110 protein-coding genes and 2 tRNA genes (2 of these 112 running past the window's edge) are annotated in these 112,269 nt (G+C 70.9%); 31 read left to right on the top strand and 81 right to left on the bottom strand.

Going from position 1 to position 112,269, the window contains the following annotated elements:
• From FHS13_RS14335 to FHS13_RS14265, 15 genes are all read right to left on the bottom strand, one after another.
• Positions 1-73, bottom strand: partial view of an NADH-quinone oxidoreductase subunit M gene (locus FHS13_RS14335; RefSeq protein WP_184292392.1) — the 5' end (the start) only. It extends 1,544 nt beyond the left edge of the window; the window shows 73 of its 1,617 coding nt (coding positions 1-73); its start codon is at positions 71-73; the stop codon falls past the left edge of the window.
• 4 nt (positions 74-77) lie between these two features.
• Positions 78-2,021, bottom strand: coding sequence for an NADH-quinone oxidoreductase subunit L (gene nuoL / locus FHS13_RS14330; RefSeq protein ID WP_184292391.1), 1,944 nt, complete (start codon positions 2,019-2,021; stop codon positions 78-80).
• A gap of 14 nt (positions 2,022-2,035) precedes the next feature.
• A complete protein-coding gene (nuoK, locus tag FHS13_RS14325; RefSeq protein ID WP_184292390.1) occupies positions 2,036-2,335 on the bottom strand; it encodes an NADH-quinone oxidoreductase subunit NuoK in 300 nt (99 codons plus the stop codon).
• Positions 2,323-3,216 carry an NADH-quinone oxidoreductase subunit J gene (locus tag FHS13_RS14320; protein ID WP_184292389.1) on the bottom strand — a complete coding sequence of 298 codons (894 nt, stop codon included), beginning with the start codon at positions 3,214-3,216 and terminating at the stop codon, positions 2,323-2,325. The genes nuoK and FHS13_RS14320 overlap by 13 nt, the downstream gene beginning before the upstream one ends.
• Positions 3,213-3,764 carry an NADH-quinone oxidoreductase subunit NuoI gene (gene nuoI, locus FHS13_RS14315; RefSeq protein WP_184292388.1) on the bottom strand — a complete coding sequence of 184 codons (552 nt, stop codon included), beginning with the start codon at positions 3,762-3,764 and terminating at the stop codon, positions 3,213-3,215. Before nuoI ends, FHS13_RS14320 begins: the two co-directional genes overlap by 4 nt.
• Complete coding sequence (gene nuoH, locus FHS13_RS14310) at positions 3,757-5,142, bottom strand: NADH-quinone oxidoreductase subunit NuoH (RefSeq protein WP_184292387.1); 1,386 nt, start codon at positions 5,140-5,142, stop codon at positions 3,757-3,759. The genes nuoI and nuoH overlap by 8 nt, the downstream gene beginning before the upstream one ends.
• The gene (locus tag FHS13_RS14305) at positions 5,139-7,598 is read right to left on the bottom strand and encodes an NADH-quinone oxidoreductase subunit G (RefSeq protein WP_184292386.1); all 2,460 of its coding nucleotides are present in this window, start codon (positions 7,596-7,598) and stop codon (positions 5,139-5,141) included. Before FHS13_RS14305 ends, nuoH begins: the two co-directional genes overlap by 4 nt.
• Positions 7,595-8,914, bottom strand: a complete 1,320-nt coding sequence (gene nuoF, locus FHS13_RS14300; RefSeq protein ID WP_184292385.1) for an NADH-quinone oxidoreductase subunit NuoF — start codon at positions 8,912-8,914, stop codon at positions 7,595-7,597. The genes FHS13_RS14305 and nuoF overlap by 4 nt, the downstream gene beginning before the upstream one ends.
• Positions 8,911-9,660, bottom strand: a complete 750-nt coding sequence (gene nuoE, locus FHS13_RS14295) for an NADH-quinone oxidoreductase subunit NuoE (protein ID WP_343065033.1) — start codon at positions 9,658-9,660, stop codon at positions 8,911-8,913. Before nuoE ends, nuoF begins: the two co-directional genes overlap by 4 nt.
• Positions 9,657-10,952, bottom strand: coding sequence for an NADH-quinone oxidoreductase subunit D (locus tag FHS13_RS14290; protein WP_184292383.1), 1,296 nt, complete (start codon positions 10,950-10,952; stop codon positions 9,657-9,659). The genes nuoE and FHS13_RS14290 overlap by 4 nt, the downstream gene beginning before the upstream one ends.
• A 40-nt stretch (positions 10,953-10,992) precedes the next feature.
• Positions 10,993-11,733: an NADH-quinone oxidoreductase subunit C gene (locus tag FHS13_RS14285; protein ID WP_184292382.1), complete on the bottom strand. Its 741-nt coding sequence runs from the start codon at positions 11,731-11,733 to the stop codon at positions 10,993-10,995.
• 1 nt (position 11,734) lies between these two features.
• Positions 11,735-12,280, bottom strand: a complete 546-nt coding sequence (locus FHS13_RS14280) for a NuoB/complex I 20 kDa subunit family protein (RefSeq protein WP_184292381.1) — start codon at positions 12,278-12,280, stop codon at positions 11,735-11,737.
• Between the two features lie 61 nt (positions 12,281-12,341).
• The gene (locus tag FHS13_RS14275; RefSeq protein ID WP_184292380.1) at positions 12,342-12,701 is read right to left on the bottom strand and encodes an NADH-quinone oxidoreductase subunit A; all 360 of its coding nucleotides are present in this window, start codon (positions 12,699-12,701) and stop codon (positions 12,342-12,344) included.
• Between the two features lie 138 nt (positions 12,702-12,839).
• Positions 12,840-14,150: a geranylgeranyl reductase family protein gene (locus FHS13_RS14270; RefSeq protein ID WP_184292379.1), complete on the bottom strand. Its 1,311-nt coding sequence runs from the start codon at positions 14,148-14,150 to the stop codon at positions 12,840-12,842.
• A 491-nt stretch (positions 14,151-14,641) separates the two neighbouring features.
• A complete protein-coding gene (locus FHS13_RS14265) occupies positions 14,642-15,346 on the bottom strand; it encodes a demethylmenaquinone methyltransferase (RefSeq protein ID WP_184292378.1) in 705 nt (234 codons plus the stop codon).
• Between the two features lie 135 nt (positions 15,347-15,481).
• Here FHS13_RS14265 and FHS13_RS14260 point away from each other — a divergent pair, with 135 nt between their 5' ends.
• On the top strand, positions 15,482-16,747 hold the full coding sequence (locus FHS13_RS14260) for a delta-60 repeat domain-containing protein (RefSeq protein ID WP_184292377.1): 1,266 nt from the start codon (positions 15,482-15,484) through the stop codon (positions 16,745-16,747).
• Between the two features lie 34 nt (positions 16,748-16,781).
• Here the strand turns inward: FHS13_RS14260 and FHS13_RS14255 are convergent, their stop codons facing one another.
• Complete coding sequence (locus tag FHS13_RS14255) at positions 16,782-17,108, bottom strand: DUF4229 domain-containing protein (protein ID WP_184292376.1); 327 nt, start codon at positions 17,106-17,108, stop codon at positions 16,782-16,784.
• Positions 17,109-17,527: 419 nt separating this feature from the next.
• Between FHS13_RS14255 and FHS13_RS14250 the strand changes: the two genes are divergently transcribed.
• Complete coding sequence (locus FHS13_RS14250; protein ID WP_026116196.1) at positions 17,528-17,728, top strand: BldC family transcriptional regulator; 201 nt, start codon at positions 17,528-17,530, stop codon at positions 17,726-17,728.
• A gap of 129 nt (positions 17,729-17,857) precedes the next feature.
• On the top strand, positions 17,858-18,214 hold the full coding sequence (locus FHS13_RS14245) for a PLD nuclease N-terminal domain-containing protein (RefSeq protein WP_184292375.1): 357 nt from the start codon (positions 17,858-17,860) through the stop codon (positions 18,212-18,214).
• 122 nt (positions 18,215-18,336) lie between these two features.
• Here FHS13_RS14245 and ccsB read toward each other — a convergent pair whose 3' ends face one another.
• From ccsB to FHS13_RS14195, 10 genes are all read right to left on the bottom strand, one after another.
• A complete protein-coding gene (gene ccsB, locus FHS13_RS14240; protein WP_184292374.1) occupies positions 18,337-19,323 on the bottom strand; it encodes a c-type cytochrome biogenesis protein CcsB in 987 nt (328 codons plus the stop codon).
• Positions 19,320-20,915 (bottom strand): cytochrome c biogenesis protein ResB, encoded by a 1,596-nt coding sequence (gene resB, locus FHS13_RS14235; RefSeq protein ID WP_420221444.1) that lies wholly within the window; start codon positions 20,913-20,915, stop codon positions 19,320-19,322. The genes ccsB and resB overlap by 4 nt, the downstream gene beginning before the upstream one ends.
• 1 nt (position 20,916) lies before the next feature.
• Complete coding sequence (locus FHS13_RS14230; RefSeq protein ID WP_184292373.1) at positions 20,917-21,717, bottom strand: cytochrome c biogenesis CcdA family protein; 801 nt, start codon at positions 21,715-21,717, stop codon at positions 20,917-20,919.
• Positions 21,717-22,439 (bottom strand): TlpA family protein disulfide reductase, encoded by a 723-nt coding sequence (locus FHS13_RS14225; RefSeq protein ID WP_184292372.1) that lies wholly within the window; start codon positions 22,437-22,439, stop codon positions 21,717-21,719. Before FHS13_RS14225 ends, FHS13_RS14230 begins: the two co-directional genes overlap by 1 nt.
• Positions 22,440-22,634: 195 nt before the next feature.
• Positions 22,635-22,838 carry a helix-turn-helix domain-containing protein gene (locus tag FHS13_RS14220; RefSeq protein WP_013155995.1) on the bottom strand — a complete coding sequence of 68 codons (204 nt, stop codon included), beginning with the start codon at positions 22,836-22,838 and terminating at the stop codon, positions 22,635-22,637.
• 251 nt (positions 22,839-23,089) lie between these two features.
• On the bottom strand, positions 23,090-23,887 hold the full coding sequence (locus FHS13_RS14215) for a phosphatase (RefSeq protein WP_184292371.1): 798 nt from the start codon (positions 23,885-23,887) through the stop codon (positions 23,090-23,092).
• 185 nt (positions 23,888-24,072) lie between these two features.
• The gene (locus FHS13_RS14210; RefSeq protein WP_184292540.1) at positions 24,073-25,233 is read right to left on the bottom strand and encodes an acetoin utilization protein AcuC; all 1,161 of its coding nucleotides are present in this window, start codon (positions 25,231-25,233) and stop codon (positions 24,073-24,075) included.
• A gap of 156 nt (positions 25,234-25,389) precedes the next feature.
• Positions 25,390-26,907: a UbiA prenyltransferase family protein gene (locus tag FHS13_RS14205; protein WP_184292370.1), complete on the bottom strand. Its 1,518-nt coding sequence runs from the start codon at positions 26,905-26,907 to the stop codon at positions 25,390-25,392.
• A 568-nt stretch (positions 26,908-27,475) separates the two neighbouring features.
• Positions 27,476-28,270 carry a pyrroline-5-carboxylate reductase gene (gene proC, locus FHS13_RS14200; protein ID WP_184292369.1) on the bottom strand — a complete coding sequence of 265 codons (795 nt, stop codon included), beginning with the start codon at positions 28,268-28,270 and terminating at the stop codon, positions 27,476-27,478.
• An 86-nt stretch (positions 28,271-28,356) separates the two neighbouring features.
• Complete coding sequence (locus FHS13_RS14195) at positions 28,357-29,289, bottom strand: TIM barrel protein (protein ID WP_184292368.1); 933 nt, start codon at positions 29,287-29,289, stop codon at positions 28,357-28,359.
• Positions 29,290-29,419: 130 nt separating this feature from the next.
• On the opposite strand from FHS13_RS14195, the gene FHS13_RS14190 reads away from it, so the two are divergent.
• Positions 29,420-30,112, top strand: coding sequence for a class I SAM-dependent methyltransferase (locus FHS13_RS14190; protein ID WP_184292367.1), 693 nt, complete (start codon positions 29,420-29,422; stop codon positions 30,110-30,112).
• A gap of 7 nt (positions 30,113-30,119) precedes the next feature.
• Here the strand turns inward: FHS13_RS14190 and FHS13_RS14185 are convergent, their stop codons facing one another.
• Together FHS13_RS14185 and FHS13_RS14180 are read right to left on the bottom strand one after the other, a co-directional pair.
• Entirely contained in the window at positions 30,120-30,629 is a 510-nt protein-coding gene (locus FHS13_RS14185; RefSeq protein WP_184292366.1) for a C40 family peptidase, read from the bottom strand.
• Positions 30,630-30,826: 197 nt separating this feature from the next.
• The gene (locus FHS13_RS14180; RefSeq protein ID WP_184292539.1) at positions 30,827-31,633 is read right to left on the bottom strand and encodes an SGNH/GDSL hydrolase family protein; all 807 of its coding nucleotides are present in this window, start codon (positions 31,631-31,633) and stop codon (positions 30,827-30,829) included.
• Positions 31,634-31,891: 258 nt separating this feature from the next.
• On the opposite strand from FHS13_RS14180, the gene radA reads away from it, so the two are divergent.
• Positions 31,892-33,241 carry a DNA repair protein RadA gene (gene radA / locus FHS13_RS14175; protein ID WP_184292365.1) on the top strand — a complete coding sequence of 450 codons (1,350 nt, stop codon included), beginning with the start codon at positions 31,892-31,894 and terminating at the stop codon, positions 33,239-33,241.
• Between the two features lie 14 nt (positions 33,242-33,255).
• On the opposite strand, the gene FHS13_RS14170 is transcribed toward radA, so the two are convergent.
• On the bottom strand, positions 33,256-33,609 hold the full coding sequence (locus tag FHS13_RS14170; RefSeq protein ID WP_184292538.1) for an SSI family serine proteinase inhibitor: 354 nt from the start codon (positions 33,607-33,609) through the stop codon (positions 33,256-33,258).
• Between the two features lie 112 nt (positions 33,610-33,721).
• On the bottom strand, positions 33,722-34,504 hold the full coding sequence (locus FHS13_RS14165) for a hypothetical protein (RefSeq protein ID WP_184292364.1): 783 nt from the start codon (positions 34,502-34,504) through the stop codon (positions 33,722-33,724).
• Between the two features lie 64 nt (positions 34,505-34,568).
• Here FHS13_RS14165 and FHS13_RS14160 point away from each other — a divergent pair, with 64 nt between their 5' ends.
• Complete coding sequence (locus FHS13_RS14160; protein WP_184292363.1) at positions 34,569-35,444, top strand: HhH-GPD family protein; 876 nt, start codon at positions 34,569-34,571, stop codon at positions 35,442-35,444.
• Between the two features lie 84 nt (positions 35,445-35,528).
• On the opposite strand, the gene FHS13_RS14155 is transcribed toward FHS13_RS14160, so the two are convergent.
• The 7 genes from FHS13_RS14155 to lysX all read right to left on the bottom strand — a co-directional run bounded on the left by FHS13_RS14155 (position 35,529) and on the right by lysX (position 44,077).
• A complete protein-coding gene (locus tag FHS13_RS14155; RefSeq protein WP_343065032.1) occupies positions 35,529-36,323 on the bottom strand; it encodes a thioredoxin-like domain-containing protein in 795 nt (264 codons plus the stop codon).
• 102 nt (positions 36,324-36,425) lie between these two features.
• Positions 36,426-38,933 (bottom strand): ATP-dependent Clp protease ATP-binding subunit, encoded by a 2,508-nt coding sequence (locus FHS13_RS14150; protein ID WP_184292362.1) that lies wholly within the window; start codon positions 38,931-38,933, stop codon positions 36,426-36,428.
• A gap of 664 nt (positions 38,934-39,597) precedes the next feature.
• On the bottom strand, positions 39,598-39,939 hold the full coding sequence (locus FHS13_RS14145) for a histone-like nucleoid-structuring protein Lsr2 (RefSeq protein WP_184292361.1): 342 nt from the start codon (positions 39,937-39,939) through the stop codon (positions 39,598-39,600).
• Positions 39,940-40,149: 210 nt separating this feature from the next.
• A complete protein-coding gene (locus FHS13_RS14140; protein WP_184292360.1) occupies positions 40,150-40,434 on the bottom strand; it encodes a hypothetical protein in 285 nt (94 codons plus the stop codon).
• A 502-nt stretch (positions 40,435-40,936) separates the two neighbouring features.
• Entirely contained in the window at positions 40,937-41,506 is a 570-nt protein-coding gene (locus FHS13_RS14135) for an amino-acid N-acetyltransferase (RefSeq protein WP_184292359.1), read from the bottom strand.
• A gap of 125 nt (positions 41,507-41,631) precedes the next feature.
• Complete coding sequence (locus tag FHS13_RS14130) at positions 41,632-41,943, bottom strand: LuxR C-terminal-related transcriptional regulator (RefSeq protein ID WP_184292536.1); 312 nt, start codon at positions 41,941-41,943, stop codon at positions 41,632-41,634.
• 631 nt (positions 41,944-42,574) lie between these two features.
• Entirely contained in the window at positions 42,575-44,077 is a 1,503-nt protein-coding gene (gene lysX, locus FHS13_RS14125) for a bifunctional lysylphosphatidylglycerol synthetase/lysine--tRNA ligase LysX (protein ID WP_184292358.1), read from the bottom strand.
• 157 nt (positions 44,078-44,234) lie between these two features.
• Here lysX and FHS13_RS14120 point away from each other — a divergent pair, with 157 nt between their 5' ends.
• Positions 44,235-45,179 carry a cation diffusion facilitator family transporter gene (locus tag FHS13_RS14120; RefSeq protein WP_184292357.1) on the top strand — a complete coding sequence of 315 codons (945 nt, stop codon included), beginning with the start codon at positions 44,235-44,237 and terminating at the stop codon, positions 45,177-45,179.
• 119 nt (positions 45,180-45,298) lie between these two features.
• Here the strand turns inward: FHS13_RS14120 and FHS13_RS14115 are convergent, their stop codons facing one another.
• The 18 genes from FHS13_RS14115 to dacB form a co-directional block, all read right to left on the bottom strand.
• A complete protein-coding gene (locus FHS13_RS14115) occupies positions 45,299-46,081 on the bottom strand; it encodes a type III pantothenate kinase (protein ID WP_184292356.1) in 783 nt (260 codons plus the stop codon).
• A 71-nt stretch (positions 46,082-46,152) separates the two neighbouring features.
• Positions 46,153-48,747 (bottom strand): L-aspartate oxidase, encoded by a 2,595-nt coding sequence (locus FHS13_RS14110; protein ID WP_184292355.1) that lies wholly within the window; start codon positions 48,745-48,747, stop codon positions 46,153-46,155.
• 19 nt (positions 48,748-48,766) lie between these two features.
• Complete coding sequence (panC, locus tag FHS13_RS14105; protein ID WP_184292354.1) at positions 48,767-49,648, bottom strand: pantoate--beta-alanine ligase; 882 nt, start codon at positions 49,646-49,648, stop codon at positions 48,767-48,769.
• Between the two features lie 64 nt (positions 49,649-49,712).
• Positions 49,713-50,597 (bottom strand): Rossmann-like and DUF2520 domain-containing protein, encoded by an 885-nt coding sequence (locus FHS13_RS14100; RefSeq protein WP_184292352.1) that lies wholly within the window; start codon positions 50,595-50,597, stop codon positions 49,713-49,715.
• 247 nt (positions 50,598-50,844) lie between these two features.
• On the bottom strand, positions 50,845-51,090 hold the full coding sequence (locus FHS13_RS14095) for a chaplin family protein (RefSeq protein WP_184292351.1): 246 nt from the start codon (positions 51,088-51,090) through the stop codon (positions 50,845-50,847).
• Positions 51,091-51,338: 248 nt separating this feature from the next.
• On the bottom strand, positions 51,339-52,685 hold the full coding sequence (locus FHS13_RS14090) for a PH domain-containing protein (protein WP_184292349.1): 1,347 nt from the start codon (positions 52,683-52,685) through the stop codon (positions 51,339-51,341).
• A 141-nt stretch (positions 52,686-52,826) separates the two neighbouring features.
• Entirely contained in the window at positions 52,827-53,261 is a 435-nt protein-coding gene (locus FHS13_RS14085; RefSeq protein WP_246405303.1) for a PH domain-containing protein, read from the bottom strand.
• A gap of 200 nt (positions 53,262-53,461) precedes the next feature.
• A complete protein-coding gene (locus tag FHS13_RS14080; protein WP_184292345.1) occupies positions 53,462-53,956 on the bottom strand; it encodes a DUF3180 domain-containing protein in 495 nt (164 codons plus the stop codon).
• Entirely contained in the window at positions 53,956-54,492 is a 537-nt protein-coding gene (gene folK, locus FHS13_RS14075; protein ID WP_184292343.1) for a 2-amino-4-hydroxy-6-hydroxymethyldihydropteridine diphosphokinase, read from the bottom strand. Before folK ends, FHS13_RS14080 begins: the two co-directional genes overlap by 1 nt.
• A complete protein-coding gene (gene folB, locus FHS13_RS14070) occupies positions 54,489-54,860 on the bottom strand; it encodes a dihydroneopterin aldolase (protein WP_184292341.1) in 372 nt (123 codons plus the stop codon). The genes folK and folB overlap by 4 nt, the downstream gene beginning before the upstream one ends.
• Positions 54,860-55,306 (bottom strand): nuclear transport factor 2 family protein, encoded by a 447-nt coding sequence (locus FHS13_RS14065; protein WP_184292339.1) that lies wholly within the window; start codon positions 55,304-55,306, stop codon positions 54,860-54,862. The genes folB and FHS13_RS14065 overlap by 1 nt, the downstream gene beginning before the upstream one ends.
• On the bottom strand, positions 55,303-56,208 hold the full coding sequence (gene folP, locus FHS13_RS14060; RefSeq protein ID WP_246405294.1) for a dihydropteroate synthase: 906 nt from the start codon (positions 56,206-56,208) through the stop codon (positions 55,303-55,305). The genes FHS13_RS14065 and folP overlap by 4 nt, the downstream gene beginning before the upstream one ends.
• Before the next feature lie 89 nt (positions 56,209-56,297).
• Positions 56,298-56,897, bottom strand: coding sequence for a GTP cyclohydrolase I FolE (gene folE, locus FHS13_RS14055; protein ID WP_184292337.1), 600 nt, complete (start codon positions 56,895-56,897; stop codon positions 56,298-56,300).
• Positions 56,894-58,930 carry an ATP-dependent zinc metalloprotease FtsH gene (gene ftsH, locus FHS13_RS14050; RefSeq protein ID WP_184292335.1) on the bottom strand — a complete coding sequence of 679 codons (2,037 nt, stop codon included), beginning with the start codon at positions 58,928-58,930 and terminating at the stop codon, positions 56,894-56,896. Before ftsH ends, folE begins: the two co-directional genes overlap by 4 nt.
• Before the next feature lie 276 nt (positions 58,931-59,206).
• Positions 59,207-59,761: a hypoxanthine phosphoribosyltransferase gene (hpt, locus tag FHS13_RS14045; protein WP_184292333.1), complete on the bottom strand. Its 555-nt coding sequence runs from the start codon at positions 59,759-59,761 to the stop codon at positions 59,207-59,209.
• Between the two features lie 616 nt (positions 59,762-60,377).
• Positions 60,378-61,361: a tRNA lysidine(34) synthetase TilS gene (gene tilS, locus FHS13_RS14040; RefSeq protein WP_184292331.1), complete on the bottom strand. Its 984-nt coding sequence runs from the start codon at positions 61,359-61,361 to the stop codon at positions 60,378-60,380.
• Positions 61,358-62,437: a zinc-dependent metalloprotease gene (locus FHS13_RS14035; RefSeq protein ID WP_184292534.1), complete on the bottom strand. Its 1,080-nt coding sequence runs from the start codon at positions 62,435-62,437 to the stop codon at positions 61,358-61,360. Before FHS13_RS14035 ends, tilS begins: the two co-directional genes overlap by 4 nt.
• Positions 62,438-62,536: 99 nt before the next feature.
• The gene (gene dacB, locus FHS13_RS14030; RefSeq protein WP_184292323.1) at positions 62,537-63,910 is read right to left on the bottom strand and encodes a D-alanyl-D-alanine carboxypeptidase/D-alanyl-D-alanine endopeptidase; all 1,374 of its coding nucleotides are present in this window, start codon (positions 63,908-63,910) and stop codon (positions 62,537-62,539) included.
• Positions 63,911-63,986: 76 nt separating this feature from the next.
• Here dacB and FHS13_RS14025 point away from each other — a divergent pair, with 76 nt between their 5' ends.
• Positions 63,987-64,514 (top strand): inorganic diphosphatase, encoded by a 528-nt coding sequence (locus tag FHS13_RS14025; RefSeq protein WP_184292533.1) that lies wholly within the window; start codon positions 63,987-63,989, stop codon positions 64,512-64,514.
• A gap of 59 nt (positions 64,515-64,573) precedes the next feature.
• Here the strand turns inward: FHS13_RS14025 and FHS13_RS14020 are convergent, their stop codons facing one another.
• Entirely contained in the window at positions 64,574-65,128 is a 555-nt protein-coding gene (locus tag FHS13_RS14020) for a sigma-70 family RNA polymerase sigma factor (RefSeq protein WP_184292313.1), read from the bottom strand.
• A gap of 94 nt (positions 65,129-65,222) precedes the next feature.
• Positions 65,223-65,420, bottom strand: coding sequence for a hypothetical protein (locus FHS13_RS14015; protein ID WP_246405301.1), 198 nt, complete (start codon positions 65,418-65,420; stop codon positions 65,223-65,225).
• 536 nt (positions 65,421-65,956) lie between these two features.
• Between FHS13_RS14015 and FHS13_RS14010 the strand changes: the two genes are divergently transcribed.
• Entirely contained in the window at positions 65,957-66,478 is a 522-nt protein-coding gene (locus FHS13_RS14010) for a cupin domain-containing protein (RefSeq protein ID WP_184292311.1), read from the top strand.
• A 5-nt stretch (positions 66,479-66,483) separates the two neighbouring features.
• On the opposite strand, the gene FHS13_RS14005 is transcribed toward FHS13_RS14010, so the two are convergent.
• Both FHS13_RS14005 and FHS13_RS14000 read right to left on the bottom strand, forming a co-directional pair.
• Positions 66,484-66,867 (bottom strand): hypothetical protein, encoded by a 384-nt coding sequence (locus tag FHS13_RS14005; protein WP_184292309.1) that lies wholly within the window; start codon positions 66,865-66,867, stop codon positions 66,484-66,486.
• 47 nt (positions 66,868-66,914) lie between these two features.
• On the bottom strand, positions 66,915-67,130 hold the full coding sequence (locus tag FHS13_RS14000; protein ID WP_184292307.1) for a hypothetical protein: 216 nt from the start codon (positions 67,128-67,130) through the stop codon (positions 66,915-66,917).
• Between the two features lie 187 nt (positions 67,131-67,317).
• Here FHS13_RS14000 and FHS13_RS13995 point away from each other — a divergent pair, with 187 nt between their 5' ends.
• The gene (locus tag FHS13_RS13995) at positions 67,318-67,464 is read left to right on the top strand and encodes a hypothetical protein (protein WP_184292305.1); all 147 of its coding nucleotides are present in this window, start codon (positions 67,318-67,320) and stop codon (positions 67,462-67,464) included.
• Positions 67,465-67,466: 2 nt separating this feature from the next.
• On the opposite strand, the gene FHS13_RS13990 is transcribed toward FHS13_RS13995, so the two are convergent.
• From FHS13_RS13990 to FHS13_RS13945, 10 genes are all read right to left on the bottom strand, one after another.
• A complete protein-coding gene (locus FHS13_RS13990; RefSeq protein WP_184292303.1) occupies positions 67,467-67,679 on the bottom strand; it encodes a hypothetical protein in 213 nt (70 codons plus the stop codon).
• Between the two features lie 153 nt (positions 67,680-67,832).
• Positions 67,833-67,905: transfer RNA gene (locus FHS13_RS13985), tRNA-Thr, on the bottom strand.
• A gap of 245 nt (positions 67,906-68,150) precedes the next feature.
• Positions 68,151-68,444: a DUF1905 domain-containing protein gene (locus FHS13_RS13980; RefSeq protein WP_184292301.1), complete on the bottom strand. Its 294-nt coding sequence runs from the start codon at positions 68,442-68,444 to the stop codon at positions 68,151-68,153.
• Positions 68,445-69,042: 598 nt separating this feature from the next.
• Entirely contained in the window at positions 69,043-70,605 is a 1,563-nt protein-coding gene (locus tag FHS13_RS13975; RefSeq protein WP_184292299.1) for an alpha/beta fold hydrolase, read from the bottom strand.
• A gap of 382 nt (positions 70,606-70,987) precedes the next feature.
• A complete protein-coding gene (locus FHS13_RS13970; protein ID WP_184292297.1) occupies positions 70,988-72,160 on the bottom strand; it encodes a DNA polymerase III subunit delta' in 1,173 nt (390 codons plus the stop codon).
• 134 nt (positions 72,161-72,294) lie between these two features.
• A complete protein-coding gene (gene tmk, locus FHS13_RS13965) occupies positions 72,295-74,400 on the bottom strand; it encodes a dTMP kinase (protein WP_184292295.1) in 2,106 nt (701 codons plus the stop codon).
• Between the two features lie 276 nt (positions 74,401-74,676).
• Complete coding sequence (gene topA / locus FHS13_RS13960) at positions 74,677-77,481, bottom strand: type I DNA topoisomerase (protein WP_184292293.1); 2,805 nt, start codon at positions 77,479-77,481, stop codon at positions 74,677-74,679.
• A 782-nt stretch (positions 77,482-78,263) separates the two neighbouring features.
• Positions 78,264-78,905 carry an LPXTG cell wall anchor domain-containing protein gene (locus tag FHS13_RS13955; RefSeq protein WP_184292291.1) on the bottom strand — a complete coding sequence of 214 codons (642 nt, stop codon included), beginning with the start codon at positions 78,903-78,905 and terminating at the stop codon, positions 78,264-78,266.
• Between the two features lie 157 nt (positions 78,906-79,062).
• Positions 79,063-80,022 (bottom strand): hypothetical protein, encoded by a 960-nt coding sequence (locus FHS13_RS13950; protein ID WP_184292289.1) that lies wholly within the window; start codon positions 80,020-80,022, stop codon positions 79,063-79,065.
• A 224-nt stretch (positions 80,023-80,246) separates the two neighbouring features.
• Positions 80,247-81,578, bottom strand: a complete 1,332-nt coding sequence (locus FHS13_RS13945; protein ID WP_184292287.1) for a M20/M25/M40 family metallo-hydrolase — start codon at positions 81,576-81,578, stop codon at positions 80,247-80,249.
• Between the two features lie 144 nt (positions 81,579-81,722).
• Between FHS13_RS13945 and FHS13_RS13940 the strand changes: the two genes are divergently transcribed.
• The 5 genes from FHS13_RS13940 to FHS13_RS13920 all read left to right on the top strand — a co-directional run bounded on the left by FHS13_RS13940 (position 81,723) and on the right by FHS13_RS13920 (position 85,644).
• Positions 81,723-81,807: transfer RNA gene (locus tag FHS13_RS13940), tRNA-Leu, on the top strand.
• A 405-nt stretch (positions 81,808-82,212) separates the two neighbouring features.
• Complete coding sequence (locus FHS13_RS13935) at positions 82,213-83,394, top strand: cytochrome P450 (protein WP_184292285.1); 1,182 nt, start codon at positions 82,213-82,215, stop codon at positions 83,392-83,394.
• Entirely contained in the window at positions 83,391-83,579 is a 189-nt protein-coding gene (locus FHS13_RS13930; RefSeq protein ID WP_184292283.1) for a ferredoxin, read from the top strand. The genes FHS13_RS13935 and FHS13_RS13930 overlap by 4 nt, the downstream gene beginning before the upstream one ends.
• Positions 83,576-84,712, top strand: coding sequence for an NAD(P)/FAD-dependent oxidoreductase (locus FHS13_RS13925; RefSeq protein ID WP_184292281.1), 1,137 nt, complete (start codon positions 83,576-83,578; stop codon positions 84,710-84,712). Before FHS13_RS13930 ends, FHS13_RS13925 begins: the two co-directional genes overlap by 4 nt.
• An 11-nt stretch (positions 84,713-84,723) precedes the next feature.
• Positions 84,724-85,644 (top strand): LysR family transcriptional regulator, encoded by a 921-nt coding sequence (locus FHS13_RS13920; protein ID WP_184292279.1) that lies wholly within the window; start codon positions 84,724-84,726, stop codon positions 85,642-85,644.
• A 15-nt stretch (positions 85,645-85,659) separates the two neighbouring features.
• Here the strand turns inward: FHS13_RS13920 and FHS13_RS13915 are convergent, their stop codons facing one another.
• Complete coding sequence (locus FHS13_RS13915) at positions 85,660-86,406, bottom strand: FadR/GntR family transcriptional regulator (protein ID WP_343065031.1); 747 nt, start codon at positions 86,404-86,406, stop codon at positions 85,660-85,662.
• Positions 86,407-86,532: 126 nt separating this feature from the next.
• Here FHS13_RS13915 and FHS13_RS13910 point away from each other — a divergent pair, with 126 nt between their 5' ends.
• The 7 genes from FHS13_RS13910 to FHS13_RS13880 all read left to right on the top strand — a co-directional run bounded on the left by FHS13_RS13910 (position 86,533) and on the right by FHS13_RS13880 (position 94,567).
• A complete protein-coding gene (locus FHS13_RS13910; RefSeq protein WP_343065030.1) occupies positions 86,533-88,110 on the top strand; it encodes an ABC transporter substrate-binding protein in 1,578 nt (525 codons plus the stop codon).
• A gap of 61 nt (positions 88,111-88,171) precedes the next feature.
• On the top strand, positions 88,172-89,122 hold the full coding sequence (locus tag FHS13_RS13905) for an ABC transporter permease (RefSeq protein WP_184292277.1): 951 nt from the start codon (positions 88,172-88,174) through the stop codon (positions 89,120-89,122).
• A gap of 4 nt (positions 89,123-89,126) precedes the next feature.
• Positions 89,127-91,079: a dipeptide/oligopeptide/nickel ABC transporter permease/ATP-binding protein gene (locus FHS13_RS13900; protein WP_343065029.1), complete on the top strand. Its 1,953-nt coding sequence runs from the start codon at positions 89,127-89,129 to the stop codon at positions 91,077-91,079.
• Positions 91,076-92,056: an oligopeptide/dipeptide ABC transporter ATP-binding protein gene (locus FHS13_RS13895; protein ID WP_343065028.1), complete on the top strand. Its 981-nt coding sequence runs from the start codon at positions 91,076-91,078 to the stop codon at positions 92,054-92,056. The genes FHS13_RS13900 and FHS13_RS13895 overlap by 4 nt, the downstream gene beginning before the upstream one ends.
• Positions 92,053-92,982, top strand: coding sequence for a dihydrodipicolinate synthase family protein (locus FHS13_RS13890; protein ID WP_184292275.1), 930 nt, complete (start codon positions 92,053-92,055; stop codon positions 92,980-92,982). Before FHS13_RS13895 ends, FHS13_RS13890 begins: the two co-directional genes overlap by 4 nt.
• A complete protein-coding gene (locus FHS13_RS13885) occupies positions 92,979-93,884 on the top strand; it encodes an ROK family protein (RefSeq protein ID WP_184292274.1) in 906 nt (301 codons plus the stop codon). The genes FHS13_RS13890 and FHS13_RS13885 overlap by 4 nt, the downstream gene beginning before the upstream one ends.
• A complete protein-coding gene (locus tag FHS13_RS13880; protein WP_184292272.1) occupies positions 93,881-94,567 on the top strand; it encodes an N-acetylmannosamine-6-phosphate 2-epimerase in 687 nt (228 codons plus the stop codon). The genes FHS13_RS13885 and FHS13_RS13880 overlap by 4 nt, the downstream gene beginning before the upstream one ends.
• Before the next feature lie 35 nt (positions 94,568-94,602).
• On the opposite strand, the gene FHS13_RS13875 is transcribed toward FHS13_RS13880, so the two are convergent.
• Both FHS13_RS13875 and FHS13_RS13870 read right to left on the bottom strand, forming a co-directional pair.
• Positions 94,603-95,064 carry a hypothetical protein gene (locus tag FHS13_RS13875; protein WP_184292270.1) on the bottom strand — a complete coding sequence of 154 codons (462 nt, stop codon included), beginning with the start codon at positions 95,062-95,064 and terminating at the stop codon, positions 94,603-94,605.
• 187 nt (positions 95,065-95,251) lie between these two features.
• Complete coding sequence (locus tag FHS13_RS13870; protein WP_221442937.1) at positions 95,252-96,733, bottom strand: DHA2 family efflux MFS transporter permease subunit; 1,482 nt, start codon at positions 96,731-96,733, stop codon at positions 95,252-95,254.
• Between the two features lie 94 nt (positions 96,734-96,827).
• Here FHS13_RS13870 and FHS13_RS13865 point away from each other — a divergent pair, with 94 nt between their 5' ends.
• Positions 96,828-97,433, top strand: a complete 606-nt coding sequence (locus FHS13_RS13865; RefSeq protein ID WP_184292268.1) for a TetR/AcrR family transcriptional regulator — start codon at positions 96,828-96,830, stop codon at positions 97,431-97,433.
• A gap of 203 nt (positions 97,434-97,636) precedes the next feature.
• Here FHS13_RS13865 and FHS13_RS13860 read toward each other — a convergent pair whose 3' ends face one another.
• The 3 genes from FHS13_RS13860 to FHS13_RS13850 all read right to left on the bottom strand — a co-directional run bounded on the left by FHS13_RS13860 (position 97,637) and on the right by FHS13_RS13850 (position 99,379).
• Positions 97,637-97,792 (bottom strand): hypothetical protein, encoded by a 156-nt coding sequence (locus FHS13_RS13860; protein WP_184292266.1) that lies wholly within the window; start codon positions 97,790-97,792, stop codon positions 97,637-97,639.
• A 715-nt stretch (positions 97,793-98,507) separates the two neighbouring features.
• Positions 98,508-98,990, bottom strand: coding sequence for an ATP-binding protein (locus FHS13_RS13855; RefSeq protein ID WP_184292264.1), 483 nt, complete (start codon positions 98,988-98,990; stop codon positions 98,508-98,510).
• Positions 98,987-99,379 carry a hypothetical protein gene (locus tag FHS13_RS13850; protein ID WP_184292262.1) on the bottom strand — a complete coding sequence of 131 codons (393 nt, stop codon included), beginning with the start codon at positions 99,377-99,379 and terminating at the stop codon, positions 98,987-98,989. The genes FHS13_RS13855 and FHS13_RS13850 overlap by 4 nt, the downstream gene beginning before the upstream one ends.
• A 646-nt stretch (positions 99,380-100,025) precedes the next feature.
• Here FHS13_RS13850 and FHS13_RS13845 point away from each other — a divergent pair.
• Positions 100,026-100,445: a Fur family transcriptional regulator gene (locus FHS13_RS13845; RefSeq protein WP_184292260.1), complete on the top strand. Its 420-nt coding sequence runs from the start codon at positions 100,026-100,028 to the stop codon at positions 100,443-100,445.
• Between the two features lie 63 nt (positions 100,446-100,508).
• Positions 100,509-102,014, top strand: coding sequence for a catalase (locus tag FHS13_RS13840; RefSeq protein ID WP_184292257.1), 1,506 nt, complete (start codon positions 100,509-100,511; stop codon positions 102,012-102,014).
• A gap of 76 nt (positions 102,015-102,090) precedes the next feature.
• Here FHS13_RS13840 and FHS13_RS13835 read toward each other — a convergent pair whose 3' ends face one another.
• The 4 genes from FHS13_RS13835 to FHS13_RS13820 all read right to left on the bottom strand — a co-directional run bounded on the left by FHS13_RS13835 (position 102,091) and on the right by FHS13_RS13820 (position 105,579).
• A complete protein-coding gene (locus tag FHS13_RS13835; protein WP_184292256.1) occupies positions 102,091-102,468 on the bottom strand; it encodes an ankyrin repeat domain-containing protein in 378 nt (125 codons plus the stop codon).
• A 29-nt stretch (positions 102,469-102,497) separates the two neighbouring features.
• Positions 102,498-103,601, bottom strand: coding sequence for a DUF418 domain-containing protein (locus FHS13_RS13830; RefSeq protein WP_184292527.1), 1,104 nt, complete (start codon positions 103,599-103,601; stop codon positions 102,498-102,500).
• Between the two features lie 89 nt (positions 103,602-103,690).
• Positions 103,691-104,344 (bottom strand): TetR/AcrR family transcriptional regulator, encoded by a 654-nt coding sequence (locus FHS13_RS13825; RefSeq protein WP_184292254.1) that lies wholly within the window; start codon positions 104,342-104,344, stop codon positions 103,691-103,693.
• A 74-nt stretch (positions 104,345-104,418) separates the two neighbouring features.
• On the bottom strand, positions 104,419-105,579 hold the full coding sequence (locus FHS13_RS13820; RefSeq protein WP_184292252.1) for a hypothetical protein: 1,161 nt from the start codon (positions 105,577-105,579) through the stop codon (positions 104,419-104,421).
• 184 nt (positions 105,580-105,763) lie between these two features.
• Between FHS13_RS13820 and thiD the strand changes: the two genes are divergently transcribed.
• The 5 genes from thiD to FHS13_RS13795 all read left to right on the top strand — a co-directional run bounded on the left by thiD (position 105,764) and on the right by FHS13_RS13795 (position 110,786).
• Positions 105,764-106,558, top strand: coding sequence for a bifunctional hydroxymethylpyrimidine kinase/phosphomethylpyrimidine kinase (gene thiD, locus FHS13_RS13815; RefSeq protein WP_184292250.1), 795 nt, complete (start codon positions 105,764-105,766; stop codon positions 106,556-106,558).
• A 212-nt stretch (positions 106,559-106,770) separates the two neighbouring features.
• The gene (locus tag FHS13_RS13810; protein ID WP_184292248.1) at positions 106,771-107,565 is read left to right on the top strand and encodes a DeoR/GlpR family DNA-binding transcription regulator; all 795 of its coding nucleotides are present in this window, start codon (positions 106,771-106,773) and stop codon (positions 107,563-107,565) included.
• A gap of 11 nt (positions 107,566-107,576) precedes the next feature.
• On the top strand, positions 107,577-108,656 hold the full coding sequence (gene galT / locus FHS13_RS13805; RefSeq protein WP_184292526.1) for a galactose-1-phosphate uridylyltransferase: 1,080 nt from the start codon (positions 107,577-107,579) through the stop codon (positions 108,654-108,656).
• Positions 108,653-109,783 (top strand): galactokinase, encoded by a 1,131-nt coding sequence (galK, locus tag FHS13_RS13800; protein WP_184292246.1) that lies wholly within the window; start codon positions 108,653-108,655, stop codon positions 109,781-109,783. The genes galT and galK overlap by 4 nt, the downstream gene beginning before the upstream one ends.
• 73 nt (positions 109,784-109,856) lie before the next feature.
• Positions 109,857-110,786 (top strand): Gfo/Idh/MocA family protein, encoded by a 930-nt coding sequence (locus FHS13_RS13795; RefSeq protein ID WP_184292244.1) that lies wholly within the window; start codon positions 109,857-109,859, stop codon positions 110,784-110,786.
• Positions 110,787-110,876: 90 nt separating this feature from the next.
• Here the strand turns inward: FHS13_RS13795 and FHS13_RS13790 are convergent, their stop codons facing one another.
• Positions 110,877-111,152, bottom strand: coding sequence for a GlsB/YeaQ/YmgE family stress response membrane protein (locus tag FHS13_RS13790; RefSeq protein WP_184292242.1), 276 nt, complete (start codon positions 111,150-111,152; stop codon positions 110,877-110,879).
• Positions 111,153-111,396: 244 nt separating this feature from the next.
• Between FHS13_RS13790 and FHS13_RS13785 the strand changes: the two genes are divergently transcribed.
• On the top strand, positions 111,397-111,783 hold the full coding sequence (locus FHS13_RS13785) for a helix-turn-helix domain-containing protein (protein ID WP_184292240.1): 387 nt from the start codon (positions 111,397-111,399) through the stop codon (positions 111,781-111,783).
• On the opposite strand, the gene FHS13_RS13780 is transcribed toward FHS13_RS13785, so the two are convergent.
• Positions 111,764-112,269: the 3' portion of an ATP-dependent Clp protease proteolytic subunit gene (locus FHS13_RS13780; protein WP_184292238.1), read on the bottom strand. It continues 124 nt past the right edge of the window; only the last 506 of its 630 coding nucleotides appear in the window; its start codon lies beyond the right edge, outside the window; the stop codon is at positions 111,764-111,766. The two genes, FHS13_RS13785 and FHS13_RS13780, sit on opposite strands and share 20 nt — an antisense overlap.

Raw genomic sequence — 112,269 nt, 5'->3', positions numbered from 1 at the left:
CGCGCGGCAGCGCCCAGACGAGCACAGCGCCGACCGCGGGTAGCGCGATCGCGATGGTGAGCCAGGGAATCATGTGTCTACAACCTCACAACCAGCGTCGCGGCGACGACGACGGCGCCGAAGAGCATGGTGAGCGCGTACGACCGGGCGAAGCCGGTCTGCGCCCTGCCCAGCCCGCGGGAGGCGTCGCGCACGCTCGTGCCGATCCCGTTGACGATCCCGTCGACGACGTGTGTCTCGATGGCGACCAGCGCCTTGGTGAGCACCTGGCCGGGGCGCATGAACAGGCCTTCGTTGATCTCGTTGCCGTACAGCTCGCGGCTCGCGGCCACCGTGACGAAGTTGCCGCGGGGGGCCGTGCGCGCGACCGGCTTGCGCAGGTAGACGACCCAGGCGAGGACCACGCCGACCACCAGGACGCCCAGCGCCGCCAGCCCGTAGGGGGCGGTGAAGGCGTGCGCCAGGTCGAAGTGGTGCGGGTGGGCGCCGATCGTGGGTGCCAGGAAGTTCGCGAACCGGTCGCCGAAGACCAGGAACGCGCCCAGGGCCACCGAGCCGACGGAGAGCAGGACCATGGGGGCGGTCATGCTCAGCGGCGACTCGTGGGGGTGCACACCCTCGTCCCAGCGCTTCTCGCCGAGGAAGGTCATGAAGAACATCCGCGACATGTAGAAGGCGGTGAGGCCGGCGCCCGCGACGACCGCCGACCCGAGCAGCATCCCCTGCGTTCCGCCGACGCCGAAGGCCGCGGAGATGATGCTCTCCTTGGTCCACCAGCCCGACAGCAGCGGGACTCCGATGATGGCCAGGTAGCCGAGCCCGAACGTGGCGAACGTGATCGGCATGACCCGGGCCAGCCCGCCGTAGCGGCGCATGTCCACGCCGTCGTTCATGGCGTGCATGACCGATCCGGCGCCGAGGAACAGCCCGGCCTTGAAGAAGCCGTGGGTGATCAGGTGCGCGATGGCGGCGACGTAGCCGACCGGGCCCAGCCCGACGGCCAGCACCATCATGCCGATCTGGCTCATCGTGGAGCCGGCCAGGGACTTCTTGATGTCGTCCTTGGCCGAGGCGATGATCCCGCCGGCGATCATGGTCGCGGCACCCACGACGGCGACGGTCGTCTGGGCGGCCGGCGCCCCTTCGAAGATCGGGCCGGAGCGGACGATCAGGTAGACGCCCGCGGTGACCATGGTGGCCGCGTGGATGAGCGCCGACACCGGGGTCGGGCCCTCCATCGCGTCGAGCAGCCAGGCCTGGAGCGGGAGCTGCGCGGACTTGCCGCACGCGCCCAGGAGCAGGCACAGGCCGACGGCCAGCAGGACGCCGTCGCCGGCGCCCGGAACGGCCTCGAACACGCCGCTGAAGCTGACCGCCCCGAGGGCCGAGAACATGATCATGATCGCCACGAGCAGGCCCATGTCGCCCACCCGGTTGATGATGAACGCCTTCTTGGCCGCGGTGGCCGCCGACGGCTTGTACTGCCAGAACCCGATGAGGAGGTAGGACGCCAGGCCCACACCCTCCCAGCCGAGGAACAGCAGCACGAAGTTGTCCGCCAGCACCAGCACCAGCATGGCGGCGACGAACAGGTTGAGGTAGGCGAAGAAGCGCCGGCGTCCCGGATCCTCGGCCATGTAGCCGATCGAGTAGATGTGGATCAGGGATCCGACGAAGGTGATCAGCAGGACGAAGCTGATCGACAGGGGGTCGACCAGCAGGTCCGCCCCGATGCTGAGTGAGCCGACCGAGATCCACTCGTAGACGGGGACGGCGACGCTGCGCGCGTCGCCGGCCCGGCCCAGGAGGTCGAACAGGATCAGGACCGCCCACGCGAAGGAGGCCACCGGCAGCGCCGTGGCGAGCAGGTGCCCCCAGGAGTCGGTCCTCTTGCCGCCGAGCAGCAGGATCGCCGCACCCGCGAGCGGGAGGGCGATGAGCAGCCAGGCGTTCGACAGCACGGCGCTGCCGGCGGCTGCCGCCGCCCCGGTCTCGGCGGCGAGGTAAGCGTGAGATTCCACTGCCACGTCGCCTTCTAGTGCTTGAGCAGGCTGGCGTCGTCGAGGGACGCGGACCTGCGGGTTCGGAAGATCTGCATGATGATCGCGAGGCCGACGACCACCTCAGCGGCGGCGACGACCATCACGAAGAAGGCGATGACCTGCCCCTCGATGTCCCCGTGCATGCGGGCGAACGCGACGAACGCCAGGTTGCAGGCGTTGAGCATGAGCTCGACGCACATGAAGACGATGATCGCGTTGCGCCGCAGGAGCACGCCGGCCGCGCCGATGGCGAACAGCAGTGTCGCCAGGACGATGTAGTTCATCGGGTCCACGAGGACTCCACCTCCTGCCCGTCACTGTTCTTCTCGGTCCGCTCGGCGCCGGAGGTCGGCCCGCCGCTGACGGCGTCCGTGCCCTTTTCCCCGGCCGGGGCGGCACCGGGCAGCGGTGTCCGCTCGGCCCGCACGTCGGCGGGCACCCGCGACTGGTACTCGGGGTCGCGGGCGGTGAGCACCGGGTTGAGGGAGAGTTCGGCGACCGACCCGTCCGGCAGCAGCGCGGGCATGTCGATCGCGTTGTGCCGGGCGTAGGTGCCCGGTCCGGGCAGCGGAGTGGGGTGGTCGCCGCGGATGCGGTCCTCCGCCATCTCCCGCTGCGTGCGGCGCTTCTTGGTCCGGGCGGTGTGCGCCAGGACCATGGCGCCGAGCACGGCGGTGACGAGCAGCGCGGCGGTGGCCTCGAAGGCGACCGTGTAGCGCAGGAGGAGCTCGCCGGCGATCCAGGGGATGCTGCCGCCCGCGGTGGCCGCTCCGGCGGCCAGGCCGACCGGGTCGCCCACCACGATGCGGGTGATCCCCGTGGCGAGGGCACCGACGAAGCACAGCGCCACGATCGCGGTCAGGATGCGCTGTCCCCCGATCGTCTCCACCAGGGAGTCGGACGAGCTGACACCCACGAGCATCAGCACGAACAGGAACAGCATCAGGACCGCGCCGGTGTAGACGACGATCTGGACGACCATGAGGAACGGCGCCTCGTTGATGCCGTAGAAGATCGCCAGTCCGACCATGGTCAGCGCCATCGACATGGCCGAGTGGACGGCCTTGCGGGAGAAGACCACGCCCAGGGCCCCGAGAACGGCCACGGTGCCCAGGATCCAGAACGCCGCGGTCTCGCCCCCGCCGATGGGGGCGGCCAGGTGCATGCCGTTCATCGGGCGGCCTCCGCGTTCTCCCGGGAGCCGTCCTGGGAACCGTGCTCACCGCGCCCGGTGGCGTAGTAGTCCAGGTCGGTCTCGCCCAGCCGCATGGGGTGCGGCGGGGCCTCCATGCCCTCCGTGAGGGGGGCCAGGAGCTGTTCCTTGGTCCAGATCAGGCTCTGCCTGCTGTCGTCGGCCAGCTCGTACTCGTTGGTCATGGTGAGGGCCCGCGTCGGGCAGGCCTCCACACACAGGCCGCACAGGATGCAGCGCAGGTAGTTGATCTGGTAGACCCGCCCGTAGCGCTCACCGGGCGAGTAGCGGTCGTCGTCGGTGTTGTCACCGGCCTCCACGTAGATGGCGTCGGCGGGGCAGGCCCAGGCGCACAGTTCGCACCCGATGCACTTCTCCAGCCCGTCGGCCCACCTGTTCAGCTGGTGCCGTCCGTGGAAGCGCGGCGCCGTGGGGCGCTTGACCTCCGGGTACTCGACGGTCGGCACCTTCTTGAACATCGTGTGGAAGGTGACACCGAAACCCTTGACGGGGTTGAGCCAGTCAAACACCGGTAACCTCCCCCTTCTGCTTGGAGCGTTCGGCGGCCGGGACGGCCCGCGGGGTCGGACCGGCCCCCGTCCGCGGCGGTTCGGCGAGCACGCTGGCGCCGTAGTGCGGCGCGGTGCTCGGCGGCACGGGGAAGCCGCCGAAGGCGGGGTCCTCGTGCGCACGTCGGGCGTTCTCCGCGCGTTGGCGGGCCTCCTCCGCGCGCTCGCGGCGCACGTGGCGGAGCCAGGCGTAGAACGCGGCGAGGGTGGCGGCGGTGAAGCCGGCGACGACGGCGGCGATCACCGCGCCGGAGGCACCGTCCAGGACGAGCATCCGCACGACGGCGACGGCGGTGATCCACACCAGCTGGATGGGGATGAGGACCTTCCAGCCCAGCTTCATGAGCTGGTCGTAGCGCACCCGGGGCAGGCTGCCGCGCGCCCAGATGAACAGGAACATCACGCCGATGAACTTGAGCAGCCACCACAGGGCGGGCAGCCAGCCCTCGTTGGCGCCGGGGATGATCGCGGAGACGCCGGGCGGGGCGTGCCAGCCGCCGAGGAAGAGCGTGACGGACATGGCCGCCACGGTGCACATGTTCACGTACTCGGCGAGGAAGAACATCGTGAACTTCATGGATCCGTACTCGGTCATGAAGCCGCCGACGATCTCGCCCTCGCCCTCGGCCAGGTCGAACGGGAGCCGGTTGGTCTCGCCGATCATCGTCACCAGGTAGACGAGGAAGGACGGCAGGAGCAGGACCCCGAACCACAGGTTGCTCTGCGCCGCCACGATCCCGGAGGTGGTGAGCGTGCCGGACATGATGAACACCGCGACGAACGACAGGCCCATCGCGATCTCGTAGCTGATGACCTGGGCGGAGGCGCGCAGACCTCCGAGGAGGGCGTAGGGGGACTGGGAGGCCCAGCCTCCCAGGACGAACCCGTAGACGCCGAGCGCCGCGGTGGCCAGGACCACGAGCGCGGCGATGGGCAGGTCGGTGAGCTGGAGCGGGGTGACGACCCCGAACATGCTCACCTCGGGCCCGATCGGGATGACCGAGAACGCGATGAACGCGGGCACGGCCGCGATCGCCGGGGCGGCGATGTAGACGAACCGGTCCACACCGCGCGGGATCAGGTCCTCCTTGAGGGAGAGCTTGATGCCGTCGAAGAGGGACTGGAGCAGGCCGAAGGGGCCCATCCGGTTCGGTCCGTGCCGCTGCTGCATCCGGCCCATGACCTTGCGGTCGGCCATGATCATCATGAGGACGCAGACCATCAGGAAGACGAAGATCGCCAGGGCCTTGATCGCGGTGATCCACCACGGGTCGTTACCGAAGGCGCCGAGCGTCTCCTCCGAGGCCAGATGCGCCACGCTGGTGGCGACGGGGGTCACTGCTGCCTCCCGGCGGGGGTCGGGGCCGACAGCAGGACGATCTCGCCCGCAGCGCTGCCCAGGTCGCGACGGATGTCGCAGCCCGAGGCGTTGGCCGGGAGCCAGACGACCCGGTCGGCGATGTCGGTGACGACCACGGGGACCGTGACGGATCCGCGGGTACCGGTGACGCGGAGGGATCCGCCGTCGGGTACCCCGACCTCGTCGGCCGTGGCCTTGGACAGGTAGGCGCGCGCCGGCCGGGCGGTGCCGGCGAGGAACGGCTCGCCGTCCTCCATCCGGCCGGTGCCCAGCAGCTGGCGCCAGGTGGACAGGATCGCCTGGCCGCTCTGCGGCTCGGCCGCGGGAGCGGGGCGCTCGGACGGACCTGCCGCCCGAGTGCCGGTCCACAGGCCCAGTTCCAGCAGCTCCCGGTAGGCCGACGCCGTGTCGGGGAGGCCGAGGTGGACGTCCATCGCGTCGGCGACGGCGGACAGGACCCGGAGGTCGGACAGGGCACCGGGCACCTTGAGCGCCTCCCCGAAGGGCCGGTGGCGACCCTCCCAGTTGACGAAGGTGCCGGACTTCTCGGCGACCGCGGCGACGGGGAACACCACGTCGGCGCGGTCGGTGACGTCACTGGCCCGCAGTTCGAGGCTGACGACGAACGGCACGCGGGCCAGGGCCGCGCGGGCCGCCTCGGGGTCGGGCAGGTCGTCGAGCTCCACCCCGGCGATGACCAGGGCGTCGAGCTCGCCGCGGGCGGCGGCCTCCAGGATGGCGGCGGTGTCGCGGCCGGGGGTGTCGGGCAGGGAACCGGTGTTCCAGGCCCGGGCGACCTCGGCGCGCGCGGACGGGTCGGCGACGGGGCGTCCGCCGGGCAGCAGCCCGGGCAGTGCTCCGGCGTCGACGGCGCCGCGTTCGCCGGCCCGGCGCGGAATCCACACCAGGCGGGCCCCGGTGCGCTCGGCCAGGGCCCGGGCGGCGGTGAGGGCGCCGGGAACGGCGGCGAGCCGCTCGCCGATGGCGATGACCGCGCCGTCCTGGTGGAGCGCCTCGGCGGCCTCGGGTCCGCGGTCCTCCAGGGCGTTGAGCGCCCGGGCCTCGTCACCGGGGGCGGTCTGCACGAGGGTGCCGCCGGCCTTGGTCAGGCCGAGGCTGGCGTGGGAGGCCACGGAGAAGAGCCTGAGTCCGCGCTTGCGGTGGCCCTTGCGCAGGCGCAGGAACACCGTGGGCGACTCGTCCTCGGGCTCGAATCCGGCCAGGAGGACGGCGGGGGCCTTCTCCAGGGCGGTGAAGTCGACGTCCACCGGGGTCCCCGCGACGTGGGCGGCGAGGAAGTCGGCCTCCTCCCGCGAGTGGGGCCTGGCCCGCATGTCCACGTCGTTGGTGCCGAGGGCCACCCTGGCGAACTTGGCGTAGGCGTAGGCGTCCTCGTAGGTGAGGCGGCCGCCGGTCAGGACGCCCACACGGCCGCGGGCCGCGGCCAGGTGCCGTCCGGCGACGTCGAAGGCCTCGGACCAGGAGGCGAACTCCAGGGCGCGGGACCGCTCGTCGCGGATCAGCGGCCGGGTGAGGCGGTCGGGCTGCGTGGCGTAGGTGAAGGCCCACCGGCCCTTGTCGCAGTTCCACTCCTCGTTGACCTGCGGGTCGTCGCCGGCCAGGCGGCGGGTGACCTTGCCGCGCCGGTGGTCGGTGCGCTGGGCGCAGCCGCCGGCGCAGTGCTCGCAGACACTGGGGGTGGAGACGAGGTCGAAGGGGCGGGCCCGGAACCGGTAGGCGGACCCGGTGAGGGCGCCGACCGGGCAGATCTGCACGGTGTTGCCGGCGAAGTAGGAGTTGAACGGCTCGTCCCCGGCGATGCCGACCTGCTCCTTGGCCCCGCGCTCCATCAGCTCGATGAGCGGGTCGCCGGCGATCTGCGCGGCGAAGCGGGTGCAGCGCGCGCACTGGATGCAGCGCTCGCGGTCCAGCAGGATCTGGGTGGACAGCGGAATCGGCTTGGGGAAGGTCCGCTTGACGTCCACGAACCGCGACTCGCCCTGCCCGTTGGACATCGCCTGGTTCTGCAGGGGGCACTCGCCGCCCTTGTCGCAGACGGGGCAGTCCAGCGGGTGGTTGATGAGCAGGAACTCCATGATTCCGCGCTGGGCCTTCTCCGCCACCGGGGAGGTCAACTGGGTGTTGACCACCATCCCCTCCATGACGGTGATGGTGCAGGAGGCCTGGGGCTTGGGCATGCCGCGCCCGTTGCCCATGTCGGGGATCTCCACCAGGCACTGGCGGCAGGCCCCGACGGGGTCGAGCAGCGGGTGGTCGCAGAAGCGCGGGATCTGGATGCCGAGCAGTTCGGCGGCCCGGATCACCAGTGTTCCCTTGGGCACCTGGATCTGGAAGCCGTCGATGGTGACGGTGACCAGGTCCTCGGGGGGCGGCGCGGGCACCGCGCCGCCGGAGGTGTTGGAGGTGACGGTCACTGTTTCCCTCCCGTCGTGGCCGTGCGGTCCGCCCAGACGGTGGACCGGCTGTGGTCGAAGGGGCAGCAGCCCTTCTCCACGTGGTCGATGTACTCCTGGCGGAAGTGCTTGATCGACGACATGACGGGGCTGGTGGCACCGTCGCCGAGGGCGCAGAACGACCGGCCGAGCAGGTTGTCGCAGATGTCCAGGAGCTTGTCGAGGTCGGCCTCGGTGCCCTGCCCGCGCTCGAGGCGGTCCAGCACCTGGACCATCCAGTAGTTGCCCTCGCGGCAGGGCGTGCACTTGCCGCAGGACTCGTGCGCGTAGAAGGCGATCCAGCGGCCGACGGCGCGGACCACACAGGTGGTCTCGTCGAAGATCTGGAGGGCGCGGGTGCCCAGCATGGACCCGGCCGCGCCCACCGACTCGAAGTCGAGCGGTGTGTCCAGGTGCTCCTCGGTGAAGATCGGTGTGGAGGAGCCGCCGGGCGTCCAGAACTTGAGCCGGTGCCCGGGGCGGATGCCCCCCGCCATGTCGAGGAGCTCGCGCAGGGTGATGCCGAGCGGCGCCTCGTACTGGCCGGGGTTGGCCACGTGCCCGGACAGGGAGAAGAAACCGAACCCGGCGGACTTCTCGGTGCCCATGGACGTGAACCACTCGGCCCCGCCTGAGACGATGCCGGGGACGCTGGCGATGGACTCGACGTTGTTGACCACCGTCGGCGAGGCGTAGAGCCCGGCGACGGCGGGGAACGGCGGCTTGAGGCGGGGCTGGCCCCGGTAGCCCTCCAGGGAGTCCAGGAGGGCGGTCTCCTCGCCGCAGATGTAGGCGCCGGCGCCGGCGTGGACGACGACGTCGAGGTCGAAGCCGCTGCCGAGGATGTCCTTGCCGAGCAGTCCGGCCTCGTAGGCCTCGGCCACCGCCCGGCGCAGGCGGCGGATGACGTGGACGACCTCGCCCCGCACGTAGATGAACGCCTGGTGGGACCGGATCGCGTAGGAGGCGATCGCCACGCCCTCCACCAGCACGTGCGGGTTGGCGAGCATGAGCGGGATGTCCTTGCAGGTCCCCGGCTCGGACTCGTCGGCGTTGACGACGAGGTAGCGCGGGTTGGGGTTGTCCTTGGGCAGGAACCCCCACTTCATCCCCGTGGGAAAGCCCGCACCGCCGCGCCCGCGCAGGCCGGAGGCCTTGACGAGGTCGACGATGGCGTCGGGCTCCATGCCCAGCGCCTTGCGCAGCGCCCCGTAGCCGCCGGTGGCCCGGTATCCCTCGAGGGTGAAGGAGTCGGGGCGGTCCCAGTTGCGGGACAGGATCGGGGTCAGGGTGGTCATTTCTCGCCCTCCTCGACCTCGGCGGGGACGTCCCCGGGCTCGGGGGCCCGCCAGTTCTTCTCCTTGGCCAGGTTCAGTCCGGCCAGGGAGGGCTTGCCCGCCTGGACGCCCTCGCCGGCGCGTCCGTCGTCGAAGCCGGCCAGCACGCGCGAGGCCTGCTTCCAGGTGCACAGGCTCAGGGGGCCGCGGGTGGGCGCCACGTCCTTGCCGAGGCGCAGGTCGTCGACGAGCTCGCGCACGGACTCGGGGGTCTGGTTGTCGAAGAACTCCCAGTTGACCATCACGACGGGCGCGAAGTCGCAGGCCGCGTTGCACTCGACGTGCTCGATCGTGACCTTGCCGTCCTCGGTCGTCTCGTTGTTGCCGATGCCCAGGTGCTCCTTGAGGGACGCGAAGATCTCGTCCCCGCCCATCACGGCGCACAGGGTGTTGGTGCACACCCCCACCTGGTAGTCGCCGCCGGGGCGGCGCCGGTACATGGTGTAGAAGGTGGCGACCGCGTTGACCTCGGCGAGGGTGATGCCGAGCTGGTCGGCGCAGAAGCGCATCCCGGCCCGGCTGACGTACCCTTCCTCGGACTGCACCAGGTGCAGGAGCGGCAGCAGCGCCGACCGCGGCTTCGGGTAGCGGCCGATGATCTCCTTGGCGTCGGGCTCCAGGCGCGCGGTGACCTCCGCCGGGAAGTGGTCGGCGCCCTCGGGGACCTGGCCGGTCCCGTGGTCGTGGTCGTGTTCGTGTCCGCTCACCGGTCCACGCCTCCCATCACCGGGTCGATACTGGCCACGGCCGCGATCACGTCCGCCACCGTGCCGCCCTCGCACATGGCGGCGACGGCCTGCAGATGTGTGAAGGACGGGTCGCGGAAGTGGACGCGGTGGGGGCGGGTCCCCCCGTCGCTGACCGCGTAGCAGCCGAGCTCGCCCTTGGCGCTCTCGACGGCCGCGTAGGCCTGGCCCGCGGGAACCCGGAAGCCCTCGGTGACCAGCTTGAAGTGGTGGATGAGCGCTTCCATGGAGCTGCTCATGATGTGTGCGATGTGGTCGGGCGAGTTGCCCATCCCGTCCGGGCCCAGGGCCAGCTTGGCGGGCCACCCGATCTTGGCGTCCTCGATCATCACCGGGCCGGGACGGAGCTTGTCCAGGCACTGCTCGACGATCTTGAGGCTCTCCTCCAGCTCGGCCATGCGCACCCGGTAGCGGGCGTACACGTCGCCGCCGTCGGAGACGGGGACGTCGAACTCGTAGTTCTCGTAGCCGCAGTAGGGCTTGGCCTTGCGCAGGTCCCACGCCAGGCCGGAGGCCCGCAGGAGCGGTCCGGTGACGCCGAGGGCCATGCAGCCGGGCAGGTTGAGGTGCGCGATGTCCCTGGTGCGGGCGAGGTAGATCGGGTTCTCGTCGAGGAGCTTGCGCATGATCTTGATGCGCTCGGGCATCTCCTTGAGGAGCTCCTGGATCTTGCCGACCGCGCCGGGCGGCAGGTCCTGCGCCACACCGCCGGGGCGGATGTAGGCGTGGTTCATCCGCAGGCCGGTGACGAGCTCGAAGATGTCCAGGATCATCTCGCGCTCGCGGAAGCCGTTGGTCATGATCGTGGTCGCGCCGAGCTCCATGCCGAACGTCGCCATCGCCACGAAGTGCGAGGCCATCCGGTTGAGCTCCATCATCATCACGCGGATGACGTCGGCCCGCTCGGGAATCCTGTCGGTGATGCCGAGCAGCTTCTCGACCGCCAGGCAGTACGCCGCCTCGTTGAACAGCGGCGTCAGGTAGTCCATGCGGGTGACGAACGTGGTCCCCTGGGTCCACGTCCGGAATTCCATGTTCTTCTCGATACCGGTGTGCAGGTAGCCGATACCGACGCGGGCCTCGGTGCAGGTCTCCCCGTCGAGGGTGAGGACGAGGCGGAGCACGCCGTGCGTGGACGGGTGCTGGGGCCCCATGTTGACGACGAGGCGTTCGGCGCTCGTGGCCTGCGCCTTCTCGATGACCTCGTCCCAGTCGCCGCCGGAGGCGTCGATGTAGTCCTCGGTGACGGTCATGCCGTGCCCCCCTTCCGTGCTGTGTGGTGGCTGTGGGCGGTCACTTGTAGGCCCTCCGCTCGTCCGGCGGGGGCACGGTGGCGCCCCGGTACTCGACGGGGATGCCGCCCAGCGGGTAGTCCTTGCGCTGGGGGTGCCCCTGCCAGTCGTCGGGCATCTGGATCCGGGTGAGCGCCGGGTGGCCGTCGAAGACGATCCCGAAGAAGTCCCAGGCCTCCCGTTCGTGCCAGTCGTTGGTCGGGTAGACCGACACGATCGAGGGGATGTGCGGGTCGGAGTCGGGGCAGGTGGTGGACACCCGGATCTCGCTGTTGTGGGTGATCGACCTGAAGTGGTAGACGGCGTGGAGCTCGCGGTCCGTGTCCTCCGGGAAGTGGACCCCGGTCACCCCCAGGCACAGCTCGTAGCGCAGCGAGGGCTCGTCCCTGAGCAGGCGGGCGAGCCGGGGCAGGGACTCGCGGCGCACGTGGAAGGTGATCTCGCCGCGGGCGACCTCGACCCGCTCCACCGCACCGGCGTTCTCGCCGAGGGCGGCCTCCAGGTCGTCGGCCACCCGGTCGAAGTCGGCCGTGCGCGGGTCGTCGGGGTCGGTGTAGGGCCGCTCGGCGGAGACGGGAGCGCTCCCCCGCACCCTGAGGCGGCCGAACCCGGAGGTGTCCCCCGTCGTGGACGTGCCGAACATGCCGGTGCGCCGGACCGGGGCGGCCAGGCGCTCGCGGCCCAGCTGGTCGGGAAGCCGGGCGGCCTCCTCGTTGCGCTCGCGTTCGTTGTCGGTGCTCATGTCAGTCCTTGCTCACCAGGGGAAGCGACCGGCGGAGCATGCGCTCCTCGGTCTCGGTGATCTCCTGCTCCCGGTGGGCGCCGAGCTTGGTGTTCTGCACCTTGTCGTGCAGCTTGAGCACGGCGTCCAGGAACATCTCGGGCCGGGGCGGGCAGCCGGGCAGGTACATGTCCACGGGAACGACGTGGTCCACGCCCTGGACGATCGCGTAGTTGTTGAACATGCCGCCGCTGGAGGCGCACACGCCCATGGCGATGACCCACTTGGGCTCGGGCATCTGGTCGTAGATCTGGCGCAGGACGGGGGCCATCTTCTGGCTCACCCGCCCGGCCACGACCATGAGGTCGGCCTGCCTCGGTGTGGCGCCGAACTTCTCCATGCCGAACCGGGCGAGGTCGTAGTGGGGTCCGCCGGCGGACATCATCTCGATGGCGCAGCAGGCGAGGCCGAACGTGGCGGGCCACATCGACGTCTTGCGTGCGAGGCCGACGATCTGCTCGACCGTGGTGAGCAGGATGCCGCTGGGCAGTTTCTCCTCGAGTCCCATCAGCTTCGGTCCTCCTCGGCGCTGGACTGCGGGCTTCTCGTGCGTGCGGGGGCAGCGGGGATCAGTCCCATTCGAGGCCTCCGCGGCGCCATTCGTAGGCGTAGGCGATGGAGACGTTCACCAGGAAGAGGACGATCGCGATCAGGCCGAACCAGCCGAGGGCGTCGAAGTGGACCGCCCAGGGGATGAGGAAGATGATCTCGATGTCGAAGACGATGAACATCATGGCCGTCATGTAGTACTTGACGGTGAAGCGGCCGCCGCCCGCGGGCTGCGGGGTGGGTTCGATGCCGCACTCGTAGGCCTGCATCTTGGCGCGGTTGTAGCGCTTGGGTCCGAGGAGCGCACCGACGACCAAGGACACCGCGACGAACGCGGCGCCGATGCCGCCGAGCACGAATATCGGTGTGTAGAGCTCCACCGGTCACCCTCCTTCCGGCTGGTCGGCGCCTGCGACCGCGGGTCGCGGCGAGCTTGTGATTGCTTTCACTTGTGCGGGCTCATCTCTGGCTCGTCCCGTCGTTGTCGTTTCGCCGGGCGCGGCCGCCCGGCTGGCTCGTCAGGCGGCCGGCGCGATCCTGCTCAGGCCGTTGATGACGCGGTCCATCGCGTCGCCCTGCGTGGGCTCGGTGAGGTTGGCCATCATCTTCAGCACGAACTTCATGAGGGTCTGCCGGCGCAGGCCGTACTTGGTCGCGTACTTCATGAACTCGGGTTGGCCGAGGACCTTCACGAAGTAGCGGCCGAGCGTGTAGTAGCCGCCGTAGGTGTCGGAGAGGGTCTGCGGGTAGCGCAGGAGTGCGCGCTCGCGTTCCTGCTGGGTGGAGCGCCCGTGCGCCTGCACGATCACGTCGGCGGCGATGGCGCCGGCCTCCATCGCGTAGGCGATGCCCTCGCCGTTGAAGGGGTTGACCATGCCCCCGGCGTCGCCGACGAGCAGGAGCCCCCGCGAGTAGTGCGGCACCCGGTTGAAGCCCATGGGCAGGGCCGCGCCGCGGATGGGCGTGGTCCGGTTCTCCTCGGTGAAGCCCCACTCCTCGGGCATGGAATCGGTCCAGCGCCGCAGCAGCTTGCGGTAGTCGACGTCCTGGAAGGAGGCGGTGGAGTTGAGGATGCCCAGCCCGACGTTGCTGGTCCCGTCGCCGACACCGAAGACCCAGCCGTAGCCGGGCAGGAGGACGTCCTTGCCGCCGCTGCGGTCCCACAGCTCCAACCACGACTCCAGGTAGTCGTCGTCGTGGCGGGGGCTCGTGAAGTAGGTGCGCACGGCCACGCCCATGGGGCGGTCGTCGCGTTTGCGGATGCCCATGGCGACGGACAGGCGGGAGGAGTTGCCGTCGGCGGCCACGACCAGCGGGGCGCGGAAGGTGACGGGCTCGCGGTCGGCGTTGCGTGCGTGGACCCCGACGATGCGGTTGCTGCGCTCGTCCATGAGGGGGCCGGTGACGGTGGTGCGCTCCAGGAGCTTGGCCCCGGCGCCCACGGCCCGTTCGGCCAGGATCTGGTCGAAGTCGTAGCGGGTGCGGACCAGGCCGAACCCGGGGTAGGAGCCGAGCTCGGGCCAGGGGAGTTCGAGGCGGGCGCCCGCGCCGATGATGCGCAGGCCGTGGTTCTTGATCCAGCCCTCGTCCTCGAAGGTGATTCCCATGGCGCTGAGCTGCTTGACGGCCCTGGGGGTGAGGCCGTCACCGCAGACCTTCTCCCTCGGGAAGGCCGTCTTCTCGAGGAGCAGGACGTCCAGGCCGGACTGGGCCAGGTAGTAGGCGGTGGTGGATCCCGAGGGTCCGGCGCCCACGACGATGACGTCGGCGTCGTACTCGGCCCGGTCCCGGCCTCTGGGTCTGGGAGAGGAGGTGGCTGTCTCGCTCACGGTGGGGTCCTCGACTGCTCGCGCGGTGCACCGTGGCGGGCCTGTGCGGGGTCGACCCGCTCACGGGGATGTCCTGGTGTGGGGTGTGTCCGGTGTTCCGGTCCGGTCGGCCCGCAGGTGCGCACCCTCCGCATCGGCGGTCCCGACGGACTCCTTGTCCTCTTAGGGACTTATGTCATGTCCGACATAGGGTCTTGTGTCCTATCCCTCGCGGCCTTGTGAACCACTTCACAAGGCTTGCTTTGGAAGTCTAGACCCTCCCGCGCCGGGTGGCGAGCCCCGGGGTACTTCTCCACGACCCCCTCCAATTGCCCCATAAGTGCACAGAGAGCCACCAAAGGCTTCACTTGCTGACAAACATGCAGCTCATTGCCGTTTTAGGCACCACAAGCGCCTCACCAGGCACAGAAGAAGCCCGAGGAACATAAGCTCCTCGGGCTTCTTCTGTACTACTTGTTAAAAAATGGGTTATTTGGGCACTATGTCTGTTTTTACTTGTAACCGCGGTGCAACGCCACGATCCCCATCGACAGGTTGCGCCAGGCGACCCGCGACCAACCGGCGCCCTGGAGGCGTCGGGCCAGCTCAGGCTGATCGGGCCAGGCCATGATCGACTCGGAGAGGTAGTCGTAGGACTCGCTGCGGCCGGAGACCGCACCCGCGATCTTGGGCAGCGCGCCCATGAGGTAGGTGCTGTAGAGCTTGTCGACGAACCCCACCGGAATGTGACTGAACTCGCAGATCACCAGCCGTCCACCGGCCTTGGTGACCCGCAGCAGCTCACTCAGCGCCTGGTCCACGTCGCTGACGTTGCGCAGCCCGAAGGAGATGGTGACGGCGTCGAAGGTCTCGTCGGCGAAGGGCAGGTGGAGGGCGTCCCCGGCGACGAAGGTCACCCCGCCGGTGGAGGCTCCGCCGCGGCGCTCCACCCCGGTGCGCAGCATGCCGAGCGAGAAGTCGCAGGCGATCACCCGCGCGCCCTTGCCGACGTAGGCCTCGGAGGAGGTTCCGGTACCCGCGGCGAGGTCCAGGACCAGTTCACCGCTGTGGGCGTCGACGGCGCGGACGGCGGCCTTGCGCCAGGCGCGGTCCTGGCCGAGGGAGATGACGTCGTTGACGAGGTCGTAGCGGTCGGCGATGCCGTCGAACATCGCTGCGACGTCCTGGGGCTTCTTGTCGAGCTTGGCGCGGGTCATGCCCCCAAGACTACGACCGGCGGACAGATCGGCGCACCTGGGCCTGACCACCCCCTTTGGCTACTCTTTGTAGTTCCTATGTCACTCAAAGAGATGGCACCGGCATCCTCGTCCCGCACCTGAAAGGTTCCTGCTGTGCAGCCCCGTCTTCCCTTCACCGCGCTCGCTCTGGGCGCGGCACTCCTCCTCCCCCACTCCGCCGCGGCGGTCCCCGCGCACGCCGCCGACCACGACTCCGTGGTCGGCGAACGCCCCGTCCGCTGGACCCCCCACGTCCTCGACGGGGCGGTGAAGGACATCGTGCGCGTCGGCGACACCGTCGTCGTGGCGGGCGACTTCGGCCGGGTGTCGGAGGCCGACGGGGGGCGCACCCTCGACGTGCGGAACGTCTTCGCCTTCGAGCACGGCACCGGCCGGATCCTGCGCGGTTTCACCCCCGACGTGGACGGTCCGGTCCTGTCCGTCGTCCCGGGCCCGGACGGCACGGTGGTCATCGGCGGCCGCTTCCGGTCCGTCGACGGCGCGGCCGCGCGCGGGCTGGCGCGCCTGCGCCTCTCCGACGGCGCGCGCGACGCCCGGTTCCGGGCCGCGCTGGACTCCGGTTACACCAACCGCCTGGCCACCGACGGGAGCAGCCTCTACGTCGGCGGAAGCTTCACCGGGATCAGCGGCACCGAACGGACCGGTCTCGCCCGCCTCGACCCGGGCACGGGCGCGGTCGACCCCGGCTTCACCCCCCGGATCTCCGAGCCGCGCAGGGGCTCGCTGCGGGTGCAGGAGCTGGCCCTGAGCCCGGACGGCGGCCGGCTGGCGATCAACGGGACCTTCACGAGGGTGAACGGGCTGGCACGTCACCAGATCGCCGTGATCGACACCGGTTCCGGCGCACCCACCCGGTGGTCGACGACGGCCTACGAGGCCGACTGCGACTACACGGGCCTGCACACCTACATGCGGCAGATGGACTTCGCTCCCGACGGATCCTGGTTCGCGGTGGTCACCGCGGGCGGGCCCGAGGTCAAGCCGGGGCTGTGCAAGTCGGTGGCGCGCTTCGAGAGCGACGACACCGCGAACCTGGACCCCACCTGGAGCAACCTGACCGGGGGCGACTCCCTCTACTCGGTGGAGGTCACCTCCGGCGCGGTGTACGTGGGCGGGCACCAGCGCTGGATGGACAACGAGAAGGGGCGACTCGACGCCGGACCGGGCTCGGTCGGCCGCGAGGGCATCGCGGCGGTCGACCCCCGGACCGGGCGGGCCCTGCCGTGGAACCCCGGCCGTACGCGGGGCCACGGGGCGGAGGCCCTGTACGCCACCTCCGACGGCCTGTACGTCGGCAGCGACACCGAGCGCCTCGCGGGCGAGTACCACGCGCGCCTGGGCATGTTCCCGCTCGCCTGAGCGGGCCCGGTGGCGCCGCGGCCCGCGTGCGGGCTCAGGCGTCCTTGGCCGCCGGTCCGGCGGAGGCCTCGGGATCCGCGCCCGAGGTCTCCGTGCCGTCCTCCTGGAGGTGGTCCTCCCGGGAGGCGCCCTCGGACAGGCGGTCGCCCAGCAGACCGCCCCGGCGGGCCTCGATCCCCGCGGACACGGAGGCCGACATGCGGTCCCTGAGTGGGGAGAGCAGGACATAGGAGGCCAGGCCGCTGATGACCCACGCGAGGATCAGCGCCATCCACGAACGGGCGCCGAAGAGGTACACCACGCCGAACGCGGCCAGGAACAGTCCCACCCGGGCGGCGGTATAGGACAGCCAGCTACGCATCAAAAAGCCTCACAACAGACGTTTACCTGCACTAGATTGGTCGTTGCGCCCACAGCAGACGAGACGGCCGAACCGCATCGCGGTTCCGGCGTGTTTCGGCTTCCGACCAGGTCGGGCGAGCGCGACCGCGTGCTCCTACCCTCCAGGTTAAGGGTGGGATTTCGAGGACGCGCACAGGGGCGGGTCGTGTTCCCCCACGGGGACGCCCGGAGCGCGATAGGCGGCGACAGGGATAGACGTCGGATGTTTCCAATCCCGACAGCCGCACCCGAACATCACGTTACGGTCACATATCGCGTACTCCTCCCCCCAGTACCGCAATTTCTCCGAAAACTAGGGAGGAAACGGTCCAACTCATGCACACTAGGGGATCAAACGCCCGCCGCCCCCAGAGCCAAGGCGGGCGCGATTGGGGGAATGTGAAGGTGGAACGAGCAAGCGAACGCCTGTTGACCCCCGGGGAAGTGGCTTCACTCTTCCGGGTTGATCCCAAGACCGTCACGCGCTGGGCCGCCTCCGGGCGGATCAGCAGCATTCGGACCCCGGGCGGCCACCGCCGCTTCCGGGAGTCCGAGGTCCGTGCCCTCCTGCTCGGGGAACCGAGCGAGAGCACCACCTGAAGGACCGGACGCGATCTCCCGAGACGTTGCGGACTCCGTGTCCCAGGAACCGCACCTTCTCCCCGGCCGGTGCGCGTCCGTCACCGGCGTCCCGCTGTGAGGAGTGGACAGCGAGAGTAGGCTGGAAACATGGTGTGGCTTGGTGGCCTGATCACGCTGGTGTCGATCGTTCTCTGGGTGTACGCGTTCTTCGACGCGCTGACCACCCCGGGCTCGGAGGTCCGGAACCTGCCGAAGGTTCTCTGGCTGGTCGTCATCGGTCTGTTCATGCCTGTCGGTTCGATCCTGTGGCTCTTCCTCGGCCGTCCCGCCACAGGATCCGCGGTGCGGGGAGGCGCGCCCTCCCCTGCTCAGGCCGCGTCCTCCGCCGACGACCTTGATCCGTCAGACTTCGCCGGCCCCTCGGGAAACACGCACCCCTTGGGCCCGGACGACGATCCCGAGTTCCTCCGGGGACTCGACCGCAGGATCGACCCCGACGACTGACATCCGGCTCCCGGCCTGGGAGGACAGGCCCGGGAGAACCGCTGTCGCGACGGAAGGGGCCGCCCCGGGGGCGGCCCCTTCCTCGTGTGTACGGCTTCCTCGTGTGTACGGTGCCCCTCGCGTCAGGCGTAGGAGTGCAGGCCGCTGAACAGGTAGTTCACCGCGAAGAAGTTGAACATGACCGTCGCGAAGCCCAGCACGTTGATCCACGCCGACTTCGGCCCCCGCCAGCCGCCCGTGGCACGGGCGTGCAGGTAGGCCGCGTAGACGACCCACGAGATGAACGACCACACCTCCTTGGGGTCCCATCCCCAGAAGCGGCCCCAGGCCTCGTCCGCCCAGACCGAGCCGGCGACGATCCCGAAGGTCCACAGAGGGAACGCGAAGAGGATGAGCCGGTGCGAGATCCGGTCCAGCAGTTCAGGGCTGGGCAGCCGTCCGGCGATACCGGCGGTCTCCTCGCCCGCGGCACGCCGGGCCTCCGAGCGGTGGGACACCAGATAGGTCACGGCGGCCACACCGGAGACCATGAACGCGCCGCCCGCGACGATCGTCGCGGTCACGTGGATGGGAACCCAGTAGGAGTGCAGCGCCGGAATCAGCGGACCGGGGTCCACGTACAGCCACTTGACACCGATGCCCAGCAGGATCAGCACCGGTACCAGCACGAACCCGCCCAGGAAGCGGGCCTGGTAGCGGACCGAGGCGTACAGGAGGGCGCCCACGGCGACCAGGCACAGGGCCACCACGAACTCGAACATGTTGCCCCACGGCCAGCGACCCGCGGCCAGGCCCCGCGCGACGATCTGCGCGACACCCATGGTGAAGCCGAGTGCCGTCACACCGATGGCGAGCTTGCCCAGAACGCTCTGGGAGGCCCTCGCCTCGCCCTCGGTGGTGCGGACGCTGACCTCGATACCGCTGTCGGCGTCGTCTCCCGCGCCGACGGGCATCAGCTTGCCCGCCTTCAGCTTCGTGTTCTTCCCGTAGGCGGCCTCGACGGCGAAGAGGAACAGGGCGGCCGCGTAGGTCACGATCATCGCGATGACCAGTGTGTCGCTGAGCGACGCCATGCTCTCGTTCACCGAGGCGGCGAGTGTGTACGTCACCGATCATTCCTTCGGTCGGATGTGTCTTGGGAGCTGTCGTCCGACTCGTTCCGGAGCCGTCCGGCAAGCGCAGTGGTGAGTTCGTGGAACTCGGTGTTGTCCCCGGCCGCCTCGGTCTTGCCGAGTCCGGCCAGCTCCACCCGGGTCCGCCCGTCCTCGCCCCGCACGGCGCGCACCCACACGCGGCGCGGGCGGACGAACAGGGTCAGCATCAGTCCGCCGATGGCGGTGACCGCGGCGATCAGCGCGGGCAGGCGGGCACCGTCCCGGTTGACCTGGAGGCTGACGTACTCCTTGTATCCGCTGAAGGTGATCGACCCGGCCCCGTCGGGCAGCTCCCACGTGTCGCCGATCTCCATGACCGGCGAGCTGCCGAGCTCCTCCATCCCCGAGGTCCTGAGCTGGTAGACCGACTGCGAGTCGATCAGGCCCAGATCGCCCTGGTATCCCTCCAGGGTCACCCGGGGGTTCTGCGCACCGGGGAAGCTGGAGGTCAGCTCCCCGTCGGGCGTCTCGGCCGCGGTCGGCAGGAACACACCGACGAAGCCCAGCTGCTCGCCGCCGGTGTCGGGAACCTTGACCACACCGTCGGAGGTGTAGGTGGCGGTCTCCCGGTACAGGAACGGCACCGACTGGTCGAACACCACGTCTCCCGCGCCGTTGCGGACGACGAACTCGGGCGCGTACCCGTGGCCCAGCAGGTAGACCTGCGTTCCGGCGACGTCGAGCGGGTGGTTGACCTCCAGCTGGTGCGTGCGCTCCTCCCCACCGGGCTCCTCCGTGTAGGAGACCTGGGCGATGTAGGACGCCGCCTGGCCCCTCAGATCGCCGTCCTCGATGAACTCGGCCTCGAAGTCGTCCACGCGGAGTGTGAACGGCGCGATGGAGTCCATGTCGGTCCAGTGGCCCGGGTAGATCGCGTCGTAGGAGGGCAGCGTGTTGGCGAACCCGTCCCCCTCGGTGATCAGCATGTTGCCGCGGTAGCCGAAGAACGATCCCGCCGCCAGCGTCAGGAGCAGGCCCAGCAGGGCGAAGTGGAACAGCACGTTCCCGGCCTCGCGCAGATAACCGGTCTCGGTGGAGAGCGAGTCCCCGTAGCGCTCGACCCGGTGGCGGCGCAGGAGCCGCCGCGCCTCGGCCAGGACCGTCTCGGGGTCGGCACCGGTGCTGAACCGGGCCGAGTACGGCAGCCGGTCCAGGTTGCGCGGGGTCGGCACCGGCCGGGAGCGCAGGGCGCGCAGGTGCGTCACGGCGCGCGGAAGGACGCATCCGGCGAGGGAGACGAACAGCAGCAGGTAGATCGCCGCGTACCAGGGCGAGGAGAAGACGTCGAAGAGGTGGAAGCGGTCGAGCCAGGGCGCCAGCTCGGGGTGCTCCTGGAAGTAGATGTTGACCTCGTCGACGCTGACCACGTTCTGCGGCAGGATCGAGCCGGGGATGGCCCCGACCGCCAGCAGGAACAGCAGGATCAGCGCGGTGCGCATCGAGGTGAGGATGCGCCAGGCCCAGCGGAGCCAGCCCGCGGGGCCCAGCCCGGCGGCCCCCTTCGCCTCCCCGGTCGTTCCGGTCTTCTCGGTCGCGGTCGTACTCACGTCAGATCACCGTCTGGAAGTTCGCTGCCCAGCCCTGCATGGCGATGGTCATCTGTGTCCAGAGCCCGGTCACCATCGCCAGACCGACCAGGACGAGCATGGCGCCGCCGATCACCGTGACCGTGCGGATATGGCGCTTGAGCCATCCGAAGGCGGTCAGGGCGCGGCGGTACAGGAGGGAGGCCACGACGAACGGCAGCCCCAGCCCCACACAGTAGGCGAGGGAGAGGAGCATGCCGCGGCCCGCGCCGCCCTCAACGAAGGCGAGGGTCTGCACGGCGGCCAGGGTCGGGCCGATGCAGGGGGTCCAGCCGAGACCGAACAGCACGCCGAGCAGGGGCGCGCCGGCCAGTCCGGCCTTGGGCAGTGTGCGGATCCGGAACTCGCGCCCGAAGCCGGGAAGGACCCCCATGAAGGCCAGGCCGAGCACCACCGTCAGCACGCCCAGCACCCGCGTGATGGGTTCCGTGTGGTCCATGAAGAGGTCGCCGAGCCAGCCGATGAAGCCGCCGACGGCGACGAAGACCAGCGTGAACCCGGCGATGAAGAGCACACTCCCGGCGACCATGGTCCAGCGGCGGGAGGCGAGTTCGGTGTCGATGTCGGCGACCGTGGCGGTCCCTCCGCCCGCGGCCGTGCGCTCCCGGACGTCGGCCCCGCTCATCCCCGTCACGTACGACAGGTAGCCGGGCACGAGGGGCAGGACGCACGGGGAGAGGAAGGAGACCAGGCCCGCGGCCAGCGCCAGCGGAATCGCCATGAGGAGGGAACCGGAGAGGACCGTCGCACCGATGGGGCCCATCAGGAGCCGTCCTCGCCGGAGGGCTTCCCGTCCGTCCCCTCGGACTCCTCCGCCGCGGCGGCCTCCTCCGCCTCCTGTTCGGCCACGCGTGGCCGCTCCTCGGGATCACCGAAGCCGTACTCGACGACGAGGTCGTCGAGCAGGCCCGTCAGCTGGCCGTAGGTGGTGGCACCGATGACGCGGGCGGCGATGCGTCCCTCGGGGTCGAGGACGAGCGTGCTCGGGATGGCACGCGGCGGCACGGTGTCGCGGAAGGCCTGCGGCACCTCGCCGGGCTGGTCGTAGAGGCTGGGGTACGGCACGCCCATGTTGTCCTGGTAGGCGAGGGCCGCGGTCTCGTCGTCCTTGATGTTCACGCCGAGGAAGTCCACACCGAGGCCGCTGTACTCGGTGTGCACCTCGTCCAGGACCGGCTGCTCCGAACGGCAGGGCCCGCACCAGCTCGCCCACACGTTGAGGACGAGGATCTCGCCCTCGTGGTCGTCGAGGGAGACCTCGTCCCCCTCCAGGGTGGTGCCGGCCACCTCGGGGGCGTCGACTCGATCACCGGCGGCGAAAGCCGTGGCGCTGCCGTCACCGGAGATGAAGCGGTCGTCGCCGCCGCCGGCCTCGATCTCGTTTCCCCCGGCGCAGCCGGTGAGGACGAGGACGGCGGCCGCAGCGGCCGCGGCAAGGCGCGCCGTGACACGGCTGCACCGCGGACCGGTGCTGGCACTTGGCATCGAGGGGACCTCGCGAACACGGGGATGAACTGGGCGGACTACAACAACGACAAAGTGTAGTAGACGCCCGGAAGATCTCTTCGCGGCCCCTGCGCAAGTGCCGTGGGTCCCGCCCGCGGAGAGCCCCGCGGCGGAAGGGGGGAGGGCGGGAGTCCGGCCGGGGAGGTGTTCCACCTCCCCGGTCGGCCCCATGGATCAGCCGGCCTCGACGAACGCCTCGCGGAGGTAGTCGTGCACGGCCCGTTCGGGGACCCGGTAGGAACGCCCCACGCGAATCGCGGGGAGAACTCCCGAGTGCACCATTCGGTAAACGGTCATCTTGGACACTCGCATGATCGTGGCGACCTCCGCCACGGTCAGAAACCTGACCTCTTCGAGAGGCGGCTTGCTCCCGTTCATCTTCCGACGCCCTCATTCCCGGACGTGAGTATTACCCGTTCGGTCCGGCGCCCCGCACGGAGGGAAGGACGACCCCGGTATGTGCCCGTCCCGACGCGACGCCGGCGTGTCATGTTGTCACTACTGACACGTCCGTTTTCAGAGTAGAGCCGAGTTCCCTCGAGCGAAAGGCCGTTCGCGTCCTCTTCCGGGCCGCCGGGGAAACACCCCCGCCAGAAGGTTTAGAGGTGGGTATAAATGGTCTCCCCTGGTCAGACGAGGCCGGCCCGGGCAAGGACGTAATCGCGTAGCGGCGCATAGTCCTCTGTGAGGTATCCGTCGTCCATAGGCACGGTGACCAGCAGTTTTCCCTCGTGTTCACCGAGGAAGAGGGCGGGGTCGTTGCAGTCGGCGAAACCCATCGTCGGCACACCCGCCTCCCCTGCCGCACCCGCGAACCCATGGTCGGCGATGACCAACTGCGGCCATTCCTTCCCGTGCTCGGCGAGCTCCCCGAGGATGGCGCGCATGGCGAAGGGGTGGTGGCTGTGGCGGGCAAGACGGCCGTCCGTGACGATGGCGATCCCCTCCTTCCAGACAACGGTACGGCGGTGGGGAGGGCGCTCTGTGGTCACTTCGTAGCTGTAACCGTCTGCTGCCGTGAGAATTCTGCATCCGCGGGCGGCGAGGGCGTCCTTCCAGGCGCGGTAGGTCCCGCAGAGCTTGTTCGGGTGGCCGGTGGCGAACATGACCCTCTCCCGGCGCTCGGCCGCCACGGCGAGCCGGTCGGCGAAGGCCTCCAGGGCGTCGACCGTCAGGTCGGGGTCGATGGTGTCGATGCCCCAGACGTATTCCTCGTCACCGACCACCCCGCACCGCTTGCTCATCAGGGCCAGGACCTCGGAGAAGGTCCACTCGTGGGAGAAGGTCAGGCCGAACTGGTGGTAGGGGTCCTTCTGGGCGAGGCGCCGGTAGTGCCGCAGGTTGTTCTGGCGCGGGGTGTCGACATGGCCGGCGATTCCCGTCCGCACCAGATAGGAGATGAGTTCAGCACGTGTCGGCGGCGTCACCAGGTGTTCCCCTTCCTCGTGTACGGCGAACACACGGCGCGGCCGTACGGCCGCGCCACGGTGCCTGCTCCTGTTCGCCCGCTGTTCCTCTCATCCCTACCCGCTACCGGCGAACCACGCCCCCTTCGCGGAAAATCGCCGCCGGGTCGGTATGAAGCCGGTTCCCGGGACCGGCCGGGAGGAGGTCAGAGCGTGGGGTCGATCCCGTGGCTGGGGAACACCGCCGTGCGGGTCGCGTGGATCGCCCGGTCGACGGAGTTGCCCGGGTCGTAGCCGTCCTCGAAGCGATCGAAGACCACCTCGCGTCCGTCGGTCATGTAGAGCGGCGCCAGCTCGCCCGTGCGCTCGCGGACGAAGTCCCGCCAGGCCTGCGGCGTCTCGGTGTCGGGGTCGACCGGCCGTCCGGCCGCCTCGCCGAGCAGGTGGGTCCAGGCGCGCGGCACGACGTGGACCAGGCCGTACCCGCCGCCGCCGAGCAGCAGCCACCGGCCGCCCGCCGTGCGCTGGGCGAGCTTGTGCAGCTCCGCGTAGGCGCGGCGCTGGCCGTCGACGCTGAGGGTGAGGTTGGCCAGGGGGTCCAGAGCGTGTGTGTCGCAGCCCTGCTGCGTCACCAGGATCTCCGGCTGGAACTCGTGCAGCAGAGGCGGGACGACCGCCTCGAACGCGCGGTGCCAGCCGCTGTCGCCGGTACCGGCCGGAAGGGCGACGTTGACCGCGTATCCCTCGGCGTCGGGGCCGCCGGTCTCCCCCGCCTGGCCGGTGCCCGGGAACAGCGTGGTCGGCGATTCGTGGAGACTGATGGTGAGGACACGAGGGTCGTTGTAGAAGGCGTTCTGCACGCCGTCGCCGTGGTGGACGTCGGTGTCGACGTAGGCGATGCGCTTGGCCCCCTGCTCCAGAAGCCACGCGATGGCCAGGGCGGGGTCGTTGTAGACGCAGAAGCCCCAGGCGTTGCTGTGCATGGCGTGGTGGAGACCGCCCGCGATGTTGGCGGCATGTGTGCTCTCACCGGTCCACACCGCGCGGGCCGCGGCGACGGACGCCCCCGAGATGAGGGCGGAGACCTCGTGCATGTCCTTGAACACGGGGTTGTCCGGCGTGCCCAGCATGTGCCCCTCGTCGGGTTCGAGGGTGCGTCCCGCCCGCTTGACCGCCTCGATGTAGGAGCGGCTGTGCACCAGGGAGAGGAGTTCGTCCGAGGCCGGCTCGACGTCCAGGAGTTCCACCCCGGGAGAGTCCAGGATGCCGAGTTCGCGGCTGAGTGCCATGGTGAGCTCGACGCGTATCGGCGCCATGGGGTGCTGCGGGCCGAAGTCGTAGGCGGTGAGACCGTCGTCCCAGGCCAACTTCAGCGAGCAGGACGTACGCCCTCCCATGTGCAGACCCCCGTTTCAGATGTGCGTGTTCCGAAGCACACAGTACGAGAGTGCCCCGCGCGTTGCGGACCCCGGGGCGGCGAACGGGGCGGCGGGTCGGCGCGTGCACCGGCCCGCCGCCGGCCGCTACTCCTCGGTGAGGTAGTAGCAGGTCTCGTTGTAGCCACCGCTTCCCAGCGACGCGTTCGCCTCCATCGGCTCGGAGTCGAAGCTGCCGTAGCCGACCACGATGCGGTAGTCGCCCGGCGCGAGTGCCACCTCCAGGACCTCTCCGTCGCCGAAGCACCCGTCGATACCGGGCGGGGAGTCCGCGGGGTAGACGTCGCAGTCGTCGCAGGGGCCGACCGAGACCTCTCCGTGGACCCGGTCGGGGCCGACGTAGAGGAAGCGCATGTCGTACGGGGTGTGGTTGGTGATCTCGAAGACGAAGTCGTCGCTGCCCGAGCTGCCGTAGGACTCGGTGTCGAATTCGGAGGAGCCCCAGCTGGTCAGCTCGTCCATCTCCGCCTCCATGCGGCCGGCCCCGATGTGGACGACCATCTTCTCGACGTCCTCGGCCTCGTAGTCGGCGTAGTCGGCCTCCAGGACGTCGACCATGGTGTCCGCCCTGTCGAACTTGCCGCCGTCGACCGCCTCCCAGCCGCACTTCAGGGCGGCCTGGGGACGCTCCTCGCCGATACGCTCGGAGATCTCCGGGGCCAGGCTCCAGTCCAGGTCCCGGAACACCTCGATCTGGTCGTAGCCGTCGCACCAGTACTCGGCGTCCAGCTCGTCGGTGCCCAGCTCGTAGAGGTCGGTGAGCGCCTGCGGGACCTTGCCCGCCGCGGCGGTGCCCTCGTAGTCCACCGGGATGACCGTGTAGATCTCGTGGGCGCGCCGCATGGCCTCCTCGTAGCCGGGGGTGACGGCCCCCGTGTACTCGGCGTCGGCGGTCTCGGCCAGGCCTGCCGCGTAGGAGAGGTGGATGTCGGCGACCTCGCCGTCGCTGTCCTCCCATCGGGAGGCGGTGTGCGCGAAGTAGGCGCCGTAGGTGTCGAGGGCCCGCTCGTAGTCCTCGGCGGCGACCTGGCGCTGTGCCCCGTCCAGAAGGGCGCAGGCCTCGGCCCCGGCCCGGGCCCGGTCCATGAGCGAGGGGGAGAAGGACAGCTGGAAGCCGTTCTCGACCGCGCCGTACAGGGCGACGGCCTCGTCCGGGCCGCACTCGCCGCGGGCGTGCGCGGCGTCGGCGACACGCAGGCGCCACTCGCCGGTCTGCCACACAGCGGTCAGTCCGGCGACGAGCGCGAGGGCCAGCCCTCCGGCGGTCAGGAGCGGGAGCGCGCCCTTCGGCGCCTGCCCGCCTCCGGCGAGCGTGCGCTCGTCCGAGGCGCGTCCGGCGAAGAGTCCGTGGACCGCCGCGGCGGCGAACCAGGCCAGGAGGATCGGGACCCACACCAGCAGGTTGTCGGCGGCACCGGTGAGGGCGGCGGTGACGAGCAGCCCGACGGTGACGGTCAGCGCGGCGGCGAAGAAGGGCCACCGGCGCAGGTAGAAGTAGCCGCCGCCGAGACCGGTGGCGTTGAGCGCGGCCGCGCGGATGCCCGAGGGCGACGAGAAGAGGCCCAGCCTCCGGGGTGGGGGACCGAAGGGACCTCCAGGAGGCATGCCACCGGGCGGCGGACCGAAAGGACCACCGGGAGGCATGCCACCGGGTGGCGGGCCGGAGGGCGGGGGACCGAAGGAACCACCGGGCGGCATACCGCCGGTGTACATGCCTGCGGGGGGCTGCCCGCCGGAAGGGCCGCCGGGGGCACCCGGGAAGGGGCCGCCGGGCATCCCGCCGACCGGTGGGCCGCCGAAGGCCGGCGGGCCGGCAGCGGGCGCTCCGGGAGCGGGAGTTCCGCCGGAGGGCGTACCCGGTACGGGAGCACCACCGGAGGGCGTACCCGGTACGGGGACACCACCGGAGGGCGTACCCGGTGCGGGCTCGGGGGCGGGACCGCCCGGTGACGGGGAGGGGTCGGACGGAGGAGGGGGATTCGTCATGGGAGGCCCTGGGTCGGTGAACGGAGGTCGACTCGGGGGAGCCGCGGGAGGCAGGGACGGAGAAGCCCCTGGTCTCCTCCCCTCTGACCCTACCTATGTACCCAGGCGCCCTCTTCGGGCACTCTGTCCTCTTCCGGCCACCCTTCGGGGGAACCTCGGCGGGCGCGCGAGCGTCACGGGCCGGGGTCTACTCCCCGGAGAGGGCGCTGCTGCGGTCGCGGGCCGCCTCGATCGCGTCCGTGAAGGCCGTGCGCACCCCGTGCCGTTCGAGCTCGCGCAGCGCGGCGGCGGTGGTTCCGCCCGGCGAGGTGACGGCCTCGCGCAGGACCACCGGGTGCTCCCCCGAGCCGGTGAGCATGGCGGCGGCCCCGGTGACGGTCTGCCCGACGAGCTTCTGGGCGGTGGCGCGCGGCATGCCCATCGCCACCCCGGCCTCGATCATCGTCTCGGCGATGAAGTAGAAGTAGGCGGGCCCGCTCCCCGAGATGGCGGTGACGGTGTCCATGTGCTGCTCGCCCACCCGGATCACCTCGCCGACGGAGGCCAGCAGCTCCTCCGCCCGGTCCAGATGCTCGGGACCGGCGTGGGCCCCGCCCGAGACCGCGGTCATCCCCTGGCCCATGAGAGCCGGGGTGTTGGGCATGGCCCTGACCACGGGGACCCCTGCGGGCAGGTGCCGCTCCAGCACCGCGGTGGTGATTCCGGCCGCGACCGAGATGACGAGGCGGTCCGCGGACATGTGCGGGGAGATCTCGTCCAGCAGGGCCGGCATGTCCTGGGGCTTGAGGGCGAGCAGGAGGGTCTCGGCGCGCTTGGCGGCCTCGGCCGCGCCGACCGTCCCGACCCCGTGGCGCCGTCGCAGCTCGGCGGCGTGCTCCTCACGCGGCTCGGTGACGAGGACGTCCTCCGGAGCGTGGCCCTTGGCCAGCATTCCGGCGAGCAGCGCCTCGCCCATCTTCCCGGCACCGATGATCGCGATCATGAAGGGTCCTCTCTGCGGGGTCCGTCCCACGCTAGCGGCACCCCGGTCCGGCTCGGCCGGGTTGTCTCACAGGATGGAACAGGAGGTCAGAGGTCGTCGGCGATGCCCTCGGCCGTCCCCGAGGAGTCGACCTCGAACCGGCGCGGCGGCTCGGGCTTCCGCCTGCGCAGCAGCGCGATGCGCTCACGGCGGTCGGGGCGGCGGGGCTCGGACTCCCCCGGCCGGGCGAAGTGCAGACGGGTGAACGCCAGTGCCTCGGCGAGCTCACGCATGCGGGCCTGCCGGTCGGGCGCCTTGCGGGTGCTGACCTCCAGCACCAGCTGCCCGTCGAAGCCGCCGACGGCCAGGTACTCCAGGAGCTCGGCGACGGGCTGGCGGCCGCGGCCGGGAATGAGGTGCTCGTCGATGTTCTGGCCGCCGAAGCCGTCCGCCACATGGATGTGGGAGAGGCGGTCACCGAGCCGCCGTGCCATGTCCATGGCGTCGGAGCCCGACATCGCGGTGTGCGACAGGTCGAGGGTGACGTCGGCGTAGTCGCGGTCGAGGGGGTTCCAGCTCGGTGCGTAGGGAACCACCTCGCGGTCGCGTACCCGCACCGGATACATGTTCTCGACGGCGAAGACCACGTCGGTCTCGTCCTGCATACGGGCGATTCCGGCCTCGAAGTCGCGGGCGTAGTCGCGCTGCCAGCGGAAGGCGGGGTGCACCACGACGGTCCTGGCACCGACGGCCTCGGCCATCTCCTTGGAGCGCACCAGCTTGCCCCAGGGCTCGCGCCCCCACACCCTCTGGGTGAGGACGAGGCACGGGGAGTGGACGGCGGTGATGGGAATCTGGTGGTAGTCCGAAAGGCGCTTGAGCAGGTCGACGTCCTGGCTGGCGGGGTCGGAGGAGACGAGGACCTCGATACCGTCGTAGCCCAGCTTGGCGGCGATCTCGAAGGCTGCCGGGGTCTTCTCCGGGTAGACCGACGCCGTTGACAGGACGACGGGCGCGTCTGGGACCTGGATAGGGCTCACGGAACCCAGACTATGCGCTCATACCGTCCCCTTGCGTACCCTTCCCGTGAACGCGGCGCGGCGCCGCGGTACCGCGTTCCGCGGGAGACGCCGTGGCGGCGCCGCCGACCGGAAGCTACCGTGGCCGACCATGATCCCCGAGGCAGCCATCCCCAGCCCCAACATCTGGCGCAACCCTGGCGTGTACGAGCTGGAGAACCGTGCCGTGGACCCCGAACGGGTCATCGAGACGGCGATGGAGCGCATCCGCACGGTGGACGGGGCACACGTGCTGGACATCGGCTGCGGCACCGGATTCCACCTGCCCCGCTTCGCGGAGCGGGCGCGCCGGGTCACCGGTGTGGAACCGCACCCCCGGCTCGCCGAGGCGGCGCGCAGGCGCGTGCGCGGCCTCCCGGGCGTGGAGGTCCTGGACGGAGTGGCCCAGCGGCTGCCCGTCCCCGACGCCGTCGTCGAGGTCGCGCACGCACGCTGGGCCTACTTCTTCGGTCCCGGCTGCGAGCCCGGGCTGGCCGAGCTGGACCGGGTGATGCGGCGGGGAGGGGTCGCGTTCGTGATCGACAACGACGCGACCCGCTCCACCTTCGGCGGGTGGTTCCGGCGTTCGCTGCCGTCGTACGACCCGGCCGCCGTCGAACGGTTCTGGGTCTCCCGCGGATTCACCCGCGAGGCTCTGACGATGCGTTGGGACTTCACCGACCGCCGCGCCTTCGAGGCGGTGGTGCGGATCGAGTTCCCGTCCGCCCTGGCCGAGGAGATCATCGCGTCCCATCCGGGTCTCACCGTGGACTACGCGGTCAACCTCTGGTGGCGGAGGTACTGAACACGGCCTACAGCCGGACGGCGCCGCCGAGGTTGCCGTGGTGGACGTCGCGTTCCCTGACCTGCTCACCGGAGTGAGGGGCGTCGATCATGCGCCCGTTTCCCAGGTAGATGGCGACGTGGTAGGCGGATCCGCCGTCGGACCAGTAGAGGATGTCCCCCCTCTCGGCGCTGGAGTAGCCGATCCTCGTGCCGGCCCGGGTCTGGGCGTCGGCGACGCGGGGCAGGTCCACCCCGGCCTGCGCGAAGGACCATTGGACGAGCCCGGAGCAGTCGAAGCCGCCGGGACCGCTGCCGCCCCAGACGTAGGGGGCGCCCTTCTGGGACTCGGCCGCGTCGATCGCCCTCTCGACCGTGGCGGAGGGCAGGCCCCGGGCGGCCTGGGGGTGGGCGGAGGCCGGTGCGGCGCCCGCCGCGGACGCGGAGGCGAGGAGCACTGCGAGGAGCAGGGAGGCCCGGCGCCCCGTACGGGCGGGGCGGCGGGCCTCGATTTGCTCCGGGTGCATCGGTGGTCGCATGACGTTCGGTCCTTCCGGACGCCGGGATGTCCGTGCCACCTCGGCACGGGGGTCCATCTCGGCGCCCCCACCATTCGTCACACAAACGTTATCGACAATCACCCTCTGTGATGCAACGGGATTTCAAGAACGGTAAAGCCTGCTTGACCCGTGACCGGAAAACCAGACCAGGAGCGGACCAAACGGATACCGCTTCATCACGCGGCGCCGGAGGCGACCCCCAGGGTCTCACCGACCCGGTCGGCCACCGCCGCCATCCCCGCCTTGTTGGGGTGCACCGGAGCGGCGGAGTTCTCGGGAACCAGGCCCTCGACCCACCGGTCGGACGACTTCTGGCACACGTCGTGGCCACGCTCGAGGACGTCAACGAACACCGCCCCGGCAGCGGTCGCCTCCTCCTCCAGCATCGCGTTGAGGTCGCTCTGCACCTGGTCGAGGTAGGCGACGTCGCCGCGGGCGATGGGCATGACGGGCCAGCAGCCCCGCCCCTCGGGCAGGATCTGGAGGTATCCGACGCTGAGCACCGTCGCGTCGGGGCTGCGCTCGAAGACCTCGGCGTAGACGTCGGAGATCTCGCCGCGCAGGTCCTCGATCCGCTGGTCGAGCTCGTCACCGTAGCTGTTCTTGCAGGGGCTGCCGAAGGGGTTGTCGAAGCTGCGCTCGGCGCACTCGGTCAGCACGTCGACGAAGCCGAAGTCGTTGCCCCCGATACCGACCGTGACCAGATCGGTCTCGGGGGTGAGCGCGTCGAACTGCGGAGGAACCCCGTAGTGCTGGGACTCCCAGAAGTCGTCCGCCACCGCACCCGAGCAGCTGGCGTCGGTGAACTCGGCGACGCCGAGCCGGTCGGCCGTGAGCTGGGCGTAGTTGGACGCCGAGCGCATGCAGCGCAGGTCGGACCAGGGGGCGGTCGGGGGGATGAGCGGTCCGGCGGTGAAGGAGTCGCCGAGGGCGACGTAGTTCTCGAAGGTCGCGGCCTCGGCGGGTGAGGCCGCCAGGGACATGCCGATCAGGCATGCGGCAGCCGTGAGGGACGCAGCGGTACGGGGCACGGGGGATTCCTCTCGCTGGAGCGGGACCAGGGGGTGGACGCGGCCCACGGCCCTCCGGCGCGGGGTCGCCCTGGAGTGAGGTGAACCACATCTCCAGCAATCTGTAACACGACATGTACGCGAAGTCAGCTGACTGGCAGGTAACTTTTGGGTGTTCGTCGTCCCGGGGAACCGGGACGGCAGCCGCCGAACATGCCCTAGCGTGGCGGCATGGCCAAAGCGAAGACGACGTTCCGGTGCACCGAGTGCGGGTGGAGCACCTTCAAGTGGGTGGGCCGCTGCGGCGAGTGCCAGGCGTGGGGGACCGTCGAGGAGGCGGGCGCCCCCGCTCCCTCCGCGATCGTTCCCGCGGCGGTCACGAGCAGGGCCCGGCCCATCACCGAGATCAGCGTGGAGAGCGCGGAGGCGGTGCCCACCGGTATCGGCGAGCTCGACCGCGTCCTGGGCGGTGGGGCGGTCCCCGGCGGTGTCGTCCTGCTCGCCGGCGAGCCGGGCGTCGGCAAGTCGACACTGCTGCTGGAGGTCGCCGCCCGCCGTGCCGCGGACGGCCCCGTGCTGTACGTGACCGGCGAGGAGTCCGCCGGACAGGTGCGGCTGCGTGCCGAGCGCCTGGGGGCGCTCTCCGACAAGCTCTACCTCGCGGCCGAGACCTCCATCGCCTCCCTGGCCAGCCACGTGGACGCGGTCGGCCCCGGTCTGCTCATCGTCGACTCGGTGCAGACCATGGTCTCCCCCGACACCTCGGGGGTACCGGGCGGTGTCACCCAGGTCCGCCAGGTGACCGGTGCGCTGATCCAGATCGCCAAGGAGCGCGGAATCGCCACCATCCTGGTCGGCCACGTCACCAAGGACGGGTCCATCGCGGGACCGCGCCTGCTGGAGCACCTGGTGGACGTGGTGCTGCACTTCGAGGGCGAGCGGCACTCCCAGTTGCGCCTGCTGCGCGCGGTCAAGAACCGCTACGGTCCCACCGACGAGATCGGCTGCTTCGAGCTCACCGAGAGCGGCATCGTCGGTCTGGCGGACCCCAGCGGCCTCTTCCTCACCGAGCGCACCGATCCTGTCCCGGGAACGTGCATCACCGTCGCGCTGGAGGGTCGGCGCCCCATCATCACCGAGGTCCAGGCACTGGTCGCACCCACTCCCCTGCCCGCGCCCCGCCGGGCGACCTCCGGCCTGGACACCTCGCGCGTGAACATGATCCTCGCGGTCCTGGAGAAGCGCACGGGCATGAAGCTCGCCAGCCTGGACGTGTACGCCTCCACCGTGGGCGGCGTGCGCCTGACCGAGCCCGCCGTGGACCTGGCTCTGGCGATGGCCGCGGGCAGCTCCCACAACGACGTCGCCCTCCCCCGGGAGCTGGTCGCCATCGGCGAGGTGGGGCTGGCCGGCGACGTGCGTGCGGTCACCGGGATCCGCCGCCGTGTGTCCGAGGCCCAGCGCCTGGGGTTCACCGAGGCGATCGTCCCCAAGCATTTCGGCGACCCGGTCCCGGGGATCCGCGTCCACGAGGTGGAGGAGCTGAGCGAGGCCCTGACCAGGGTGAGGCGCCGCCGCTGACGGCGGTCGCGGGCTCAGAAGTCGAAGACCGGGCCCTTGGCCGACCTCAGCACGCACGAGTTGCCGAAGGTCTCCTCGTACTCCTCGGCACCCTCGGCGCGGGCGGTCACGGGCGCGTGCTCCATGGTGCAGAACGCGCCGCTCTCGGCGGTGACCCCGCTGATCGAGCCGGACTCGGCGATGGCGTCGCAGGCCTCCCCCGCCCGGGGGTGGGTGCCGCGGGCGGTCACGCAGTCGAGCGTCACCTCGCGCCTCTCACCCGAGCCGTCGACCCGGGCGAGCGTGTACCGGTCCTGCGATCGGACGTCCTCGGCAGCCACCGGGGCGGTGGACAGGACGGCGGCCACCGCCAGGCTCGCGGCGATCATGTGTTTCACAGCAACTCCCCTCTACAGACACAGATGGTAGCCACTCGAACGCTCTGAGGAGCGGAAATGCCGGAACCCGCCTCCGGCGGGGCGGGTTCCGGCGTGCCCGTGTTCAGGCCTTGATCTGAAACACCAGCTGCGACGTGTCCCCGGCCAGGCCACCGTGCAGGTTCGCCCGGTACCAGCCCGGTTTGGCGTTCACGACGTCGTCACGGCAGTCGGTGAAGGAGCGGGTCCGGTCCCAGTCGACGGTGATCTCGTGGGGCACGCCCCGCTCCAGCTGCCGCCTGTCGCTCTCCCCCTCCGCGCAGTCGGCGGTGGAGAAGATGCGGTCGTCGCCGGAGTGGATACGCACCTCCAGGGCCTCGCCGCCCACGTCCACGGTGCAGGTCTGATCGCTCGTGTTCACCACGGTGACCTCGAAGCCCGGCTGCTCCCCGGCCCCGTAGACCTCCTTGTCCTTCTTCGCGAAGTCGAAGGTCACCACCACGTCCTGCGGGCGGCAGAGGTCCTCGGGCTTCTCGGGCGCGGCGGCCCCGGCGCCCGATCCCCCTTCGGCTCCTCCCGATCCTCCGGATCCCCCGGAGCCACCCGCCTCGACGGCCTCGCCCGTGCCCTCCCCCGCCGAGGGCGAGGCCTCGGGGTCGTCCCCGACCTCCGCATCCCCGTCCGAGGGGTCGGCCTCGGGTCCCGCGGTCGCCCCGCCCTCCTCCGGTGGGACACTGGGGGAGGGTTCCTCGAGGCTCGCGTCCGACCGGGTCGTCCCGTCCTCCTCGGAGCTGGGCCTGCACGCCCACACGATCAGGGTGAGCACCAGAAGAACCCCGGCAAAGACAAAGGCACGCCGCTTCCAATAGATGTCACGGCTCACAGGATGTCCGGTACTTGACGCCATGCGCCGTAGTATTGCGGTTTTGCGTGCGCCCCACCTACTCAACCCGCCGACCACCCGTTTAAAGATGAGCGATAACCCTTACAGCACCGCGGTTCTGGCGTGGTACGAGGCCCATGCCCGCGACCTTCCCTGGAGGCACCCCGACGCTTCGCCGTGGTCGGTCCTCGTCAGCGAGATCATGCTCCAGCAGACACCCGTCGTACGGGTGCTGCCGGCCTGGAAGGCCTGGACGGAACGCTGGCCCACACCCGCCGACCTGGCAAAAGAGCCGTCCGGGGAGGCGGTCCGCATGTGGAACCGCCTCGGCTACCCGCGCCGGGCCCTGCGCCTGCACGCCTGCGCCAAGGCCATCACCGAGGAGCACGGCGGGCAGGTCCCCGACGACCACGCCACGCTTCTGTCCCTTCCCGGTGTCGGCGCGTACACGGCCGCGGCCGTCGCGAGCTTCGCCTTCGGACAGCGCCACGCCATTCTGGACACGAATGTCCGGCGCGTCTTGGCCAGGGCCGAAAGCGGAATTGAATACCCACCGAAAACACAGACCAAGGCGGAGACGGCCCTCGCCGAGTCCCTCTTGCCGCCCGAACCGTCGGTCGCCGCCCGCTGGGGCGTGGCCGTGATGGAGCTCGGCGCGCTCGTGTGCACGGCGCGCAATCCGGCGTGCGCCGACTGCCCCATCGCCGGGCAGTGCGCGTGGAAGCTCGCCGGCAAGCCCCCTTACGACGGCCCGCCCCGCCGCGGCCAGACCTACGCGGGCACCGACCGCCAGGTGCGCGGCCGCCTCCTGGCCGTCCTGCGCGACGCGGTCGGCCCCGTCCCCAAGACCGCCCTCGACGCCGTCTGGGACGACCACATCCAGCGCGAGCGCGCCCTGGACGCCCTCGTGGTCGACGGTCTCGTGGACCCTCTCGACGACGGCCGCTACGCCCTTCCGAGCTGAGTCAGGGGCGCACGGCCGCCTTCGGGGCCCCGTGCGTGCACCCCTGCGGCGGGGCCGCCGGGAGCCCCGCCGGCGTCGGCCGTGTCAGGCGGTGACTCCTCCGTCGGCGCCGGCACCGGCCCCGGGGTCGGACTCGGTACCGGAGTGGGCGCCGCTGCAGGCCGCGCCGGGCTCGGGGGTGGCGGGCCCCTGGACGTAGTCCCGCAGGAAGATCTCCAGGGCCGGGTCGAAGGGGTCCTCGAAGGAGATCTGCGCTCCCCACGCCGAGGCCACGACCGGGGCGGGCAGGCCGTCCTGCGGGCTCACCACGATGTAGGCACCGGGGTCGTAGAGCGAGGCCAGGTGGTCGGACTCCTCGGCGGAGAGGGACGGGTCGTAGGTGATCCACACCGCGCCGTGCTCCATCGAGTGGACCACGTACTCGCTCTGCAAGGGCTCGTCGTAGACGCCGCAGTTCTGCCACATCGGGTAGTGGGGTCCGCCCACGGGCGGGTACATGCCGTAGTCGACGGTCTCGCCGACCTCCACGTGGGTGGCGTCCAGGTCCTCGTAGATCTGCACGGTCGCACCGCCGGCCGCCGCCGCTCCGCCGGCAAGGGCCGTGTAGGCCCAGATCCCGGCGCCGGCCACGGCCAGGAGGAGGACGGCCGCCACCGCGACGACGATCGCGACGACACCTCCGCTGCTCTTGCGCTGCGGGACCGGGGCTCCCGGCGGATACGGGTGGGGCGGCTGCCCGTATCCGGGAGGCGGAGGTCCGCCGGGCGGCATCCCGTACTGTCCGGGCGGCCCCTGCGGAACCGGTCCCGGGTACTGCTGCGGTTGTCCGTGTCCGGACGGGCGGGGGTCCGGGTTGTGAGGGTTCGGTGGGTAGGTCACATTCGAAACCCTAACCGGTCCGACTCCGTTTCCACAGACGGCCGAAGACACGGCGCGGGGCGCCCCCGAAGGGGCGCCCCTGTCTCCGTGCTTCCGATGTCGTCAGTCGCGCTTGCCCGCGGCCGACTCCACCTCGGGCGTGTCCGGCACCGCGGCCGGCTTGGGCACACCCTTGAAGGTGAACTTGGCGTCGGAGCCCTCGCCCTCGGCGTCGATCACCACGATCTGGCCGGCCTTGAGGTCGCCGAACAGGATCTTCTCCGACAGCTGGTCCTCGATCTCCCGCTGGATCGTCCTGCGCAGAGGACGGGCGCCCAGCACCGGGTCGAAGCCGCGCTCGGAGAGGATCTTCTTCGCCGCGGGGCGCAGCTCGATCCCCATGTCCTTCTCCTTGAGGCGGCTGTCGAGGCTGGTGATCATCAGGTCGACGATCTGGAAGATCTCCTGCTCGGTCAGCTGGTGGAAGACGATGATGTCGTCCACGCGGTTGAGGAACTCCGGCCGGAAGTTCTGCTTGAGCTCCTCGCTGACCTTGGCCTTCATCCGCTCGTAGTTGGTCTGGGCGTCGCTCTCCTTGGCGAAGCCCATCGCCACGCCCTTGGAGATGTCACGCGTACCCAGGTTGGTGGTCATGATGATGACCGTGTTCTTGAAGTCGACGTTGCGACCCTGGGCGTCGGTGAGACGACCCTCCTCCAGCACCTGCAGGAGCGAGTTGAAGATGTCGTTGTGGGCCTTCTCGATCTCGTCGAACAGCACCACCGAGAACGGCTTGCGCCGCACCTTCTCGGTGAGCTGGCCGCCCTCCTCGTAGCCCACGTATCCGGGCGGGGAGCCGAACAGCCGCGAGACCGTGTGCTTCTCCATGAACTCGGACATGTCCAGCTGGATCAGCGCGTCCTCGTCCCCGAACAGGAACTCGGCCAGGGTCTTGGACAGCTCGGTCTTGCCCACGCCGGACGGGCCGGCGAAGATGAACGAACCACCGGGACGCTTGGGGTCCTTCAGGCCCGCGCGGGTGCGGCGGATGGCCTGCGAGAGCGCCTTGACGGCGTCCTTCTGGCCGATGACCCGCTGGTGCAGCTCGTCCTCCATGCGCAGCAGGCGCGAGGACTCCTCCTCGGTCAGCTTGAAGACCGGGATACCGGTGGAGGCGGCCAGGACCTCGGCGATGAGCTCCTCGTCCACCTCGGCCACGACGTCCATGTCGCCGGCCTTCCACTCCTTCTCCCGCTGCGCCTTCTTGGCCAGGAGCTGCTTCTCGTCGTCGCGCAGGGACGCGGCCTTCTCGAAGTCCTGCGCGTCGATCGCCGCCTCCTTGTCGCGGCGCACCCCGGCGATCTTCTCGTCGAACTCGCGCAGGTCCGGCGGCGCGGTCATGCGGCGGATGCGCATGCGCGAGCCGGCCTCGTCGATGAGGTCGATCGCCTTGTCCGGCAGGAAGCGGTCGCTGATGTAGCGGTCGGCCAGATTGGCCGCGGCCACCAGCGCGCTGTCGGTGATGGAGACCCGGTGGTGGGCCTCGTAGCGGTCGCGCAGACCCTTGAGGATCTCGATCGCGTGCGCGATGGTCGGCTCGTCGACCTGGATCGGCTGGAAGCGGCGCTCGAGGGCCGCGTCCTTCTCCAGGTACTTGCGGTACTCGTCCAGCGTGGTCGCACCGATGGTCTGCAGCTCACCCCGCGCCAGCATGGGCTTGAGGATGGAGGCGGCGTCTATGGCGCCCTCCGCCGCGCCCGCGCCGACCAGCGTGTGCAGCTCGTCGATGAAGAGGATGATGTCGCCGCGGGTGCGGATCTCCTTGAGCACCTTCTTCAGGCGTTCCTCGAAGTCACCGCGGTAGCGGCTGCCCGCGACCAGGGCGCCCAGGTCGAGGGTGTACAGCTGCTTGTCCTTGAGCGTCTCGGGGATCTCTCCCTTGACGATCTTCTGGGCCAGACCCTCGACGACGGCCGTCTTTCCGACACCGGGCTCGCCGATCAGGACCGGGTTGTTCTTGGTCCTGCGGGACAGGACCTGCATGACCCGCTCGATCTCCTTGTCCCGGCCGATCACCGGGTCGAGCTTGCTCTCCCGGGCGGCCTGGGTCAGGTTGCGGCCGAACTGGTCCAGCACCAGCGAGGTCGAGGGAGCCGACTCGGAGGCTCCCGCGGTGGCCTGCGTCTCCTTGCCCTGGTAGCCGTGCAGCAGCTGGATGACCTGCTGGCGCACACGGTTGAGGTCCGCACCCAGCTTGACCAGGACCTGGGCGGCCACACCCTCGCCCTCGCGGATCAGGCCGAGCAGGATGTGCTCCGTACCGATGTAGTTGTGGCCGAGCTGGAGGGCCTCGCGCAGCGAGAGCTCCAGGACCTTCTTCGCGCGCGGAGTGAAGGGGATGTGGCCCGACGGCGCCTGCTGGCCCTGACCGATGATCTCCTCGACCTGCTGCCGAACCGCTTCGAGGCTGATACCGAGGCTTTCCAGAGCCTTGGCGGCGACGCCCTCACCCTCGTGGATGAGGCCGAGCAGGATGTGCTCCGTACCGATGTAGTTGTGGTTGAGCATCCTGGCCTCTTCCTGGGCCAGGACCACCACTCGCCTTGCGCGGTCGGTAAACCTCTCGAACATGTCTCGTCGCTCCTCTACAGAGCGGTCAGGCAGGGCCGGTTCCCACCGACCCGACTCTTCCGCATATCGGCCCCACAGGGATAACCGCCCCGGGGAGCACTGTCGCACCTGCCCGTCCACCCGGCCGGATGCCGAGCGGGCGGACGTCTCCACATGGCCGGCCGCAGCCGTCCGTGCCAGAGACTTTCCCCGACGATAGGGCGTTCATCCACATCCAACTACCAATTGCGGCATCAGATTTCCCTGTACGCCGAAGGCGAACGGCCCGGGCGCTCTCCGAGAGGAAGAGTGCCCGGGCCGTTGCATGTGCGGACCGGTTTATCGGCTCTGAGCGAACACGAACCGTGAGTTGTTCACCGAAAGCGAAATGCGCAGAAAACAGGAGGCCGATCGGCAGCGGTGCGCCCTCCCGGGGACCGGTGGCCGTCTCCGCGGCCGCCACCCCGCCACCGGCGGCGCCGGGCCGTACGGTGCTGCCCCGCGGGCGCGGCGTGGCAGGTGCTCCCCTGTCGCCGTACCGAGGCGCACGGAGTCGCGGCTCGCGCGCGGGCACGGACCCGCGGACGCCCGGCGGCGAGGGAAGCGGGATTACTTTTCCCGCCGTCGATTCCTCGGCCTTCCGGGACCTGACGGCATTCCGGCTTGCGGGAGATCGGGCATGAGGTCAGCCCTTGATGGCCTCATATTCGGCGACGATGGCGGCGGGGATACGCCCGCGCTCATTCACCGGCTTGCCGGCGGCCTTCGCCCACGCGCGAATCTCGGCGCTGCGCTCACGGCTGGGAGCATTACGGCTGGCGCTACGGCGACCGGCGCCGCGGGCCGGCTTGGGCGATGCCTTGCGAGCGGCCTCGACGAACGGAGTAAGGGCCTCACGAAGCTTGGCGGCATTACCGGCGCTGAGGTCGATTTCGTACACGGATCCGTCCAGACCGAACGTCACCGTCTCCTCGGCCTCGCCGCCGTCGAGGTCGTCTACCAGAAAAACCTGGACCTTCTGTGCCATGGATTCAAACCTTTCAGAGGAGCGGTGTCTCCACACCTGAATATAAAGCTATCTTGCACCCAGACGAAACACAATTGGCCGCGTGCCGTAAATCGTCACGTACGGGCCGGGGTTTCGGGTACGCCGAAGATGCGCGGCGGCTTCACGCGGCCTGCGCGGGCGGGGAGGCGGCCACTGCTCCGCCTCGGGTGCGATCGTTCGAGTACCGTGTCAACGACCTTCGGATTCGGGTCGTTCCCCGTCCTGGGCATTCGATGTGCCGTTCATCGCTCCGGCTTCCCCGGCCTGGCTCCGAGCGTCCTTGTCGCTGCTCCCGGCCGGAGCGTCCTCGTCTTTGCCCACCGGGCTTCCGTCCATCCTCCGCGGCGCCATCTCCCTGCGCAGCAGCTTGATGATGAAGTAGCAGAAGACGAAGGCGACGAGAGCCGGAGGGGTGAGCGCCGACAAAACATCGATCAGCCCAGGAGAGAGCACCGATGACAAAAAATCCCCCATGGCAGCGGTCCACCCTTCCTGGTTGTTACTTATTGCAGCAAATACCCGACTCAGGGTCGGTACACTCCCGGGGGATGGCGCCCGGCAGGACGGGCAAAGGCATACCGGACATCATAGACACCGCTTGCCTCTCGTTTGGCCGAGCGTTTGGCACGGACGCACTGTGTGCCGCCCCGGCAAAGCCGGTACTGCCAATGCTCGGCGAACCGAGGACATCCGGGCCCCGCGTCCCGTTCCGTATCGAACGTGCATCGAACCCGCATCAGATGTGTTCGTACGGTTACGGAAGCCGGTGAAATCACAACCCTTCGTCACCGCTCTCCGTCCCACTCGTCCCGAACTCGATCGACCAGGGTTCGCAGGTACACATTACCTGTCCTCTTCCACTTCCATACCACGCGGTGCCGTTAAGCGCGTGCCCTCGACCGGATCCTCCGAGCTTCTCGAGACGCCCTTAGGAGAGCGTTTGGCGGAACACCGTACCGGGTGACTACGAAAACCTTTAGCTGTCGGTGCCTTCGGTCTCCGGGCCGAGGTGGACGAGCATCCTCGTGTTCCCGAGAGTGTTGGGTTTGACTCGTTCGAGGTCCAGGAATTCGGCGACGCCCTCGTCGTAGGAACGGAGGAGTTCCTCGTACACCCGCGTCGACACAGGGGTTCCCCTGATGGGGGCAAAGCCGTGTTTGGCGAAGAAAGCCGTCTCGAATGTCAGGCAGAACACACGGCGCACGCCCAGCGCGCGGGCGGTGTCGAGCAGTGCGGACACGATCCGGTGTCCGACGCCGAGGCCGCGCAGGGAGGGATCCACCGCGACGGTGCGCACCTCGGCCAGGTCCTCCCAGAGCACGTGCAGGGCCCCGCAGCCCACCACGCGCGGCTCCCGCTCCCCGGGGTCCGCTCCGTCCGCGGGCGGCAGGGCCTCGGCGACCCAGAACTCCTGGATGTCCTCGTAGAGGTTGACGGTGCTCTTGGAGAGCACGCGCCGGTCGACGCTGTAGGTGTCGACGAGCCGGCGGATGTGGACGACGTCCCGGGTCCGGGCGCGCCGCACGTGAACATGGCGAACGGGCATAGCCGGACCAGACTATGCCCATGTGCCCCGCCGCACCTACCGGAGCGCTCTTCCCCGGCGGATGCGGCAGGTACACGGTTTCGGACCGTCCGTGCCCGCGACGGTCTCCGAGGTCTCCGCCGGACTCAGATGAGCTGGCGGCGGGCGGCCCACACGACCGCTTCGATGGGGGTGTTCACCCCGAGCACGTCACAGATGTTGCGGATGCGCCGGCGCAGGGTACGGGCGCTCAGTTCCAGGTGGCGGGCGGCCACCTCGGTGGTGACGCCGGTGGCGATCTCGGCGAGCAGCTCGATCTCCTCGGAGCTCAGCTCCACCGGCGGGTACTGCCCGAGTGCGGTCTCTCGCGAGCGGGTCTGGAGAGGAACCATGTTCTCCCGGTGCTGGAGAGTGCTCTGGTCCTCAACGGGGCGTCGTACGAGTGTGGCCTGTTCCACTCCGTCCTCCCTCATCATGTGAGTGCGGAACATCAACTCGTCACCTGGGTGGGCGCCTGGGGCGCCGAGCCGGTCTCGCGGCTCCTCTCGGTGAGCGGGGACCCGCAGCACGGCACACCCCGAGGACCCCTCTGGCACAGGGACCGGGGTTGTCGGCAGGGGCCGCACGCGCCTCCCGTCCGCTGCGGTCCGGGACGGACAGACCGCATCGGTGGGCTCACGTACGCGCGGAGGACATCGGCGCCCTCGGGCACCGTCTCCTCACGCTCTCCGCGTCACTCGTTCCACTTCGGCGAACTCACGGGCAAAGCCCGCTCACAGCACGCTAGGCGGAGGAGTGGATACCGTCAAGACCCGGTAAATTACCATGAGTAGTCACACTTGAACAGCGAGCCACACCAAAAATTCAGTCTGTGACATTCCGTGCGCTGACCTGCGTCAACGTTCGCTACCGGAGAGTAGCGAAGCAGGGCTCCCTCTCTGGAGAGAATCACGTTCTGTCTCCGTGGAGACCCGCACCTGTCCGGCCGTCGTGCTCCTTGTGGCCGGAAAGGCAGGTTTCCCCGCCGCGGTGGAGAACGCGGCGGGGCCGCCGCACCTGGGTGCGGCGGCCCCGGACCCGTTCCGGTCGCTATTCTCCGGAGGGCTTGACGATCGGGAAGAGGACGGTCTCACGGATGTTCTTCCCGGTGAAGGCCATCAGGAGCCGGTCGATGCCCACACCCACACCGCCGGTCGGCGGCATGCCGTACTCCAGTGCCCGGAGGAAGTCCTCGTCCAGCTGCATGGCCTCCGGGTCGCCCTCGGCTGCCATCAGCGACTGCTCGGTGAGGCGCCGGCGCTGCTCGACCGGGTCGACCAGCTCGGAGTAGCCCGTTCCCATCTCCATGCCGAAGCCGATGAGGTCCCACTTCTCCGTGAGCAGCGGGTCCTCCCGGTGCTGGCGGGTGAGCGGGCTCGTCTCCACCGGGAAGTCGCGCACGAAGGTCGGCTGGACCAGGGTGTGCTCCACCAGCTCCTCGAAGACGTGCTCGACCAGCTTGCCCTGGCCCCACTCCTCGCTGTACTCGACTCCCTTGTCCGCGGCCAGGCGCCGAACCTCCTCGACCGGGGTGCGCGGACCGACCTCGGCGCCGAGGGCCTCGGAGACCGCCCCGTACAGGGTGATCTGCGGCCACTCCCCACCGAGGTCGTAGCTCTCGCCGTCGCGCTCGACCACGGTGGAGCCGAACACGGCGCGGGCCGCGTCCTGGATCAGCTCGCGGGTGACGTCGGCCATGACGTTGTAGTCGGCGTAGGCCTGGTAGAACTCCAGCATCGTGAACTCGGGGTTGTGCGTGGAGTCCGCGCCCTCGTTGCGGAAGTTGCGGTTGATCTCGAAGACCCGCTCCAGACCTCCCACCACCAGCCGCTTGAGCGACAGCTCGGGGGCGATGCGCAGGTACAGGTCCATGTCGTAGGCGTTGATGTGGGTGGTGAAGGGGCGCGCCGTGGCCCCGCCGTGCACCCGCATCAGCATCGGGGTCTCGACCTCGATGTAGTCGCGTGCGGTGAGCGAGTCCCGGATGGCCCGGATGGCGGCCGAGCGGCGGCGGACCATCTGCTGGGACTCGGGGTTGACGATGAGGTCCACGTAGCGCTGCCGCACCCGGGCCTCGGGATCGGTCAGGCCCTTGTGCTTCTCCGGCAGGGGGCGCAGGCACTTGGCCGTGAGCGTCCAGGAGCGGACCATGACCGAGAGCTCGCCGCGGCGGGAGGTGACGACCTCGCCCTCCACACCCACGTGGTCGCCCAGGTCGACGTCGGTCTTCCAGGCCTCCAGGCGCTCGGCGCCGACCTGGTCCAGCGACAGCATCACCTGGAGGTCGCCGGTCTCGTCGCGCAGCGTGGCGAAGCACAGCTTGCCGCCGGTGCGGTACAGCATCACCCGGCCGGCGATGGAGACGTCGACGCCCGTGTGGGTGTCGGGCTCCAGACCCTGGTGTTTGTCACGCACGGCCTTGATCGACGCGGAACGGGGGAAGGAGACGGGAAAGGGGTCGATGCCCTGCTCCCGCAACCGGTCCAGCTTCTGGCGCCGGACTCGCATCTGTTCGGGCAGGTCGTCGTAGTTGTCGTCGTGCGCGTGGTTCACGCGCACGATCCTACCGGCGCCGCGGCGGGCCGGGGCACGGGGAAAGCCCGCGGCCGTAAAGGCGGGTGGGTGAAACCGAAAAACCGTGTCATTAGTATTGCGCTGCCCTGCCCCCGCATCCATGGTGTGCGTCAGACGAACAGGAAACGAGAAACCGGTGAGCGTTGAGGGAAGCACCAAGGCCGTGGTCACGGCCCTGGCCGCGAACATGGGGATCGCGGTCACGAAATTCGTGGCCTATGCCCTGACCGGGTCGTCGGCCATGCTGGCCGAGTCCATCCACTCGGTCGCCGATTCCAGCAACCAGGCGCTGCTGCTCATCGGCGGCAGGCGCGCTCGCAGGACCGCGACGGAGGAGCATCCGTTCGGCTACGGCAGGGAGCGCTACATCTACGCCTTCGTGGTGGCGATCGTGCTGTTCAGCGTGGGCGGCCTGTTCGCGCTCTACGAGGCCTGGCACAAGATCTCCCACCCCGAGCCGATCACCGCCTGGCGGTGGGTGCCGGTCGCCGTCCTGCTCGTGGCCATCGTCCTGGAGGCCTTCGCCCTGCGCACCGCGGTCAAGGAGTCCAACGCGGTGCGCGGCCGGGCGAGCTGGGTCCAGTTCGTGCGCCGCTCCAAGTCCCCCGAACTGCCCGTCATCCTGCTGGAGGACACCGGTGCGCTGCTCGGCCTGGTGTTCGCGCTGATCGGTGTCGGCCTGACGCTGGTCACCGGCAACGGCCTGTGGGACGGCCTGGGCACCGCCGCCATCGGCATCCTGCTGGTGGCCATCGCGGTCGTGCTGGCGATGGAGGTCAAGAGCCTGCTCATCGGGGAGTCGGCGAGCAAGGAGCACATCGGGCAGATCAAGGAGGCGATCGCGACGGTGGAGGACATCGACCGCCTCATCCACATGAAGACCCTGCACCTGGGCCCCGAGGAGCTGCTGGTCGCCGCCAAGGTCGCCGTGGACGCCCAGGACGACGCCGCGCGCGTCACCCGCGCCATCGACGAGGCCGAGTCCCGCATCCGCGCGGCCGTGCCGATCGCACGGGTCATCTACATCGAGCCCGACCTGTACCGGCCCGCCGCGCCGGCGGCCGGGCCCGCGCCGGAGTAGCGCCGGCGGGCGGCGGTGCACCTCGGCCGGGCCTCGGCCGCCCGGCCGAGCTGTTCCCCGGTCCCGTGTCCGGCGGCCGGGGCCGGGTGGGGAGGGCCCTCCCCACCCGGCCCTCCGTGTCAGCCGACGTTGCGCTCGAAGACCAGGCGCAGGCCGATGAGGGTGAGCCAGGGTTCGTGGATGTCGACGGTCTCGCACTCGTCGACGACCGTCACGGCCAGGCCCCCGGTGGCGACCACCGTCACGTCGTCCGGGGAGTCGGTGAGCTCGGCGACCATCCGGTCGACGATCCCGTCCACCTGGCCCGCGAAGCCGAACACGATGCCCGAGCGCAGGGCCTCGGTGGTGTTCTTGGCGATGGCCGCGCGCGGCCGGACGATCTCGACCATGTGCAGCTGCGCGCCGCGGCGCGAGAGCGCGTCCACGGAGATGTCGATGCCCGGGGCGATCGCCCCACCCACGTACTCCCCCTTGGTGCTGACCGCGTCGAAGGTGGTCGCCGTCCCGAAGTCCACCACCACGGCCGGGCCGCCGTAGAGGTGGCCGGCGGCCAGCGCGTTGATGATGCGGTCGCTGCCGACCTCCTTGGGGTTGTCCATCCGGATCGGCACACCCGTCTTGATGCCCGGTTCGACGATCACGGCCGGGATGTCGCCGAAGTGGCGCCGGAACATGTCGCGCATCTCGTGCTGGACAGAGGGTACCGAGCAGCACATCGCCAGGCCGTCGATGTCCTCGATTCCTCCCAGCGTGCTGCCCTCGACGAGGCCGCGCAGCACGACCGCCCACTCGTCGGCGGTGCGCCGGGGGGCGGTGCTCACCCGCCAGTGTTCGAGGAGGTCGTCGGCGTCGAAGAGACCGAAGACCGTCTCGGAGTTACCGACGTCGATCGTCAGCAGCATTGGCCCTCATCCTGGTCGAAGTGGTGTGTTCTCAGGAATCTTCCACCAAGCGGACTCCGCGCGGTAGTCCGTCACACGAGATCCAGGGCGATGTCCAGTGCCGGACTCGAGTGGGTGAGGGCGCCGACGGCCAGGTAGTCCACCCCGGTCGCGGCGACGTCGCGGGCGACGCCGAGGGTCAGTCCGCCCGAGGACTCCAGCCGGGCGCGGCCCCTGACCAGGGCCACCGCCTCGGCGAGCTGCTCCACGGTGAAGTTGTCCAGGAGGATCTCCTCCGCCCCCGCCTCCAGCGCCTCCTCGATCTGGTCGATGCGGTCGACCTCGACCTCCAGGGGAACGCCGGGGAAGCGCTCGCGGACGGCGCGGACCGCGGCCCCCACCCCGCCGGCGGCGATCACGTGGTTGTCCTTGACCAGACCGGCGTCACTGAGGCAGTAGCGGTGGTTGACGCCGCCCCCGCAGCGCACGGCGTACTTCTCCAGGGCGCGCAGGCCGGGGCGGGTCTTGCGGCTGTCGCGGATGCGGGCGCCGGTGCCCGCCACCGCGTCCACCCAGGCCCGGGTGGCGGTGGCGATGCCGGACATGTGGGTGAGGAGGTTGAGCGCGGTGCGCTCCGCGGTGAGCAGGTCGCGGGTGCGCGCGGTCACCGACATGAGCACGTCCCCGCGCTCGACCGCGTCGCCGTCGGCGGCGCCGCGGGTGACGTCCAGCGCACCGTCGGAGACCGTCCAGAAGACGAGCTCGGCGAGCGGGAGGCCGCTGACGGTGCCGCTCGCCCGGGCCACGACGTGTGCGGTGCGCACCTGGTCGGCGGGGATGGTCGCGACACTGGTGACGTCGATCCCGGGCCCGCCGGTGAGGTCCTCCGCGAGCGCCCGGCGCACCAGGTCGGCGTGCGCCTGGTGGGGGGCGCTCCAGGAGGCCTGGAACTGGGCCCGCACGTCGGGGTCCGCGTGCGCGGGTTCGGCGAGGGGCAGGGAGACGGTGTCGAGCTCGGCCGCCAGGGCGGTCGGCAGGGAGGGCGGCAGGATCTCGTCGGCGGCCACGGGTGTGTCCCCTTCCAGTCGAACGGTCACGGAGCGGACCCGCCACTCGGGGCGGGGCCCGGGGTGGTCGGCGCGTTGGTGGGAGCCCCTGCTCTCGGTCCTGTGCAGCGCGGCGGCGGCCACGAGGCGGGCCACCGTGAGCAGGTTGGTGGCCTCCCAGGAGGCCACGCCGGGGACGACCGGGACGGCCGGCCGGGCGAGCCCGCCGAGCTCCTCGGTGAGGGAGGCCAGACCCTCGCCGGTGCGCAGGACCCCGGCGCCGCGCGACATCAGGGTGCGTACACGGGGGGAGTCCCCGGGGTCGGCCAGGGACGAGACGTGGTCGGCGGCCTTCCACGCGGTGGGCCTCGGCAGCGCCTTCTCCGCCAGCCGGGCGGCGATGCGGTCGGCGAAGACCAGCCCTTCCAGGAGCGAGTTGGAGGCGAGCCGGTTGGCGCCGTGCACCCCCGTGCGGGCGGCCTCGCCGACGGCCCACAGGCCGGGAACACCGGTGCGGCCGTCGATGTCGACCTCGACACCGCCGGAGGCGTAGTGGGCGGCCGGGGCGACGGGGATCGGCACGGCCAGCGGATCGATGCCGTGTTCGCGGCAGGAGGCCAGGATGGTCGGAAAGCGCTTCTCCCACGTGGCCCGACCGAAGTGGCGCGCCTCCAGGTGGACGTGGTCGGTGCCCTGTTCGGCCATGGTGCGGGCGATCGTGCGCGCCACGACGTCGCGGGGGGCGAGGTCGGCGAGCTCGTGGACGCCCTCCATGATCCGCCTGCCGTCGGCGTCGACGAGGTAGGCCCCCTCCCCGCGCAGCGCCTCGGAGACGAGGGGCTGGCGCCCGCGTGCGTCGGGCCCCAGCCAGAGCACGGTGGGGTGGAACTGGATGAACTCCATGTCGCGCAGGCGCGCGCCGGCGCGGACGGCCAGGGCCAGGCCGTCCCCGGTGGACACCGGCGGGTTGGTGGTGGCCGCGAAGATCTGCCCGGTGCCCCCGGTGGCCAGGACCACGGCGGGGGCGAGGACGGCGCCGACACCGTCGCGGGCGCCCTCGCCCATCACGTGCAGGGTCGCACCGCACACCGCGCCCGTGGCTGGATCGCGGAGGGCATCGAGCGCGAGGGCGTGCTCGACGACCTCGATGCGCTCCTCGGCGAGGACCGCGGCGACCAGTGCGCGCTGGATCTCGGCCCCGGTGGCGTCACCGCCCGCGTGGGCGACGCGGTCGGTCCGGTGTCCGCCCTCGCGGGTGAGGGAGAGCTCTCCGTCGGCGTCGCGGTCGAACTCGGCGCCGACGCCGATGAGCCAGCGCAGAGCGTCGGGCCCCTCGGCGGCCAGGACGTGGACGGCGTGGGGATCGGACAGCCCCGCCCCGGCGAGGTGGGTGTCGACCATGTGGGCGACCGGGTCGTCACCGGGGGCGACCGCGGCGGCGATGCCGCCCTGTGCGTAGGCGGTGGAGCCGGTGGACAGGCGGTCCTTGGTGACGAGCACGACCCGGCCGTCGGCGGAGTACCGGACATAGCGCAGCGCGGTGCTCAGCCCCGCGATCCCCGACCCGATGACGGCGACGTCGGCGGAGACCGACCAGCCCGGTTCCGGTGCGCTGATCCGGGTCTGTGTGGGTGTGCTCATGGGGTTCTTCTTCCGCGGTTCAGAGCGTGATCGACGTGTTGTCGATGAGCCGGGTGGCGCCGACGCGCGCGGCGACCGCGAGGACGGCCGCGCCCCGGTGGCCGTCGGGTGCCTCGGTGAAGGTGGCCGGGTCCACGAGCGCGAGGTAGTCCAGCTCGACGGGCGGGTCGGCCTGGGCGGCCCCCTCCAGCACGGCGAGGGCCGCGGTGCGGACGGCGGCGGCGCCGCCGGGGGCGGCCTCGCGGCCCGCGGCGAGGGCTCGGGAGAGGGCTCGGGCGCTGACGCGCTCGGGGTCCGAGAGGTAGACGTTGCGGCTGGAGGAGGCCAGGCCGTCGGGATCGCGCAGGATGGGAGCGCCCACGATCTCCACCGGGATGTCGAGGTCGGCGACCATGCGGCGGACCAGGGCGATCTGCTGGGCGTCCTTCTCGCCGAAGACGGCGAGGTCGGGTCGGACGAGGTGGAAGAGCTTGGCGACGACGGTGAGGACACCGGTGAAGTGGCCGGGCCGGGAGGCGCCCTCCAGCCGCCCGCCCATGGCCCCGGCGTCGACGGTCACCATCTGCTCCGCGGGGTACATCGTCTCGGTCGCGGGGGCGAAGACGATGTCGACGCTCTCCTGCGCGCACACCTCGGTGTCGGCGTCCAGGTCGCGCGGGTAGCGCTCGAAGTCCTCACCGGGACCGAACTGGAGCGGGTTGACAAAGACGCTGACGACCACGGTGTCCGCCCGCTCCCGGGCGATCCTCATGAGGCTCCGGTGGCCCTCGTGGAGGGCCCCCATCGTGGGAACCAGGGCGGTGCGCCCGGCGGTGGCCGTCGCACGCCGGAGTTCGTCGGGCGTGCGGACGACGAGGGGGCGCCGGCTGCCGGCGGAGGCGGTGCTGGTGGTCTCGGTCATGGGTGGTCTTCCCCGTGGTGTCCGTGGTGGTGCGCGCCGCCCCGGTCCGGGCGGCTCGCGGATGTCAGCGGCGGAGGACGTCGAGGAGTCTCTCCGCGTCCTCGGGCCTGAGCATCCCGGCGTTGATGGCCAGGTCGGCGGTGAGCCGGGCCAGTTCGACGTAGCTGACCACGCTCTCGGGCGCGTTCTCGCGCAGCTGCTCGATGTGCCCAGCGACGGTTCCGGCGTCGCCGCGCAGCACGGGCCCGCTGAGCCCGTGGATGCCCAGGCGCAGGGCGTTGTCCAGCGAGGCGCCGAGCAGAGGGGCGAGCAGGCGGCCGGGATCGGGGACCCCCGCGGCGGAGAGCAGCGAGGCGCTGTCGGCGACCAGGGTGACGAGGTGGTTGGCACCGCCGGCGAGGGCCGCGTGGTAGAGGGTGCGGCGGTCCTCGGGGATCCAGACTGGTTCGGCGCCCATCTCGACGACGAGGGCCTCGGCGATGGGGCGCAGCTGCTCGGGGGCGGTGACGCCGAAGCAGCAGTTGGCGAGGCGGTCGAGGTCTTCGTCGCGGCCGGTGAAGGCCATCGCGGGGTGCAGGGCCAGGGGCAGGGCCCCGGCGATGGTGGCGGGGGCGAGGACGCCGTGGCCGTGGGCGCCGCTGGCGTGGACGAGGATCTTGCCGCGCAGGTCGGTTCCGGTGGCGGCCAGGCCTTCGGCCGTCCCGGCGAGGTCGTCGTCGGGAACGGTGAGCAGGACGAGGTCGCTCGCCTCGGCCACCTGGGCGGGTTCCAGGATCCGCGCGGTCGGCAGGCGGGTGGCGACCCGTTCCTTGGAGGCCTCGGAGACCGCCGACGCGGCGACGACCTTGTGGCCGGCGCGTCCGAGCGCGCGTCCGAGGACAGAGCCGACCCTGCCGGGCCCGATGACACCGACCCGCAGCCGGGCGGGGCGCCCCTGCGTGGTCTCCATGCTGCCGCTCCCTCGTGCCGAGTGCGTCCGGCCCTCCCCGGCCGTGACGCCTGAGCACACGATAGCCCTCCCCCGGCAGTGGACCGCGGCCCCGCCCCCCGGGGTCGGGTGCCGGGGAACGCGAAAGGGCGCCACCCCGTCGTCACGGGATGGCGCCGAGAGTTCAGCTGCTCCGCCCTGGGGCCGGGACGTCTCCGGCCGGGTCAACCCCCGGGCGGGCGGAGCGTGCGGCGTGGAGCCGCAGCTGTCAGCCCTCGTTCTCGATGCTGGCCTCGGAGTCGACGCACTTGGCGTTGGCGATGCCCAGGACCGCGACGGCGGTGCCGCAGACGTTGACCGGGATGTCGAGGTCGGCGATGACCTGGTTGCCGCCCAGGACCGAGCCGTTGCCGGAGGTGAAGGCGTTGCTGTTGGCCATGGCCGGAGCGCCGGTGAACAGGACGCCCGCGGCGGCGGCGACGATGGCACTGGCGGCGAAAGCCTTCTTCAGCATGGTTTCTCTCCTGTCGGACCGGCGGACGGGGGGCGCCCACCGGCCGTTGACGTTGACCGTGTGTGTAACGCTGAACACTTGCTGTGTTCAAGCACTATTTAGCCATACGTCGGCACCCACCGTGACCAAAACAGGGAAGTCATTCCCGACCATCACCAGGAGGTATCACCCTCAGCTACGTTCCATGTCCGACATGGGATCCATAATCGGAAGCTCTCCGCAGCGTCCATGTGACGCACGTCACGCCCCTATTCCTCGGTGGCACCCCGCCGGTCCACCGTCGCCCGGGTCGCCCACCGCTCCGGTCCCTCCGATGTCCTGCGGGCCCGCCGGGTGCGAGCGGCCAGCTCCTCCACCAGACGCCGGGCCTCGTCGACGTTCCGCCCCGCGACCCGCGCGCGAACGGGTCCGGGCGCGGTGTCCACGTCCACCGAGGCCCGTCCGGTCAACCGGGAGAGGGGACCGGCGGTCAGCCTCAGCGCCTGCACCCGCTCCAGCGGCACGATCTCCGTCACCCTGCAGAACAGGCCGGCGGAGGTGACGAAGAGGTGTTCGTCCGCACCCGCCAGGGAGGGCAGCCGCTGCCGGTGGGGCACCAGCGGGACGTGGGCCACCTCGGTTCCGGGAAAGAGCTCGTTGACCAGGGCGAAGGCCCGCCTTCTCGGCGCCACGGGCAGGAGGGTGGCCGAGTCGCCCTGGCGGGTGCCGGCGTATCCCGCCACGTTCGCCTCCACGCGGGCCACCCCCAGCGCACGCCAGAGCAGGGGCTCCACCACCCGCACGGCCTGCACGCGTCCGGGCGGGACCGTCTGCATCCGCCTCTGGAACATCCCGTAGCGCAGCCGCAGGCCGTCGGACGAGAGCGAGGCGTAGAAGTCCGTGTAGCGGACCAGGGGCCCCAGGAAATAGCGCGTCAGACCCAGCAGCAGCGGAACGAACGCGCCCAGGACGCCGGGCTCGCCGAAGACGGCCCCCGCGGTGGCCAGCATGAGCAGCCCGATGAAACCCAGCAGCACCGGCACCCGGAACGTCAGCGCTCCGAGCAGCAGCAGGAACGGCAGCCGGTACAGCGGCCACTCGGGCGCCTCCGGCGACCTGCCGGGAAGTCCGGCGGCGTGGGCGACCACGGCGGCCCGCAGCTTCTCGGCCACCGGGCGCCGGAGGAAGCGCAGCCGCACGGCACTGGCGTCCCCTCCGGCGAGCTCGATGCGCAGCTCCGCCAGGCCGAACACCTGCATCAGCAGCGGCTGGACCACGTCCACGGCCTGGAGGCGGCTGAGCGGGATCTCCCGCGAACTGCGCATGACCAGCCCGCTGTGCACGATCAGGTGGTCCTGGCGCAGCCCGAAGCTCGCGTACCACCAGGCGGGCAGCGCGTAGGCGAGGGAACCGAAGAAGACCGCCACCACGAGCACGAGCACCCACGCGAACCCGAACAGGGTGAGGACGGGGCCGGCCAGGGCCGCGAACACCAGCGTGACCGCGACCACCCGGAACGGGACCGCCGACCAGTGCGACCGGAGGACCCCCGACGTCACGTCCTCCTCCGGCCGGGGCTGGACGGGCTGGGGCCACCACACCGTCGGCGGGAGCATCACCGGGGGGCCGTGCCCGGCCTGCCCGTACGGAGGCGGAGGTCCCGGGGGCGGAGCGCCCGGAAGGCCGGGCCGCGGCGGCGGTCCCGGAACCGCGGGCGGCGGGTACCGCGGCGGTTCCGGGCGGGCGGACTCTGTCATCTACAACCCCGTCGAGAAGGTCTCACTGCGTTCTGCCAGCCGGTCGCGCAGCCGGACCGCCTCCTCCAGCGGGAGTCCGACCACCCGCGTGTCGGCGGTGATCGCGGCCGTGCGCACCCGCACCGTGGAGACGCCCAGCGCCTGTTCCAGCAGGTCCGCCGTGGTGTCCACGACCTGCATCCGGCCGTAGGGGATCACGACGAGCTGCCGGACGAGGACGCCGTAGGTCAGGTACAGCTCCTCCTCCCCCTCCGCGTACCCCCAGGAGCGCCGGAAGAGCCCGGCCAGGAACCAGCTCGCCACGAGGCAGACGAGGGAGAGGGCGACCCAGGCGAAGGCCCATGCGAGGTCCGCCCACAGGAGCAGCAGGAGCGCCCCCGCGACGCCCGCGGCCAGGCACAGCGCCCCCGCGACCAGCCTGTGATACCAGGCCAGGGAGGACGAGACCCGGTTCCAGGTGAGGCCCTCGGGCGCGGCGAAGGCGGCGACGGCCGGGCCGCTCGGCTCCGGAGGCTCGGACGGGCTCTGCGGTGTCGGATCACTGGTCTCCACGGGCCTCAGTCAATCATCCGGCGGCCGATTCCGCCCCAGGCCGCCCCAGGTGCCGGGGACACCGGCGTGTCGGCCGCTTCCGCTCACGCCGTCCCGGGCGTGTTCCGGTCCCCGTTCCCGCCCTCGTCCCCGGGCACCCGGCAGGCCCACTCCAGGCGGTAGGCGGCTGCCATGAGCAGCAGCGAGGCCACCGCCGTGCCCAGCCCCGTGAGGAAGACCTCCCGGTGGACCGGCAGCTCCAGGGTGTCGAGCACCGTCAGCGCCATGCCCGCGAAGGCACCCGCGAACACCGCCGCCACCAGCACGCTGGCCTTGGCCAGGGCGACCAGGCGGGCCGCGCTGATCGGGGGGATCGGCTCGGTCCCCGGCTCCCTGCGGATCCGGCGCCGTGTCCGCCGTGCCGTGAACGCCTCCGCGAACGCCAGCAGGAGCAGGGTCGGGATCGCCGACCACGGGATCAGCGGCAGGCCGGGCAGCGCGTGCGCGACGAGGGCGCCGGCGACGGCGCTCGCCACGAACAGCACCAGCGGCAACCGCCACCCCGTGGGCCGCAGCCGCCGCCCGTCGTCGTCCCCCATCAGCCGGTCGCCTCCTCCGGCAGCCGGAGCTCGAGGTCCTCACGCAGGAACAGCTCCTGCTCCCCCGCCTCGTCGTCGGCGGTCACCGCCGCCAGCAGCTCGGCCACCGGGCCCAGGCCGGGGAGCTCGGCACCGGGGTCGGCGTCCAGCCACGGCCGCAGCACGAACGCCCTCAGGTGCGCGCGCGGGTGCGGCAGGGTCAGCTCGGGGTCGTCGTCCCGCACCTGGCCGAAGGCGATCACGTCGACGTCGAGCGTGCGCGGCCCCCAGCGGACTTCACGAACCCTGTCCAGGGCCCGCTCTGCCGCCCACGCCCGCTCCAGCAGTTGCCGGGGGGTGCCCTCGCTCTCCACGAGCAGGACCGCGTTGAGGTAGCGGCCCTGCTCGGGACCGCCCACAGGGGCGGTCTCGTACACCGGTGAGAGCGCCACGGGCACAGGGGCGTCCTCGCCCTCCAGCAGCACCTCGATGCCGCGCCGGAGGGCCGCCGCCCGGTCCCCCAGGTTGGATCCCAGTGACAGCACCGCGCGGGTCACGAGGCCCCTCCCCGGTCGCGGACCACGGTGACCGCGACGTCGCCGAACTCGTGCTCGATCGGCGCCGACGGCTTGTGCACCGTCAGCTCCACCCGTTCGACCAGCGGTTCCTCCAGGCACACGGCGGCCAGGCGCTCGGCGAGCGTCTCGATGAGGTTCACCGGCTCTCCGGTGACGATCTCCACCAGCCTGTCGGCGAGCACCCCGTAGTGCACGGTGTCGCCGACGTCGTCGGAGGCGGCGGCCGGAGCGGTGTCCAGGTACAGGACCGCGTCGACGACGAAGTCCTGCCCCTCCCGCCGCTCGAAGTCGAACACCCCGTGGTGGCCGCGGGCCCTCAGCCCGCGCAGCGCGACACGGTCCCGCATCAGACCTCGCCCTCGTCCTCTTCTTCCTCGCCCATCAGCACCGGGGAGGCGTGGTGCGACCACAGCCGCCACCCCTGCTCGGTGTCGACGAACAAGTTGGTCGTGACGACCTGCCCCCCGGCGACGAACCCGGGGCTGTCGTCCTCGGCCGTGAGGACGTTCTCCTCGCACGTCACCATGGCGATGTCCCCGCCCACGCCGATGTGGGTCTCGGTGAGCACGTACTGGATGTAGACCACGTTGGCCATGATCAGCGACCAGGCCCGGATGATCTCGGTACGGCCGCGCAGCAGGGGCCAGCCGGGGTTGACGCACACCAGGTCGGGGGCCTCGTGCTCCTCCGCCCACACACTGCGCATCAGGTCGATGTCGCCGTTCTCGATGGCGCTGTAGAACTGCGCGTTGGCCTCGGCCACGCGCTCCATGACCTCCTGGCGCGACTTCACCGGCCACCTCGAACCGCGGTACGGGGAAAGCGTCCCTCGTCCAGGCCCGCGCCCCCGTCGGACCATGCGGCCGCCACACGCACGGCGTCGGCGCTGGAGCGCACGTCGTGCACCCGGACCGCCCAGGCGCCCCGGTCCGCGGACAGCGTGGTCAGGGCCGCGGTGGCGGCGTCGCACTCCACGAAGGGGCGGTCGCCCTCCGCGCCGCTCAGGAGGCGGCTCAGGAAGCGCTTGCGGGATCCGGCCACCAGCACCGGGCGGCCCAGCTCGTGGAACCGGTCGAGATGTCGGAGCAGAGCCCAGTTGTGGGCCTGCTCCGGTCGCTTGGAGAACCCGAGGCCCGGGTCGAGGACGATCTGGTCTGGGTCGACGCCTGCACTGATCATGGCCTCCATACGGTCGCGGAGCTCATCGATGACCTCCCGGACGACATCCGTGTACACGGCACGGCTCTGCATGTCATGACTATGCCCACGCCAGTGCATCAACACATAGGCAACGCCGGAAGAAGCCACGAGTCTCGCCATGGCCGGATCGGCCAGGCCGCCGCTGACGTCGTTGACCAGGACGGCGCCCGCCTCGACGGAGCGCTCCGCGACCTCGGCCCGCATGGTGTCCACGCTCACGGCCACGCCGTGCGCGGCGAGCTCGCGCACCACGGGCTCGACCCGGCGCAGCTCCTCGTCCGCGGGCACTCGCTGCGCCCCGGGCCGCGTGGACTCCCCGCCGACGTCGACGATGTCCGCGCCCTCGGCCACCAGCCGCAGTCCGTGCTCGATCGCCCGTTCCGGGTCGAACCAGGCACCGCCGTCGGAGAAGGAGTCGGGGGTGACGTTCACGACCCCCATGACCAGGCAGCGCCCTTTGTCGGGCAGTCCTGGAAGTGTGTGTTTCGGCGCCATGGAAACACTCTATGCGTCTCGCGGGAGGGCCGGGGGCCGCGCGGCCCCCGGCCCTCCCCGGATGTCTCCCGCGTCACGCGGCGCCGATGTCAGCGGCGGTCCAGGATGAGGCTCATCGCCTCGGCGCGGGTGCGGTCGCTGCTCCGGAAGACGCCGCGCACCGCCGAGGTGACGGTCTGGGCACCGGGCTTGCGCACGCCGCGCATGGTCATGCACAGGTGCTCGGCCTCGACGACGACGATGACGCCGCGCGGCTGGAGGTGGTCCATGATGGCGTCGGCCACCTGGCCGGTGAGCCGCTCCTGCACCTGCGGCCGGCGGGCGTAGACGTCGACCAGCCGGGCCAGCTTGCTCAGGCCGGTGATACGGCCGTCGGATCCGGGGATGTAGCCCACGTGCGCCACCCCGTAGAAGGGGACCAGGTGGTGCTCGCAGGTGGAGTAGAGCTCGATGTCCTTGACCAGGACCATCTCCTCGTGCCCGGCCTCGAACACCGTGGTGAGCACGTCGTCGGGCTTCTGGCCCAGTCCCGCGAACTGCTCCTCGTAGGCCCGGGCGACCCGCTCGGGGGTCTTGACCAGGCCGTCGCGGTCGGGGTCCTCGCCGATCGCGACGAGGATCTCCCGTACCGCACGCTCGATGCGCTCTCTGTCCACCTGTCTACCGGGCAGGCTGTCGGCCCCGCTCACTCGTCATCTCCCTCGAAACTGGCGGACGGGCCCGGAAGCTGTCCGCCGCTGTCGGTCTCCGGCCCCTCGAAGGCGGTGCTCCGCGGACCGGAGCCGTTCACCGCCGTGGCGCCTGCGGCGATCTCCTTCTTGGAGAGCACCGGGGGGCGCGTGGAGGGCCGGCGCCTGCCGTATCCGGTGAAGGAGCCGCGGCTCGGCCGCTTGCGGACCGGGGCGAAGATCTCCAGGACCTCGTCCCGGGAGAGGGTCTCCTTCTCCAGCAGGGCGACCACCAGCTCGTCCAGGACGTCCCGGTACTCGTTCAGGACCTCGAAGGCCTCGTCGTGCGCGGACTCGATGAGCCTGCGCACCTCCTCGTCGATGACGGAGGCGATCTCCTCGGAGTACTCGCGCGTGTGCGCCATCTCCCGGCCCAGGAAGGGCTCGGTGTTGGAGGAGCCGAACTTGCGGGCGCCCAGGCGCTCGCTCATGCCGTACTCGGTCACCATGTTGCGCGCCAGCGAGGTGGCCTTGTCGATGTCGTTGCCCGCACCCGTGGTGGGCTCGTGGAAGACCAGTTCCTCCGCGGCGCGGCCGCCCAGCATCATGGCCAGCTGGTCCATCATCTGCGAGCGGGAGGTGAGGAACTTGTCCTCCGTCGGGATCGACATGGTGTAGCCGAGGGCCCGGCCGCGCGGCAGGATGGTGACCTTGTGCACGGGGTCGGCGTTGGGCAGCGCGTGGCCGACGAGGGCGTGACCGCCCTCGTGGTAGGCGATGACCTTCTTCTCGTACTCGGACATCACCCGGCTCTTGCGCTCGGGGCCGGCCATGACGCGCTCGATCGCCTCCTCGAGGACGGCGTGCGTGATGGTGTCGCTCCCGGCGCGTGCCGACAGCAGAGCGCCCTCGTTGATGACGTTGGCCAGGTCGGCACCGGTCATCCCCGCGGTCTGGCGGGCGATCACGTCGAAGTCGACGTCCTCGGCCATCGGCTTGCCCTTGGAGTGGACCTTGAGGATGTCGCGGCGGCCGTCCATGTCCGGCCGGTCCACGACGATCTGGCGGTCGAAGCGGCCCGGGCGCAGCAGCGCCGGGTCGAGGATGTCGGGCCGGTTGGTGGCGGCGATGAGGATGACGCCGCCCTTGACGTCGAAGCCGTCCATCTCGACCAGCATCTGGTTGAGGGTCTGCTCGCGCTCGTCGTGGCCGCCGCCCATGCCGGCGCCGCGGTGGCGGCCCACGGCGTCGATCTCGTCGATGAAGATGATGGCGGGGGCGTTGGCCTTGGCCTGCTCGAACAGGTCGCGCACGCGGGAGGCGCCCACACCGACGAACATCTCGACGAAGTCGGAGCCGGAGATCGAGTAGAAGGGCACCCCGGCCTCGCCCGCGACGGCGCGCGCCAGGAGTGTCTTTCCGGTACCGGGAGGGCCGAACAGCAGCACGCCTTTGGGGATCTTGGCGCCCATCGCCTGGAACTTGGCCGGCTCCTGGAGGAAGTCCTTGATCTCCTGGAGCTCCTCGATGGCCTCGTCGGCGCCGGCGACGTCGGCGAAGGTGTTCTTCGGGGTGTCCTTGGTGATGAGCTTGGCCTTGGACTTGCCGAAGTTCATCACCCGGGAGCCGCCGCCCTGCATCTGGCTGAAGACGAACCAGAAGACCGCGAGGATCAGGAGGAGGGGCAGGAAGCTGACCAGGATGGTCGTCCACGCGGAGGTGGTCGCGACCGAGACCTCGTAGGACTCCAGGTTGCTCTCGCCGCTGTCCAGGGACTCCTGGAGCATGTCCGCGAGCTGCAGCCCTTGGCCCTCGACCCAGTACGCCTCGTAGACCTCGTCCTCGGTCGTGGTCAGCACGATGCGCTGGTCACGGTCGATGATCTCGGCGTTGTCCACCTTGTCCTGCTCGATGAGCTGGTGGACCTGGGAGATGTCGGTCTCCTCGGGCTGCTGCCCCCCGCCGATGCCGAACATCTGGACGATGAGAAGAAGTATGAGGAGTACGGCCAGGATCAATATCCACGGGCCGCGGAATATACGCTTCAGATTCATGTGAGCGGACCTCTGTGGGGTCCGTCCCTCCTGACCAGCCGCCCGCACCGGAGGACATTCCGAAGCAGGACCTCATATCGGACACGTGGTTTCCCGCCGGACGCGGGATCTTTCGACGGTACACCTCGCCCTGCCCGGCGGGCACACCGCGAGATCGCGATCACCGGGACGGAGAACCACAGGGCGGGGGCCGTCATCGAACCAACGACGGCGCCCCCGCCGGTTGTTCCCGTCCGGCCGTGCGGGCCGTCCCACACCGGCCGGGCGGCAGACGGCCTACTTCTCGTAGACGTGCGGAGCGAGAGTGCCGATGAACGGCAGGTTGCGGTACTTCTCGGCGTAGTCGAGGCCGTAGCCGATGATGAACTCGTTCGGCAGGTCGAAGCCGATGTACTTGACGTCCAGGTCCACCTCGTAGGCCAGCGGCTTGCGCACCATGGTGCAGACCTCGACCGAGCGGGGACCGCGCGACTTGAGGTTGCCCACCAGCCAGGACAGGGTGAGGCCGGAGTCGATGACGTCCTCCACGATCAGGACGTCGCGGTCCTTGATGTCGGTCTCCAGGTCCTTGAGGATGCGGACCACCCCCGAGGAGGTGGTGCCCGCTCCGTAGGAGGAGACGGCCATCCAGTCCATCGAGACGGGGCTGTGCAGCACCCGTGCCAGGTCGGCCATCACCATGACGGCGCCCTTGAGGACCCCGACGATCAGCAGATCCTTGCCCGCGTAGTCCGCGTCGATCTGCGCGCCGATCTCCTCCAGACGCGCCTTGATCTGCTCCTCGGTGACCAGGATCTTCTCCAGGTCCCGGCCCATGTCCTTAGCGTCCACGCCCACTGTCCTTGCTGCTGGGTTCCCCGTTTGCGGCAACCAGGATAAACGTGCCCAACACGGCGGGGGGACCGGCCACACCCGCGTACCCGGTCGTGCTTGCTTCGGGGCCTCCGCTCTGTGCCTCTTTGGGGCCTCCGCTTCGCTTCGGCCCCGGTTCGGGCGCCTTCAGGGCGCGGTTCTTCGTCGCTGCGCTCACACGCTCGTACCTCGCGTGTTCGCTCCACTCCTGCAGAACCCCGCCGGCGCCCTCACGGCACACCCCCTGGGGCGCGGGTGGGCTTGTGAGTGACCGGCGCTTCGCCTCGGCCTGTTCGTTGCCCAACATCACCCTCAGCGGATGCTCTCAAGGTGCGGTTCTTCGTCGCTGCGCTCACGCCCTCGCACCTCGGGCGTTCGCTCCACTCCTGCAGAACCCCGCCGGCGCCCTCGCTGTGTTTGCTTTGGGGCCTCCGCTTCGCTTCATCCCGCCCGTCGCCCGCCACCACCCTCAACGGACGGCCTGCGGCCGCAGCCCCCTTGTTCGGGCGCCTTCAGGGCGCGGTTCTTCGTCGCTGCGCTCACGCCCTCGTTCCTCGGGCGTTCGCTCCACTCCTGCAGAACCCCGCCGGCGCCCTCACTGGGCGAAGCGGAGGGTGGTGGCGATGCGGTGGCCGCGGATGCCTCCGGGGAGGTCGATGTGGGCCTGGCCACGCCATGCCGTGACGAGTTTTTCGAGTTCGCGCACGTGGTGGGCGCTCAGGGCGCCGGCCGGGCAGCCCGCGGCCAGGGCGGCGCGGCGCAGCACGCGCGTGCGCAGGGCGGCGGGGGTGTTCCGGAGCACCGGCACGGACAGGACCGGGCCGGGGTCCCCCTCCGCTACCGCCGCCTCGGCGTACAGCTCGCCGGCGAGGGAGTCCAGGGCGTCGGCGTCGTCGCGCAGGAGTGCGGCCGTACGGGCCAGGGCGGCGGCGATACCGGGGCCCAGGGTCCTCTCCAGGGCCGGGAGCGCCTCGTGGCGCACCCGTGAGCGGGCGAAGCGGGGGTCGTGGTTGTGGGGGTCCTCCCACGCGGTGAACCCCATGAGGTCGCAGGCGCGGCGGACGGTGTCGCGCTCCAACCCGAGCAGGGGGCGCAGGTGGTCCCCGCTGCGCGGAGCCATCCCCGACAGCGAGCGGGCACCCGAGCCGCGGGCCAACCCGAGCAGGACGGTCTCGGCCTGGTCGTCGAGGGTGTGACCCAGCAGGATCACCGCCGGGGCGCGGGCGGCGGCCTCCTCCGCGAGCGCGGCGTAGCGGGCCTCGCGGGCCGCCCCCTCAGGGCCGCCCCGGTCGGCGACCTCGACCCGGCGCACCACCACGGGGTCCAGCCCCAGGCCCGCCAACACCTTGGCGACGTCGTCGGCGCGCGCGTCCGAGCCCTCCTGGAGCCCGTGGTCGACGGTGACCGCCCCGGCGCGCAGACCCAGGCGGGGCGCCTCGAAGGCGGCGGCCCCCGCCAGCGCGAGGGAGTCGGCGCCGCCGCTGCACGCGGTCAGCACGGTGGTCCCCGAGGGCAGACCTGCCAGAGCCCGCCGGACCGCCAACCGTACGGCGGCCACGGCGGGAGGCGGGCCGCTCACTCCGTGACGGCGGCCGGGCGCACGACCCGGTCCACCCACGCGGAGGGCTCGCGGATCTCCGCCAGGGTGGGCAGGGTCTCCCGCGAGGTCCACACCTTGTTGAAGTCGGCCATCCCGACCTCGGCCACGACGGCCCGGACAAAGGCGGCGCCCTCTTCGTACTGGCGCATCTTCATGTCCATGCCGAGCACCTGGCGCAGCACCCGGTCGAGGGGACCGAGGCCTTCGCGGCGCTTCTGGAAACGGGCGCGGATCCTCTCCACGCTGGGGACCACCTCGGGGCCGACCGCGTCCATGACGTAGTCGCCGTGTCCCTCGGCCAGGCTCATGACCGCGGTGACGCGGTCCATGATCTCCAGCTGCTCGGGGCTCTGGATCGCGGTGATGAGGTTTCCCTCACCGCCGCGCACGGCGTCGGCGACCGCCTCGCCCGCGGCGCGCAGGCGTGTGATGAGGTCGCCCGCGTCCATCTCCGAGGACAGCAGGAGCTCCTGCATCAGGTCCTGGACGTAGCCGCGCAGCCACGGTGTGGCCGTGAACTGCATGCGGTGGGTCTCCTCGTGGAGGCACACCCACAGGCGGAAGTCCCGGGGATCGACGTCGAGTTCGCGTTCGGTGTGGACGATGTTGGGGGCCACCAGGGTGAGGCGGCCGGTCGGCAGGTTCCCGTCGGGGTCCGGCGGGAGGAAGAGTTCGTACTGGCCGAGGACCTTCCCCGCCAGGTAGGCCAGGAGCGCCCCCAGCTGCACCCCTGTGACGCGCGCACCGACCGCACCGGTCAGGTTCGCGGCGGCACTGCCGCTCAGGCGCCGTGCGCCCATCTGCTCCAGGACGGGTTCGATGACCACCCTGAACCCGTCGACGTTGGCCCTGATCCAGCCGGGGCGGTCCACGACGGCCGCGGGCCCGGCGGGCACGAGGGGGTTCATCCCGGTGAAGTCGCGTACATGTCCGGCGGCAACGGTGGAGAGCTCGCGCAACTGGGCCACGGCCTGCCGCGCGTCGGGCAGGTCCACCTGCGGCCCGGGCCGTACGAGGCGGACACCGGTGTTGACGGCTACATCCCAGTCGATCACAGTCACACTGGCAGCCTACCCACGCATCGTCGGTCGGCACGGGGATCAGGGATCCAATTCCGGGTGATCCCAGGGGTGTCCCCTACCGTTCGCCGGCGCTCAGGAGCATCCGCAGCTGCTGAGGGCGGCGGCGAGGGTGTCCAGCTGGGCTCCGGTGACACCCGGGACGTTGGCGAGGAAGGCGAACACGTACGTGTTGCCCTCCTGGTCGCGGATGGTCCCCGCCAGCGCACTCACGCCGTTGAGGGTGCCGGTCTTGCCGCGCACCATCCCGGCGGCGCCGTTGGCCAGGGAGCCCTCGTCGTAGCGTCCCCGGTAGGAGAGGGTGCCGGTCGAGTTGGCAGTGGGCAACCCCGTGATCGCCGCGTTGAGCTCGGCGTGAGCGGGGTCGGAGGCCAGGCGCACCAGGTCGACCAGGGCACGCGGGGTGATCCGGTTCTCGGTGCTCAGACCGCTGTTGTCGGAGAGGGTGACCCCGTCGATCCCCAGGCCGTCCAGGATCTGGTGGGTGGCCTCGGCCGCCCCGGCGAAGGAGGGGTCGTGGCCGGTCTCGATCGCGGCGACACGCCCCAGGTTCTCGGCCATGTTGTTGTCGCTGGCCAGCATCATGTGCTCCACCAGTGCCGTCATGGGCATCGAGTCGACCGAGGCGATCGGGTCGCCCGCCGCCACGGCCTCGACCGGGGCCCCCTCGACGGTGATCCCCTGGTCCTCCAGCTGCCCCGCGAAGGCCTTGGCGGCGGCCAGCGGCGGGTCCGGAACCCGGGTGGGCACCTCCGACCCGGGGTACATCAGGCCGCTGTCGATCATGAGGGCGTGGACGGCGGCGGTGCTGCCCTCGGTGATGTAGTTGGGCTTCCAGCCCGGGCCCGTGGTGTCACCGGTGAACAGGGAGTCGTCGTAGCCGACCGAGACCGTGTCGATCCCCTGTCCGGCCAGGGCGGCGGCGGTCTTCTCCGCGAGCTCCTCCAGGGTGGCGACCGGGGGATAGCCCGCGTGGTCCCTGTCCGTGGTCAACGTCGCATCGCCGCCCCCGCGCAGGACGACGGTGCCGCCGGCGGGGTCGAGGTGGGCCTCGGTGCTCAGTACGCGGTCGGGCCCCACGGCCGAGAGAACCGCGACCGCCGTGGCGATCTTGGTGGTCGACGCGGGCGTCGCCGGGGTGTCGGCCCCGAGTTCGAAGACCGCCTCGCCGGTGGCCGCGTCGAGGACGTAACCGTAGAGTCCCTCCTCGAGCCCGGACGCCGACATGGGATCATGAAGGATGTCCGCGATCCGTTCCGGGTCCGCCGGAGTCGAGGCCGCGGGTTCCGCCGCCGCCACGCCCTCGGCGCTCGTCACGGGACGGGGCTCCGCAGGGAGCGGCCTGGCCTCGACCACGTCGAGGACGACAAACCCGGCAATCAACACGAATATGTTGAGCAGGGCCAGCGTGAGGAGTGCCTCACCTCGTACCGGTCGCACCCGTGGCACCCGCCCTTCTCTCGGTGTCGCGGTCAGACTTTGTAGCTATACGGCGACATTAGTCGCAATGGGAGCCGATATCAGCATGGAATTCGACGTCACGATCGAGATCCCCAAGGGGGAGCGCAACAAGTACGAGGTGGACCACGAGACCGGTCGCATCCGACTCGACCGCATGCTGTTCACTTCCACCACGTATCCCGCCGACTACGGCTTCGTGGAGGGCACGCTCGGCGAGGACGGCGACCCGCTCGACGCACTCGTCCTGCTCAAGGCCCCGACGTTCCCGGGCTGCCTGATCCGCGCCCGCGCCATCGGCATGTTCCGCATGCGCGACGAGGCCGGCGGCGACGACAAGCTGCTCTGCGTTCCGGCGACCGACCCGCGCCAGGAGCACCTGCGTGACATTCACCACGTGAACGAGTTCGAGCGCCTCGAGATCGAGCACTTCTTCACGGTCTACAAGGACCTGGAGCCCGGCAAGTCCGTCGAGGGCGCCAGCTGGGTCGGCCGCCACGAGGCCGAGCTGGAGATCATGGCCTCGGTCAAGCGGGCCGAGGAGGCGGGCGTCCACGGCGACGCCTCGCACATCACCAACGCGGACGAGAAGTAGCGTTCGGCGTCCCACGCACCCGGCCCGGTAGGGAACGCATCCCGCCGGGCCGAAGTGTCTCATCCGCCGAGGGCCGCCGCGAGGGGCCCCGAGGCTTCGGCCAGGGCGTACGCCGCACAGGCGAGCGCCACCAGGAGACCGGTCAGAGCCGGCACGAGCGCGCAGGGGAGATTCCGCCCGCCCGGCTCGCTCGGCGGCGCGGGAAAGCCGTCGCGGCCGAAGTTGTCGGCACGGGCGGCGACGTGTGCCCGGTATCCGTCGAGCTCGGGGGCGGCCATGCCCTTGAGCACCCGCGCCCGCACCAGGGCGATGTTCACGGGCAGCGCCCATTCCCTCGCCAGTCGGTGGTCGCGGGCCCGCCGGCGCAGGCATTCGGACTCGGCGACCGCGTGCAGCCATTCGCCCATCCGGTCCGCATCGGGCAGCCGGCGGATGTGCGCACGGGCGGCGATCAGCGTGTCGCGCAGCACGACGTGCGCGGCGTCGCGGTCGCAGAGGGACAGGACGCAGCGTCGGTACAGCTCCTCCCCGTAGGCGTCGAGCAGCCTCTCGTAGGCCTCCGCCGACGGAACGCGGTCGGAGCACAGGTCATGGAGGAGATCCCGGTCCGTCATGGCCCCTGAATCTACGCGGGAGGAGAGGCCCCGCACCCGCACTTCGTCGAAAGAGGCACGGTTCTCCCTCTCCTGTCGCGGATCCGCAACCGGCTCAGTCGGGGAGCGGACGTTCGCCCGCCCCGACACGCCTGCTCCGCCCTGATCCCTCCCGGGAGCGCTCGGCCAGGGAGCGTGCCCAGAGCAGGACGAACGTGAGCACGGTCAGGACCGCGACCAGCAGCGCGGCCTCGGGGCCGAGGAAGCCGAGTGCCATCACCGCGGCAGCCGCGACGACGAGCGCACGCACCATGAGTCGCGCCCCCAGCCCCGCTGTTCCGGGGTTCAACTGCGCCTTCTGCGGATGGACGCCATGACGGCCGCTCCTGTCACTGCTCTCGGGGGGTGTCACCTTTCCGGCGGAGCCCTCACGCCGTACTCGGGACCCCCATGTCATCACCACGTGGCAACTCCCGCAACACACCCGGGGCAAGCCGAGGGTGAGAGGAGCGACACACCCGGTCGCGGTCCGCTTGACGGCCCCGGGTCCTTGCTGGTCTCCTTGCATGCATGTATCCGCGCACCCGCACCGACGCCACGGCTCGCACGGCCCCCGGGGCCTCCTGCCACCTGGCCTGTGCGGCGTGTCCGTGTTGTCGTCGCTGAGCCTCCGAGGCGCTTGACGCCCTCCGACGGGCTCCCCGCGTCCGTTCCGCGGCGCGGGTCTCTCCTGCTTCCCTCCGGGACCGTGTACCGCTCCGTGTCCGGAGCCGGTCTCCCCGGGGCCCTTCGCGGCCCCTCGACGACACAGGCGCGCCCTGACGCGCACACGTGAAGGATCTTCCGACGATGGCCCAGCAGGCTCTCTCCACCGCTGTACTCACACCCCGCACCGCCGTTTCCCTGGAAGGCATCGGCGACGTGGTCGACGCCGGCCGCCCCTCCGGATACGCACACCTGGGCGGACGGCACCTGCCGACGGTCGGCCGCCTGGTGTCCGCGGCCCGGAGCGCCGCGGCCGCACTGGACCGCCCGGCCCTGCGGCCCTCGCGGCGGGGGCGCTGGCAGTCCGTGCCCCGCTCCGTCCGCCGGTACGCGGCCGGACGGCTGCGGGTGAGCGCGGTGGCGCTCGAACCCAACAGCTTCGTTCCGGGCCCCTCGTCCCGCGCCTCGCGGGCCCGCGGCATGGAGGTGCTGTTCCTGGTGAGCGGGCGCGCCCATCTGATCGCCTCGGGGCCGGACGGGCAGATGCGCTCCGCCGCGGAGCTGGGGCCGGGCCGGGCCCGGGTCCTCGGCTCCGCCGGTGGGGACAGCCACCACCTGGTGAACACCGGTGACGAGGTCGCGGTGGTGGTCCGCGTGAGCGCCTGACCGGTTCACTCGGCACCGCCGTCCCGCGCGGAGGCGCGCAGCGCGGCGTCCACCGCCTCCACCGCGCGCAGGACCCCCGCGACGCGGCGCCCCTCCTCCAGGTAGGCGTTCATCACCTGGTCCAGGGCGTGCGGCGGCAGATGGTCGCGCAGCTCGACCCTGGCGGTGCGGTATCCCTCCCTGGCGGCGGCCAGGGCGGCGGAGACGTAGTGGCGGGCCAGGCGGGACAGGGCCGCCGGGTGGCGCCGCAGGACCCCGTGCAGCCGGTAATCGGCAGGCACGAGGTCGAACAGCCACACCACCGCCGTCTGCTCGAAGGAGTCCGCTCCCGGGGGGTGCACACTCGCGGGCCAGTCCTGCGTCAGCGACTCGGGCATGCCCCCGAGCATACCCTTGGTTCGAAAATAAGTTCGATACCCTGCGGGCTACTTCCGACTTACTCGGCCGAGGACTGCCCGGAGGACCCCTGCTCGGCCGCCGTCCGCCGCTCCAACTCCACCCGAATGGCCTGTTCCGCGGCGTCCGTCGCGGCCCGGGCGGTGATCACGTTGATGTGGGCCCGGTCGAGCTCTTCCAGCAGAATGCAGTCGAACGACACCCGCGCATCGTGGATCGCGGCCTCCAGTTGGCGTGACGCTTCTTCCAGACTCATGCCATTCCCCTCCCCCAGAAACCGGCATTAACACACATCAGTCTCATAAACACCAGGTCTGCGCCCCGCATCGAGCAGGAGCCCCTGCGCATCCGCTACCCGCAAAGGAGGCGTGCCATGCGGACGGGTGCGCAAGGGGGACACCGGGTAGGCATCTTGCACAAGACCGCACGACCTGGAGGACGACATGGCGCGACTCATCCTGGTTCTGCTGGCCATCTGGCTGGTCCTCACCGTCGCGGGCATCCTCATCGAGGGCCTGTTCTGGCTCGCCGTGGTCGGAGGGGGCCTGTTCCTGGCCACCGTCATCTGGAGCCGCTTCCGGAACCGGTAGCGCTACTGGTCCAGCGCCCGCCGATCGCCGCCGTCCTCCTCCCGCGGCGCGGGCACGTAGCCGCCCGTGTGGGGCGGCGGAGCGGGAGCGGGCGGGACCTCCGGACCGGCCCGGCGCTCGTCGAGCTCCGCCACGACCCGCCGCAGGGCGTAGGACCCCCCTGCGATCGCCACCATCGCTCCCAGCAGCGCGAACACCATGAACAAAAGACTCATGCGGGCCCACTACCCATGTTCGCCACCGGTCAGCGAACACCGCGGGTAATTGTTCCCCGCTCCCCCTGTCGTCCTGCGGAAACCCCGCCCGTTCCGGCGACGCCCGGGGAACACGTCGGGCCCGTCCGGAGAACCGGACGGGCCCGAGGGCTGAGCCGCCTGTCGGAATCGAACCGACGACCTATTCATTACGAGTGAATCGCTCTGCCGACTGAGCTAAGGCGGCGCGCCGCCGCACGACTCGGCGCGGCGAGGCGTTGCCCAGTCTAACGCCTGTCGGGCAGTCCTGTGTACGCGTCCCTCACGCACCGGCCTTCCTCCTTCCCCCGACCCACCACAACCGGACTGCCCAACCGCCGAGCACGAGGCCGGTGGCGATCACCCCGGCGGTGACGATCCACTCCTTCGACCCAGCCGGGAGAGGCCGGGGAAGCACTGTGCTCGGTCATGCGGTGTACCTGTCCTTCTCTGTCAGTTGAGGCGCTTGAGCAGGTGTACGGAGACCTCGTCCCCGCAGTCCTTTTTGAGCGTCTTGCGCAGAGCGGCCTTGACCGGGAGCATGTGGGTCCCGTCCCCCATCGGCAGCATGGTGGCCTGGAAGTCGTGGCCGTCGATCGTTCCGGACACCTTCACCGGTTTGCGCGTGCCGAAGTAGTCCCCGGACCCCGGGACGATCACACAGGCCCAGCCGCTGTTCTTCTCCTTGACGATCGTCTCGGTGAACTCGTTGTCGATCTCCTGCGCCGGTTTCGGTTCTGTCGGCATACCGTGTCTCCCACTCGTGTGTCGTGATCGGTTCCGACCTCCTCAGAGGTCCTGGCCTCCCTCCAACACCACCGGCTGAGGAGCCCTGGTGCTTCCGAACAGTGCGGTGGGCCTGGTGCCGGGCACATCGCCGGGCCCAGAGCACCGTCGTGCTGTCCGAAGAGCTGCTGCTGCCGTGTCAGGAAGCGGCGTGGTGCTCTGCGGACCCAGGTCGCGGTCCGGCATGTGTTCGCCGGTGGTGTTCCCTGTCAGGAGCTGGGGGCTGCCTACCTCGACCGGTGTCCCCGGTCTGCCCGGCATCGGGCCGGGCAGACCAGGCATCTCCTTCATGATCGGGCCGGGGAAGGCTGTGGGAGGGCTGTGACGTCATCCGGTTCCTTCCCCAGAAGTCCGACTGAAACCGGGTTTTCAGCTGCTGCACGGACCATGTGGGGAACAGGTCATCAAGGGCAGGCCCCTCGCGCCACACCAGCAACATTCCCGGTCGACCAGGCGCCTTCTCGCAAGGCGGGGAGCGCTGTCGGCCTCGCAAGCTCCTCCGACGCAGCAAGGGGACGCCCGGCGGCCGTGCGGCCCGAGACGGTCCGAGAAGCAGGTCCTAGGCGCAGGCCATCCCGTCCTCGGGCACCTCCAGGTCGACGAGGTAGGAGTCGACGATCGCGTCGATGCACGGGTCGCCCATCCGGTATCCGGTGTGGCCGTCGCCGTCGCGGGTGACGAGGAAGCCGGACTCCAGCTGCTCGGCGAGCGCCACGGACCACTCGTAGGGGGTCGCGGAGTCGCGGGTGGTGCCGAGGACGAGGATCGGGTCGGCCCCCGCAGCGGAGATCGGTCCCCCCTCGTCGACGGCCTCCTCCGGCCAGTACGCGCACGGCAGCGCGCCCCACGCGAGCGAGGCACCGAAGATCGGCGACTCCTCCTCCGCCGCCTCGGCCGCCTCGACGTAGGCGGCCACGTCCCGGGGGCTGGGCGAGTCGGAGCAGTTGACCGCGATGAGGGCGGCCGTGGAGTTCTCGTAGGACTGCCGGTCGGAGCGGCTGTAGAGCTCGTCGCCGAGCTGGAGCAGGACGGTGCCGTCGCCCTCCTCCATGGCATCGGTCAGACCCTCGCGGACCCGCGGCCACCAGCTGTCGGAGTACAGGGCGGCGAGCACGCCGAGCTCGGTGCGGGGACGGTTGATCTCGCGGTCGTCCATGCTGTTGGCGAGCGGCTCGGCGGCGGTGCCCGCCAGGAACTCGTCGAGCTCCGTGACGGCCTCCTCCACGTCCTCCCCGCCCAGCGGGCAGTCCTGCCGGCCGAGGCAGTCCTCGACGAAGGCGCGCAGCGCCGTCTCGAACCCGGTGGCCTGTGCGACGCTCAGGTCGAGCTGCTCCTGGCTGGGGTCGACCGCGCCGTCGAGCACCAGGGCCCGGACCCGGTCGGGGAACTGGTCGGCGTACTCGGCGCCGATGTGGGTTCCGTAGGAGGCGCCCACGTAGGTGAGCTTCTCGTCGCCGAGCAGGGCCCGCAGGACGTCCATGTCACGGGCGACGTCGGCGGTGCCCATGTTGAGCATCAGTTCGGGTGCGTTCTCGCGGCAGGCCTCGACGAATTCCCGGCTGCTCTCCTCCATGTCCGCGATGCCGGCCTCGGTGAGCTCGGACATGTCGCCGTCGCCGTCGACGCTCTCGGCCTCGTTCCCGAGGAACTCGTCGAGCTCGGCGGCGTCCAGGCAGACGAGCGGCGAACTGCGGCCGACACCGCGCGGGTCGAAGCCGACGATGTCGAACCTCTGGCGTACGGACTCTCCCGCGATGAAGTCGGCGTGGTCGACGTAGTCGTACCCGGAGCCGCCGGGGCCGCCCGGGTTGAACAGCAGCGACCCGATGACCTCGTCCCCGGTGGCGGGCATGCGCTTGACCGCGATCTCGACGCGCTCACCCCCCGGGTCGCCGTAGTCCATGGGCACCTCGTAGACGGCGCACTCGGACTCCGCCGGCCCGCTGTCGCACTCGCCCCACCGGAGCTCCTGCTCGGTGAAGGCGTCCAGCCCCTCCAGCGAGGCGGCGGACCCGCCCGCCTCTCCGCCGTCCGGAGCCTCCGCCCCGCTCGTACAGCCCGTCGCCAGCAGCACCGCGCCGGCGAGTACCGCCGTCGCCGCTCCCCGAAGTCCTGTCCCCACCCGTGTCCGCCTCTCGTCGTCTGCCGCGTCCGCGCGGCGGTGCCGTCGTCGATCCCGTGTGTGCGACGGCGATCGTCCGGCACCGGTTCGCGCCGGCCGTCTTCTCCTGCGTCCGTGCGCCTCTCCGGCCCGGGGCCGCGAGCCCCTCGGGCCGGCCGCGATCACGCGGGACGCACCTCTCGGACCGTGTTCTCCGTATCATCCCGGTCCGGACGGCCGCGGAGCCGCGCGGGGCGGGTGCACGTCCGCCGCCGACCGCGTCCCGGCGCGTTCGGCCCGGGACGTCCGACGGGGAGGGGGCTTCCGTACCTGTTCCCGGGGCACGGCCTCCTCGGGGCAGACGTCGGGCAGCTCGGCGGCCCCGCGTCCGCAGCGGCCGGGCTCAGCCGACCAGGAGCGCGGAGGTCATGGCCTCCATGGCGATCTGGGGATGCACGTTGGCGGCGATGCGCCTGCGGCACTCCATGATGGCGTCGATGCGCCTGAGCGTGCTCTCGGGGGAGGTGGTGCGGGCGATCCGCTCCAGGTCTCCGGAGCGCTCGCCCGTGGAGCGCTCCACGTCGGCGCCGAGCTGGAGGGTGAGCACGTCGCGGTAGAAGGCGGCCAGATCGAGCAGGGCGCGGTCGTAGGAGTCGCGCTTGACGCGGGTGGCCCGGCGCTTCTGGCGCTCCTCCAGCTCCTTCATGGCCCCGGCCGAGCCGCGGACGGCCTTGGCCACGCCCTTGCCGGTGGAGCCCTCGCCGAACGCGGCGCGCAGCTCCCCCTTCTCCTTCTCGTCGAGGGCGGTGGTGATCGCCTTGGACTCCTCCTCGGCGATCTCGTAGAGGCGGGCGGCGAAACCGACGCACGCGCCCAGGCCGTCGAGTCTGGCGGGGATGGACAGCACCTCCTCCCGGCGCCGGCGCGCCTCGGGATCGGTGGCCAGGCGGCGGGCACGATCCACCCGGCCGGCCGCGGCGACCGCGGCGGCCCGGGCGGTGGCGTCGTCCACACCGTCGAGTCGGACCAGGGCGTCGACGATCTCACGGGTGCCGGGCGTGGTGAGGGTGACCAGGCGGCAGCGGGAGCGGATGGTGACGAGCAGGTCGTCGGGGGCGGGTGTGCACAGCAGCCAGACGGTGCGCGGTGAGGGCTCCTCGACCGCCTTGAGCAGGGCGTTGGAGGCGGCCTCGGTGGCCCGGTCGGCGTCTTCGAACAGCACGATCCGGAAGCGCCCGCCCGAGGGCTTGGAACTCGAGCGCAGGACCAGGTCTCGGGTGGCCGCCACGCCGAAGCTGAGGCCGCTGGGACGCACGTAGAGCACGTCCGGGTGGGTTCCGGCGAGAACCTGGTGACAGGAGTCGCAGTGGCCGCAGCCGCCGTCGCGGCACTGGAGGGCGGCGGCGAAGGCGCGGGCGGCCTCGGCCCGACCCGACCCCGGCGGTCCGGTGAACAGCCAGGCGTGGGTCATCCCCGCGCCGGTGCCCCCCGACACGAGGTCGGCCGCGCCCGACACGGCCCGTTCCAGCTGTGCCACCGCCGCCTGCTGGCCGACGAGGTCGTCGAAGACCGTCACGCCCTACCTCCTCGGATCCGCGGGATTTCTTCAAGAATAGGTTCCGGGGGCGACAGGCGTGCGCTGTCCACAGGCCCGGACGCACGGGGGCCCGGCAGCCGCTTCCGCGGCCGCCGGGCCCCTTCCGCTTCCGGTCAGTTGTTCCTGATCACGGGGATCATGCCGGTGACCGCCTCGGCGTTGCTCGGGACCGGGTCCGGCAGGAAGGCCCGTACCCGGCGCCGGATCTCCCGGGTGACCTTCTCCTGCGGCTCGCGGGCGTCGAGCACCAGGTAGCGCTCGGGGTCCTGCCGGGCCAGGTCGAGGAAGCCCTTGCGCACCCGGTTGTGGAACTCGGCCGACTCGGCCTCGATGCGGTCGACCGCGCCGCCCAGGCGGGCCAGCCCCTCCTCGGGCCGCACGTCCAGCAGCACCGTCAGGTCGGGCACCAGGCCCTGTGTGGCCCAGTCGCTGATGCGGCGGATGTCGTCCGGGTCCAGTTCGCGCCCCGCGCCCTGGTAGGCGAGCGTGGAGTCGACGTAGCGGTCGCTGATGACGACGGCACCGCGCCGCAGCGCGGGCAGGATCTCCTGCTGGACGTGGTCGGCCTTGTCGGCGGCGTACAGCAGGGCCTCGGCACGCGGGGTGATGTGCGAGTTCTCCCGGTCCAGGAGCAGGGCGCGCAGCCGCATGCCCAGTTTGGTGGCGCCCGGCTGGCGGGTGCTGACCACCTCGAACCCCTGGTCGCGCAGCCACACGGTGAGTTCGCGCACCTGGGTGGACTTGCCCGCGCCCTCACCGCCTTCGAGGACGATGAAGGCGCCGGTGGGCTTCTCCTCCTCGGTTCCCTCGACGGGGACCGCCACGCCGCGCAGGGCCGCGAAGAGCTCGGGGATCAGGCCGGGTCCGGCCTCGGGGTCGCCCTTGTTGACCTGGCGGTGGGCCACCAGGGCGGCCACCGCGGCCAGCAGGCCGACCACCGACAGGACGACGCCGGTGCCCCTCAGGTCGTAGGTGAGGGGGCCCACCGGAAGGGCGTGGTCGCCGACGAACCCGGCGGCCACCGGCGCGAGCACGGCGGACAGCAGCAGGGTGAGGCGGGCCGTGCCGTTGAGGTGGGCGTGCACGGCGCCCCGGTCCTCCTCCTCGGTCTCGCGGGCGACGACGGCCAGGCCGGCCGCCCACGCGACACCGGCGCAGACACCGAGGGCCAGGACGAGGAAGACGGTGAGCACCATGTCCCAGACGGCGCCCGCCGGCAGGAGGACGAACGCGGCGAGGGCGGCGCCCACGCCGAACATCCGGCGGCGGCTGAGCTTCTTGAGGATCCGCGGCCCCGAGACCACACCGAGCGCCATGCCGCCGAAGACCGCGGCGAAGAGCATGCCGAACCCTGCGTTGCCCGCTCCCAGCGCCTCCGCGTGGAGGCGGCCGGCTCCGATGACGGCGCCGCCCGCGGCGACGGTGGCGAGCATTCCCAGGGTCAGACCGGTCAGCAGCGGACCGCCGACCGCTCCGCGCGGCCGGTTCCACACCGACGCGAGGATGCGGCTGTCCCGGGTGGGGCTCTCGTCGTCCTTGCCGGGACGGTGCGAGGGGATCGGCAGTCCGGCGGCGACGGCGGCCGCGACGAGGAAGGTGAGGCCGTTGAGGTAGAGGGCGATGTCCGCCTCGGGCTTGGCCATGCCCGGCAGCAGGGCGCCGAGCAGGTTGCTCACCGATGCCAGGGCGGCGAACAGCAGGGCCGCGACGGGCGCGGTGCCGTAGGTGGTGAACAGGACCAGTTTGTCGGCCTGCCCGAGGAGCTTGCGGGGCACCAGGCTGGGCACGGCGGAGTCCTTGGCCGGGGTCCACAGCAGGGCGACGACCTCGGCGAGGAAGCTCGCGACGAACAGCCAGACCAGACCGGACCCGGGCGCCAGCAGGCCGACGACGGGGATGGAGATGTAGAGCAGGGCGCGCAGCACGTCGCCGACGACCATGGTCCAGCGCCGGTCGAGGCGGTCGGCGAGCGGTCCGGCCAGCGGGCTGAGCAGGACAGCGGGGGCGAGCCTGACCGCCACGACCCCGGCGACCGCCAGGTACCGGGCCAGGTGCGGACCGTCGGCGGTGAAGACCACCGCCAGGGAGATCAGGGCCAGGAGGCTGAGCCAGTCGCCCAGGCTGGAGAGGGAGAGCGAGATCCACAGCCGGCGAAAGGGTGTGATCGCGAGGACGTTGTGCGCCTCGGACGGCGCTCCCGGTGATGCAGGTCTGCTCATGGCGCTCAGGTCATTCGTGAGGAAACGGGGAAGGAACGGGCCGTCGTGCTCCTGGGTTCGGTGGACCCCTTGCGGGGACGCGCACGTCCTCGCGGTCCGACGGGGCAGGTACACACCCTGGGGCGTGTGCGGCGGATCCACCCTAGTACGGAAGACGTGTCCCCGGACAGGGGCGGGACGGAGCCGCGTTCGGGGTCGGACGCGGGGCGGAAGGGCACCGACAGCGACCACCCGGGCACACCGGCGGGTGTGCCCGGGTGGTCCCGGTCTGTTCTGCTAGTCCTCGGCCGAGCGGGGAGTCCCGGTCTTGCGGGCCGGCGCCTTCTCGGCCGCTGCCGTCTTCTTGGCAGCGGTCTTCTTGGCGGTGGTCTTCTTGGCCGTCGTCTTCTTGGCGGCGGGCTTCTTGGCCGGGGCCTTCTTCTTGGCCGGGGCCTTGGCCCGGCGCTCGGCGAGCAGCTCGGCGGCCCGCTCGTCGGTGATCTTCTCCACCTCGTCGCCCTTGCGCAGCGAGGCGTTGACCTCCCCGTCCGTGACGTAGGGGCCGAACCGGCCGTCCTTGATCACCATCTTGGCCCCGGTCGCCGGGTCCTCGCCCAGCTCGCGCAGCGGCGGTGCCGCGGTGCGGCGGCCGCGCTGCTTGGGCTGGGCGAAGAGCTTCTCCGCCTCTTCCAGGGTGACCGTGAACATCTGCTCCTCGGTCTCCAGGGAGCGGCTGTCGGTGCCCTTCTTGAGGTAGGGGCCGAACCGGCCGTTCTGGGCGGTGACCTCCTCGCCGTCGAGCTCGCCGACGACGCGGGGCAGCGACAGCAGCTTGAGCGCGTCCTCCAGCGTGACCGTGTCCAGGCTCATCGACTTCAGCAGGGAGCTGGTGCGCGGCTTGACCGCCTTGGCCTTGCGCCCCTCGCCTTCCTCCGGCTCCTCGATGATCTCGGTGACGTAGGGCCCGAAGCGCCCGGACTTGGCCACGACGGTGCGGCCGGTCGCCGGGTCGGTGCCCAGTTCCCGGTCGCCGCTGGGCTGGGCGAACAGCTCCTCGGCCTTCTCCTTGGTCAGCTCGTCCGGTGCCAGGTCGTCGGGAACGTTGACCCGGGTGCCGTCGCGATCCAGGTAGGGGCCGTAGCGGCCGACCCGCAGCACGATGTCGGTGCCCGGCAGTGGCAGGGAGCTGATCTCCTTGGGGTCGATCTCGGAGAGGTTGTCGCTCACCAGCTCCTTGAGCCCGGTCTCGCGCTCGCCCTCGGAGCCCTCACCGCCGAAGTAGAAGCGGCGCAGCCACGGCAGGCCCTCGGCCTCACCCCGGGCGATCGCGTCGAGGACGTCCTCCATGCGCGCCGTGAACTCGTAGTCCACCAGGTTGCCGAAGTGCCGCTCCAGCAGCTGCACCACGGCGAAGGCCAGGAAGGAGGGCACCAGTGCCGTGCCCTTCTTGAACACGTACTCGCGGTCGAGGATGGTGCCGATGATGGAGGCGTAGGTGGAGGGGCGGCCGATCTCGCGCTCCTCCAGCTCCTTGACCAGGCTCGCCTCGGTGTAGCGCGCGGGCGGCCGGGTGCTGTGCCCCTCGGCCTCCATGCTCCGCACCGTGAGGGGGTCGCCCTCCGCCACGGGCGGCAGGCGGCGCTCACGGTCGTCCAGGTCGGCGGCGGGGTCGTCGGAGCCCTCCACGTACGCCTTGAGGAAACCGTGGAAGGTGATGACCTTGCCGGTCGCGTTGAACTCGGCCGTCTCGCCCGCGGACGAGGTACCGCGCAGCTTCACGGTGACGGACTCGCCGACCGCGTCCTTCATCTGCGAGGCGACGGTGCGCTTCCAGATCAGCTCGTAGAGCCGCTTCTCGGGGCCGCTCAGCCCGGTCTGGGAGGGCGTGCGGAAGGTGTCTCCCGCAGGCCGGATCGCCTCGTGTGCCTCCTGCGCGTTCTTGACCTTCTTGGCGTACACGCGGGGCTTGTCGGGCAGGTAGTCGGCCCCGTACAGGCTTCGCACCTGGTTGCGTGCGGCGCCGAGGGCGCTCTCCGACAGCGTGGTGCTGTCGGTGCGCATGTAGGTGATGTAACCGTTCTCGTACAGCCGCTGGGCGACCTGCATGGTCTGCTTGGCGGACAGGCCGAGCTTGCGCGAGGCCTCCTGCTGCAGCGTGGTGGTGCGGAACGGCGCGTACGGCGAGCGCCGGTAGGGCTTGCGCTCCACCGAGGAGACGGAGAAGTCGGCCCCCTCCAACCGCTCGGTCAGGCCGCGCGCGGCGGCCTCGTCGAGCTGGCGCACCGCGCGGTCGGAGCGCACGGTGCCCCCGGAGGTGAAGTCCCGCCCGACCGCGACACGGGTCCCGTCCACGGCGACCAGAGCCGCCGGGAAGGCCGTGGGGCCGTCGGCGGCGTCCGCGCCGACGACCTCGAAAAGGGCCTTGACGTCCCAGTACTCGGCGGGGGTGAAGGCCATCCGCTCGCGTTCGCGCTCGACCACCAGGCGGGTGGCCACGGACTGCACCCGGCCCGCGGAGAGCTTGGGCATGACCTTCTTCCACAGCACGGGAGAGACCTCGTAGCCGTAGAGGCGGTCCAGGATGCGCCGGGTCTCCTGGGCGCTGACCAGGCGGGTGTTGAGGTCGCGCGTGTTGTGGGCCGCCCGCTGGATGGCCTCCTTGGTGATCTCGTTGAACACCATGCGGCGGACGGGGATCTTGGGCTTGAGCTCCTCCAGGAGGTGCCAGGCGATCGCCTCCCCCTCCCGGTCCTCATCGGTGGCGAGCAGGAGTTCGTCGGCCTCGGCCATGAGCTCCTTGAGCTTGCGCACGTGCGACTTCTTGTCGGTGTTGACCACGTAGAGGGGCTCGAAGTCGCGCTCCACGTTCACACCGAGGCGGGCCCAGGGCTCGCCCTTGTACTTGGCGGGGATCTCGGCAGCCTTGTTGGGCATGTCGCGGATGTGGCCGATGCTGGACTCCACGACGTAGCCGCGCCCCAGGTAGCCGGCGATCGTCTTCGCCTTGGCGGGCGACTCGACGATGACGAGAGCGGTTCCCGCCCCCTGACGTCCGCTGTCCTTCGAGCCGTTCTTTCCGGCGCTGCCCTTCGTGGCTGGCACGCTCTTCCCCTACGTCTAGCCCTGCGTGATCTGTCGGTCGCGGTTTCTCGGCTCCCGCGGAAACCGACAGTAACCGAAATTCCTGGCCTTCCCCCGTCGACGGGTCGGTGGGAGGGCTTCCGCCCGTCGGCCTCCGCTTCGCGGAGCGCGGCCGCACCCACCGGCATCCGCAGAATAAGCGCTTGGTGCAACGCTGTCGGCCCGAAGTGCGGGCGAAGCGGCTGAGAAGCACCTCCTCAGGGCCTCCGACCGGCGCGGGAGAGCACCCGGAACGTCCACATCGGGTGACTTCGGTCACACTTGGGGTTCCGAGACGGGCCTGTCCCCGGAATGCGGCGAGTCCCCCCGGATATTCCCGGGAGGACTCGGCTCACGTACCGGGCGGGCCGCGGCCGCCACTCCGCTCCCCCGCAGTCCACCGCGTTCCTCACGGAACGGGGAAACGAAGGCGGTCGGCCGTCTGCTCCAACCCGGCACCCGCGTGCCGACGGGGATCCTGCTGCCCTTCTCCGAAACCCGCCTTCCTCGGTGCGGTGTCCCGCAGTCCACCGCGTTCCTCACGGAACGGGAAACCGCACCTCGGAAAGGTCGCTCCGGGCGAAGGGCCCGGACCCCGCATGTCGGCGCGAGATCCTGCTCTCTTCGGGTCCTCGCCCCCTGGGGTGTTCGGCACCCCGCAGTCCACCGCGTTCCTCACGGAACGGGAAACCGCACCCCAGGAGGGTCGCACCGACCGGAAAGCAGGCCCCGCCGTCACAGGTCCGGAGCGCCCGCCGTCCGGTTCAGGACCGGGACCGGCGGCGTCCGGCGGCGATCAGGCCCACACCGGCGGCGGCGGCCACGGTCGCGGAGGCGACCAGACCGGCCATGCCGATGCCGGTCTTGGGCAGCTCGTCCGGCTTGTCGGGCGTGGGCTCGGGCTTCGGCTCGGGCTTGTCGGGCGTGGGCTCGGGCTTCGGCTCCGGCTTGTCGGGCGTGGGCTCGGGCTCCGGCTCGGCGTAACCCGGGTCGTGGACCTTGTCGCCGCAGTGGATGTTCATGTTCGTGTAGCCCTTGGCCGCCGCGATCGCGGCCGCGTCGGCGCAGTCCCCGGTCGTCACGTGCCCGTCCTCGGGCATGTGCTCCTCGGTCTTCTCGTGGCCCTCGGCCTTCTCCTGCTCGCCGGCCTTCTCGTGCCCGTCGGCCTTGTCGTGGCCCTCGGCCTTCTCTTCCTCGCCGAGCTGCTCGTGGCCCTCGGCCTTCTCCTGGATCTCGGCCTTCCTGTACTCCTCGGCCGACATGTAGCCCTCGACGATCGACTGGTGGTCGCTTCCGGAGTAGTTGCCGTTGGTGGCGTCACCCGCGTGGGCGAATCCGGTCGCGGCGATCGCCAGGAAGCCGGCGGCCGCGACAGCAGCCAGGCGGGCACGGGTCTCGTGAGTCATCACATGTCCTTTGTCAGCTGAGATATGGACGGCTGCGCAAGGACCGCGGTCGGCCGGCTCCGGAGGCGTGCCCGTTCCAGGGCAGCGTCTCAGGAGGCCAGCGGGGTCAAGGGTGTGCACGGGCACACCGGACCGGCCGCGGTCGGGGTCCGCAGCTCTAGTCGGGAGAGAACGTGGGGTCGTCCGCGGCGTCTCGGACGACCAGGGTGGGGTCGCCGGGCAGGGCGACCCGGTGGGCCCGGGGGGCCAGGTGGTCGGCCCGGGCCGTCAGGAACCCGGCGGCGCCGGGCGCGGGGAAGGAAGGCGCGGCGGTGCCGGTGGAGTCGGCACCGCTCTGGTGGTGCGCACCACTGGAGGAGAGGTGGATGCGCTCGGCGGAGCCGCCGGTCTCCGCCTGTTCGGGTGCTTCGGCGGACCCGGTCCAGGGCTCCGCGCCCTGGGCACCGGTTCCCTGGAAGGCCGCGGCGGTCTGCTCGCGCAGGAGCTGCACGCGCTCGGCCTGCTTCTCCTCGGAAGGGCCGGTCCCGTCCCCCGGTTCGGGGGCACGGTCGTCGCCCTCGGTCCGCGGAGTCTCCGGGGCCTCGGCGTTCCGCGTGTCGTCGGGTCGATCGGCGGCGAGGGCGGGCTCGTCGAGCCCCTCGACCACCGATTCCACCAGGCCGCCGTCACGCACCGGCGTGTCGGCGGTGCCGACGATCTCCCGGCCGGTGCGGGCGATGCCGTCGAACAGCTCGCCGGTGCCGTTGGCGGTCTCCCCGACGACACCGGCCGCGGCCTCCCCCGTACGGGTCTCCTCCAGCGCCGAGGGAACCAGCGTGTCGGCGAGTCCCTCCACCGCGCGGGACGCGGATCGGGCCTTCTCCGTCTTCCCGTCCGACGTCCCGGGCTCCTCGGCCGACATCCGGGACACCGTTCGGCCGACACCGTCGGCTCCGGCTCCCAGGACCGAGTCCGCGAGCCCGCCGGAGGCGGTCTCGCCGGAGGCGACACCGGTCCCCCCGACGAGCCAGGCGACAGCGAAGACGCCGAGCAGGAAGAACAGGCGGGCGCAGAGGGCGCGGTCGACGCGGACAGCACCGGCGGCGTGCGCCGGCCACTCCCGTTCCGCGAGCACCATGGATGCCCTCCTCGCTTCGCCTGCCGTTGGACGGCCCCGCACGGCGACACCGCCGGGGTCCGGGCGCCGTGGCCTCGGGAAACACGGTGGAACGTGCCCGGGACCACACCCCCTTGAACTGAGCGCAACACTAGCACTACACAGAGTGATTGCACAGGTGTGGGGCAGGCCGCGCCGAGAAACTTCTCGGCGCGGCCGGGCGTTTCACCGCAGGGGCGGGGGAATCAGCTCATCTCGACGAAGCGGTCCAGCACCCGCACCCCGAACTGGAGGCCGTCGACGGGAACGCGCTCGTCCACACCGTGGAACATGCCCGCGAAGTCCAGCTCCGGGGGCAGCCTCAGCGGCGAGAACCCGAAGTTGCGGATGCCCAGGCGCGAGAAGCTCTTGGCGTCGGTGCCGCCCGACAGGCAGTAGGGCACGGCGCGGGCGCCGGGGTCCTCCGCCAGCAGGGCCTCGGACATGGCGGTGACCAGGCCGCCGTCGAAGGAGGTCTCCACCGCGGGCAGGTGGTGGATGAACTCGCGGCTCACCTTCGGGCCGAGCAGGCGGTCGATCTCGGCGAAGTACTCCTCCTCCGTTCCGGGCAGGAAGCGGCCGTCCACCTGTGCGGTCGCCTCTCCGGGGATGACGTTGGCCTTGTAACCGCCGCCCAGGACGGTGGGGTTGAGGGTGTTGCGCAGCGTGGCGCCGATCATCCGGGCGATGGGGCCCAGGCGCTCGACCGTGGCGTCCACGTCGTTCTCGTCGAAGGGGATCCCGAACTCCTCGCAGATCTCCTCCAGGAAGGTGCGCACGGTCGGGGTGAGGCGCACCGGGAAGCGGTGCTCCCCCAGCCGCGCCACCGCGGCGGCCAGCTCGGTCACGGCGTTGTCCGTGTTGACCATCGAACCGTGCCCGGCGGTGCCGCGCGCGGTCAGCTTCATCCAGGCGATGCCCTTCTCCGCGGTCTCCACGAGGTAGAGGCGCCGGTTCTCCTTCACCGTGAACGAGAAACCGCCGACCTCGCTGATGGCCGCGTCGCAGTCGGCGAACAGCTCGGGATGCTCGTCCACCAGGTACTGGGCGCCCCACGTACCCCCGGCCTCCTCGTCGGCGAGGAAGGCCAGCACGATGTCGCGCGGGGGCTTGCGCCCTTCCCGCGCGCGGTCGCGCACCATGGCCAGGACCATGGCGTCCATGTTCTTCATGTCGATGGCGCCGCGGCCCCACACGCAGCCGTCCGCCACCTCGCCGGCGAAGGGGTGGTGCGTCCAGTCCTCGGGGGCGGCGGGAACCACGTCGAGGTGACCGTGGACGAGCAGGGGCGGACGGTCGCGGTCGACGCCCTCGATCCGGGCCACGACGTTGCTGCGCCCCGGATGCTTCTCGTAGATGGTCGACTCGATGCCGACCTCGTCGAGCTTCTCGGCCACGTACTCGGCGGCCCTGCGCTCGCCCGGACCGGAGTGGTCCCCGTAGTTCGAGGTGTCGATCCCGATGAGCTCCCGGCACAGGTCGACCACCTCGACCTCGGCCGCGCTGGGGGTTCCGGTTTCCCTGCCTGGCACTGTCATCCGACACTCCTGTCCGCCGCACCTTCGTGGCCCTTGCCCCTCCGACACTGCCACGAGCTCTTACGGAGGCAAAAACATGGTTCGGGGCGCTCCGGACCTTTGCTATTGTTGAACCGTCGAGCGGGGGAACCCGCCCAACGCCCGGTCCGGGTGGCGGAATAGGTAGACGCGCTAGCTTGAGGTGCTAGTGGCCGTTAAGGCTGTGGGGGTTCAAGTCCCCCCTCGGACACTCATGAAAGCCCTGTTCGCAGGGCTTTTTTCATGCCCGGGTCGCAACGGAGGGTGCGACAGGAGCGTGCCGGCCGAAGAGGGCCGCCACCTGCTCAGCGGCTCGGGCCCGCATCTCCGGCAGCACATGAGCGCAGAGGTTCATCGTGACGGACGGGTCGGCGTGGCCCAACCTCTTTTGAACCACCTTCTGTGTGCACACAGGTAGGGACGCCCGTCGTCCGAGCCGTCGACGGCACGTGGACCACCGCGACCGCTTCCCCGGATCTCCGGCGCCGCAGGGCGGAAGGCGGCGACCGGCAATACATGCACGTCATGCATGGAATGCCATGACAAACATGTGTTTGCAGAATGTCACCGAGATCACTTCACTGGGGTCATCGACGACCGACCCCAAGGTGGACCGATGCCCCTCTCCGACCCTCCCGTCTCCGACCTCGACCTGTTCGACGACAAGGTGCTTATCGACCCCTACCCGTCCTACTCGGCACTGCGTGACCTCGGAAGCGTCGTCCACCTCCCCGCGAACGACGCCTACGCCCTCACGCGGTACGACGCGATCCGCAGCGCCCTGGGTGACTGGGAAAGCTTCTCCTCCGCCGGGGCCATCGGCTTCAACCCGGCGGTCAACGAGGCGCTGTCGGGCACCTCTCTCTCCTCGGATCCTCCGGTGCACACCCGGCTGCGCGCCACCCTGACCGCCAACCTGTCGCCGCGCGCGCTCCGCGGCCTCAAGGACGGCATCGAGGCCAAGGCCGACGCGCTCGTCACGGAGCTGGTCGACAAGGGTTCCTTCGAGGCGATCGACGCGCTGGCTCGCGCCTTTCCGCTCGAGGTCGTCGCGGACCTCATCGGGTTCACCGGCCACGTCCGCGACAACATGCTCCGCTGGGGCCAGGCGGCCATGCAGGTGATCGGGCCGATGAACCAGCGCACCGCGGAGAACTTCCCGATCGCGGGGGAGCTGTACGCATGGTGCTCGAGCGTCACCGCGGACGACCTGGCACCCGGCTCGGTCGGACGCGGGATCTTCGAGGCCGAGGACCGCGGTGAGATTCCGCCCGGCACGGCCGGCCACATCATCCATCAGTACCTCGGCGCCGGCGTCGACACCACGATCGCCTCCATCGGGAACATCGTCGCCCTCTTCGCGGAGCACCCCGACCAGCTCGCGCAGGTGCGGGAGGACCCGTCGCTGGTGCCGGCCGCGTTCAACGAGGTGCTCCGCTACTGGGCCCCGCTCCATGTCTGGGGGCGCCGTGCGACCCGGGACGTGGAGGTCGACGGTGCTCTGATCCCGGAGGGGGCGCGGGTCGCGATCCTCTTCGGCGCAGGAAACCGGGACCCCCGCCACTACGAGAACCCCGACGCGTTCCTGGTCGAGCGGAATCCGACCGACCACCTGTCGTTCGGCTACGGACCGCACGGATGCGCCGGCCAGGGTCTGGCCCGCCTGGAAGCCCACGCTGTCGTCAAGGCCTTGTCGCGCCGCGTCGAGCGGCTCGTCGTCGGCGCTGGGGTGCGTGTGCCGAGCAACATCACCCGGAGCTTCGAAGAGCTCCCCGTCCTGGAGGTCGTCCCCGCATGAAAATCGTCCTCGACCGTCCCCGATGCGAAGGCCACGGTCTCTGCGAGGAGGCCGCGCCGCAGCTCATGCACCTCGACGACGACGGTGAACTCGTCATCGACCGCGAGGAGGTGGGCGACACCGAAGCCCCGCTGGCCAACGCCGCTGTCCGGGTCTGCCCTGTCGCGGCCCTGCGTATCGCATGAGTACGCGCGTCAGAAGGATCGTCGTCGTCGGCAACGGCATCGCCGGGCTCACAGCGGCGGACTCGCTGCGGGGGAATGGCTTCGACGGAGAGCTGACCATCGTCGGCGACGAGCCGTACGCGGCGTACAGCCGTCCGGCGCTGTCGAAGGCGCTCCTGCTCGACGGCGGCGACATGTCCTCGCACGAGCTCCCGTCGGCAGAGCACGGGGCGAACGAACTGCTGGGGGTCCGGGCCTCGGGACTCGATGTGGAGCGCCGGGTCGTCAGCCTCGACGACGGCACCGTCCTGCCGTACGACCGGCTCGTGATCGCCTCCGGCTCCCGCGCGCGACGGCTGTCCGACCTGCCCGAGGAATTCACCCTGCGCGGGCTCGACGATGCCTGGGCCCTGCGCGACCGACTCGCCGCAAGGCCGTCGGTCGCCGTGGTCGGCGGCGGCCCGCTCGGCATGGAGATCGCCTCGGGATGCCTGGCGTCGGGTTGCCGGGTGACGCTCGTGTCCCAGGGGGCCCCGCTGATCGCGCAGCTGGGCCCCTATCTGGCCGGCGTCTTCGCCGAGGCAGCGCTGAACCGCGGTCTCACCGTCGTCGAGACGGACGGTGCACGGCTCGAGCGGCGCGGGGAGGACGTCCGTGTCGTCCTGGCCGACAACACCGTCGTCGAGGCCGAACTGGTGGTCTCAGCCGTCGGCGACGTCCCCAACACGGAGTGGCTCGCCGAAACGGGCCTGGTCGAGAGGGGGGTCCTGCACACCGACTCGCGCGGACGCGTGCGCCCCGACATCGCGGCGATCGGCGACCTGGCGGCGTTCACGACCCCGTACGGACGGCGGCGCATCCCGTTGTGGAGCAGTGCGATCGAACAGGCGAAGGTCGCTGCCGCCGTGCTCCTCCGAGGGGACGAGGCACCGCCGCTCGACTTCCAGCCCTACTTCTGGACCGAGCAGTTCGGTCTCACCCTCAAGGCCGTGGGCCGGCTCCCGGTGGCGGGAGAACCGACGTACATCGAGGGAGGACCCGGGGGGCCGTCCCTGATGCGCTGGTCCCATGACGACGGTTCCGGTTCGGCCGTGGCGCTGAACCACCGGATCCCGATTCCCCGGCTGCGCCGCGTGAGCAGGGCCGCCGTGTAGGGTTCGGCGTGATGAGCGACGAGGGTGCGGGCACCACGGGTTCCGAGCTGGACCGGTTGGCGACGGTCAATCTCAACCTGCTGGTGCCCCTTCTCGCGATATTGGAGGAGCGTTCGGTGACCCGGGCCGCCGAGCGCATCGGTCTCTCCCAGTCCGCGATGAGCCACGCCCTGAGCCGCATGCGGCGTCTTTTCGGCGACGATCTCCTCGTCCGTCACGGGAGCGGTGCCACACTGACCCCGCGTGCGATGGAGCTGGTCGCGCCGCTGCGGGCGACGCTCCGGCAGGCCGCGGACGTGATCGCCTTTCCCGGCTTCGATCCGGCGACGGACCGCCGTGTCGTCACCGTCGCGTTGACCACCAGCACGGCCTTTGTGCTCGGCGCCCGGCTGGGGCGCCTCATGGCGGAGCAGGCCCCGAACGCGACCCTGCGTCTGCGTACGATCACCGTGCCGACCGAGTCGACCTTCACGGAGCACGGCGTCGACGTCGTCCTGGTCTCCGAGGGACTCGCGTCACCGTACCCGCGCGAGCGGCTGTACGACGACCGCTGTGTGGTGGTGGCCGCGCCGGACGTGCCGCCGGAGGCGAGCACGCTCGACCTGTTGACCACGCAGCCCCATGTCGTCGTGGACACCGAGCGGCGCGTCTTCCCCTACTCGGTGCTCGACGAGAAGAGGATTCCCTATCGCGTCGGTCAGCTGGTCTCGGACTTCCTGCTCGTCCCCTTCCTGGTCGGACGTGCCGGCGGTGTCGCTCTCCTTCGACTCCGGGTCGCCGCCGAGATGCAGAAACTCATCGACCTGCGGATCGACGAGTTCCCGTTCCCGCTCCCCGGGCTGGGGATCGACATGGTCTGGAACCCGCGTCTGACCGACCAACGCTTCGTCGCATGGCTGCGCGGGCTCCTGTTCGACGCGGCAGAGGCCTGACAGGAACGTCCCGCCTCAGACTGCGGGGCGGGCGTCCTCCGGGGGGACCATCCTCTCCAGGTGGGTGAGGAGCGGTGCGTAGTGGTCGGCCACCGCGGCCACGAAACCGGGGAGGTCCCGGCGGTGGGCGGCGTCGATGATGGCCCGGTGCGCGGCGGCGGTCTCCCGGGCGTCCTCGTCGGTGGTCAGCAGGAGCGGTGCCACGATCGCCTGTACGTCCCAGAAGGCCCCCGTGAGCTGGGTGACCAGCTGGTTGTGCAGGGGTTTCAGCAGCATAAGGTGGAAGGCGCGGTCCTCTTCCACGAAGCTCTCACCGCGTTCGGCGGCCTCCTCCATCCGGGTGACGAGTCGGCCCAGGGCGCGGTGCTGCTCGTCGTTGTAGGCGCGGATGACGGCGTCACCCAGGCCCTGCTCCAGAACCTTGCGCACACTGACCAGCTCGGACAGGGTGGCGAAGTCGTCCCTGCTGCTGAGGCGGCCCCGGAAGGTCAGGCTCTCCACCAGGGCGTTGAGTGAGAGCCTTCCCACATAGGTGCCGTGTCCGTGGCGGACCTCGACGATGTCCAGTGCTCCGAGTCGCTTGATCGCCTCGCGCACGCTGGAGCGGCTGGCTCCCAGTTCGGCGCAGAGTTCCGTTTCGGTGGGCAGGGGGTCCCCGGGGGCCAGTCCGTTGCGCAGAATGAGGCTCTTGATCTGCTCTGTTACCGCATGGCTGCGAAGAGGACTTCGGGGCGTCATCGATTCGATCAAGTCCTCGGTCACGTATTGACCCCTTTCCTCTTTCGTGTCTAAAGTCTCATCCTACAGTCATCGGACATCAGACGTCATACAGGCCACATTCCCGGGGCCTGTCTCTCATCCCCCAGCAGCGCGACTCAAGGAGCGATCGTGTCCCACCTCGACCTCGGAACCATGGAGCGTCGGCGCTTCCTCCAGTTCATCGGTGCGGCAGGAGCCGCCACCGCACTGGCAGGAACGCTCAGCGCGTGCGGCGGCTCGTCCGGGGAGGAGGCGGCGAGCGCGGTCATCGAGGCCGGCATGTCCTACACGCTCTCCACCGGCTTCGACCCCATGACCGCCACCGGTGCCCTCCCCCTGGCGGCCAACCTGCACGTCTTCGAGGCGCTCGTCGACCTCGACCCCGTGACGCGCGAGCCCTACGCCGCACTCGCCGCCGACATGCCCGAGCAGGTGGACGAGACCACCCTGCGCGTCACGCTGCGGGAGGAGGCGGTCTTCCACAACGGCGACGCCGTGACCACCGAGGACGTCGTCTACAGCTTCGAGCGGGTGCTGAACCCCGACAACAACTCGCTCATGGCGCAGTTCATCTCGTTCATCGAGAGCGTGAGCGCGGTCGACGAGTCCACCGTCGAGATCAAGCTCAAGCACCCCTTCGCCCTGGCTGCGGACCGCCTCGGCGTGGTCAAGATCGTGCCCAAGGCCCTGGTCGAGAGCGACCAGGAGGCGTTCGACGCCAAGCCCGTCGGCTCCGGCCCCTACGCGCTGGAGTCGGCCAAGGCCGGCGACAAGATCGTCTTCAAGCGCTGGGAGGCCTACAACGGCCCCCGTCCCGCCGGGGCCGAGGAAATGCTCTGGTACCTGCTGGACGACCCCAGCGCCCGCGTCACCGCCCTCCAGTCCGGCCGGGTCAGCGTCATCGAGGACGTCCCCTACCTGGACGCCGACGGCGTGGCCGCCAGCGCCAAGGTCGAGCAGACCCAGTCGTTCGGCCTGCTCTTCCTCATGTTCAACTGCGCCGAGGCCCCCTTCGACGACAAGCGCGTCCGCCAGGCCCTCCACTACGCGGTCGACCACGAGAAGATCATCGAGACCGCCATGATGGGCGGCGCCTCGCCCGCCACCGGCTACCTTCCCGAGACACACCCCGACTACCGCGAGGCCGGGACCGTCTACAGCTACGACCCCGACCGCGCGCGCGAGCTGCTGGAGGAGGCAGGGGTCGACGGCCTGGAGATCGACCTGGTCACCACCAACACCGGCTGGGTCAAGGACGTCGTGCCCCTCATCAAGGAGAGCTGGGACGCGATCGGCGTCACCACCACCCTCGACATCGGTGAGTCCGGCGGCCAGTACGCCAACAAGGTCGAGAGCGGCCAGTACCGGGTCATGGTGGCACCGGGCGACCCGTCGGTCTTCGGCAACGACCCCGACCTGCTGCTGCGCTGGTTCTACGACGGCCAGTGGCCCGAGAACTTCTACTACTGGTCCGACACCGACGAGTCCGCCGAGGTCATCGAGCTGATGGACAAGGCCGTCCGCGCCGCGGACGAGGGCGAGCGCGCTGACCTGTGGGCGAAGGTTGTCGACATCATCTCCGACGAGGTGCCGCTCTACCCGCTCCTGCACCGCAAGCTCACCACCGCGTGGAAGGAAGAGGCCCTGGAGGGCTTCGAGCCGATCCCCACCACCGGCCTGTCCTTCCTGGGCACCAGCCCCGCCTGATTCCCGCGCAGGGGCCGGCCCCTCCGGCCGGCCCCTCCCCTCCCTGAGGAGAAATCCACCGATGCGCGTCTTCGTGCGCCTCGCCCTGCGCAGGTTGCTGGTCCTGCCGGTGATGCTCCTGGGCGTCTCCATGCTGGTCTTCGTCGTTCTCCAGTTCTCGCCGAACGACCCCGCCTACAACGCCCTGGGCGTCGGCGCCAGCGCGGAAGCCCGGGCCGCCTACGCCGCCGAGCACGGACTCGACCAACCCCTGCCGGTGCAATACGTCCGCTTCCTGGGCCAGCTGCTCCAGGGAGACCTGGGCATGACCGCGCCCCCCGCCACCCCGGTCTCCGAGCGGATCGCGGACGCCTTCCCGCTGACCCTCCAGCTCACCCTGCTGGGCATGGGCGGTGCCATCGTCTTCGCCCTGGCCATGGGCCTGGCCGGTGCCCTGTGGCGGGACCGCTGGCCCGACCAGGTCACCCGGGTCGTCTCCATCGCCTGCATCGCGCTCCCCCCGTTCTGGCTGGCGATCCTGCTCATCCAGCAGTTCTCGCTCGGTCTCGGGCTCTTCCCCACCGGCGGCTACGTGCCACCTGAGGACTCGATCTGGAAGTGGCTGGTCGCGCTGACCCTGCCCGCGGCCTCGGTGGCCGTCCCCATCGGCGCCCAGCTGTCCCGGCTGGTCCGCACCTCGATGGTCGAGGAGCTCGACCGCGACTACGTGCGCACCGCGACCGGCAACGGCCTGCCCCGCTGGCTGGTGCTGCGCGGCGCGCTCCGCAACGCGCTGATCACTCCGATGACCGTGCTGGGCTGGCGGTTCGGATACGCGATGGGCGGCGCCGTGGTCATCGAGACCATCTTCAACCTGCCCGGTATGGGCCAGCTCCTGCTCATCGGTGTGACCAACGGCGACGTGGCCCTCGTCCAGGGTGCCGTGCTGACGGTCGCCATCGCCCTGCTCGTCGTCAACCTCGTCATCGACCTGCTCTACGTCGTTGTCAACCCACGGATCCGAGAGGTGTGATCACGTGCGCCCACGGCTCGCATCCCGCCTGACCGGGCTCACCCGGTCCGCCCGACCACCCCGCCTCTCCTTCCCGGCGAAGTGCGCGCTGGTGGTCATGCTGGCGATCTGCGCACTCGCGGTCACAGCTCCCCTGTTCGTGCAGGATCCCCTGGCCACCGGGACCCCGGTCCAGCCTCCCGGCCCCGACCACTGGTTCGGCACCGACCGGGTGGGCCGCGACATCTTCGCCCGGATTGCCCACGGAGCCCGCTACTCGCTGCTGATCGGCCTGGGCGCGACCCTGGTCGCTCTGGTGGTCGGCGGCATCCTCGGGGGCATCGCCGCCACGTCCCACCGCCTGATCAACGAGTCGATCATGCGCGTGCTCGACGTCGTCATGGCCTTCCCCGGCATCGCCCTGGCCGCCGTGCTCATCGCGGTCTTCGGCAGTGAGATCCCCGTCCTGATCATCGCCATCGCGATCATCTACGTGCCCTCGCTGACCCGTGTCGTACGCGCCAACGTCCTCGCCCAGTACGGGGAGGACTACGTCGCCGCCGAACGCCTCATCGGGGCGCGCCGGCACTACATCCTGATCAAGCACGTCGCCGTCAACTGCGCGGCGCCGATCATGGTGTTCGCGACCATCCTGGTCGCCGACGCGATCGTCTACGAGGCCAGCCTGGCGTTCATCGGCGCCGGGATCCAGGACCCGCTGCCCAGCTGGGGCAACGTCATCTCCTACGGTCGGCAGATCCTCCTGTCGGGTGCCTGGTGGGCCACCTTCTTCCCGGGCCTGGCCATCCTGCTGACCGTCCTCTCCCTCAACATCCTCGCCGAGAGCCTCACCGACGCCTGGGCCGCACCCAAGGCCGCCGTGCGCGCCGAGGAGGCCGAGGCCAAGGAGGCCGAAACCACCGCTCCCGAGGCCACCGAGGAGCGGGACGAGACGCTGGCACGCCTGGCCGCGGTGGTCCGGGAGCGGGAGGAGAGCGCTCCGCCGGTCGCCGAGGACGCGCCCACCCTGCTCTCCGTCCGCGACCTGCGCATCAGCTTCCCCAAGAGCCACGGGGACGCGTCCGTGGTCGACGGCATCTCCTTCGACGTCCGCGCCGGGGAGACCCTGGGCCTGGTCGGCGAGTCGGGGTGCGGCAAGAGCCTCACCAGCCTCGCCCTGATGGGGCTGCTGCCCCGCCAGGCCGAGGTCGAGGGGCAGATCCTCTTCGACGGCAGGGACCTGCTGACCCTGTCGCCCAAGGAGCGGCGCGCCTTCTCCGGGCCGGAACTGGCGATGGTCTACCAGGACGCCATGTCCTCCCTGAACCCGTCGGTGATGGTCGGTACCCAGCTGCGCCAGCTCACCAGCCGGGGCGGGAAGCAGAGCCCCGCCGAGCTCCTGGAGCTGGTCGGCCTGTCCCCGGACCGCACCATGCGCAGCTACCCCCACGAGCTCTCGGGCGGCCAGCGCCAGCGCGTCCTCATCGCCATGGCGCTCTCCCGCAGCCCGCGGCTGCTCATCGCCGACGAGCCCACCACCGCCCTGGACGTCACCGTGCAGGCACAGGTCGTGGAGCTGCTCGGCCGCCTGCGGGAGGAGCTCGGGTTCGCGATGGTGCTGGTCTCGCACGACCTGGCACTCGTCGGGGAGATGTCCCACCGGATCGCCGTCATGTACGCGGGCCAGCTCGCCGAGATCGGCCCGGTCCGGGACCTGATGACCCGGCCCCGCCACCACTACGCGCGCGGAATGCTCGCCTCGGTGCTGTCCCTGGAGGCCGGCGCCGAGCGCCTGCACCAGGTCCCCGGTGTCGTGCCCGCCGCGCACGACTTCGGCGCGGGCTGCCGCTTCGCGGGGCGCTGCCCCGCGGCCGGCCCCGACTGCCTGACCGCACCGCCCGCCCTGACCGTGGACCGGCCCGGGCACGAGTACGCGTGCCTGCACCCCGCGACGGCCGCCGAGGGAGTCCTGCTGTGACCGAACCGATCGTGGAACTCGACGGTGTCCACGTCGTGCACACCGCCCGCACCGGAGGTCTGCTGAAGCGCGACAAGGTCTACGCCCTGACCCAGGCCAGTGTCCGGGTCTCCCGGGGCGAGGTCCTGGGCATCGTCGGCGAGTCCGGCTGCGGAAAGTCGACCCTGGCCAAGACCGCCATCGGCCTCCAGCGGCCCACCGCGGGCACCGTCCGCTTCCGGGGTGAGGACCTCTGGGCGATGCCCGCCGCCCGGCGGCGGAAGGAGTTCGGCGCGGCGATGGGGGTGGTCTTCCAGGACCCCTCCACCGCCCTCAACCCCCGTATGTCGGTGCGCCGGATCCTGCGCGACCCGCTCGACGTGCACCGTCGCGGCACGAGTGCCGAACGCGAGGCGCGCGTCGACGAGCTCATCTCCCTGGTCGGCCTGCCCGGACACGTGGGCGCGGCCGTCCCGGCGCAGCTGTCCGGCGGCCAGCGCCAGCGGGTCGCCGTGGCCCGGGCCCTGGCCCTGGAACCGGACGTGATCGTCGCGGACGAGCCGACGAGCGCACTCGACGTCTCCGTCCGGGCCCAGGTGCTCAACCTCCTCGTCGACCTGCGGGCCCGGCTGGGCCTCGGGATGGTGTTCGTGTCCCACGACATCCAGACCGTGCGCCACCTCGCCGACCGCATCGCGGTGATGTACCTCGGGCGGATCGTCGAGGAGGGCCCGGCCGAGCAGGTCGTGGCCGAGCCCCGGCACCCCTACACCCGCGCCCTGTTCTCCGCGACGCCGAGCCTGCTCCAGCGCTCGGAGCGAATCCTTCTCCAGGGGCCCGTCCCCTCCGCCACCGCACCCCCTTCCGGGTGCCCGTTCCGCACCCGCTGCTGGAAGGCCACCGACGCCTGCGCCGAGGCCTATCCCGAGAGCGAGTCCGAGGGCGGCCACACCTGGCACTGCATCCACCCCGAAACCACAACGAGGAGCACCGCATGAGTCAGCGCACACCGGCGTACACGGGTGTGGTCCCGCCGATCGTGACCCCCATGGACGCGAACGGGGAGATCGACACCGCATCGCTGGAGCGCCTGGTCGACTTCCTCGTCGACGCGGGGGTCACCGGGATCTTCGCCCTCGGCAGCTCGGGCGAGTCCGCCTACCTGACCGAGGCCCAGCGCGACACCGTCCTCGATGTCATCGTGGGAGCCGTGTCGGGACGGGTTCCCGTTCTCGCCGGCTGCATCGAGACCACCACCCACCGCGCTCTGGACCGGGCGCGCTCCGCCGCCGCGCGGGGTGCCGACGCCCTGGTCGCCACCGCGCCGTTCTACACCCGGACCCACCCCTCGGAGATCGACCGCCACTTCCGGGAGATCGCGGCCCGCACGGAGCTGCCGCTGCTGGCCTACGACGTCCCCGTGTCGGTGCACAGCAAGCTGGACGCCGACCAGCTCCTCGCCCTCGCGGCCGACGGCGTGATCGCCGGGGTCAAGGACTCCAGCGGCGACGACCCCGGCTTCCGGGACCTGGTGATCGGGGCCCGGGAACTCCCCGAGTTCTCCGTGCTGACCGGGCACGAGGCCGTCGTCGACGCGATGATGCTCATGGGCGCCGACGGGGTCGTGCCCGGGCTCGGCAACGTCGACCCGGCCGGCTACGTGCGCCTGCTCCAGGCCTGCGAGAAGGGTGACTGGGCGGCGGCCCGGGAGGAGCAGGAGCGGCTCATCCGGCTGTTCCGCATCGTCCGCGCCGTGGAGCCGGGCACCGCGGGCGGCTCCACCGCCGGCGTGGGCGCGTTCAAGTGCGCGCTCGCCCTGCTCGGCGTGATCGACGACGCCACGCCGGCGCTGCCGATGCGCCCCTTCACCGAGGTGGAGACGGGTCGCGTGCGCGCCGTCCTGGAGGAGGTCGGTCTGCTGTGACCCCGGTCGCGGCCGCCGTCGACATCGGCGGCACGAAGATCGCGACGGCGGCGGTCGCGGCCGACGGCACGGTCACGGGGTACCGCTCCGCCCCCACTCCTGCGGAGCGGGGCCCCGAGGCCGTTCTCACCACCGCGGCCGACCTCGTGCGCGAGTCCCTCGGAGACCGCGAGGCCGTCGGCGTCGGCGTCGGCAGCGCGGGGGTGATCGACCCCGCCAGTGGGCTGGTGCGTTCGGCCACGGACGCCCTGCCCGGCTGGGGCGGCACCGACCTGCGCGGCGGGCTGGCCCGGGCCCTGGGACTGCCGGTCACCGTCGCCAACGACGTGCACGCCCACGCGCTCGGCGAGTACTGGCTGGGTGCGGCCCGCGGGCACGCGACGGTCCTGTTCGTCGCGGTCGGCACGGGTGTGGGCGGCTCGCTGCTGCTGGACGGACGGATCCACCACGGCGCCCGGTCGGCCGCCGGCCATGTCGGGCACGTACCCGTGGCGGCCGCGGCCGGACGCCGCTGCCCCTGCGGCGCGGACGGACACGTCGAGGCGGTGGCCTCGGGACCGGCACTGCTCCACGAGTACCGGGAACGGGGCGGATCCGCCCCCCGACTCCAGGAGGTCGTGGCGGCGTCGGAGCACGACCCGCTCGCGCGCACGGTCCTGACGGAGGGCGCCCGCGCCCTGGGATCGGCCCTGGCCGGACTGGCCAACACCGTCGACCCGGACGTCGTCGTGATCGGCGGCGGGGTCGCCGAGGCGGGGGAGCTCTGGTGGGAGGCCCTGCGGGAGGAGACCGCGCTGGGGCTGGTACCGGCGCTGCGCGGGCTGCCGGTGGTGCCCAGCGGGCTGGGGTCGGACGCGGCGCTTCTGGGCGCCGCACACATGGTGTGGAGGGAGCACGGATGACAGGGACCGCTCTGCTGGAGACTCTGCGCGGCGGTGTGGTGGTGTCCTGCCAGGCCTACCCGGGCGAGCCCATGCGCGATCCGGACACGATGGCCCGCGTCGCGATGGCGGCGCGGGACGGGGGTGCGGCGGGGATCCGCGCGCAGGGGCTGGAGGACATCGCCCGTATCCGGGCCTCGGTCGACCTGCCGCTGATCGGCCTGGTCAAGAAGGGGTCCTCGGGTGTCGTGATCACCCCGACCTTGGCCACGGCGCTGGACGTGGCCTACGCGGGCGCCGACGTCGTGGCGATCGACGCGACCGGCCGTCCCCGGCCCGACGGCAGTACGCCGGCCGACATCATCAAAGCGGTGCACGAGGAGACCGGCCAACTGGTCATGGCCGACGTGTCCACCCGTGACGAGGGCCTGGCCGCCCGGGATGCCGGCGCGGACATCGTGGGGACGACCCTGTCGGGATACACGCCCTCCTCCCCCAAGACCGAGGGTCCCGACCTCGACCTGGTGGAGCAGCTGGCCCGCGACCTGGACGTGCCGGTGGTCGCCGAAGGGCGGATCCACCGCCCCGAACAGGTCACCGAGGCCCTGTCCCGGGGCGCCCATTCGGTGGTCGTCGGCACGGCGATCACCCACCCCACCACGTTGACCGGCTGGTTCGTGGCCGCGGCCCGACCGGGCCGCTGACCCTTACCGGGAACGTGACGGACCGGAGCGGGGGGTCAGGCCTCCTGCTCCGGTTCCGCGGCGGTCGGGGCGCACCGGTTGCGACGGCGGCGCGCCTCGCGCAGGGAGATCCCCACGATGCGGGTCGCGGTGAACGCCGCGAGCACGGCTAGCGGGATCACGAGTGCGGTGGCGGGCTGCCGGATGGGACGGTAGCGGGCGCCCTCACCGTCGATCACGAGGAATCCGGCGGGCCTGGCCCGTACGAGGCCTCCGGAGAACCGTCCCTCCCCGAGCGACGTGAACAGGCGGCCGGAGCCCTTGCCCCTGGTCGTCAGCGTGCTGATCCGCGCCACGGGGACGACCGTGGCACCGCCCGACACCACGGGGGCGCCGAAGACCGCCTCGGCCGCGGCCATCGCGATCTTCCCCGGTCCGGGGACCGGAGCGGCCCTGCCCCTGCCGGCTCCCCGGTCGCGAACCGCGCCGCGCACACGCCGGCCGACATCTTCCCGCATGGCACGATCCCTTCTCCGGGGTGAACACAGGCCCTCACGCTACAGCGCCCGGACCCCGGCCACCAGGGGCCGGGGTCCGGGGAAGGCACGTCCGCTCGGCACACCGCGCCGGTAGCCGCAGAAGGCGCCATGGGCCGGCCGGAAGACCCGGTCGGCCCCGCGGCACCGAGGAGTCAGGCGCTGTTTCTCAGTCGCCGGTCCTCAGCCGCCGGACGAACGGGGCGCACACCACCGCAACGAGGCCGAGGACACCGCCGACGACGAACGCGTCCTGCGTGCCGAGCACCTGGGCGGCCGCGGAACCCGCACCGGATCCGGCCGCGGCCGCCGCACCGATGGACATGGCCGCGATGAGCACGGCGGTACCCGCGGCGCCCGCGAGCTGTTGAAGGGTGTTCACGATCGCGCTGCCGTGGCCGTAGAGGTCGCGCGGCAGAGAGCTCAGGGACAGGGTCATCAGCGGGGTCATCAGCATCGCCATGCCGATGCAGAACACCACGTGCATGGCCACCACGGTGCCCAGGCCGGTGTCGCCGTCCAGCATGCTCAGCCACCACTGGCCGCCGGCCAGCAGGAACGCACCGGGGATCACGAGGGGGCGCGGGCCCACCGCGTCGTAGACGCGGCCGAACAGCGGCGACAGCACGCCCTGGACCAGGCCGCCCGGCAGCAGGAGCAGTCCGGTGGTCAGGACACCGACGCCCAGACCGTTCTGCAGGTAGAGGGGCAGCACCATGACGGTGCCCAGCATCGTGGCCATGCAGACGAACACGACGACCAGGGAGACCCGGAAGTTGTGGACGCCGAACGGGCGCAGGTCCAACAGGGCCTTCCCCGTCTTCTGCAGGCCGGTCTGGCGCACGACGAACACCGCCAGTGCGGCCAGGCCGGCCACCAGGGTCAGGACGGGCATCCGGTCGCCCTCCAGGAGGGTGCTGATGGAGGAGAGACCGTGGACCAGGCCGCCGAAGCCGATCACGGAGAGCAGGACGGAGAAGACGTCCAGCGGTGCCTTGCGGGTCTCCCCCGAGGTGCGGATGCAGAAGAGGCCGAGCACGAGCGCGAGCACGGCCACCACCAGCATCAGACCGAACACCCAGCGCCAGCCGAGGGAGTCGGCGATGACGCCGGAGACGGTGGGGCCGACGGCCGGGGCCACCGAGATCACCACGGAGTTCAGGCCCATCACCGTGCCGCGGTGGGCGACCGGCACGGAGGTGAGGGTGGTGGTCATCAGCAGGGGCAGGATGATCGCGGTACCGCAGGCCTGGATCACACGGGCCGGCAGCATCACGGCGAAGCTCGGTGCGACCGTCGCCAGCACGGTGCCCGCGATGAACAGCAGTAGCGCGGCCGTGAAGAGCGTGCGCGGGGTGAACCTCTGCAGCAGGAAGCCGGTCGTCGGGATGACCACCGCCATGGTCAGCATGAAACCGGTGGTCAGCCATTGGATGGTGGTCGCAGAGACCCCGAAGTCCCCCATGAGCTGGGGCAGCACGACGCTGAGCACGGTCTCGTTGAGGATCATGATCAGCGCGGAGACCGCCAGCGCACCGATGACCAGGGCGATGCCCCTGGCCGAGTCGGGGCCCGCGGGCCTCTTCTTCGTCGGGAGCTGCTCCCGGTTGTCGACGATCGACATGGACACCTTCTTGTCGGAGCTGGGCAAGCCTCCATAATGACATTTTGTGCCAACTTGGCATAAGCTGACACAAGGAGGTGTGTCCATCGTCACTCTCGGTCCTCGTGCTAGGAAATAACCCATGAACGACGACGCCTCCCTCGACCTGCGTGCCCGCCGCCGTCTCGGCACACGCCAGGACATCCACCGGGCAGCCCTCGAGCTCTTCGAGGAGCAGGGTGTCCGGGAGACGACCGTCCAGCAGATCGCCGAGCGGGCAGGCGTCTCACCCCGCACCTTCTTCCGGCACTTCTCCGCCAAGGAGCAGGCGGGACTGCCCGGCCACCACCGCCTGTTCGGAGTGATCGACGAGCTGGAGTTCGAGGGTGAGGATCCTGCGGCAGCCCTGCGGGCCGTCGAGACGGCGGCCGAGGCGGTACTGGGGCGCGCGAACGACCCCGAGCTGGAGGAACACCGCCGCGTCGCACGGCTGCTGGCGCGCGAACCCGAGCTCCAGGCACTCGCCGCCTCCCAGGAGCAGGAGCTGACGGCGCACCTGCGCGCCCGCCTCACCGAGCGGCTCGGGGACCGCGATCCGCTGACGGCGCTGCTGGTCGCGGAGGTGGCCGTGGCCGTGTGGCGCACCTGCTGGCAGCGCTGGGGCGAACTCGCAGCCGCGGGCGGTGAGGCCGAACCCGCGGAGGTCTATCGCCGCTGCCGAGAGGAACTGCGCCGCGTCACGAGCTGACCCTCCGGGGAGGCGGCGGTCCGGGGCCGGGCCCGCGGATGCCCGGACAGCCGTGACGCCTCTGTGCCGAGCGGCAGGCCGACAGGTCTCCTCGGCCTGCCGTCTGCTCGCTCGATCTTGCTCCCAGGGGCGACCTCGGCGGGGGTCCCGTCCACCGGGAGCAGGATCACCAACGACCGGCCGGCTTGTGCCGGGACGCTGGGTCAGTCGAAGAGGTCCTCGGGAGCCTGGACGGCGACGGCCTTGGGCACCCAGGCCTCCAGCACACCCAGATCGGTGCAGGACCGGATACGGGCGCGGACCTGGCCGGAGACGGTGAACCCGCGGGCCTCCAGAACCCCGATCACACTACGGGCCACAGCCCCCCGGCCTTCCTCACATCAGCCAGCGCCTTTTCCTCCCGTGATCTTGTACCTACGACCACTTTCACTGAATGCGAGAGGGCGGCAAGGCAGGGTGAAGTTGTCACTAGATACAAGATCACGGGAAATAAGACACAGTCGAGAAAGGAAGCGCCGACTTCCCAGTCGGGTTGAGATCCCAGGGGTCTCAAGGGTCTCAGGGTTTTCTCCTGGCTGGTTCGGTTCGGGGGCTTCCTCACCTCGGCCAAAATTCGGCCTTCCCCTCTGGCCAGAGGGTTTTCTTGCCGTGATCTTGTACTTGCGGACACTTTCGCTGCATGCGGGAGGGCAGGAAAACGGGGCGAGGTTGGCGCTAGGTACAAGATCACGGGAAATAAGACACAGCCGAGAAAGGGAGCGCCGACTTTCCAATCGGGTCGAGACCCCAGGGGTCTCAAGGGTCTCAGGGTTTTCTCCTGGCTGGTTCGGTTCGGGGCCTTCTTCGCCTCGGCCGAAATTCGGCTTTCCCCTCTGGTCAGTGGGTTTTCTTCCCCTGATCTTGTACCTACGGACACTTTCGCTGAATACGGAAGGACAGCAGGGTGGGGTGAGGTTGGCGCTGGGTACAAGATCACGGGAAATAAGACACATCCAAGAAAGGGAACGCGGGTTTTCTGGGTGTGGAGGCAAGGGGGTGGGGACTCCTCGGAGAGGTCGAGAAGTCCCGGCTGTGTCAGCGGGTGAAGATGTAGGGCTTCAGGCGCGGTGGGGGTGTGGTGCCGTCGGGGAGGGGGATGAGGGCCCAGGTGGAGGTGCCCAGGTCGGCCCAGGGGCAGGTGAGCGAGTATCCCCAGGCTGTGGACAACTCCTGGACCATGAGGAGTCCGCGTTGGCCTTCGGCCTCGTCCCATTCGGTGGCGGTGCGCTCAGTCGGGATCTGCGGGACGCGGCCGCTGCCGCCGTCGTCGGTGAAGCCCAGGCGCAGCAGGCGTCCGCGGCGCAGGCACAGGGTGCGGAGAACCTGGCCGTTTTCCTGGCCGGAGGCGGTGTACTTGCAGGCGTTGGCGAACAGCTCACTGGCACACAGCACCAGAGTTTGGACGGCATCGTCGGGGAAGCCGGCCAGGTCGGTGGCCAGGTCTTGGCGGACCTGCCTGAGCTGGGACAGGTCGCCCGGGTAGGTGCGGTGTTCCCAGAAGGCGCGCTGCACGCTCATGCGGGCACCCCCATCTGGAGGTTCTGCCGCTGGACGTGCCACATGCGGGTGAGCTGGGCCAACTCTCGGTCCAGCTCGGCCTCGTCCACACGGTGATGACGGCCCCGCGCAGGGACAGGCGCCGGTACCGACACCGGCGCAGATACAGGCTCGGGGAGGGGGACGGTTTCGGCGGCGAGCAGGTCGCCCTCGGGGGTGCGTGGCTCCGGAAGCTGGGATGCCTGGGGCGGCCGGGATGGCTGGGGCTTCTGCTGCGGCTGGGTGTCTGCCTGGAAGGCGGCGCGCATGCGGGCCACGTGCTTTTCGTGGGCCTCGTAGTAGGGCCGCACCAGCGCCACGTCATCGGCGCTCAGCAACCGGCGGGGCTCGGACAGACGGGGCTCAGCCAATCGGGGCTCTGCCAAGCGGGGCCGGGGCCGGGAGGGCTCGGGTGTGTGTCGCGAAGCGGTCGCCGGGGCGGGGTCGGCGACGTAGCGGCGAACCCGCGTCGACCTGCGGCGACGGGAGAGGAGACCGGAACCGCAGTGGCGGCCGCGGGACGGGAGGATCAGCGCCAGGAGCGTACCGAGGGTACGGCTCACAAGCGCAGCACTAAACTGGTGCACGCTGGCAATCCTTTGGTTCAAATGGGTGAATTGCTGGCCACGACCCCGGGCGCTGTCTAACGTCGCGGGGTCACGTCATTGATGTCGGACGTGGAGAAAAGCGTAGAGGATACGAGGGGCGCGGAGCGAAGTAATGGAGAAGAAATTCGAGGATTCTCCTTATCCGCAGGTCAGACCCCCTGGAGAACTTTCCTTGCAAATGCCACCAATGGTCTTTATGCGGACATTCTCCTGACCGTCCACCATGCAAGCGCTCCGCCCGCATAGTCCCCCCGCGACCGCCGTCCGGCGCGCCTCCCCGCGAGGGACCCGCCGCGCATGCCCCATCCGCCTCACTCGACACCCCGGACACCCCGCACACAACTGTGACTGTGCTCACATTTTACACCTTTATTTGGAACCGTTCCAGAAAAGGTGCTTGAATGAGCGCATGCCGCAGACCGAACTCGAAGCTCTCCTGAGGGAGGCGTCACTACGTGTGACCCGCCCCCGGGTCGCGGTGCTCGAAGCTCTCCAGGCACATCCGCACTCGGACGCGCAGTCGGTCGTCGAGGCCGTCCGCAGCCGACTCGGCAGCGTGTCCACGCAGGCGGTGTACGACGTGCTCAAGGCCTTGACGGACGTCGGACTCGTCCGGCGCATCGAGCCCGAGGGGTCCCCCGCCCGTTACGAGCGCCGTGTCGGTGACAACCACCACCACGTCGTGTGCCGGGACTGCGGCGCGATCGCCGATGTGGACTGTGCCGTCGGCTCGGCTCCCTGCATGGCGGCCTCGAACGACAACGGGTTCCAGATCGTCGAGGTCGAGGTCACCTACTGGGGCGTCTGCCACGACTGCCGCAAGGCATGACAGCCACGGTGGCGGTACCCGTCACCCGTCACCCGTCACCCGAAGACACAGAACGAGGATGAGATGTCACCGGACAACACCAAGCCGATGACCACCGCTGCCGGCGCACCGGTGGCCAACAACCAGAACAGCCTCACCGCCGGCCCCCGCGGCCCGATGCTGCTCCAGGACCTCTGGTTCCTCGAGAAGCTGGCGCACTTCGACCGCGAGGTCATCCCCGAGCGCCGCATGCACGCCAAGGGTTCAGGTGCGTTCGGTACCTTCACGGTCACCAACGACATCACCAAGTACACGCGCGCCGCCATCTTCTCCGAGGTCGGCAAGCAGGTCGAGACCTTCACCCGCTTCTCCACCGTCGCCGGTGAGCGCGGTGCCGCCGACGCCGAGCGCGACATCCGAGGCTTCGCCACCCGCTTCTACACCGAAGAGGGCAACTGGGACGTCGTTGGCAACAACACCCCGGTCTTCTTCTTCCGCGACCCGCTGAAGTTCCCCGACCTCAACCGCGCCGTCAAGCGCGACCCGCGCACCAACATGCGCTCGGCGGAGAACAACTGGGACTTCTGGACCAACCTCCCCGAGGCCCTGCACCAGGTCACCATCGTCATGTCCGACCGCGGCATCCCCGCCAGCTACCGGCACATGCACGGCTTCGGCTCGCACACCTTCTCGTTCATCAACGCCGAGGGCGAGCGCTTCTGGGTCAAGTTCCACTTCCGCACCGAGCAGGGCATCAAGAACCTGACCGACGAGGAAGCCGCCAAGCTGGTCGGTGAGGACCGCGAGTCCCACCAGCGCGACCTCTTCGAAGCCATCGAGCGCGGCGACTTCCCGAAGTGGAAGCTGTACGTCCAGGTCATGCCCGAGGCCGAGGCCGAGGACTACCGCTTCCACCCCTTCGACCTCACCAAGGTCTGGTCGAAGAAGGACTACCCGCTCATCGAGGTCGGTGTCCTGGAGCTCAACCGCAACCCGGAGAACTACTTCGCCGACGTCGAGCAGGCCGCCTTCAGCCCGGCCAACCTCGTCCCCGGCATCAGCATGTCGCCCGACCGCATGCTCCAGGGCCGCCTGTTCTCCTACGGTGACGCCGCCCGCTACCGCGTGGGCGTCAACCACCACCAGATCCCGGTGAACTACCCGCGCGGCGCCAAGCTGGTCAACACCTACCACCGCGACGGCGCCATGCGCGTGGACGGCAACCAGGGCGGCGTCCCCGGCATCGAGCCGAACTCCTACGGCCGCTGGCAGGAGCAGCCGCAGTACGCGGACCCGGCCCAGGCCGTCGGTGCCGTCGCCGACCGGTTCGACTACCGCGAGGACGACGACAACTACTACGAGCAGCCCGGCAACCTGTTCCGCCTGATGACGCCGGAGCAGCAGCAGGTGCTGTTCGAGAACACCGCCCGCGCGATCGACGGTGCCTCCGAGGCCACCATCGAGCGCCACATCTACAACTGCACGCAGGCCGACGCGGCCTACGGCGAGGGTGTCCGCAAGGCCATCGAGGCCCTGAAGGCCGGCAAGCTCTCCGCCAGCGAGCCCAACCCGGACAACACCCCGGCCTGACCCGGATCCGGTCGGAGCAGCAGAACGCCGGGCCGGTGCGACCGCTTCACGCGGCCGCGCCGGCCCGGCGCCGCTGTCAGGGCAGCAGGTCGGTGCGTCCGAACATCTGCGCCGTCTCGCGGGCACTGGGAGTGCCCGTGTCGAGGTCGGCGCCCGCCTCGACCAGGGCCGACACCACTTCGTCCTCGCCCTTGAAGATCGCTCCCGCGATCGGTGACTGGCCGCGTCCGTTGGCCAGGTCCACGTCGGCCCCCCGCCCCGCCAGGGCCCGCACGGTCTCGGCGTGCCCGTGGTAGGCGGCGAGCATGAGAAGCGAGTTGCCCTGGCCGTCCTGGGCGTCCACGGGCAGTCCGTGGTCGAGGAACTCCAGCAGTTCCGCCGTCTTCCCCTCCCTGGCGAGGTCCATGGCCAGCTCGACGACGCGTTCGGTCTGCTCAGGAGTAAGTCCGCTCATGGATCCCATGCTAGAACGCCTCCCCCTGTTCAGCGCCTCTGCGGAACCCGTGCCAGCACGGCCTTCTGCAGGGCCTCCAGGGGGCCGTGCCGGAAGCGGCGCAGCCACAGCGCGGATCCGGTCAGCAGCAGGGCGCACACCGCCGCCCACAGCCCCATGACCCACCACGGGCCGGTGCCCTCCAGGCGCTGGGCCAGACCCAGCCCGAAGCCGTAGCAGACGAGCATGCAGATCGTGTTCTGCATGACGTAGCCGGTCATCGCCATCCGGCCCAGGGAGGACACGGCGGTGACGGTCCGCCCCTGCGGGTTCGCGCGGTCGACGATCCGGCCGACCAGGCCGACCAGGCCCAGGGCCACGACGGGCGCGGCGGCGTAGCGGTCGACGAAGAACAGCTGCGGTCCGGCCAGCGCGGTGGCGGCGTTGAGCGGGACGCCGACGCCCAGCCCCCACACGAGCAGCCGGCTCCGGAGGCGGCGTCCGATGTCGTCGGCCCCGAAGGCCCCTGCCCGGAACAGGCGCACGCCCAGCAGGAACATGAAGACCATCATGGGGAAGGTGATGACCGGTTCGGCCCGCAGGACGAGGGCGTTGTCGAGCCGGAAGGCGATCTGCTCGAGGTAGCCACCGTGCGCGTACAGGTCGACGATCTCGCCGGGCACCCGGTCGCCCCCGCTGATCGACGCCGTGCTGAGCAATCCGAGAAGGACCAGATGCAGGGCCAGGGCGGCCCACATCACCGCGTTCTGTGCTCTCTGCGAGCGGGTGAGCAGCCAGGCCACCAGCAGCGAGGTGACCGCGTATCCCATGAGCACGTCGGCCGCGAAGACCAGCGTGAAGTGGACGAGCCCCTCGGTGAACAGGAACAGCGCCCGCCATCTGTAGGGGCCGGGCCAGCGCCCGCCCCGCCGGGCGGCGGACGCGAACTGGATTCCCAGGCCCACCCCGAACAGCAGGGTGAGCAGCGACAGGAACTTGCCGTTGGCCGCGAGGGCGAACAACCCCTGGGCCAGAGCGGCCGAGGAGGGCTCCTCGAGAAAGCGGGCCATGGGGCTGACCGCATCGGTGAACAGCATGTTCGCCTCGCCCCCGGGCGCGGCGAACAGCCACACGTTGGTGCCCAGGGTTCCCATGATGGCGACGCCGCGCAGGACGTCCAGCAGCGGCAGGCGGGCCCCGGGCGCGGGTCGCCCGTGTGCCCGGGCCGTGTCGTGTGCGGTGGTCACGGTGTCCCCCTCGGGGTGTCGTGTGCGGTGGTCGGGGGGCTCCCGGGGGCCTGGAGAAGCCGGTCGAGGTAGGTCCGGAGCGCGGCGCGGGAGGACTCTCCCGTGAAGTCGCCGTCGGTGACGAGGCAGTGCACGGTCAGACCGTCCACGAAGGCGACCAGGGCGGCCGCCTCTGCGCGGGGGTCCGCGTCCTCGGGGAGCTCGCCCGTGCGCCGGGCCTCCTCCATCGCACCGGTGAGGGCACCGAGGAGCCGGCCGGTGGTCTCCTTGTGCAGTCGGGACATCTCCGCGTCGGCCAGGGTGGCGGGCAGGAACTCCGTCCAGACGACCAGCTCCCGGCGCCTCTCCTCGTCGAGGGGCAGCAGCGTCTCACCGATCAGGGCGAGCCGGTCGCGCACCGCGGCGACGGGGCCGTGTTTCTCCGCCAGGGCCAGCAGACGGGCCTCGCTCCGGGCGTACATGTACTCCACGCCGAAGCGCAGCAGCTGCGCCTTGGAGCGGAAGTAGCTCTGGACGAGCCCGACGGAGACGCCGGCTTCGTCGGCGACGTCGGCGAGGGTGGTCCGTGCCAGGCTCTTGGCCCCCACCACCGCCATGAGTGCCTCGGCGACCTGGTTCCGCCGCTGTTCGTGGTCCGCTGTCCGTGCCATGAAAAAAATAATACAGACATATTTTTATGGCACAACCCCGCGGCGGCACCGCTTCGGGTCCCGCCGGGGGGTGCTCAGTTCCGGCGCATGAGCATGTCGAGCACGGGCCCGAACTCGTCGTCGGAGCTGTGCAGCGACACCGACCGCGCCTCGTGGTCGACCTCGGCCCTCACCGGGCGCAGGTCGGGCAGCTCGGCCCCGGAACGCTCCCGGGAGCTCGGGTGCCACCAGTACAGCTGGGTGGTGATCGGCTTGTCGGCATCGGCCGCGAACCGCTCGGCGAGCTCCTGGAGGCGTTCCATCGCGGCGATCGGATGACCCTGTCCCAGGGGATGGACCAGGACCGCCTGGGGCACCGGGAGGGCGACGAGTGCTCCGTGCGGCGCCTCGCCCACGTGCTCGGCCAGCGCGTGGACCCGGGCAGCCGCGTAGGGGTGCTGACCGCCGATGTGGATGATCCGGACCCCGTCGAGCTCGTGCTCGCTCACCTCGGCCGGCTCCTCCAGGGACCCCGAGACAGCGGCCTCGAAGGCCTCCTCCTCGGAGAGGCCGAGGCCGGCGAGTTCGGCGCGGTCGAGCGGCCGAAGGCTGTCGGGGGTGTCGGCGGCCACGGTCTGGCGCAGTCCGGGAGCCGGCTCCCGGTACAGGAGCCTCTCCCAGACCTCCTCCGGCAGGGCCGTGTCGGGGTAGAGGCGCACCCGGAGCCGGACCTCGGAGGGCTCCTCCTTCGCCCGGACCTGTTCGATCTGCTGCGCGATCGCCTGGGCGAAGGGGCCGGCTGCCTCGAAGGCCTCGTCGATCGAGGCGTTCTCGACCCGGGACAGGTAGGTACCGACGTCGGAGGAGGCCCGCCGCCCGTCGCCCATCGGCACGCTCAGCGTCTGCGGGTCCTCGAAGCGGGCGTCGAGGCCCATCTGCTCGAGCACCGCGACCAGGGCGCCGCGTCCGTGGTCGCCGGAGCGCGGGGGGTAGCGGTTGCCGAGGGGCGCTCCCCTTTCCCGGAGCGCCCGCATCAGGGCCAGAACCACATGCCGGGCCATCTCGGGATACGACTCGTCCGGGTAGGAGCGGGCGTCCTCGACGGAGGAGGCGAAGTCGTTGGTGAAGGTCCTGCCGTCGGACAGGTGGATGCGCAGCTCGGTCTGCGACAGCCGCTCGACGGGGATCTCCTCCTGCTGGAAGGCCTCCACCAGCAGGGCCATCATGTCGGGTGTGGAACTCTGTTCTTCTGGCATACCCGTGTGACTCCCCGATGCCCGTGACGGTTCGCATCTTTCCGGGAACCCGCGGTGCGGGATGGTCGGCCCGCAGGAACTCCCGCCCCGCGCCTGTGATGCAATTGTCCGGAAAGTCGGAATGCCGTCGACCGCTGGACGGTTTCCGGATACCGGCAGGAGAACATCGACAGAGGGGGTTGGGATGACCAACCGCGCGTACGTGATCGCAGGGTCGGAGGCCACCGGAGGCGCCGGCATCCAGGCCGACCTCAAGGCCTTCCAGGAACTGGGCGTCTACGGGATGGGGACGATCACGTGCATCGTCTCCTTCGACCCGGGCAACGGGTGGGGGCACCGCTTCGTCCCCGTCGCGCCGCAGGTCATCGCGGACCAGATCGAGGCCGCCACCTCCTGCCACGACCTGGACACCGTGAAGATCGGCATGCTCGGCACCCCGGACACCATCGACGTGGTGGCCGAGGGGCTCAAGCGGCAGCCGTGGCGGAACGTGGTCCTCGACCCCGTCCTGATCTGCAAGGGCCAGGAGGCGGGCGCCGCCCTGGACACCGACAAGGCGCTCACCGAGAAGATCCTGCCCCTGGCCACGGTGATCACGCCCAACCACTTCGAGGCGCGCACCCTGGCGGGGATGGAGAGCATCGACAGCGTCGACGACCTGATCGAGGCGGCACGGCGCATCCACGAGCTCGGCCCGCGGCACGTCGTGGCCAAGGGCGGCGTGGAACTGCCCGGCCCGGACGCCGTGGACGTGTACTTCGACGGCGAGGAGGTGACCGTCCTCAGCGCTCCCAAGATCGGTGAGGAGCGGGTGAGCGGCGCCGGCTGCACCTTCGCCGCCGCGATCACCGCCGAACTCGCCAAGGGGGCGAAGGTCGGAGACGCCGTACGGACCGCCAAGCAGATGGTCCGCAAGGGCATCGAGCAGCGCCTGGTCACCTCGGCCCCCTTCGCCTCGGTGACCACGCACACGCCCTGACCCCACCTCCGATGATCTTGCTCCCGGCGGCCCGCCCGTCGATCGGACCCTTCCCTCGGGGCAAGGTCATCGGACACGGAGCGCGGTCCGGCAACGCTCGGGCGGGCCCTCCGGAGGCTGTCGCTCCCGGGTCCTGCACGTGTTGACAGCACCCAACACCTTGCGACACTGTTTCCCACAAGTTCCAACACTCGTCGACACGTGGGGGACGGATGCTGGCCGCGCAGCGGCAGGAGAGAATTCTGGAGCAGCTCCGGCGCACCGGAGGGGTCCGCGTCGCCGACCTGGTCGAGAGCCTCGCGGTGTCGGACATGACCGTCCGGCGCGACCTCGACGCCCTGGAGAGCCGGGGAGCGCTGCGCAAGGTGCACGGCGGCGCCGTCGCCACCGCCCGGACCGAGGAGCCCGGCTTCGAGGCCAAGTCCGCCCGCCACGAGGACGAGAAGCACGCGATCGCCCGCGCCGTCGCCGGTCTGGTCGTCCCCCACAGCGCCGTGGGCCTGTCGGCCGGCACCACCACCGCGACCGTCGCGCGGTATCTGGTCGACGTCCCCGGCCTCACCGTGGTCACCAACTCGCTGCACGTGGCGGAGGTGTTCCACCGGGCGGCCCGACCCGACCGGACCGTGGCGCTCACCGGCGGGTTCCGCACTCCCTCCGACGCGCTCGTGGGGCCGCTCGCGCTCGCCTCGATCCGCGGCCTCAACCTGGACACCCTCGTCCTCGGCGTACACGGCATGCACGAGCGCGCCGGGTTCACCACGCCGAACCTCACGGAGGCCGAGACCGACCGGGCGCTGGTGGAGTCGACTGCCACCCTGGTCGTGGCCGCCGACCACAGCAAGTGGGGCACCGTCGGGCTCAGCACCATCGCCCCGCTGGAGCGCTGTGACGTGCTCGTCACCGACTCCGGTATCGGCGCGCAGGCCCGCACCGCGCTGGCCGAGCGGGTGGGCCGGCTGGAGATTGCCGAGGTGCGCGCCGGCGAGCGGAGGGCCGGGGCGTGAGCGCAGCGGAGGTGCACCGGCTCGCGGGCCGGCTGGCCGACGGACGCGAGATCGTCTACTTCGGCGAGGACGGGATCCCCTCCCCCGCCCCGGACCTGCGCGACCTGCCTCCCCGGACCTCGGGCTCGGAGATGCGCTTCGACCCCCTGCTGCGCGAGTGGGTCGTCATCGCCGCGCACCGGCAGGGCCGCACCCACCTGCCGTCCGACGACGAGTGCCCTCTGTGCCCCTCCTCCGGGGAGCGGCGGACCGAGGTCCCCGCCTCCTCCTACGACGTGGTGGTCTTCGAGAACCGCTTCCCCTCCCTGGTGGCCGACGACGGCCGGATCCTGGAGCCGGTCGGGGAGCCGGAGCACACCCGGCGGACGGGTGCGGGCCGCTGCGAGGTCGTGGTGTTCGGCCCCGACCACGGCGCGTCCTTCGCCGACCTGTCTCCGAGGCGGGCGCGCACGGTCGTGGAGGCGTGGGTGGACCGGACCCGGGCCCTGTCCGCGCTGCCCGGTGTGGAGCAGGTGTTCTGCTTCGAGAACCGGGGCGCCGAGACCGGGGTGACCCTCCACCACCCGCACGGGCAGATCTACGCCTTCCCCTTCGTTCCTCCCCGCACCGAGCGGGTGCTCGATTCCGCGGCCGCCCATCGGGAGCGCACCGGAGGCGACCTGTTCGCCGACGTCCTGCGCGCCGAGCAGGAGGCGGGGATCCGCGTGGTGGCGCGCTCCGAGCACTGGACGGCGTTCGTCCCCGCCGCTGCCCGCTGGCCGGTCGAGGTGCACCTGTACCCGCACCGGCCGGTTCCCGACCTGCCGGGGCTCACCGGCGCCGAGCGCGACGACTTCGCGCACCTGTACCTGGACGTGCTGCGCCGCATGGACGCGTTGTTCGGGGCCCCGCTGCCGTACGTGTCGGCCTGGCACCAGGCCCCGGTGCGGCGCGGCCGCGACCTCCTGCGGCTGCGTCTGGAGCTGTTCTCGGTGCGCCGGGCCCCGGGAAAGCTCAAGTACCTGGCGGGGACCGAGTCGGGCATGGGCGTGTTCGTCAACGACATCGTGCCCGAGGACGCCGCCCGCCGGCTGCGGGAGTCGTCGGTATGACGCGGGAGGCGGCCGGCTTCGAGAGGGCGTTCGGCTATCCGCCGACCGGGGTGTGGCGGGCGCCGGGCCGGATCAACCTCATCGGTGAGCACACCGACTACAACGACGGGTTCGTGCTGCCCCTCGCCCTCTCCCGGTCCCTGACTGCCGCGGCGGCGCCGCGCACCGACGGGCGGGTGCGGCTGCGCTCGCGCCAGGCCGACGAGGTGCTCGACACCGGCCTGGACCGCCTCGTGCCCGGTTCCGTGCGGGGCTGGGCGGCCTATCCGGCGGGTGCCCTGTGGGCGATGGCCGACGCGGGCCGCCCGGTCGGCGGCCTGGACCTGTACGTGGACAGCGCGATCCCCCCGGGTGCGGGCCTGTCGTCCTCGGCCGCACTGGTGTGCGCCACCCTCCTGGCCGCCGCCGGCGACGACCCGCCCGCACCGGAGGAGACCGCGCGCCTGGCCCGGCGCGCCGAGAACGTGTTCGTCGGGGTGCCCTGCGGGGTCATGGACCAGGCGGCGGTCATGCTGGCCCGGGAGGGGCACGCGCTGTTCCTGGACACGCGGACCCTGGAGGCCGAGCACGTGCCGCTCGACCTGCCCGCGCTCGGCCTGTCCCTGCTGGTCGTGGACACCCGCGCACCCCACCGCCTGGTGAACGGCGCCTACGCCGAGCGCCGCCGCACCTGCGAGGAGGCCGCGCGGGCCCTGGGGGTGTCCGCGCTGCGCGACGTCGCCGATCCCGCCGCCGCGCTGGCCGCCCTTCCCGAGGGTGCCGTCCGCCGGCGGGTGCGCCACGTGCTGACGGAGAACGCGCGGGTGCTCGAGGCCGCGGCGCTGCTGCGCCGGGGCGACGTGCGCGCGGTCGGCCCTCTGCTCACCGCCTCCCACGCCTCTCTGCGCGACGACTACGAGGTGAGCGTCGCCGAGACCGACACCGCCGCGGCCGCCCTGCTCGACGCAGGGGCCCTGGGCGCCCGGATCACCGGCGGCGGCTTCGGCGGCTGCGTCATCGCCCTGGCCGACGCCGACCGCACCGACGACTGCGCCCGTGCCGTCCGCTCCGCCTTCCGCCTGGGCGGCTTTCCTCCGCCCGCCCTCTTCGAGGCCGCCCCCTCCGCCGGCGCCTCCCGCCTGGCCTGACCCCGGCCTTCTTCCTGGGAGCGCTTCCACGGAGAATGGCGGGAACACGTTCACCGCGAGCCGAGGAATGCGCATGGGACTCAGGATCGGACTGCTGGGCACGGGGTACTGGGCGGCGGAGACGCAGGGGGCGGCACTGGCCGCACATCCCCGGGCGGAACTGGCCGGGGTGTGGGGACGCGATCCCGGCAAGGCCGCGGCGCTGGCGGAACGCCACGGAACACGTGCCTACGGCGATGTCGACGCACTGCTGGCCGACGTGGACGCGGTGGCGGTGGCGCTGCCGCCCGACGTGCAGGCCGAACTGGCGCTGCGGGCCGCGCGGGCCGGGCGGCACCTGCTCCTCGACAAGCCCCTGGCCCTGACGACCGCCGCGGCGGAGGCCGTCACCGCCGAGGTGGAGGCGCGCGGGCTGGCGTCGGTGGTGTTCTTCACCAACCGCTTCAACGGGTCCATCGACTCCTTCGTCCGCGCGTCGGCCGCCCGGGGCGGCTGGCACGGGGCCCAGGCCACACTGTTCGGCTCCATCTTCCAGCCGGGCAACCCCTACGGCGCCTCGCCGTGGCGCCGGGAGAAGGGCGGCCTGTGGGACGTCGGACCGCACTTGCTGTCGGTCGTGCTGCCGGTGCTCGGGCCGGTGGAGTCGGTGGCTGCGGTGGCCGGGCCGCGCTCCACCACGCACCTGCTCACCCGCCACCGCGGCGGCGCCGTCGGCTCGTTCGCGATGACGCTCGACGCCCCGGAGAAGGCGCAGGTGTTCGAGGTCGTCCTGCACGGCGAGGAGGGCCGGGTGCGGCTTCCCGAGGGCGACCGCAGCCCCGTGGAGGCGTTCGGCACCGCCGTCGACCGGCTGCTCGACCAGGTGGAGGGCTCCCCCGGCGACCCCTGCGACGTGCATTTCGCACGGGACGTCGTGGCCGTCCTGGAGGCGGCCGAGACCGCCCTGCGGCTGGGCCGCACGGTGGACATGGCTCAGGCCGCCGGAGGTACCCCGGCGGCCTGAGCCGATGTCCGTCGAGTCGAGAGGTGTCCGGCCGCGCTCCCGAACGCTGCCGCGTTCCCTGCGCGGCCGGAACCGCCCCCGAAGACATCCCTAACCGGTCTTCCGGGAGTTCTTGGCGTACATCCCGTCGGCCAGGTAGACGAGACCCGCGGCCACCAGGATCTGGACGATCAGGACGATCCACGAGAACCCGTCCTGATTGTCGATGAAGAGGCCGGCGACCCAGCCGCCGAGGAAGGCGGCTACGATACCCAGCAGCAGGGTCAGCCAGATCGGCAGGTGCTGCTTGCCGGGAACGACGAGGCGACCGAGTGCGCCGATGATCAGACCGACGATGATCGCAGTGATGATTCCGGTAATACTCAAGACCCCTCCTCGGGATAGGCGCCCTTGCCACGTGCCCGCCCCGACGCGACAAAAACACCCGTAGTATCCAAACGGTGACAAGCTTTTCCCCGCCCGGAACTCGGGAGCGCAACGGCGGGGACCGCGCGGGCACGCGGACTCCTCGCCTTCTGCCCTGCGCAGAAGGCGGCCTCCCGCCCCTCCCTCCGCGGCCGGACGCGGCGTAGGCTCGGGGCCACGAGCGCACGAGAACCGGGAGGCTCCGATGACCGACGTCCTACGCTCCCTCGACGAGGCCCGGCGGGGACCGGAGCAGAGTCCCGGAACGCCCGAGCCGCTTCTGCGCGACCTCATCGGCGACCTGCTCCGCCGCACCCGCACCGGGCAGGGCCGGACCCTGCGCGAGGTGGCGGAGGACGCCCAGGTGTCGCTGCCCTACCTGTCGGAGATCGAGCGCGGCCGCAAGGAGGCCTCCTCCGAGGTCCTGGCCGCCGTCTACCGCTCCCTGGGCCTGAGCATCGCCGACGTCCTCGCCGAACTCCACCGGCAGGTCCTGCCCGCCGCCTTCCACCGGATCGGCCGCGCCGACCTCCGGCGGGCGGGCGCTCCCGCACCCGCCCGCCGCGCCGAGGTCATGTCCCTGGCGGCGTGAGGTCCTTCCGGCGGAGACCGCCCCGGTCGGCGACGACCTCGTCGACCAGGCCGTACTCCCTGGCCTGCTCGGCGGTGAAGATCTTGTCCCGGTCGGTGTCGGCCCGCAGGCGCTCCACCGTCTGGCCGGTGTGCCGGGACAGGATCTCCTCCACCTGCGAGCGGACCCGCAGGATCTCCGCCGCCTGGATCTCCAGGTCGGCGGCGACCCCCTGCCCTTCCCCGGAGGGCTGGTGGAGCAGGACGCGGGAGTGCGCCAGGGCCATCCGCTTGCCGGGCGCACCCGCGGCCAGCAGGACGGCGGCGGCCGAGGCCGCCTGCCCCATGCAGACCGTGGCGACGTCGGCACGGACGAACCGCATCGTGTCGTAGACGGCGGTCAGGGCGGTGTTCGAGCCGCCCGGCGAGTTGATGTAGAGCTGGATGTCGGCCTCGGAGGACTCGTGGTCCAGGTGCAGCATCTGCGCCATGACCACGTTGGCGACGT

This window comes from Nocardiopsis algeriensis (genome assembly GCF_014203695.1).
Lineage (GTDB): Bacteria > Actinomycetota > Actinomycetes > Streptosporangiales > Streptosporangiaceae > Nocardiopsis > Nocardiopsis algeriensis.
This window is presented reverse-complemented; position numbering and strand designations above follow the sequence as displayed.

Excerpts from the sequence above, each read along its gene's own strand:
- FHS13_RS13905 (WP_184292277.1), top strand. The coding sequence starts at position 88,172 with ATGCGCGTCTTCGTGCGCCTCGCCCTGCGCAGGTTGCTGGTCCTGCCG.
- folP (WP_246405294.1), bottom strand. The coding sequence starts at position 56,208 with ATGGCGCCGAAACACACACTTCCAGGACTGCCCGACAAAGGGCGCTGC.
- FHS13_RS13995 (WP_184292305.1), top strand. The coding sequence starts at position 67,318 with ATGGCGCGACTCATCCTGGTTCTGCTGGCCATCTGGCTGGTCCTCACC.
- FHS13_RS13830 (WP_184292527.1), bottom strand. The coding sequence starts at position 103,601 with ATGGGAACCCTGGGCACCAACGTGTGGCTGTTCGCCGCGCCCGGGGGC.
- FHS13_RS14245 (WP_184292375.1), top strand. The coding sequence starts at position 17,858 with ATGGTGTGGCTTGGTGGCCTGATCACGCTGGTGTCGATCGTTCTCTGG.
- tmk (WP_184292295.1), bottom strand. The coding sequence starts at position 74,400 with ATGAGCAGACCTGCATCACCGGGAGCGCCGTCCGAGGCGCACAACGTC.
- FHS13_RS13785 (WP_184292240.1), top strand. The coding sequence starts at position 111,397 with ATGACCGACGTCCTACGCTCCCTCGACGAGGCCCGGCGGGGACCGGAG.
- FHS13_RS14005 (WP_184292309.1), bottom strand. The coding sequence starts at position 66,867 with ATGCTCGGGGGCATGCCCGAGTCGCTGACGCAGGACTGGCCCGCGAGT.
- FHS13_RS14255 (WP_184292376.1), bottom strand. The coding sequence starts at position 17,108 with ATGCGTAGCTGGCTGTCCTATACCGCCGCCCGGGTGGGACTGTTCCTG.
- FHS13_RS13935 (WP_184292285.1), top strand. The coding sequence starts at position 82,213 with ATGCCCCTCTCCGACCCTCCCGTCTCCGACCTCGACCTGTTCGACGAC.
- FHS13_RS14220 (WP_013155995.1), bottom strand. The coding sequence starts at position 22,838 with ATGAACGGGAGCAAGCCGCCTCTCGAAGAGGTCAGGTTTCTGACCGTG.
- FHS13_RS13810 (WP_184292248.1), top strand. The coding sequence starts at position 106,771 with ATGCTGGCCGCGCAGCGGCAGGAGAGAATTCTGGAGCAGCTCCGGCGC.
- FHS13_RS13845 (WP_184292260.1), top strand. The coding sequence starts at position 100,026 with ATGCCGCAGACCGAACTCGAAGCTCTCCTGAGGGAGGCGTCACTACGT.
- proC (WP_184292369.1), bottom strand. The coding sequence starts at position 28,270 with ATGATCGCGATCATCGGTGCCGGGAAGATGGGCGAGGCGCTGCTCGCC.
- FHS13_RS13795 (WP_184292244.1), top strand. The coding sequence starts at position 109,857 with ATGGGACTCAGGATCGGACTGCTGGGCACGGGGTACTGGGCGGCGGAG.
- FHS13_RS13945 (WP_184292287.1), bottom strand. The coding sequence starts at position 81,578 with ATGACAGTGCCAGGCAGGGAAACCGGAACCCCCAGCGCGGCCGAGGTC.
- FHS13_RS13925 (WP_184292281.1), top strand. The coding sequence starts at position 83,576 with ATGAGTACGCGCGTCAGAAGGATCGTCGTCGTCGGCAACGGCATCGCC.
- FHS13_RS13955 (WP_184292291.1), bottom strand. The coding sequence starts at position 78,905 with ATGACTCACGAGACCCGTGCCCGCCTGGCTGCTGTCGCGGCCGCCGGC.
- FHS13_RS14160 (WP_184292363.1), top strand. The coding sequence starts at position 34,569 with ATGAGCGATAACCCTTACAGCACCGCGGTTCTGGCGTGGTACGAGGCC.
- FHS13_RS13930 (WP_184292283.1), top strand. The coding sequence starts at position 83,391 with ATGAAAATCGTCCTCGACCGTCCCCGATGCGAAGGCCACGGTCTCTGC.
- ftsH (WP_184292335.1), bottom strand. The coding sequence starts at position 58,930 with ATGAATCTGAAGCGTATATTCCGCGGCCCGTGGATATTGATCCTGGCC.
- FHS13_RS14320 (WP_184292389.1), bottom strand. The coding sequence starts at position 3,216 with ATGAACGGCATGCACCTGGCCGCCCCCATCGGCGGGGGCGAGACCGCG.
- FHS13_RS13875 (WP_184292270.1), bottom strand. The coding sequence starts at position 95,064 with ATGCGGGAAGATGTCGGCCGGCGTGTGCGCGGCGCGGTTCGCGACCGG.
- FHS13_RS13825 (WP_184292254.1), bottom strand. The coding sequence starts at position 104,344 with ATGGCACGGACAGCGGACCACGAACAGCGGCGGAACCAGGTCGCCGAG.
- FHS13_RS14140 (WP_184292360.1), bottom strand. The coding sequence starts at position 40,434 with ATGGGGGATTTTTTGTCATCGGTGCTCTCTCCTGGGCTGATCGATGTT.
- FHS13_RS13990 (WP_184292303.1), bottom strand. The coding sequence starts at position 67,679 with ATGAGTCTTTTGTTCATGGTGTTCGCGCTGCTGGGAGCGATGGTGGCG.
- panC (WP_184292354.1), bottom strand. The coding sequence starts at position 49,648 with ATGACCGAGACCACCAGCACCGCCTCCGCCGGCAGCCGGCGCCCCCTC.
- FHS13_RS14110 (WP_184292355.1), bottom strand. The coding sequence starts at position 48,747 with ATGAGCACACCCACACAGACCCGGATCAGCGCACCGGAACCGGGCTGG.
- FHS13_RS14280 (WP_184292381.1), bottom strand. The coding sequence starts at position 12,280 with ATGGGACTCGAGGAGAAACTGCCCAGCGGCATCCTGCTCACCACGGTC.
- FHS13_RS14205 (WP_184292370.1), bottom strand. The coding sequence starts at position 26,907 with ATGCCTCCTGGAGGTCCCTTCGGTCCCCCACCCCGGAGGCTGGGCCTC.
- FHS13_RS14185 (WP_184292366.1), bottom strand. The coding sequence starts at position 30,629 with ATGCGACCACCGATGCACCCGGAGCAAATCGAGGCCCGCCGCCCCGCC.
- FHS13_RS14165 (WP_184292364.1), bottom strand. The coding sequence starts at position 34,504 with ATGGCGTCAAGTACCGGACATCCTGTGAGCCGTGACATCTATTGGAAG.
- FHS13_RS14150 (WP_184292362.1), bottom strand. The coding sequence starts at position 38,933 with ATGTTCGAGAGGTTTACCGACCGCGCAAGGCGAGTGGTGGTCCTGGCC.
- FHS13_RS14090 (WP_184292349.1), bottom strand. The coding sequence starts at position 52,685 with ATGCTCCCGCCGACGGTGTGGTGGCCCCAGCCCGTCCAGCCCCGGCCG.
- FHS13_RS14080 (WP_184292345.1), bottom strand. The coding sequence starts at position 53,956 with ATGGGGGACGACGACGGGCGGCGGCTGCGGCCCACGGGGTGGCGGTTG.
- FHS13_RS14115 (WP_184292356.1), bottom strand. The coding sequence starts at position 46,081 with ATGCTGCTGACGATCGACGTCGGTAACTCCGAGACGGTCTTCGGTCTC.
- FHS13_RS14265 (WP_184292378.1), bottom strand. The coding sequence starts at position 15,346 with ATGACCCGCGCCAAGCTCGACAAGAAGCCCCAGGACGTCGCAGCGATG.
- FHS13_RS13890 (WP_184292275.1), top strand. The coding sequence starts at position 92,053 with ATGAGTCAGCGCACACCGGCGTACACGGGTGTGGTCCCGCCGATCGTG.
- nuoF (WP_184292385.1), bottom strand. The coding sequence starts at position 8,914 with ATGACCACCCTGACCCCGATCCTGTCCCGCAACTGGGACCGCCCCGAC.
- FHS13_RS14290 (WP_184292383.1), bottom strand. The coding sequence starts at position 10,952 with ATGACCGTCACCGAGGACTACATCGACGCCTCCGGCGGCGACTGGGAC.
- FHS13_RS14190 (WP_184292367.1), top strand. The coding sequence starts at position 29,420 with ATGATCCCCGAGGCAGCCATCCCCAGCCCCAACATCTGGCGCAACCCT.
- FHS13_RS14010 (WP_184292311.1), top strand. The coding sequence starts at position 65,957 with ATGGCCCAGCAGGCTCTCTCCACCGCTGTACTCACACCCCGCACCGCC.
- FHS13_RS14095 (WP_184292351.1), bottom strand. The coding sequence starts at position 51,090 with ATGCTGAAGAAGGCTTTCGCCGCCAGTGCCATCGTCGCCGCCGCCGCG.
- radA (WP_184292365.1), top strand. The coding sequence starts at position 31,892 with ATGGCCAAAGCGAAGACGACGTTCCGGTGCACCGAGTGCGGGTGGAGC.
- FHS13_RS14170 (WP_184292538.1), bottom strand. The coding sequence starts at position 33,609 with ATGATCGCCGCGAGCCTGGCGGTGGCCGCCGTCCTGTCCACCGCCCCG.
- FHS13_RS13820 (WP_184292252.1), bottom strand. The coding sequence starts at position 105,579 with ATGCCAGAAGAACAGAGTTCCACACCCGACATGATGGCCCTGCTGGTG.
- FHS13_RS14145 (WP_184292361.1), bottom strand. The coding sequence starts at position 39,939 with ATGGCACAGAAGGTCCAGGTTTTTCTGGTAGACGACCTCGACGGCGGC.
- FHS13_RS13920 (WP_184292279.1), top strand. The coding sequence starts at position 84,724 with ATGAGCGACGAGGGTGCGGGCACCACGGGTTCCGAGCTGGACCGGTTG.
- FHS13_RS14000 (WP_184292307.1), bottom strand. The coding sequence starts at position 67,130 with ATGAGTCTGGAAGAAGCGTCACGCCAACTGGAGGCCGCGATCCACGAT.
- thiD (WP_184292250.1), top strand. The coding sequence starts at position 105,764 with ATGACCAACCGCGCGTACGTGATCGCAGGGTCGGAGGCCACCGGAGGC.
- FHS13_RS14225 (WP_184292372.1), bottom strand. The coding sequence starts at position 22,439 with ATGCCAAGTGCCAGCACCGGTCCGCGGTGCAGCCGTGTCACGGCGCGC.
- FHS13_RS14230 (WP_184292373.1), bottom strand. The coding sequence starts at position 21,717 with ATGGGCCCCATCGGTGCGACGGTCCTCTCCGGTTCCCTCCTCATGGCG.
- FHS13_RS13840 (WP_184292257.1), top strand. The coding sequence starts at position 100,509 with ATGTCACCGGACAACACCAAGCCGATGACCACCGCTGCCGGCGCACCG.
- FHS13_RS13835 (WP_184292256.1), bottom strand. The coding sequence starts at position 102,468 with ATGAGCGGACTTACTCCTGAGCAGACCGAACGCGTCGTCGAGCTGGCC.
- FHS13_RS13980 (WP_184292301.1), bottom strand. The coding sequence starts at position 68,444 with ATGCCGACAGAACCGAAACCGGCGCAGGAGATCGACAACGAGTTCACC.
- FHS13_RS13865 (WP_184292268.1), top strand. The coding sequence starts at position 96,828 with ATGAACGACGACGCCTCCCTCGACCTGCGTGCCCGCCGCCGTCTCGGC.
- folB (WP_184292341.1), bottom strand. The coding sequence starts at position 54,860 with ATGCGGGACCGTGTCGCGCTGCGCGGGCTGAGGGCCCGCGGCCACCAC.
- FHS13_RS14015 (WP_246405301.1), bottom strand. The coding sequence starts at position 65,420 with ATGGTGCGTGCGCTCGTCGTCGCGGCTGCCGCGGTGATGGCACTCGGC.
- FHS13_RS13855 (WP_184292264.1), bottom strand. The coding sequence starts at position 98,990 with ATGAGCGTGCAGCGCGCCTTCTGGGAACACCGCACCTACCCGGGCGAC.
- FHS13_RS13880 (WP_184292272.1), top strand. The coding sequence starts at position 93,881 with ATGACAGGGACCGCTCTGCTGGAGACTCTGCGCGGCGGTGTGGTGGTG.
- FHS13_RS14180 (WP_184292539.1), bottom strand. The coding sequence starts at position 31,633 with ATGTCCCTGGCGGCCTCACCCGCCGAGGCCGCGACCTTCGAGAACTAC.
- FHS13_RS14100 (WP_184292352.1), bottom strand. The coding sequence starts at position 50,597 with ATGGAGACCACGCAGGGGCGCCCCGCCCGGCTGCGGGTCGGTGTCATC.
- FHS13_RS14025 (WP_184292533.1), top strand. The coding sequence starts at position 63,987 with ATGGAATTCGACGTCACGATCGAGATCCCCAAGGGGGAGCGCAACAAG.
- FHS13_RS13950 (WP_184292289.1), bottom strand. The coding sequence starts at position 80,022 with ATGGTGCTCGCGGAACGGGAGTGGCCGGCGCACGCCGCCGGTGCTGTC.
- FHS13_RS14285 (WP_184292382.1), bottom strand. The coding sequence starts at position 11,733 with ATGAGCACCGACAACGAACGCGAGCGCAACGAGGAGGCCGCCCGGCTT.
- FHS13_RS14135 (WP_184292359.1), bottom strand. The coding sequence starts at position 41,506 with ATGCCCGTTCGCCATGTTCACGTGCGGCGCGCCCGGACCCGGGACGTC.
- FHS13_RS14020 (WP_184292313.1), bottom strand. The coding sequence starts at position 65,128 with ATGACGGACCGGGATCTCCTCCATGACCTGTGCTCCGACCGCGTTCCG.
- galK (WP_184292246.1), top strand. The coding sequence starts at position 108,653 with ATGACGCGGGAGGCGGCCGGCTTCGAGAGGGCGTTCGGCTATCCGCCG.